The organism is Pseudomonas sp. Rh2 (assembly GCF_040762985.1).
Taxonomy (GTDB): domain Bacteria; phylum Pseudomonadota; class Gammaproteobacteria; order Pseudomonadales; family Pseudomonadaceae; genus Aquipseudomonas; species Aquipseudomonas taiwanensis.
Window position 1 is genome coordinate 4,604,283 of sequence record NZ_CP142890.1, and the last position, 114,617, is coordinate 4,718,899.

At 63.3% G+C, this 114,617-nt stretch carries 104 protein-coding genes and 2 pseudogenes (2 of these 106 cut by a window edge); 36 read left to right on the forward strand and 70 right to left on the reverse strand.

Annotation, left to right across the window (positions count from 1 at the left end; all coding sequences use genetic code 11):
* The 9 genes from bamA to rpsB all read right to left on the reverse strand — a co-directional run.
* Positions 1-1,301, reverse strand: partial view of an outer membrane protein assembly factor BamA gene (gene bamA, locus VXM67_RS21040; protein ID WP_023381966.1) — the 5' portion only. 1,048 nt of this gene lie to the left of the window's left edge; the window shows 1,301 of its 2,349 coding nt (coding positions 1-1,301); it begins with the start codon at positions 1,299-1,301; the stop codon falls past the left edge of the window.
* A 74-nt stretch (positions 1,302-1,375) separates the two neighbouring features.
* Positions 1,376-2,728, reverse strand: coding sequence for an RIP metalloprotease RseP (rseP, locus tag VXM67_RS21045; protein WP_367237353.1), 1,353 nt, complete (start codon positions 2,726-2,728; stop codon positions 1,376-1,378).
* 46 nt (positions 2,729-2,774) lie between these two features.
* A complete protein-coding gene (gene ispC, locus VXM67_RS21050) occupies positions 2,775-3,965 on the reverse strand; it encodes a 1-deoxy-D-xylulose-5-phosphate reductoisomerase (protein WP_023381968.1) in 1,191 nt (396 codons plus the stop codon).
* Positions 3,962-4,777, reverse strand: a complete 816-nt coding sequence (locus VXM67_RS21055; RefSeq protein ID WP_023381969.1) for a phosphatidate cytidylyltransferase — start codon at positions 4,775-4,777, stop codon at positions 3,962-3,964. The genes ispC and VXM67_RS21055 overlap by 4 nt, the downstream gene beginning before the upstream one ends.
* The gene (uppS, locus tag VXM67_RS21060; protein ID WP_023381970.1) at positions 4,777-5,532 is read right to left on the reverse strand and encodes a polyprenyl diphosphate synthase; all 756 of its coding nucleotides are present in this window, start codon (positions 5,530-5,532) and stop codon (positions 4,777-4,779) included. The genes VXM67_RS21055 and uppS overlap by 1 nt, the downstream gene beginning before the upstream one ends.
* A 15-nt stretch (positions 5,533-5,547) precedes the next feature.
* On the reverse strand, positions 5,548-6,105 hold the full coding sequence (frr, locus tag VXM67_RS21065; RefSeq protein WP_023381971.1) for a ribosome recycling factor: 558 nt from the start codon (positions 6,103-6,105) through the stop codon (positions 5,548-5,550).
* The gene (gene pyrH / locus VXM67_RS21070; protein WP_023381972.1) at positions 6,102-6,845 is read right to left on the reverse strand and encodes a UMP kinase; all 744 of its coding nucleotides are present in this window, start codon (positions 6,843-6,845) and stop codon (positions 6,102-6,104) included. The genes frr and pyrH overlap by 4 nt, the downstream gene beginning before the upstream one ends.
* Before the next feature lie 180 nt (positions 6,846-7,025).
* The gene (gene tsf, locus VXM67_RS21075) at positions 7,026-7,889 is read right to left on the reverse strand and encodes a translation elongation factor Ts (protein ID WP_023381973.1); all 864 of its coding nucleotides are present in this window, start codon (positions 7,887-7,889) and stop codon (positions 7,026-7,028) included.
* 187 nt (positions 7,890-8,076) lie between these two features.
* Positions 8,077-8,814, reverse strand: a complete 738-nt coding sequence (gene rpsB, locus VXM67_RS21080) for a 30S ribosomal protein S2 (RefSeq protein WP_023381974.1) — start codon at positions 8,812-8,814, stop codon at positions 8,077-8,079.
* A gap of 347 nt (positions 8,815-9,161) precedes the next feature.
* Here rpsB and map point away from each other — a divergent pair, with 347 nt between their 5' ends.
* From map to dapC, 3 genes are read left to right on the forward strand one after another with little or no spacing between them, the layout of a single operon-like run.
* On the forward strand, positions 9,162-9,944 hold the full coding sequence (map, locus tag VXM67_RS21085) for a type I methionyl aminopeptidase (protein ID WP_023381975.1): 783 nt from the start codon (positions 9,162-9,164) through the stop codon (positions 9,942-9,944).
* 39 nt (positions 9,945-9,983) lie between these two features.
* Positions 9,984-12,686 carry a [protein-PII] uridylyltransferase gene (locus VXM67_RS21090; RefSeq protein ID WP_023381976.1) on the forward strand — a complete coding sequence of 901 codons (2,703 nt, stop codon included), beginning with the start codon at positions 9,984-9,986 and terminating at the stop codon, positions 12,684-12,686.
* Positions 12,687-12,708: 22 nt separating this feature from the next.
* Positions 12,709-13,905 (forward strand): succinyldiaminopimelate transaminase, encoded by a 1,197-nt coding sequence (gene dapC / locus VXM67_RS21095; RefSeq protein WP_104883373.1) that lies wholly within the window; start codon positions 12,709-12,711, stop codon positions 13,903-13,905.
* Positions 13,906-13,946: 41 nt separating this feature from the next.
* Here the strand turns inward: dapC and VXM67_RS21100 are convergent, their stop codons facing one another.
* The gene (locus VXM67_RS21100; protein WP_023381978.1) at positions 13,947-15,593 is read right to left on the reverse strand and encodes a Na+/H+ antiporter; all 1,647 of its coding nucleotides are present in this window, start codon (positions 15,591-15,593) and stop codon (positions 13,947-13,949) included.
* Positions 15,594-15,947: 354 nt separating this feature from the next.
* On the opposite strand from VXM67_RS21100, the gene VXM67_RS21105 reads away from it, so the two are divergent.
* From VXM67_RS21105 to VXM67_RS21120, 4 genes are all read left to right on the forward strand, one after another.
* Complete coding sequence (locus VXM67_RS21105; protein ID WP_023381979.1) at positions 15,948-16,295, forward strand: ArsC family reductase; 348 nt, start codon at positions 15,948-15,950, stop codon at positions 16,293-16,295.
* 31 nt (positions 16,296-16,326) lie between these two features.
* Positions 16,327-17,361, forward strand: coding sequence for a 2,3,4,5-tetrahydropyridine-2,6-dicarboxylate N-succinyltransferase (gene dapD, locus VXM67_RS21110; RefSeq protein ID WP_023381980.1), 1,035 nt, complete (start codon positions 16,327-16,329; stop codon positions 17,359-17,361).
* Positions 17,362-17,439: 78 nt separating this feature from the next.
* Entirely contained in the window at positions 17,440-18,645 is a 1,206-nt protein-coding gene (locus tag VXM67_RS21115; RefSeq protein ID WP_023381981.1) for a cysteine desulfurase, read from the forward strand.
* A complete protein-coding gene (locus VXM67_RS21120; RefSeq protein ID WP_367237354.1) occupies positions 18,642-19,055 on the forward strand; it encodes a SufE family protein in 414 nt (137 codons plus the stop codon). Before VXM67_RS21115 ends, VXM67_RS21120 begins: the two co-directional genes overlap by 4 nt.
* A gap of 40 nt (positions 19,056-19,095) precedes the next feature.
* Here the strand turns inward: VXM67_RS21120 and tcdA are convergent, their stop codons facing one another.
* Entirely contained in the window at positions 19,096-19,905 is an 810-nt protein-coding gene (gene tcdA / locus VXM67_RS21125) for a tRNA cyclic N6-threonylcarbamoyladenosine(37) synthase TcdA (protein ID WP_049818684.1), read from the reverse strand.
* A gap of 121 nt (positions 19,906-20,026) precedes the next feature.
* Here tcdA and VXM67_RS21130 point away from each other — a divergent pair, with 121 nt between their 5' ends.
* The 4 genes from VXM67_RS21130 to VXM67_RS21145 all read left to right on the forward strand — a co-directional run bounded on the left by VXM67_RS21130 (position 20,027) and on the right by VXM67_RS21145 (position 25,079).
* On the forward strand, positions 20,027-22,618 hold the full coding sequence (locus VXM67_RS21130) for a glycosyltransferase (RefSeq protein WP_023381984.1): 2,592 nt from the start codon (positions 20,027-20,029) through the stop codon (positions 22,616-22,618).
* A gap of 105 nt (positions 22,619-22,723) precedes the next feature.
* Positions 22,724-23,875, forward strand: a complete 1,152-nt coding sequence (gene dapE, locus VXM67_RS21135; protein WP_023381985.1) for a succinyl-diaminopimelate desuccinylase — start codon at positions 22,724-22,726, stop codon at positions 23,873-23,875.
* A complete protein-coding gene (locus tag VXM67_RS21140) occupies positions 23,875-24,687 on the forward strand; it encodes a putative RNA methyltransferase (protein ID WP_023381986.1) in 813 nt (270 codons plus the stop codon). The genes dapE and VXM67_RS21140 overlap by 1 nt, the downstream gene beginning before the upstream one ends.
* Before the next feature lie 17 nt (positions 24,688-24,704).
* Entirely contained in the window at positions 24,705-25,079 is a 375-nt protein-coding gene (locus VXM67_RS21145; RefSeq protein ID WP_027906533.1) for a hypothetical protein, read from the forward strand.
* 104 nt (positions 25,080-25,183) lie between these two features.
* On the opposite strand, the gene VXM67_RS21150 is transcribed toward VXM67_RS21145, so the two are convergent.
* On the reverse strand, positions 25,184-25,393 hold the full coding sequence (locus tag VXM67_RS21150; protein ID WP_003252255.1) for a cold-shock protein: 210 nt from the start codon (positions 25,391-25,393) through the stop codon (positions 25,184-25,186).
* A 231-nt stretch (positions 25,394-25,624) separates the two neighbouring features.
* On the opposite strand from VXM67_RS21150, the gene plsB reads away from it, so the two are divergent.
* The 3 genes from plsB to VXM67_RS21165 all read left to right on the forward strand — a co-directional run bounded on the left by plsB (position 25,625) and on the right by VXM67_RS21165 (position 29,309).
* Entirely contained in the window at positions 25,625-28,111 is a 2,487-nt protein-coding gene (gene plsB / locus VXM67_RS21155) for a glycerol-3-phosphate 1-O-acyltransferase PlsB (RefSeq protein WP_023381988.1), read from the forward strand.
* A 77-nt stretch (positions 28,112-28,188) separates the two neighbouring features.
* Entirely contained in the window at positions 28,189-28,587 is a 399-nt protein-coding gene (locus VXM67_RS21160) for a YbaY family lipoprotein (RefSeq protein WP_367237356.1), read from the forward strand.
* A 32-nt stretch (positions 28,588-28,619) separates the two neighbouring features.
* Positions 28,620-29,309 carry a DUF4197 domain-containing protein gene (locus VXM67_RS21165; protein WP_023381990.1) on the forward strand — a complete coding sequence of 230 codons (690 nt, stop codon included), beginning with the start codon at positions 28,620-28,622 and terminating at the stop codon, positions 29,307-29,309.
* 87 nt (positions 29,310-29,396) lie between these two features.
* Here the strand turns inward: VXM67_RS21165 and VXM67_RS21170 are convergent, their stop codons facing one another.
* Complete coding sequence (locus tag VXM67_RS21170) at positions 29,397-32,462, reverse strand: efflux RND transporter permease subunit (protein WP_023381991.1); 3,066 nt, start codon at positions 32,460-32,462, stop codon at positions 29,397-29,399.
* Positions 32,463-32,468: 6 nt separating this feature from the next.
* Positions 32,469-33,569, reverse strand: a complete 1,101-nt coding sequence (locus VXM67_RS21175; RefSeq protein WP_023381992.1) for an efflux RND transporter periplasmic adaptor subunit — start codon at positions 33,567-33,569, stop codon at positions 32,469-32,471.
* 169 nt (positions 33,570-33,738) lie between these two features.
* Here VXM67_RS21175 and VXM67_RS21180 point away from each other — a divergent pair, with 169 nt between their 5' ends.
* Both VXM67_RS21180 and VXM67_RS21185 read left to right on the forward strand, forming a co-directional pair.
* Entirely contained in the window at positions 33,739-34,380 is a 642-nt protein-coding gene (locus tag VXM67_RS21180; protein ID WP_023381993.1) for a TetR/AcrR family transcriptional regulator, read from the forward strand.
* 177 nt (positions 34,381-34,557) lie between these two features.
* A complete protein-coding gene (locus tag VXM67_RS21185) occupies positions 34,558-35,478 on the forward strand; it encodes an RHS repeat-associated core domain-containing protein (protein WP_367237357.1) in 921 nt (306 codons plus the stop codon).
* 29 nt (positions 35,479-35,507) lie between these two features.
* Here VXM67_RS21185 and VXM67_RS21190 read toward each other — a convergent pair whose 3' ends face one another.
* On the reverse strand, positions 35,508-36,284 hold the full coding sequence (locus VXM67_RS21190) for a class I SAM-dependent methyltransferase (protein ID WP_367237358.1): 777 nt from the start codon (positions 36,282-36,284) through the stop codon (positions 35,508-35,510).
* 104 nt (positions 36,285-36,388) lie between these two features.
* Between VXM67_RS21190 and VXM67_RS21195 the strand changes: the two genes are divergently transcribed.
* Positions 36,389-37,009 (forward strand): energy transducer TonB, encoded by a 621-nt coding sequence (locus VXM67_RS21195; protein ID WP_104881348.1) that lies wholly within the window; start codon positions 36,389-36,391, stop codon positions 37,007-37,009.
* A gap of 2 nt (positions 37,010-37,011) precedes the next feature.
* On the opposite strand, the gene VXM67_RS21200 is transcribed toward VXM67_RS21195, so the two are convergent.
* The 7 genes from VXM67_RS21200 to ppc form a co-directional block, all read right to left on the reverse strand.
* Positions 37,012-37,701, reverse strand: coding sequence for an extensin family protein (locus VXM67_RS21200; RefSeq protein WP_367237359.1), 690 nt, complete (start codon positions 37,699-37,701; stop codon positions 37,012-37,014).
* Between the two features lie 6 nt (positions 37,702-37,707).
* Positions 37,708-38,538, reverse strand: a complete 831-nt coding sequence (locus VXM67_RS21205) for an oxaloacetate decarboxylase (protein ID WP_023381997.1) — start codon at positions 38,536-38,538, stop codon at positions 37,708-37,710.
* Positions 38,539-38,566: 28 nt separating this feature from the next.
* Complete coding sequence (locus tag VXM67_RS21210; protein WP_367237360.1) at positions 38,567-39,436, reverse strand: DUF72 domain-containing protein; 870 nt, start codon at positions 39,434-39,436, stop codon at positions 38,567-38,569.
* A gap of 3 nt (positions 39,437-39,439) precedes the next feature.
* Complete coding sequence (locus VXM67_RS21215) at positions 39,440-39,724, reverse strand: hypothetical protein (RefSeq protein WP_023381999.1); 285 nt, start codon at positions 39,722-39,724, stop codon at positions 39,440-39,442.
* A 130-nt stretch (positions 39,725-39,854) separates the two neighbouring features.
* A complete protein-coding gene (gene tsaB, locus VXM67_RS21220) occupies positions 39,855-40,529 on the reverse strand; it encodes a tRNA (adenosine(37)-N6)-threonylcarbamoyltransferase complex dimerization subunit type 1 TsaB (RefSeq protein ID WP_027906538.1) in 675 nt (224 codons plus the stop codon).
* 88 nt (positions 40,530-40,617) lie between these two features.
* Positions 40,618-41,268, reverse strand: coding sequence for an adenylate kinase (gene adk, locus VXM67_RS21225; protein ID WP_023382001.1), 651 nt, complete (start codon positions 41,266-41,268; stop codon positions 40,618-40,620).
* Between the two features lie 258 nt (positions 41,269-41,526).
* A complete protein-coding gene (gene ppc / locus VXM67_RS21230; protein ID WP_023382002.1) occupies positions 41,527-44,154 on the reverse strand; it encodes a phosphoenolpyruvate carboxylase in 2,628 nt (875 codons plus the stop codon).
* 171 nt (positions 44,155-44,325) lie between these two features.
* Here ppc and VXM67_RS21235 point away from each other — a divergent pair, with 171 nt between their 5' ends.
* The 3 genes from VXM67_RS21235 (at position 44,326) to VXM67_RS21245 (ending at position 46,175) form a co-directional block, all read left to right on the forward strand.
* Complete coding sequence (locus VXM67_RS21235; RefSeq protein WP_023382003.1) at positions 44,326-44,670, forward strand: hypothetical protein; 345 nt, start codon at positions 44,326-44,328, stop codon at positions 44,668-44,670.
* A 255-nt stretch (positions 44,671-44,925) separates the two neighbouring features.
* Entirely contained in the window at positions 44,926-45,336 is a 411-nt protein-coding gene (locus VXM67_RS21240; RefSeq protein ID WP_023382004.1) for a DUF4398 domain-containing protein, read from the forward strand.
* A gap of 50 nt (positions 45,337-45,386) precedes the next feature.
* Positions 45,387-46,175 (forward strand): OmpA family protein, encoded by a 789-nt coding sequence (locus tag VXM67_RS21245; protein WP_023382005.1) that lies wholly within the window; start codon positions 45,387-45,389, stop codon positions 46,173-46,175.
* Positions 46,176-46,318: 143 nt separating this feature from the next.
* Here VXM67_RS21245 and VXM67_RS21250 read toward each other — a convergent pair whose 3' ends face one another.
* The 15 genes and pseudogenes from VXM67_RS21250 to VXM67_RS21320 form a co-directional block, all read right to left on the reverse strand.
* On the reverse strand, positions 46,319-46,645 hold the full coding sequence (locus VXM67_RS21250) for a hypothetical protein (protein ID WP_023382006.1): 327 nt from the start codon (positions 46,643-46,645) through the stop codon (positions 46,319-46,321).
* Positions 46,642-47,562 carry an alpha/beta hydrolase gene (locus VXM67_RS21255; protein ID WP_027906539.1) on the reverse strand — a complete coding sequence of 307 codons (921 nt, stop codon included), beginning with the start codon at positions 47,560-47,562 and terminating at the stop codon, positions 46,642-46,644. The genes VXM67_RS21250 and VXM67_RS21255 overlap by 4 nt, the downstream gene beginning before the upstream one ends.
* Positions 47,534-48,811: a flavohemoglobin expression-modulating QEGLA motif protein gene (locus VXM67_RS21260; RefSeq protein ID WP_023382008.1), complete on the reverse strand. Its 1,278-nt coding sequence runs from the start codon at positions 48,809-48,811 to the stop codon at positions 47,534-47,536. The genes VXM67_RS21255 and VXM67_RS21260 overlap by 29 nt, the downstream gene beginning before the upstream one ends.
* Before the next feature lie 128 nt (positions 48,812-48,939).
* On the reverse strand, positions 48,940-49,488 hold the full coding sequence (locus VXM67_RS21265; RefSeq protein WP_023382009.1) for a hypothetical protein: 549 nt from the start codon (positions 49,486-49,488) through the stop codon (positions 48,940-48,942).
* Between the two features lie 29 nt (positions 49,489-49,517).
* Complete coding sequence (locus VXM67_RS21270; protein ID WP_023382010.1) at positions 49,518-50,222, reverse strand: TetR/AcrR family transcriptional regulator; 705 nt, start codon at positions 50,220-50,222, stop codon at positions 49,518-49,520.
* A gap of 144 nt (positions 50,223-50,366) precedes the next feature.
* Positions 50,367-51,869, reverse strand: a complete 1,503-nt coding sequence (gene lysS / locus VXM67_RS21275) for a lysine--tRNA ligase (RefSeq protein WP_023382011.1) — start codon at positions 51,867-51,869, stop codon at positions 50,367-50,369.
* A 93-nt stretch (positions 51,870-51,962) separates the two neighbouring features.
* Positions 51,963-53,058, reverse strand: a protein-coding gene (gene prfB, locus VXM67_RS21280; RefSeq protein ID WP_104881346.1) for a peptide chain release factor 2 whose coding sequence is annotated in 2 segments (ribosomal slippage) — positions 51,963-52,985 and positions 52,987-53,058 — 1,095 coding nt in all. Because the reading frame shifts where the segments join, the coding sequence is not laid out codon by codon here.
* A gap of 189 nt (positions 53,059-53,247) precedes the next feature.
* Positions 53,248-54,252: a PleD family two-component system response regulator gene (locus tag VXM67_RS21285; protein WP_023382013.1), complete on the reverse strand. Its 1,005-nt coding sequence runs from the start codon at positions 54,250-54,252 to the stop codon at positions 53,248-53,250.
* A 51-nt stretch (positions 54,253-54,303) separates the two neighbouring features.
* Positions 54,304-55,317, reverse strand: a complete 1,014-nt coding sequence (locus tag VXM67_RS21290) for a chemotaxis response regulator protein-glutamate methylesterase (protein WP_023382014.1) — start codon at positions 55,315-55,317, stop codon at positions 54,304-54,306.
* On the reverse strand, positions 55,314-57,593 hold the full coding sequence (locus VXM67_RS21295; protein WP_027906543.1) for a hybrid sensor histidine kinase/response regulator: 2,280 nt from the start codon (positions 57,591-57,593) through the stop codon (positions 55,314-55,316). Before VXM67_RS21295 ends, VXM67_RS21290 begins: the two co-directional genes overlap by 4 nt.
* A complete protein-coding gene (locus tag VXM67_RS21300) occupies positions 57,590-58,255 on the reverse strand; it encodes a chemotaxis protein CheW (protein WP_367237361.1) in 666 nt (221 codons plus the stop codon). Before VXM67_RS21300 ends, VXM67_RS21295 begins: the two co-directional genes overlap by 4 nt.
* Positions 58,252-59,516, reverse strand: a pseudogene (locus VXM67_RS21305) (CheR family methyltransferase). Before VXM67_RS21305 ends, VXM67_RS21300 begins: the two are co-directional and overlap by 4 nt.
* The gene (locus VXM67_RS21310; protein WP_023382018.1) at positions 59,513-60,019 is read right to left on the reverse strand and encodes a chemotaxis protein CheW; all 507 of its coding nucleotides are present in this window, start codon (positions 60,017-60,019) and stop codon (positions 59,513-59,515) included. Before VXM67_RS21310 ends, VXM67_RS21305 begins: the two are co-directional and overlap by 4 nt.
* Positions 60,020-60,024: 5 nt before the next feature.
* Positions 60,025-61,647, reverse strand: a complete 1,623-nt coding sequence (locus VXM67_RS21315; RefSeq protein ID WP_023382019.1) for a methyl-accepting chemotaxis protein — start codon at positions 61,645-61,647, stop codon at positions 60,025-60,027.
* Positions 61,648-61,774: 127 nt separating this feature from the next.
* Entirely contained in the window at positions 61,775-62,470 is a 696-nt protein-coding gene (locus tag VXM67_RS21320; protein ID WP_027906545.1) for a tellurite resistance TerB family protein, read from the reverse strand.
* A gap of 217 nt (positions 62,471-62,687) precedes the next feature.
* On the opposite strand from VXM67_RS21320, the gene ydcS reads away from it, so the two are divergent.
* The 5 genes from ydcS (at position 62,688) to VXM67_RS21345 (ending at position 68,193) form a co-directional block, all read left to right on the forward strand.
* Positions 62,688-63,839 carry a putative ABC transporter substrate-binding protein YdcS gene (gene ydcS, locus VXM67_RS21325; RefSeq protein ID WP_027906546.1) on the forward strand — a complete coding sequence of 384 codons (1,152 nt, stop codon included), beginning with the start codon at positions 62,688-62,690 and terminating at the stop codon, positions 63,837-63,839.
* A 131-nt stretch (positions 63,840-63,970) separates the two neighbouring features.
* Positions 63,971-65,026, forward strand: a complete 1,056-nt coding sequence (locus VXM67_RS21330; RefSeq protein WP_023382022.1) for an ABC transporter ATP-binding protein — start codon at positions 63,971-63,973, stop codon at positions 65,024-65,026.
* The gene (locus VXM67_RS21335) at positions 65,023-65,955 is read left to right on the forward strand and encodes an ABC transporter permease (protein WP_023382023.1); all 933 of its coding nucleotides are present in this window, start codon (positions 65,023-65,025) and stop codon (positions 65,953-65,955) included. The genes VXM67_RS21330 and VXM67_RS21335 overlap by 4 nt, the downstream gene beginning before the upstream one ends.
* Positions 65,945-66,751, forward strand: a complete 807-nt coding sequence (locus VXM67_RS21340; protein WP_023382024.1) for an ABC transporter permease — start codon at positions 65,945-65,947, stop codon at positions 66,749-66,751. The genes VXM67_RS21335 and VXM67_RS21340 overlap by 11 nt, the downstream gene beginning before the upstream one ends.
* Positions 66,752-66,768: 17 nt before the next feature.
* Entirely contained in the window at positions 66,769-68,193 is a 1,425-nt protein-coding gene (locus VXM67_RS21345; RefSeq protein WP_023382025.1) for a gamma-aminobutyraldehyde dehydrogenase, read from the forward strand.
* Between the two features lie 257 nt (positions 68,194-68,450).
* On the opposite strand, the gene VXM67_RS21350 is transcribed toward VXM67_RS21345, so the two are convergent.
* From VXM67_RS21350 to VXM67_RS21360, 3 genes and pseudogenes are all read right to left on the reverse strand, one after another.
* Positions 68,451-69,557, reverse strand: coding sequence for an NADH:flavin oxidoreductase/NADH oxidase (locus VXM67_RS21350; RefSeq protein WP_027906547.1), 1,107 nt, complete (start codon positions 69,555-69,557; stop codon positions 68,451-68,453).
* 366 nt (positions 69,558-69,923) lie between these two features.
* Positions 69,924-71,634, reverse strand: a pseudogene (gene recJ / locus VXM67_RS21355) (single-stranded-DNA-specific exonuclease RecJ).
* Between the two features lie 30 nt (positions 71,635-71,664).
* Entirely contained in the window at positions 71,665-72,207 is a 543-nt protein-coding gene (locus VXM67_RS21360; RefSeq protein WP_023382028.1) for a YaeQ family protein, read from the reverse strand.
* Positions 72,208-72,339: 132 nt separating this feature from the next.
* Here VXM67_RS21360 and VXM67_RS21365 point away from each other — a divergent pair, with 132 nt between their 5' ends.
* Together VXM67_RS21365 and VXM67_RS21370 are read left to right on the forward strand one after the other, a co-directional pair.
* A complete protein-coding gene (locus tag VXM67_RS21365; protein WP_023382029.1) occupies positions 72,340-73,539 on the forward strand; it encodes a CaiB/BaiF CoA-transferase family protein in 1,200 nt (399 codons plus the stop codon).
* Positions 73,540-73,556: 17 nt separating this feature from the next.
* Positions 73,557-74,432, forward strand: coding sequence for a TIGR02285 family protein (locus VXM67_RS21370; protein WP_367237362.1), 876 nt, complete (start codon positions 73,557-73,559; stop codon positions 74,430-74,432).
* 129 nt (positions 74,433-74,561) lie between these two features.
* Here VXM67_RS21370 and VXM67_RS21375 read toward each other — a convergent pair whose 3' ends face one another.
* The 6 genes from VXM67_RS21375 to xerD all read right to left on the reverse strand — a co-directional run bounded on the left by VXM67_RS21375 (position 74,562) and on the right by xerD (position 80,171).
* Positions 74,562-74,843 (reverse strand): DUF3509 domain-containing protein, encoded by a 282-nt coding sequence (locus tag VXM67_RS21375; RefSeq protein WP_027906549.1) that lies wholly within the window; start codon positions 74,841-74,843, stop codon positions 74,562-74,564.
* A 79-nt stretch (positions 74,844-74,922) separates the two neighbouring features.
* Positions 74,923-75,327, reverse strand: a complete 405-nt coding sequence (locus tag VXM67_RS21380) for a hypothetical protein (RefSeq protein ID WP_027906550.1) — start codon at positions 75,325-75,327, stop codon at positions 74,923-74,925.
* A gap of 176 nt (positions 75,328-75,503) precedes the next feature.
* A complete protein-coding gene (gene thrC / locus VXM67_RS21385; RefSeq protein ID WP_023382033.1) occupies positions 75,504-76,913 on the reverse strand; it encodes a threonine synthase in 1,410 nt (469 codons plus the stop codon).
* Between the two features lie 59 nt (positions 76,914-76,972).
* Positions 76,973-78,277 carry a homoserine dehydrogenase gene (locus tag VXM67_RS21390; RefSeq protein WP_023382034.1) on the reverse strand — a complete coding sequence of 435 codons (1,305 nt, stop codon included), beginning with the start codon at positions 78,275-78,277 and terminating at the stop codon, positions 76,973-76,975.
* 82 nt (positions 78,278-78,359) lie between these two features.
* Positions 78,360-79,121 carry a thioredoxin fold domain-containing protein gene (locus VXM67_RS21395; protein ID WP_023382035.1) on the reverse strand — a complete coding sequence of 254 codons (762 nt, stop codon included), beginning with the start codon at positions 79,119-79,121 and terminating at the stop codon, positions 78,360-78,362.
* A 153-nt stretch (positions 79,122-79,274) separates the two neighbouring features.
* Entirely contained in the window at positions 79,275-80,171 is an 897-nt protein-coding gene (gene xerD / locus VXM67_RS21400; RefSeq protein ID WP_023382036.1) for a site-specific tyrosine recombinase XerD, read from the reverse strand.
* Between the two features lie 68 nt (positions 80,172-80,239).
* On the opposite strand from xerD, the gene VXM67_RS21405 reads away from it, so the two are divergent.
* On the forward strand, positions 80,240-82,045 hold the full coding sequence (locus VXM67_RS21405; protein ID WP_104883362.1) for a sodium:proton antiporter: 1,806 nt from the start codon (positions 80,240-80,242) through the stop codon (positions 82,043-82,045).
* A 2-nt stretch (positions 82,046-82,047) separates the two neighbouring features.
* Here the strand turns inward: VXM67_RS21405 and VXM67_RS21410 are convergent, their stop codons facing one another.
* From VXM67_RS21410 to ffh, 6 genes are all read right to left on the reverse strand, one after another.
* The gene (locus VXM67_RS21410; protein WP_023382038.1) at positions 82,048-82,455 is read right to left on the reverse strand and encodes an acyl-CoA thioesterase; all 408 of its coding nucleotides are present in this window, start codon (positions 82,453-82,455) and stop codon (positions 82,048-82,050) included.
* Between the two features lie 97 nt (positions 82,456-82,552).
* On the reverse strand, positions 82,553-82,903 hold the full coding sequence (gene rplS / locus VXM67_RS21415) for a 50S ribosomal protein L19 (RefSeq protein ID WP_023382039.1): 351 nt from the start codon (positions 82,901-82,903) through the stop codon (positions 82,553-82,555).
* 42 nt (positions 82,904-82,945) lie between these two features.
* On the reverse strand, positions 82,946-83,698 hold the full coding sequence (trmD, locus tag VXM67_RS21420) for a tRNA (guanosine(37)-N1)-methyltransferase TrmD (RefSeq protein WP_008094486.1): 753 nt from the start codon (positions 83,696-83,698) through the stop codon (positions 82,946-82,948).
* Positions 83,699-83,701: 3 nt separating this feature from the next.
* Positions 83,702-84,238: a ribosome maturation factor RimM gene (gene rimM, locus VXM67_RS21425; protein WP_023382040.1), complete on the reverse strand. Its 537-nt coding sequence runs from the start codon at positions 84,236-84,238 to the stop codon at positions 83,702-83,704.
* 5 nt (positions 84,239-84,243) lie between these two features.
* Positions 84,244-84,495: a 30S ribosomal protein S16 gene (gene rpsP, locus VXM67_RS21430; RefSeq protein WP_023382041.1), complete on the reverse strand. Its 252-nt coding sequence runs from the start codon at positions 84,493-84,495 to the stop codon at positions 84,244-84,246.
* Positions 84,496-84,728: 233 nt separating this feature from the next.
* A complete protein-coding gene (gene ffh / locus VXM67_RS21435) occupies positions 84,729-86,105 on the reverse strand; it encodes a signal recognition particle protein (RefSeq protein WP_023382042.1) in 1,377 nt (458 codons plus the stop codon).
* Between the two features lie 287 nt (positions 86,106-86,392).
* Between ffh and VXM67_RS21440 the strand changes: the two genes are divergently transcribed.
* The 3 genes from VXM67_RS21440 to VXM67_RS21450 all read left to right on the forward strand — a co-directional run bounded on the left by VXM67_RS21440 (position 86,393) and on the right by VXM67_RS21450 (position 89,993).
* Positions 86,393-87,202 (forward strand): inner membrane protein YpjD, encoded by an 810-nt coding sequence (locus VXM67_RS21440; protein ID WP_023382043.1) that lies wholly within the window; start codon positions 86,393-86,395, stop codon positions 87,200-87,202.
* A gap of 9 nt (positions 87,203-87,211) precedes the next feature.
* Complete coding sequence (locus tag VXM67_RS21445) at positions 87,212-88,414, forward strand: transporter associated domain-containing protein (protein WP_023382044.1); 1,203 nt, start codon at positions 87,212-87,214, stop codon at positions 88,412-88,414.
* Positions 88,415-88,691: 277 nt separating this feature from the next.
* Positions 88,692-89,993, forward strand: a complete 1,302-nt coding sequence (locus tag VXM67_RS21450) for an MFS transporter (protein WP_023382045.1) — start codon at positions 88,692-88,694, stop codon at positions 89,991-89,993.
* Between the two features lie 110 nt (positions 89,994-90,103).
* Here VXM67_RS21450 and purT read toward each other — a convergent pair whose 3' ends face one another.
* The 5 genes from purT to VXM67_RS21475 form a co-directional block, all read right to left on the reverse strand.
* The gene (gene purT / locus VXM67_RS21455) at positions 90,104-91,285 is read right to left on the reverse strand and encodes a formate-dependent phosphoribosylglycinamide formyltransferase (RefSeq protein ID WP_023382046.1); all 1,182 of its coding nucleotides are present in this window, start codon (positions 91,283-91,285) and stop codon (positions 90,104-90,106) included.
* Between the two features lie 77 nt (positions 91,286-91,362).
* Positions 91,363-91,830, reverse strand: coding sequence for a VUT family protein (locus tag VXM67_RS21460; protein ID WP_023382047.1), 468 nt, complete (start codon positions 91,828-91,830; stop codon positions 91,363-91,365).
* A gap of 101 nt (positions 91,831-91,931) precedes the next feature.
* Entirely contained in the window at positions 91,932-92,138 is a 207-nt protein-coding gene (locus VXM67_RS21465; protein WP_023382048.1) for a DUF1289 domain-containing protein, read from the reverse strand.
* A complete protein-coding gene (locus VXM67_RS21470) occupies positions 92,131-92,655 on the reverse strand; it encodes a gamma carbonic anhydrase family protein (RefSeq protein WP_023382049.1) in 525 nt (174 codons plus the stop codon). The genes VXM67_RS21465 and VXM67_RS21470 overlap by 8 nt, the downstream gene beginning before the upstream one ends.
* Positions 92,656-92,698: 43 nt before the next feature.
* Positions 92,699-93,298: a CoA pyrophosphatase gene (locus tag VXM67_RS21475; protein WP_023382050.1), complete on the reverse strand. Its 600-nt coding sequence runs from the start codon at positions 93,296-93,298 to the stop codon at positions 92,699-92,701.
* Positions 93,299-93,423: 125 nt separating this feature from the next.
* On the opposite strand from VXM67_RS21475, the gene VXM67_RS21480 reads away from it, so the two are divergent.
* From VXM67_RS21480 to VXM67_RS21495, 4 genes are all read left to right on the forward strand, one after another.
* Positions 93,424-93,975 (forward strand): NUDIX hydrolase, encoded by a 552-nt coding sequence (locus VXM67_RS21480; protein WP_027906552.1) that lies wholly within the window; start codon positions 93,424-93,426, stop codon positions 93,973-93,975.
* Between the two features lie 20 nt (positions 93,976-93,995).
* Complete coding sequence (locus VXM67_RS21485) at positions 93,996-94,550, forward strand: L,D-transpeptidase family protein (protein ID WP_023382052.1); 555 nt, start codon at positions 93,996-93,998, stop codon at positions 94,548-94,550.
* 159 nt (positions 94,551-94,709) lie between these two features.
* Positions 94,710-96,392: a ShlB/FhaC/HecB family hemolysin secretion/activation protein gene (locus tag VXM67_RS21490; protein ID WP_023382053.1), complete on the forward strand. Its 1,683-nt coding sequence runs from the start codon at positions 94,710-94,712 to the stop codon at positions 96,390-96,392.
* Positions 96,393-96,418: 26 nt separating this feature from the next.
* On the forward strand, positions 96,419-100,945 hold the full coding sequence (locus tag VXM67_RS21495; protein WP_367237363.1) for a hemagglutinin repeat-containing protein: 4,527 nt from the start codon (positions 96,419-96,421) through the stop codon (positions 100,943-100,945).
* A 37-nt stretch (positions 100,946-100,982) separates the two neighbouring features.
* Here VXM67_RS21495 and gspN read toward each other — a convergent pair whose 3' ends face one another.
* The 12 genes from gspN to VXM67_RS21555 all read right to left on the reverse strand — a co-directional run bounded on the left by gspN (position 100,983) and on the right by VXM67_RS21555 (position 111,697).
* Positions 100,983-101,642 carry a type II secretion system protein N gene (gspN, locus tag VXM67_RS21500; protein ID WP_027906555.1) on the reverse strand — a complete coding sequence of 220 codons (660 nt, stop codon included), beginning with the start codon at positions 101,640-101,642 and terminating at the stop codon, positions 100,983-100,985.
* Positions 101,639-102,025, reverse strand: coding sequence for a type II secretion system protein GspM (gene gspM / locus VXM67_RS21505; RefSeq protein WP_367237364.1), 387 nt, complete (start codon positions 102,023-102,025; stop codon positions 101,639-101,641). The genes gspN and gspM overlap by 4 nt, the downstream gene beginning before the upstream one ends.
* Positions 102,022-103,116, reverse strand: coding sequence for a GspL/Epsl periplasmic domain-containing protein (locus VXM67_RS21510; protein WP_027906557.1), 1,095 nt, complete (start codon positions 103,114-103,116; stop codon positions 102,022-102,024). The genes gspM and VXM67_RS21510 overlap by 4 nt, the downstream gene beginning before the upstream one ends.
* A complete protein-coding gene (locus tag VXM67_RS21515) occupies positions 103,113-103,703 on the reverse strand; it encodes a prepilin-type N-terminal cleavage/methylation domain-containing protein (RefSeq protein ID WP_027906558.1) in 591 nt (196 codons plus the stop codon). Before VXM67_RS21515 ends, VXM67_RS21510 begins: the two co-directional genes overlap by 4 nt.
* Before the next feature lie 75 nt (positions 103,704-103,778).
* Positions 103,779-104,147 carry a type II secretion system protein GspI gene (locus VXM67_RS21520; RefSeq protein WP_023382059.1) on the reverse strand — a complete coding sequence of 123 codons (369 nt, stop codon included), beginning with the start codon at positions 104,145-104,147 and terminating at the stop codon, positions 103,779-103,781.
* Entirely contained in the window at positions 104,144-104,581 is a 438-nt protein-coding gene (gene gspH, locus VXM67_RS21525; protein WP_023382060.1) for a type II secretion system minor pseudopilin GspH, read from the reverse strand. The genes VXM67_RS21520 and gspH overlap by 4 nt, the downstream gene beginning before the upstream one ends.
* Before the next feature lie 3 nt (positions 104,582-104,584).
* Entirely contained in the window at positions 104,585-105,019 is a 435-nt protein-coding gene (gene gspG, locus VXM67_RS21530; protein WP_023382061.1) for a type II secretion system major pseudopilin GspG, read from the reverse strand.
* A gap of 17 nt (positions 105,020-105,036) precedes the next feature.
* The gene (gene gspF / locus VXM67_RS21535) at positions 105,037-106,239 is read right to left on the reverse strand and encodes a type II secretion system inner membrane protein GspF (RefSeq protein ID WP_023382062.1); all 1,203 of its coding nucleotides are present in this window, start codon (positions 106,237-106,239) and stop codon (positions 105,037-105,039) included.
* Positions 106,240-106,242: 3 nt separating this feature from the next.
* Positions 106,243-107,691, reverse strand: coding sequence for a GspE/PulE family protein (locus VXM67_RS21540; RefSeq protein ID WP_027906559.1), 1,449 nt, complete (start codon positions 107,689-107,691; stop codon positions 106,243-106,245).
* The gene (gene gspD / locus VXM67_RS21545) at positions 107,691-109,643 is read right to left on the reverse strand and encodes a type II secretion system secretin GspD (RefSeq protein WP_027906560.1); all 1,953 of its coding nucleotides are present in this window, start codon (positions 109,641-109,643) and stop codon (positions 107,691-107,693) included. The genes VXM67_RS21540 and gspD overlap by 1 nt, the downstream gene beginning before the upstream one ends.
* A 3-nt stretch (positions 109,644-109,646) precedes the next feature.
* Entirely contained in the window at positions 109,647-110,072 is a 426-nt protein-coding gene (locus VXM67_RS21550; protein ID WP_367237365.1) for a pilus assembly protein PilZ, read from the reverse strand.
* Positions 110,069-111,697 (reverse strand): lipoprotein UxpA, encoded by a 1,629-nt coding sequence (locus tag VXM67_RS21555; RefSeq protein WP_186598460.1) that lies wholly within the window; start codon positions 111,695-111,697, stop codon positions 110,069-110,071. Before VXM67_RS21555 ends, VXM67_RS21550 begins: the two co-directional genes overlap by 4 nt.
* A gap of 224 nt (positions 111,698-111,921) precedes the next feature.
* On the opposite strand from VXM67_RS21555, the gene VXM67_RS21560 reads away from it, so the two are divergent.
* Entirely contained in the window at positions 111,922-113,982 is a 2,061-nt protein-coding gene (locus VXM67_RS21560; RefSeq protein WP_186617643.1) for a PhoX family phosphatase, read from the forward strand.
* Between the two features lie 42 nt (positions 113,983-114,024).
* Here VXM67_RS21560 and gspK read toward each other — a convergent pair whose 3' ends face one another.
* Positions 114,025-114,617: the 3' portion of a type II secretion system minor pseudopilin GspK gene (gene gspK / locus VXM67_RS21565; RefSeq protein WP_023382068.1), read on the reverse strand. 373 nt of this gene lie beyond the right edge of the window; only the last 593 of its 966 coding nucleotides appear in the window; its start codon lies off the right edge, out of view — the gene reads right to left on this strand; its stop codon occupies positions 114,025-114,027.

Here is a 114,617-nt window from a genome sequence, read left to right on the forward strand (position 1 = left end):
CTCTGGGCAAAACCGACGCTGGCGGTGATCGAGCCGGAGGCCTGTTCCTCGACGCTGTAGTTGACGTCGACCTGGTCATCGGTGCCCGGCACCGGTGGGGTCTCGACGTTGACTTCCTTGAAGAAGCCCAGACGTTCCAGGCGGGTCTTGGACTGGTCGATCAGGTAGGTCGACGCCCAGCCACCTTCCATTTGGCGCATCTCGCGACGCAGCACTTCGTCTTCGGTCTTGGTGTTGCCGCGGTAGTTGATGCGGTTGACGTAGGCACGCTTGCCCGGGTCGACCACGAACATGATGTCCACGGTGTGGTCTTCGTCGTGCGGCTGAGGCACGCCGTTGACGTTGGCGAAAGTGTAGCCCTCGTTACCCAGGCGGCGGGTGATCAGGTCGGAGGTGGTGGTCATGACCTTGCGCGAGAACACCTGGCCCGGCTGCACCAGCAGCAGCGACTTGACCTGGTCTTCCGGCACCTTCAGGTCACCCGACAGCTTCACGTCACGGACGGTGTACTTCTCGCCCTCGTTGACGTTGACCGTGATGTAGACGTGCTTCTTGTCCGGGGTGATGGACACCTGGGTGGAGGCGATGTCCATGTTGATGTAGCCGCGGTCCAGGTAGTAGGAACGCAGGCGTTCCAAGTCACCGGAGAGCTTCTCGCGGGCATACTTGTCATCGTTCTTGAAGAACGACAGCCAGTTGGTGGTCTTGAGCTCGAACAGCTGCGCCAGCTCTTCATCGTCGAACACGGTGTTGCCGACGATGTTGATGTGCTGGATGGCCGCCACGGTGCCTTCGTTGATCTTGATCTTCAACGCCACACGGTTGCGCGGCTGCGGCACCACCTCGGCGTCGACCTCGGCCGAGTAGCGGCCCTGGGCCACGTACTGGCGCTGCAGTTCGTTACGCACGCCTTCGAGGGTGGCTCGCTGGAAGATCTCGCCTTCGGCCAGGCCCGACTGCTTCAGGCCCTTCATCAGGTCTTCGGTGCTGATCGCCTTGTTGCCTTCGATCTCGATGCTCGACACCGAGGGGCGCTCGACCACGTTGATGATCAGGACATTGCCGTCGCGGTTCAGCTGGATGTCCTGGAAGAAACCGGTCTTGAACAGCGAGCGGGTGGATTCCACCAGGCGTCGGTCATCGGCCTGATCGCCCACGTTCAGGGGCAAGGCGCCAAAGACGCTGCCGGCGGACACCCGCTGCAGGCCGTTGACACGAATATCGGAGATGGTGAAGGACTCGGCGTGAACTTCAGCGATCATCAGTGCGGAGAGGACCGCAGTTAGCAGCAGACGTTTCATGAAGTCCTTTTATTCCAACTGGCAATAAACCACCCGCCGTATGAAAACGGCAGGTTCGCAATTGAGCGAATCTTTTATAGTCGACCCAGATCGTTGATCAGGGCGAGCAACATCACCCCAATGACCAAACTGATACCGATCTGGACCCCCCAACCTTGCACCCGATCCGACAGCGGACGACCGCGCGCCCACTCGACCAGGTAAAACAGCAAATGCCCCCCATCCAGTACCGGGATGGGCAGCAGGTTAAGAACCCCCAGGCTTATGCTCAGGTAGGCCAGGAAATTCAGGAAATCCCCCACGCCGGACTGGGCCGAAGCGCCCGCCACTTTAGCAATGGTTATCGGTCCGCTCAAGTTTTTTACCGAGAGCTCCCCGAACAGCATTTTCTTTAGCGATTCGAGGGTTAGCACACTCATGTTCCAGGTGCGCGACAAGCCCTCGCCCACTGCCTCGAGCGGGCCATAGCTGACTTCGCGCAGCATGCTGGCGGGCCATTCGGCGCCCTTGACTCCTGCCCCCAGGTAGCCGCCGGAGGCTTTGCCTTCGCCGCGCCGGGCCAGCGTCACCGGGACGTCCAGCGGCGCGCCATCACGCTCCACACGCAGCAACACCTTGGCTTCGGGGCGTGCGCGCACGGTGTCGACCACGTGCTGCCAGTCGCTCACCGTCACGCCATCGACGGCCAACAATTTGTCACCACTTTTGAGCCCGGCCGCTGCGGCCGGCCCCTTTGGATCGATTTCAGCCAGAACCGGCGAAATGGCCGGACGCCATGGACGCAAGCCCAGGGACTGGATCGGGTCCGGCTCGTCGGCGCCCTTGAGCCAACCCGCGAGCGTGATCTGGTACTGACGCTCGACCGTGGCTCCTTCGTCGCGCACGCCGACTTGCAGGGTGCCGCTCTCGCCCAGGCGCCGAACCAGCTGCAGGTTGACTGCCGACCAGCCACTGGTCGGTTTTCCGTCGATGGATACGATTTCCTGACCAGCGACCAAGCCCGCCGAAGCCGCCAGGCTACCGGACTCGACCGCACCGATGACCGGACGGATCTGCTGGGTGCCGAGCATGGCCAGCAGCCAGAAGAAGAAAATGGCCAGCAGGAAGTTGGCGATCGGCCCCGCCGCCACGATGGCGATACGCTGACGGACGGATTTGCGATTGAACGACTGCTCGATCAGCGCTGGCGGCACTTCACCCTCGCGTTCGTCGAGCATCTTGACGTAGCCGCCCAGCGGGATCGCCGCCACCACGAACTCGGTGCCATGGAGGTCATGCCAGCGAATCAACGGTGTGCCGAACCCCACGGAGAAGCGCAGCACCTTGACGCCACAGCGTCGGGCCACCCAGAAGTGGCCGAACTCGTGGAAAGTGACCAATACACCCAAGGCCACCAGGGTGCCGATAATCATGTAGAGCGCAGTCATATCCATCTCCGAATGACGTTCAGCGGAACCTGGAGCAAGGCCTGCATCAGCGGCCGTGGCGCCTCAACCACTCACGGGACAGTTCCCGGGCGCGCTGGTCGGCAGCGAACACCGCATCCAGCGACGGCAGCGAGACCACTGGCTCCTGGTCAAGCACCTGTTCGATCATACTCGCGATTTCTGGAAAGCGGATGCGCCGCTGGAGAAATGCCTCGACCGCCACTTCGTTGGCCGCATTGAGCACGGCAGGCGCACTGTTGCCCGCCTCGGCAGCCTGCCGCGCCAGGCGCAAGCAAGGGAAGCGTTGTTCGTCGGGCGCCTGGAAATCCAGACGAGCGATGGCGAACAAGTCCAGCGGGGCTACCCCGGAGTCGATCCGCTCGGGCCAGGCCAGGGCGTTTGCTATGGGCGTGCGCATGTCTGGATTGCCCAGCTGGGCCAGCACCGAACCGTCGACATAATCCACCAACGAGTGGATCACGCTCTGCGGGTGAACCACCACTTCGACCTTGGCCGGCGCTGCATCGAACAACCAGCATGCTTCGATCAGCTCCAGGCCCTTGTTCATCATGCTGGCCGAGTCCACGGAAATCTTGCGCCCCATGGACCAGTTAGGGTGGGCACAGGCCTGCTCCGGCGTGACATTGGCCAGGGCCGCCTGGGGCGTCTCGCGGAATGGGCCGCCCGACGCCGTCAGGAGGATGCGCCGCACCCCGACCTGAACCAGCCCACGACCGTAGTCGCCGGGCAGGCACTGGAAAATGGCATTGTGTTCACTGTCGATGGGCAACAGCACAGCGCCACTGCGCCGCACCGCATCCATGAACAGTGCGCCGGACATTACCAAGGCTTCCTTGTTGGCCAGCAACACCTTCTTGCCTGCCTCGACGGCAGCCAAGGTCGGACGCAACCCAGCGGCGCCGACGATAGCGGCCATCACCGCATCGACTTCCTGCGCCGCCGCGACCTGACACAGCCCCGCCTCGCCCTCGAGCACTTCGGTGGCACAGCGCGCGGCAGCCAGGCCCTCGCGCAGACGCGCAGCACTTTCTGCATCCGGCACCACTGCATAGACCGGATCATGGCGAACGCACAGTGCCAGCAACTCGTCGATACGCGAATAACCGCTGAGCGCGAACACCCGATAGCGCTCGGGATGGCGAGCGATCACATCCAGCGTGCTAAGGCCAATGGACCCGGTAGCGCCGAGTACGGTAATGCGTTGCAGCGTACTCACATCACACCCCATTCAGCCGCCCACAGCAGCACCGCGAAGATCGGGATCGCCGCCGTCAGGCTGTCGATGCGATCGAGCACGCCGCCGTGACCTGGCAGCAGGTTGCTGCTGTCCTTGATGCCCGAGCGGCGCTTGAACATGCTCTCGGTCAGGTCACCCACTACCGAGGACATGACCACTACCGCAGCGCCCAGCAGCCCCAGGACGATCTGGCCGAAGCTCCAGTCCCGGCTGATACCCACCACCAGGGTGATGAGAAGGCACAGGGCCAGACCGCCATAGACGCCTTCCCAGCTCTTGCCTGGGCTGACCTGCGCAGCCAGCTTGCGCTTGCCGAAAGCACGCCCGGAGAAATAAGCCCCGATATCGGCCGCCCAGACCAGCACCATGACCGACAGGATCAACCAGTTGCCCAACGGCCAATGCTTGAGCAAGACCAGCCCTTGCCAGGCCGGCAGCAGCACCAGCAAGCCGATCAGCAATCGGCAGGCGGCGCTGGCCCAAAGCTCGCTGCTGCGTGGGTAGGTGAGCACCAGCCAGGTGGCCAGCCCCCACCAGATCACCGCCGCACCCAGCACCCAGGGCGCAAGGTCGGGCATCAGGTAGAGCAGCATCAGCGCCCCGGCAACCACGGCGGCGTAGGCAATACGCAGCGGCTGGGCCATCAGCCCGGCCAGGCGCGCCCACTCCCAGGCACCAAGGGTGACCACGAAGCCGATGAACAGGGCGAAATCCCCGCCGTTGAGCAGGAAAAAGCCGCCCAGCGCGACCGGCAGCAGGATCAGCGCAGTAATGATGCGTTGTTTAAGCATTAAGCACGAGCTCCAGCCTCGACCTGCTCGCTGGTCTTACCGAAGCGGCGCTGGCGCGAAGCGAAATCGGCCAACGCGTTGCGCATGGCCTCGTGTTTGAAGTCCGGCCAATAGAGGTCGGAGAAATACAGCTCGGCATAAGCCAGCTGCCAAAGTAGGAAGTTGCTGATGCGGTGCTCGCCGCCGGTGCGAATGCACAGGTCGGGCAAAGGCAGCTCCCCCGTCGCCAGGCAAGTCTGCAACAAGTCAGGCGTGATGTCCTCCGGACGCAGGTGGCCGGCCTGGACTTCACGGGCCAGGCGCTGGGCGGCCTGGGCGATATCCCATTGACCGCCATAATTGGCGGCGATCTGCAGGATGAAGCGGTTGTTGCCCGCAGTCAGCGCCTCGGCTTCACGCATGGCCGCCTGCAGCTCAGGATGGAAACGCGAGCGATCACCGATGATGCGCAAGCTGATGTTGTTCTCGTTCAGCCGCTTGGCCTCACGACGCAGGGCCGAGAAGAACAACTCCATCAGCGCCCCTACCTCATCGGCCGGACGCTGCCAGTTCTCGCTGGAGAACGCGAACAGGGTCAGCACCTCGACCCCGGACTGCGCGCACACTTCGATGACCGCACGAACGGCGTCGACGCCCGCCTTGTGCCCGGCAACGCCGGGCAACAGACGCTTCTTCGCCCAGCGATTGTTGCCATCCATGATGATCGCGACGTGACGCGGCACCGAAGACAGTGCCGCCAGCTTGGTCTTTTCCATTAAAAAACCTCGGCCTTAGACGGCCATAAGGTCCTTTTCCTTGGCTTTGAACGCAGCGTCGATTTCGGCGACGAACTTGTCGGTCAGCTTCTGGATCTCGTCCGCGGCGCGGCGTTCTTCGTCTTCGCTGATTTCCTTGTCCTTGGTCAGCTTCTTCAGGTCGGCGAGTGCGTCACGACGAACGTTACGTACCGCCACCTTGGCATCTTCGGCGACGCCGCTGGCCTGCTTGGTGTAACCCTTGCGGGTTTCCTCGGTCAGGGCAGGCATCGGAACACGGATGGTGGTGCCGGCACTGGAGGGGTTCAGGCCCAGGTCGGAGGTCAGGATCGCCTTCTCGATGGCGGCGCTGAGGTTCTTGTCGTGGGCGACGATCTTCAGGGTACGGGCGTCTTCGACGGTGATCGCGGCCACCTGGTTCAGCGGCATCTCGCTGCCCCACGCAGGGACCTTGACGCTGTCCAGAATGCTTGGGTGGGCGCGACCGGTGCGGATCGCCGCCAGGTTGCGACCCAGGGCCTCGATGGACTTGGTCATGCGCTCCTGAGCGTCTTTCTTGATGTCGTTGATCATGCTTCGCCTTCCTCGATCAAAGTACCTTCAGCGCCACCCACCACGATATTCAGCAGGGCGCCAGGCTTGTTCATGTTGAATACCCGCAATGGCATCTTGTGGTCGCGGCACAGGCAGATTGCGGTCAGATCCATAACGCCGAGCTTGCGATCCAGAACCTCGTCGTAGGTCAGGTGATCGAACTTCTCGGCATGCGGATCCTTGAATGGATCGGCAGTGTACACACCATCGACCTTGGTCGCCTTCAGCACAACGTCGGCATCGATTTCGATGGCGCGCAGACAGGCTGCGGAGTCGGTGGTGAAGAACGGATTGCCGGTACCGGCGGAGAAAATTACCACATCCCCGGAGTTGAGGTGGCGAATAGCTTTGCGACGATCGTAATGATCGGTGACACCGACCATGGAAATGGCCGACATGACCAGGGCCGGGATGTTCGAACGCTCCAAGGCGTCGCGCATGGCCAGGGCGTTCATCACGGTGGCCAGCATACCCATGTGGTCACCGGTGACGCGATCCATGCCGGCTGCACTGAGCGCGGCGCCGCGGAACAGGTTACCACCGCCGATCACCAGGCCAACCTGGACGCCGATACCGACCAATTGGCCGACTTCCAGGGCCATGCGATCCAGCACCTTCGGGTCGATCCCGAAGTCTTCCGAGCCCATCAGGGCCTCGCCGCTAAGTTTGAGCAAAATGCGTTTATAGCGAGGTTGGCGACCACTCACCTGCTGAGCCATTGCGAGTCTCTCCTGCGGCGTACTGTAGAAAATTCCGTGCGGGCTGTTTGCAGCCTGCTAACTGTAGCGTGGCACCGTTTTGGTGCCAGCAGAGACCGGTTCGATAAACCCGTCTCCGTTTTGACAAAGAGGCTGCGCGCGTGAGCGGGCAGCCTCTTTGGGGCGACAGACGAGTCTGTCTTACTGCTTGGCGGCAGCGACCTGAGCGGCAACTTCTTCAGCGAAGTTGTCGACTGGCTTCTCGATGCCTTCGCCGACTTTGAAGTAGGTGAAGGAAACGATTTCAGCACCGGCTTTCTTGGCCAGCTCGCCAACTTTGACTTCTGGGTTCATGACGAAAGCTTGCTCGACCAGCGAAGCTTCGGCCAGGAACTTCGAGATACGACCCTTGATCATGTTCTCGACGATGTTTTCTGGCTTGCCAGCGATCTTGTCAGCGTTCAGCTGCAGGAAGACGCCCTTCTCACGCTCGATGGCTTCAGGGGAAACTTCCGAAGGCAGCAGGAACTCTGGGTTCGAAGCTGCGACGTGCATGGCGATGTTCTTGGCCAGCTCAACGTCACCGCCTTTCAGAACAACGGCTGCGCCGATCTTGTTACCGTGCAGGTAAGCACCGACAACGTCACCTTCAACGCGCACCAGGCGACGGATGTTGACGTTTTCGCCGCACTTGGCAACCAGGGCTTCACGAGCGGATTCGCGCGAGGCGATCAGCGGAGCGGCGTCGGTCAGCTTCTGAGCGAAAGCTTCTTCGATGCTTTCAGCAACGAAGGCCTTGAAGTCATCTTGCAGGGCCAGGAAGTCGGTCTGCGAGTTCACTTCCAGCAGGACAGCGGCCTTGCCGTCGGTCTTGACGGCGATGGCGCCTTCGGCGGCAACGTTGCCAGCCTTCTTGGCGGCCTTGATGGCGCCCGAGGCACGCATGTCGTCAATGGCTTTCTCGATGTCGCCGCCGGCCTTTTCCAGGGCCTTTTTGCAATCCATCATGCCTTCGCCGGTACGCTCGCGCAGTTCTTTGACCAGCGCTGCAGTAATTGCTGCCATTTCAAAATCCTCTTGGAAAGTTTTTCAACCATTCCACCCGCTTGTGACGGGCGTTCAATTCTGCAAATCCACTGCTTTTATCGTCAGCGCCCCATGATGCGGGGCCGTTGCTGACAGCAGGATTTCAAGGTGGCAAAAAGGGGGCCAAGCCCCCTTTTTGCGTGCCAAGTCAGACGCTAAGCGTCAATTACTCAGCAGCAGGTGCAGCCGCTTCTTCAGCGTAGACTTCGGTGCCGCCAGCAACGTTGTTGCGGCCGCGGATGACGGCGTCAGCCATCGAAGTCATGTACAGCTCGATGGCGCGAATGGCGTCGTCGTTACCTGGGATGACGAAATCAACACCTTCCGGGCTGCTGTTGGTATCGACAACGCCGATGACCGGGATGCCCAGCTTGTTGGCTTCGGTGATAGCAATGCGCTCGTGCTCAACGTCGATCACGAACAGGGCATCAGGCAGGCCGCCCATGTCCTTGATACCGCCCAGGCTGCGATCCAGCTTTTCCAGATCACGGGTGCGCATCAGGGCTTCTTTCTTGGTCAGCTTGGCGAAGGTGCCATCTTCGGCCTGGGTTTCCAGGTCGCGCAGACGCTTGATCGAAGCACGGATGGTTTTGTAGTTGGTCAGCATGCCGCCCAACCAACGGTGGTCAACGTATGGCGAACCGCAACGAGCAGCTTGCTCGGCGACGATCTTGCCGGCGGAACGCTTGGTGCCGACGAACAGGATCTTGTTCTTGCCCTGGGCCAGGCGCTCTACGAACGACAGAGCGTCGTTGAACATCGGCAGGGTTTTTTCCAGGTTGATGATGTGAATCTTGTTACGCGCGCCGAAAATGAACTTGCCCATTTTCGGGTTCCAGTAACGGGTCTGGTGGCCGAAGTGCACACCGGCCTTCAGCATATCGCGCATATTGACTTGGGACATGATAGTTCCTTGATAAGTCGGGTTGGGCCTCCACGTATCCCAATGACCAACCCGCGATTCCGAAGAGTCGGGGCACCCAGGCCATCGTGTCGACACGTGTGTGGGGTTTAGTACTCTCGGGGGCGTCCCCGAAAGCGGCGCATTTTATACCACAGACCGCAGGCGAACGGAACCCGAATAAGGTCTCGTCCGTCAGCGTTTTTTGCAGCACCCTGGCTTTCAGGCCAGAATGCCCTCTATAGACAGCAGGATGACCGCCTTTATCCCGACCGATTGCCGCCCTGCTCTGGTAGAATCCGGCCTTTCCCGTTTGTTCGCGCCATCGATGGCGCCGTAGAGAGCCTGCAATGACCGTCACCATCAAGACCGCAGAAGACATCGAGAAGATGCGCATCGCCGGCCGCCTGGCCGCCGAAGTGCTCGAAATGATCGAAGAGCACGTCAAGCCCGGTGTCACCACCGAGGAGCTGGACCGCCTGTGCCACGACTACATCGTCAACGTCCAGCAGGCCATCCCGGCCCCGCTCAACTACAAGGGCTACCCCAAGTCGATCTGCACCTCGATCAACCACGTCGTCTGCCATGGCATTCCCAACGACAAGCCGCTCAAGGACGGTGACACCATCAACATCGACGTGACCGTCATCAAGGATGGCTACCACGGCGATACCAGCCGCATGTTCCACGTCGGCACCGTCGCCCCCTGGGCCGAGCGCCTGTCCAAGGTGACGCAAGAGTGCATGTACAAGGCCATCGAGCTGGTCAAGCCGGGCTGCCGCCTGGGTGACATCGGCGAGGTCATCCAGAAGCACGCCGAGAAGAACGGCTTTTCGGTGGTGCGCGAGTTCTGCGGCCACGGCATCGGCAAGGTGTTCCACGAAGAGCCGCAGATCCTGCACTACGGCAAGGCCGGCACCGGCATGGAGCTCAAGGAAGGCATGACCTTCACCATCGAGCCGATGATCAACCAGGGCAAGGCCGACACCAAGGTATTGGGCGACGGCTGGACCGCCATCACCAAGGACCGCAAGCTCTCGGCCCAGTGGGAACACACCCTGGTGGTCACCGCCACCGGCTACGAGATCTTCACCCTGCGCAAGGACGATACCATCCCGCGCACCTCGGCTTGAGCCCACACTAGGCAAACACTCAGACAGGAACGCGACGCGATGCCCCAGGTGGATCCCGAGCTGTTCGACCGCGGCCAGTTCCAGGCGGAACTGGCCCTCAAGGCGAGCCCTATCGCCGCCTTCAAGAAAGCCATCCGCCAGGCGGGCGAGGTGCTTGACCGGCGTTTTCGCAGCGGCCGCGAAATCCGCCGACTGATCGAGGATCGCGCCTGGCTCGTCGACAACATCCTGCAACAAGCCTGGAACCAGTTCGATTGGGGCGACCAAAGCGGGATCGCCCTGGTTGCAGTGGGTGGGTATGGACGCGGTGAACTGCACCCCTATTCGGACATCGACCTGCTGATTCTGCTGGGTGCCGCCGAACACGAACAGTACCGCGACGCCATCGAGCGCTTCCTCACCCTGTTGTGGGACATCGGCCTGGAAGTTGGCCAGAGCGTTCGTACCGTCGACGAATGCGCAGAACAAGCCCGCGCCGACCTGACGGTAATCACCAACCTGATGGAAAGCCGCACCATTGCCGGCCCGGAGAGCCTGCGTCAGCGCATGCTGGACGTCACCAGCACCGCACACATGTGGCCGAGCAAGGAGTTCTTCCTGGCCAAGCGCGCCGAACTCAAGGCCCGCCACCACAAGTACAACGACACCGAGTACAACCTCGAACCCAATGTCAAAGGTTCTCCCGGCGGCCTGCGCGACATCCAGACCGTGCTGTGGGTGGCTCGACGCCAGTACGGCACGCTGAACCTGCATGCCCTGGCCGGCGAAGGCTTCCTGCTGGAAAGCGAGAACGAGCTGCTGGCGTCCTCCCAGGACTTCCTGTGGAGGGTGCGCTACGCCCTGCACATGCTGGCCGGTCGCGCCGAGGACCGCCTGCTGTTCGACCACCAGCGCAGCATCGCCGCGCTACTGGGCTACAGCGACGAGAACCCCAAGCGGGCCATCGAGCAGTTCATGCAGCAGTACTACCGCGTGGTCATGAGCATCAGCCAGTTGTGCGACCTGATCATCCAGCATTTCGAGGAAGTGATCCTCGCCGATGACGACAGCGGCGCCACGCAACCTCTGAATGCGCGCTTCCGCCTGCACGACGGCTATATCGAAGCGGTCAATGCGAACGTGTTCAAACGCACGCCCTTCGCCATGCTGGAAATCTTCGTGCTGATGGCCCAGCACCCGGAAATCAAGGGTGTACGCGCCGACACCGTGCGCCTGCTGCGCGAGCACCGTCACCTGATCGACGAAACGTTCCGCCACGACATCCGCAACACCAGCCTGTTCATCGAACTGTTCAAGTGCGAAATCGGCATCCACCGCAACCTGCGGCGCATGAACCGCTACGGCATTCTTGGCCGCTATCTGCCGGAGTTCGGCCTGATCGTGGGGCAGATGCAGCATGACCTGTTCCATATCTATACGGTCGATGCCCACACGCTCAACCTCATCAAGCACCTGCGCAAGCTGCAGTACACGCCAGTGTCCGAAAAATTCCCGCTGGCCAGCAAGCTCATGGGACGACTGCCCAAGCCCGAACTCATCTACCTGGCCGGCCTTTACCATGACATCGGTAAAGGCCGCCAGGGCGACCACTCCGAACTGGGCGCGGTGGACGCCAAGGCCTTCTGCGAGCGCCACCAACTCCCAGCCTGGGATAGCCGCCTGATCGCCTGGCTGGTGCTGAACCACCTGGTGATGTCCACCACCGCCCAGCGCAAGGACCTGTCCGACCCGCAGGTGATCAATGACTTCGCCCTGCATGTCGGCGATGAAACCCGCCTGGACTACCTCTACGTGCTGACCGTGGCCGACATCAACGCCACCAACCCCAGCCTGTGGAACTCTTGGCGCGCCAGCCTGCTGCGCCAGCTCTACACCGAGACCAAGCGTGCCCTGCGCAGGGGCCTGGAAAACCCGCTGGATCGCGAAGAACAGATTCGCCAGACCCAGACCGCAGCGCTGGACATCCTGGTGCGCGAAGGCACCGACCCGGACGATGTCGAGCAGCTCTGGTCGCAGCTGGGCGATGACTATTTCTTGCGCCATACCGCCGCCGACGTGGCCTGGCACAGTGATGCGATCCTGCAGCAGCCGGCGGACGGCGGGCCACTGGTGTTGATCAAGGAAACCACCCAGCGCGAGTTCGAGGGCGGGACGCAGATCTTCATCTATGCCCCTGACCAACACGACTTCTTCGCCGTGACCGTGGCGGCCATGTCCCAGCTCAACCTGAACATCCACGATGCCCGGATCATCACCTCGAGCAGCCAGTTCACCCTCGACACCTACATCGTGCTCGACAACGACGGCGGGTCGATCGGCGACAACCCGCAGCGGGTCAAGCAGATCCGCGATGGCCTGACCGAAGCGCTGCGCAACCCCGAGGACTACCCGACCATCATCCAGCGCCGGGTGCCGCGCCAGCTCAAGCACTTCACCTTCGCGCCGCAGGTAACCATCCACAACGATGCGCAGCGCCCGGTGACCATCCTGGAAATCACCGCTCCCGACCGCCCCGGCCTGCTGGCGCGGATCGGACGGATCTTCCTGGAGTTCGACCTGTCGCTGCAGAACGCCAAGATCGCCACCCTCGGCGAACGGGTCGAGGACGTGTTCTTCATCACCGACGCCGACAACCAGCCGCTGTCCGACCCACAACTGTGCAGCCGCCTGCAGGAAGCGATCGTCCAGCAGTTGCAGGCTGGCCAGGCCAGCGATGCCAGCCCCACCCGCGTGACCTTTTAACGATTGACGAGACCTTGCGCCGATGAATCATGCCTTGACCCAGCTGCAGCCCTACCCGTTCGAGAAACTCCGTGCCCTGCTGGGCAGCGTGAAACCGGCCGCGGACAAACGCGCCATCGCCCTGTCCATTGGCGAGCCGAAGCACGAGTCGCCGGCCTTCGTCGCCAAGGCCATGGCCGACAACCTCGACAAACTGGCGGTGTACCCGAGCACCATCGGCCTGCCGGCATTGCGCCAGGCCATCGGCCAGTGGTGCGAGCGCCGCTTTGGCGTGCCAACCGGCTGGCTGGACGCCGACCGCCACATCCTGCCGGTGAACGGCACCCGTGAGGCACTGTTCGCCTTCACCCAGGCCGTGGTCAACCGCGCCGACGATGGCCTGGTGGTCAGCCCCAACCCGTTCTACCAGATCTACGAAGGCGCGGCCCTGCTGGCCGGGGCCACGCCGCACTACTTGCCCTGCCTGGAAGCCAACGGATTCAACCCCGACTTCGACGCAGTGCCGGTCGAGGTCTGGAAGCGCTGCCAAATCCTCTTCCTGTGCTCCCCGGGCAACCCGACAGGTGCCCTGGTACCAATGGACACCCTGAAGAAACTGATCGCCCTGGCCGACGAGCATGACTTCGTGATTGCCGCCGACGAGTGCTACAGCGAGCTGTACTTCGACGAGGACGCCCCGCCACCTGGCCTGCTGACCGCTTGCGCCGAGCTTGGCCGTAGCGACTTCAAGCGCTGCGTGGTGTTCCACAGCCTGTCCAAGCGCTCCAACCTGCCAGGACTGCGCTCGGGCTTCGTGGCCGGTGACGCCTCGATCATCAAGCCGTTTTTGCTGTACCGCACCTACCACGGCTGCGCGATGCCGGTTCAGACCCAGCTGGCCAGCATCGCAGCCTGGCAGGACGAAGCCCATGTGCGCGAAAACCGCGACCAGTACCGCGCCAAGTACGACGCCGTGCTGGACATCCTGCAACCGGTGCTGGACGTGCAGCGCCCGGATGGCAGTTTCTACCTGTGGGCCAAGGTCCCGGGCAGCGACGCCGACTTCACCCGCGACCTGTTCGAGGCCCAGCATGTGACCGTGGTACCAGGCTCATACCTTTCGCGTGAAGTTAACGGCGTGAATCCAGGGGCTGGTCGAGTGCGCATGGCCCTGGTTGCGCCGCTGGCCGAGTGTATCGAAGCGGCGGAGCGGATTCGCCAGTTCCTGCAAAGCCGCTGAAGACGAAGGGCCGCCACGCGGCCCTCCGACAGACAGATCCGCTACTTGACCTGCCCCAGGTTGGCTTCACTCAGATCCAGCTCGCCCAGCACTTGGCGCACGACCTCATCGCCCACCAAGTGCTGGCGGTGCAGGTTGTACAGCTCAAGACGCTGGGCCCGCAGCGCACGCAAGCGCAGTCGCCGCTCCAGCAAGTCCATCTGCTCGGCCAGTGCCCGCGCTTCGGCGGTGTCGTTGTAGCTGTCCAGCTCGTCCCGGTATTCGGCCATCAACCGCGCCTTCAGCTCCGTGGCCAAGGTCGCCTGCGCCGCATCCTGGGGTGCGCTTGCATCGATCACTTCTTCTGCCTCCAAGGCATGAATGGCCGCCTCCGCGGTGCGCCGCCAGGCTTCCTGCACTTCCTGGTGCAAACGCTCATCCGGACTTCTGGTAACGCCCCGCAGCAGGAACGGCAAGGCGACGCACGCGCTGATCAACGACAACAGGATCACCCCCGCGGCGATGAAAATCAGCAGATCACGCTCGGGAAACGCCTTGCCCGCCCCTATCAACAGCGGGATAGACATCACACCGGCCAGCGTCACGGCACCGCGCACGCCGCCCAGAGTCAACAGCCAGCAAGAGCGCGCGGTGGGCATCAGCACCAGGTCCGGTTTACCGCGCCAGCGCCGCACCACACCGATCGCTCGCCAGATGCTCTGTACCCACACGAAACGCAGCAGTATCAACGCAGCGAAGATCGCCAGCACATCGAGACAGCGCCAGGCCAGGGTCGGCCAGACAGTGGTCTCATGGCTGACCACCGCCTTGATGATGTCCGGCAACTGCAGGCCCAGCAGCAGGAAGATCAGGCCATTGAAGGCGAACTCCAGCAACGACCAGACACTGCGGTTCAACAGCCGTGTGCTGGTCTGGCGGGGCAGCAGGTCGAGCCAGCTCTGCATCATGCCGGCAGCCACGGCGGAAAGAATGCCAGAAACGCCCAGGCGCTCGGCCAATACGTAGGCCGCGAACGGCAGCAGCAGCATGAACACGACATGGGTGGCCGGGTCGTCCCAGCCCCGGGCGATCATCCACGCACGCAGGCGGCCGATCAGCCAACTAAGCGCGACCCCCACCGCCAAGCCACCGATGGCAACGAGGACGAAACTCATGCCCGCGTCGGCAAGCGAGAATGCCCCTGTGATCGCCGCTGCCAGGGCGAACTTGAAGGTCACCAGGCCCGAGGCATCGTTCAACAGCGCCTCGCCCTGCAGCATGTGCATGAGCGGGGTTGGCAGGCGGTCCTGGGTGATGGCCGACACAGCCACGGCGTCGGTGGGCGAAAGCACGGCTGCCAACGCGAACGCTACCGGCAGCGGGATAGTAGGCAACAGCCAGTGGATGAAATATCCGGCGCCGACCACGGTGAACAGCACCAGGCCCACCGCCAGAGCCACCACTGGTCCGCGAATACGCCACAGCTCACGCTTGGGAATGCGCCAGCCATCGGCGAACAGCAACGGTGGCAGGAACAGGAACAGAAACAGTTCTGGGTCCAGGGCCACATGCAGGCCCAGGGTCGGCCATGCCAGCAAGGCGCCAGCGGCGATCTGCACCAATGGCAGCGGTAGCGGAATGACTCGCCCGACCAGTTTCGACACGCTTACCAGCGTCAGCAGGATGAGGACGGTGTAGGCGGACTGCATCCGTGAAAGCTTCCTTTGTGAACCAAAAACGACATCAGGGCGAAACATCGCCATTGAAACAATATGTTAGCGGGGATAGGTAAATCGAGACCGCTGCACGATAGTCGCAGGTGGCAAATGTATATGTAACATGATGATACTGGGGTCATGGCTGGCAGGTGTGCGCCTTAAGATCTTGGCGCCCAAGAGATAGAGCGCCCGAAATTTCAAGGCAGGCACCTGGCAATCTCCGAGGTGCTGCAGGACACAAGGCATGCACACCCGTGGCGCTCAAAGAATCGTTCCCGCATAATCCCGCGACTGACATTCGGAAAACGGAGAGATTGGGGGCACCTTTGAACCCCAATGTACGCGATGACTTACACGCTCTACGGCATCAAAGCCTGTGACACCATGAAAAAAGCCCGCACATGGCTCGAAGAACACGCCATCGGCTACGAATTCCACGACTACAAGACTCAAGGCATCGACCGCGACAGCCTGAACCGCTGGTGCGATGAACACGGCTGGGAAGTCATCCTCAACCGTGCCGGCACCACCTTCCGCAAGCTCGACGACGCCAGCAAGGCCGATCTCGACCAGGCCAAGGCCGTGGAGCTGATGCTGGCCCAGCCGTCGATGATCAAGCGCCCGGTGCTCGACCTCGGCGCACGCACGCTGGTTGGCTTCAAGCCTGACCTGTACGGCGCTGCGCTGGCCTGAGCCCACCCCCTATTTCGCACGAGGTAATCACATGTCCAATAACCTGTTCAGCCTGGCCTTCGGTGTCGGCTCCCAGAACCGCCAGGGCGCCTGGCTCGAAGTCTTCTACGCACAACCCCTGCTCAACCCGAGTGCCGAGCTGGTCGCCGCCGTTGCGCCGATCCTCGGTTACCAAGGTGGCAACCAGGCCATCGCCTTCAGCAACGCCCAGGCCGCGCAACTGGCCGAAGCCCTCAAAGGCGTCGATGCCGCCCAGGCCGCCCTGCTGACCCGCCTGGCCGAAAGCCACAAGCCACTGGTCGCCACCCTGCTGGCCGAAGACGCCGCACTGACCTCGACCCCAGAGGCCTACCTGAAGCTGCACCTGCTGTCGCACCGTCTGGTCAAGCCGCACGGCGTAAGCCTGGCCGGCATCTTCCCGCTGCTGCCGAACGTCGCCTGGACCAACCAGGGCGCCGTTGACCTGGCCGAGCTGGCTGAGCTGCAACTGGAAGCACGCCTGAAGGGCGAGCTGCTGGAAGTGTTCTCGGTGGACAAGTTCCCGAAGATGACCGACTACGTGGTTCCGGCTGGCGTGCGTATCGCCGATACCGCCCGTGTACGTCTGGGCGCCTACATCGGCGAAGGCACCACCATCATGCACGAAGGCTTCGTCAACTTTAACGCCGGCACCGAAGGCCCGGGCATGATCGAAGGCCGCGTCTCGGCTGGTGTGTTCGTCGGCAAGGGCTCGGACCTGGGTGGCGGCTGCTCGACCATGGGTACCCTGTCCGGTGGCGGCAACATCGTCATCAAGGTCGGCGAAGGCTGCCTGATCGGCGCCAACGCCGGCATCGGTATCCCGCTGGGCGATCGCAACACCGTGGAAGCCGGTCTGTACATCACTGCCGGCACCAAGGTGAACCTGCTCGACGAAAACAACGAGCTGGTCAAAGTGGTCAAGGCCCGCGACCTGGCCGGTCAGACCGACCTGCTGTTCCGCCGCAACTCGCTGAACGGCGCCGTCGAGTGCAAGACCCACAAGTCGGCCATCGAGCTGAATGAGGCGCTGCACGCCCATAACTGAGAACCCTGCACGGTTTGAAGTGATAAGATCGGGTCTGGCGTAATGCCAGACCCGATTTTCATTCCAGGCCTTGCGAACATGTTCCAGCCCTCCCCCTGGCGTGCCGATTTCCCCGCCATCGCCGCCCTGCAACGGCAGCACCAGACCTACCTGGACAGCGCCGCCACCACCCAGAAACCCCAGGCGCTGCTCGATGCCCTGAGCCATTACTACGGTCATGGTGCAGCCAATGTGCATCGCGCCCAGCACCTTCCCGGCGCCCTGGCGACCCAAGCGTTCGAAACCAGCCGGGACAAGGTCGCCGCCTGGCTCAACGCCGCCGATGCCCAGCAGATCGTGTTCACTCACGGAGCCACTTCGGCACTGAACCTGTTGGCCTATGGGCTTGAGCACCGTTTCGAGGCCGGTGACGAAATCGCTGTCAGCGCCCTGGAACACCACGCCAACCTGTTGCCGTGGCAACAACTGGCGCGACGGCGCAATCTGCGCCTGGTGGTGTTGCCGCTGGACGCACACGGACGCATCGACCTTGACCCGGCCCTGCAACTGATCGGGCCGCGCACCCGGGTCCTGGCGGTCAGCCAGTTGTCCAACGTACTGGGTACCTGGCAGCCGCTACCTGCCTTGCTCGCCCACGCCCGTGCCCAAGGCGCGATCACGGTGGTCGACGGCGCCCAGGGGGTGGTCCATGGCCGCCATGACGTGCAGCAACTGGGCTGCGACTTCTACGTGTTCTCCAGTCACAAGCTATACGGGCCGGACGGCGTTGGCGTGCTCTACGGCCGGCGCCAGGCCCTTGACCTGCTGCATCACTGGCAATTCGGTGGCGAGATGGTGCAAATGGCCGATTATCAGAGCGCCAGTTTCCGGCCAGCGCCGCTGGGGTTCGAGGCAGGAACACCGCCCATTGCCGGCGTGATTGGCTTGGGCGCAACCCTTGATTACCTCGCCAGCCTCGACGTCCATGCCGTCGAGAACCACGAAGCGAGCCTGCACCAGCACCTGCTGCGAGGCCTGGCGGACCGCGACGGTATTCGTGTACTCGGCACACCCCAGGCGGCCTTGGCCAGTTTCGTCATCGAAGGCGTGCACAACGCCGATATCGCCCATCTGCTGACCGAGCAAGGCATCGCCGTGCGCGCCGGCCATCATTGCGCAATGCCGCTGCTCAAGGGTTTGGGGCTGGAGGGGGCGATTCGGGTGTCGTTGGGGATCTACAACGACAGCGACGACCTGCAACGGTTCTTCGCTGCGCTGGACCAAGGCCTGGAGTTGCTGCGATGAACTTGTCAGAGCAGGCGCGCCAGGCGCGGGAGAGCTTCGAACAAGCGCGCGGCTGGGAGCAGCGGGCACGACTGCTGATGCAGTGGGGCGAACGGCTGGAACCGCTGGAGGACACGCAGAAGACCGAGGGCAATCGGGTGCATGGCTGTGAGAGCCTGGTGTGGCTGGTGGCCACTCAGGTCGACGGCCAATGGCAGTTCAAGGCGGCCAGCGATGCGCGCTTATTGCGCGGGTTGCTGGCGCTGCTGCTGGTTCGGGTGCAAGGCTTGGCCACCAGCGAACTGAGCAGGCTGGATCTGCAAGGCTGGTTCACCCAACTGGGCCTTGAGCGCCAATTGTCGCCGTCGCGCAGCAACGGGCTGCATGCGGTGTTGCAGCGGATGGCGCAGTTGACGCTGGATCAGCGCTGAAGCGATCGCGCAAGCTGGCCTTTACGGGGTCGGCTTGCGGCTACTGGGCCTTGACCCGCTCCGAAGGCCGCCGCGCGCCTGCCACCAGCTTCTCTATTGCCTTGCTCGCCGCCACCATGCCGAACGTCGCGGTCACCATCATCACCGCGCCGAAGCCCCCGGCGCAATCCAGGCGCACGCCTTCACCGACGAAGCTCTTCTGCAGGCACACGCTGCCGTCGCCCTTCGGATAGCGCAGTTGCTCGCTGGAAAACACGCACGGTACGCCATAGTTGCGGCTCACGTTGCGCGAGAAGTTGTAGTCGCGGCGAAGGGTCGAGCGTACCCGTGACGCCAGTGGGTCATTGAAGGTCTTGTTGAGGTCGCCGACCTGGATCTGGGTCGGATCGATCTGCCCACCGGCGCCCCCGGTGGTGACGATGGCAATCTTCCGCCGCCGGCACCAGGCGATCAGCGCGGCCTTGGCCATCACACTGTCGATGCAGTCGATGACGCAGTCCATCTGCTCGGTGATGTATTCGGCCATGGTATCGCGGGTGACGAAGTCGGCCACCGCATGCACCGTGCAGGCAGGGTTGATCGCCCGCAGGCGCTCGGCCATGACGTCGACCTTGGGCCGCCCCACCTGCCCCTCCAGCGCATGCGCCTGACGGTTGGTGTTGCTGACGCACACATCGTCGAGGTCGAACAGGGTGATTTCGCCCACGCCACTGCGGGCCAGGGCCTCGGCCGCCCACGAGCCAACCCCGCCGATGCCGACGACCGCCACATGGGCCTGGCTCAGTCGTTGCAGGCCTTCGTCGCCGTACAGCCGGGCTACGCCGGCAAAGCGTGGATCTTCTGTGCTCATGTTGGTACCCCGAAAAAACCGGCGCGCATTATAGGCCAAGAGCGCTTGTGGCCTCCATCGTTAGGAAAGTACCTACCAACCCTGCTTTAATGTCCTATCCCTTCGACAGAATTGAACGAACATGTCTTCACGCAAATTCGGCCTCAATCTGGTGGTGGTGCTGGCCATTGCCGCGCTGTTCACCGGGTTCTGGGCGCTTATCAACCGGCCGGTCACCGCACCAGCCTGGCCGGAACAGATCTCTGGTTTGTCGTACTCGCCCTTCCGTCTTGGCGAGAGTCCGCAAAAGGGCCAATACCCCAGCGACGATGAGATACGCCAGGACCTGGAGCAGATGAGCAAGCTGACCGACAGCATCCGCATCTACACCGTCGAGGGCACCCAGGCCGACATTCCCCGCCTGGCCGAAGAACTTGGCCTGCGCGTGACCTTGGGAATCTGGATCAGCCCGGACCTTGAGCGTAACGAACGCGAAATCGCCACGGCCATCGAACTGGCCAACAAATCCCGCAGCGTGGTGCGGGTGGTCGTCGGCAACGAGGCGCTGTTCCGCGAAGAGGTCACGCCCGAGGCGCTCATCCAGTACCTGGACCGCGTGCGCGCCGCGGTGAAGGTGCCGGTCACCACCAGTGAACAATGGCACATCTGGAAGGAACACCCCGAGCTCGCCAAGCATGTCGACCTGATTGCCGCACACATCCTGCCCTACTGGGAATTCGTGCCGATGAAGGACTCGGTCGAGTTCGTGCTCGACCGCGCCCGTGAGCTCAAGCAGCAGTTCCCGCGCAAGCCATTGCTGCTGTCGGAGGTGGGCTGGCCGAGCAACGGTCGCATGCGCGGCGGTGCCGACGCCACTCAGGCTGACCAGGCCATCTACCTGCGCACACTGGTCAATACCCTGAACCGGCGAGGCTACAACTACTTCGTCATCGAAGCCTACGACCAACCCTGGAAGGCCAGCGACGAAGGATCCGTGGGTGCTTACTGGGGCGTATTCAATGCCGAGCGACAGCAGAAGTTCAACTTCGACGGGCCGGTGGTGGCGATCCCGCAATGGCGGGCTCTGGCGGTGGCCTCGGTGGTGCTGGCGATGATCGCGCTCACCGTACTGCTGATCGATGGCTCGGCCCTGCGCCAGCGCGGGCGCACCTTCCTGACCTTCATCACCTTCCTGTGCGGGTCGGTGCTGGTGTGGATCGCCTACGACTACAGCCAGCAGTACAGCACCTGGTTCAGCCTGACCGTGGGCGTGTTGCTGGCGCTCGGCGCACTGGGGGTATTCATCGTCCTGTTGACCGAAGCCCACGAGCTGGCCGAAGCCGTGTGGATTCACAAACGGCGTCGCGAGTTTCTGCCAGTACAGGCCGATACCGCCTATCGGCCGAAGGTGTCGGTGCATGTGCCGTGCTACAACGAGCCACCGGACATGGTCAAGCAGACCCTCGATGCCCTCGCGGCGCTCGATTACCCGGATTACGAAGTGCTGGTGATCGACAACAACACCAAGGACCCTGCCGTGTGGGAGCCCCTCAAGGCCCACTGCGAGAAACTGGGCGAGCGCTTCAAGTTCTTCCACGTCGCCCCGCTGGCCGGCTTCAAGGGTGGCGCGCTCAACTACCTGATTCCGCACACGGCCAAGGACGCCGAAGTGATCGCGGTCATCGATTCGGACTACTGCGTGGACCGCAACTGGCTCAAGCACATGGTGCCGCACTTCGCCGACCCGAAGATCGCCGTGGTGCAGTCGCCCCAGGACTACCGCGACCAGCACGAGAGTGCCTTCAAGAAACTGTGCTACAGCGAGTACAAGGGCTTTTTCCACATTGGCATGGTCACCCGCAACGACCGTGACGCGATTATCCAGCACGGCACCATGACCATGACCCGGCGCAGTGTGCTGGAGGAGCTGGGTTGGGCCGAATGGTGCATCTGCGAGGATGCCGAACTGGGCCTGCGCGTGTTCGAGAAGGGCCTGTCCGCGGCGTACGCCCACAACAGTTACGGCAAAGGGCTGATGCCCGACACCTTCATCGACTTCAAGAAGCAGCGTTTCCGCTGGGCCTACGGCGCCATCCAGATCATCAAGCACCACGCCGGCGCTTTGTTGCGCGGCAAGGGCAGCGAATTGACCCGTGGCCAGCGCTACCACTTCCTGGCCGGGTGGCTGCCGTGGATCGCAGACGGCATGAACATCTTCTTCACGGTCGGCGCGCTGCTGTGGTCGGCGGCGATGATCATCGTGCCGCACCGGGTCGACCCGCCGCTGATGATTTTCGCCATTCCGCCGCTGGCGCTGTTCTTCTTCAAGGTCGGCAAGATCATCTTCCTCTATCGCCGGGCGGTCGGGGTCAACCTCAAGGACGCATTCGCCGCGGCCCTGGCAGGGCTGGCACTGTCGCATACCATCGCCAAGGCAGTGCTGTACGGTTTTTTCACCAGCAGCATGCCGTTCTTCCGCACACCGAAGAATGCTGACAGCCATGGACTGATGGTGGCGATTTCCGAGGCGCGGGAAGAGCTGTTCATCATGTTGCTGCTGTGGGGCGCGGCGGCCGGGATCTACCTGGTGCAAGGGCTGCCGAGTTCGGACATGCGCTTCTGGGTGGCGATGTTGCTGGTGCAGTCGCTGCCGTATCTGGCGGCGCTGGTGATGGCATTCCTTTCGTCGCTGCCCAAGCCTGCGGACAAGCTGGCAGAGCCACAGGAGGCCTGAGCTTGCGGGGCCGCACTGCGGCCCCAATGCCCCGTGCCGACACACCTTGTTTGATATAAGATAACGCCCCTCGTTTTCTCGCCTTGCCTTGCCCCGGAGTCCCCCATGACGGCCCCAGCCGAGCTCTCGCCTACCCTTCAACTGGCCTGCGACCTGATCCGTCGCCCCTCGGTCACCCCCGTCGACGCTGACTGCCAGGCGCAGATGATGAATCGTCTGGGCGCCGTCGGCTTCCAGCTCGAGCCGATGCGCATCGAGGACGTCGACAACTTCTGGGCCACCCACGGTACCCAGGACGGTCCGGTGCTGTGCTTCGCCGGCCACACCGATGTGGTCCCCACCGGCCCGGTACAGCAATGGCAGCATGAGCCCTTCGAGGCCCTGATCGATGCCGATGGCATGCTCTGCGGACGCGGCGCCGCCGACATGAAAGGCAGCCTGGCCTCCATGGTGGTGGCCAGCGAGCGCTTCGTGCGCGACTACCCCGACCACCGTGGCAAGGTCGCCTTCCTGATCACCAGCGACGAAGAAGGCCCGGCCCATCACGGCACCAAGGCCGTGGTGGAGCGCCTGAAGGCGCGCAACGAGCGCCTGGACTGGTGCATCGTCGGCGAACCGTCGAGCACCACCCTGCTCGGCGACGTGGTCAAGAATGGCCGTCGTGGCTCGCTCGGCGCCAAGCTGACCGTGCGCGGTAAGCAGGGCCATGTGGCCTACCCACACCTGGCACGCAACCCGATCCACCTGGCGGCACCTGCCCTGGCGGAACTGGCCGCCGAGCATTGGGACGAGGGCAACGCATTCTTCCCACCTACCAGCTTCCAGATTTCCAACCTCAACTCCGGCACTGGCGCCACCAACGTCGTGCCGGGCGAGCTGACCGCCCTGTTCAACTTCCGCTTCTCCACCGAATCGACCGTCGAAGGCCTGCAAGCGCGGGTCTCGGCCATCCTCGACAAGCACGAGCTGGACTGGACGATCGACTGGGCGTTGTCTGGCCTGCCCTTCCTCACCGAGCCAGGCGACCTGCTCGATGCCGTGTCGGCCAGCATCAAAGACGTTACCGGCCGCGAAACCCAGCCGTCCACCAGCGGCGGCACCTCGGACGGTCGCTTCATCGCCACCATGGGTACCCAGGTGGTCGAACTGGGCCCGGTGAATGCCACCATCCACCAGGTGGACGAGCGGATCCTGGCCAGCGACCTCGACCTGCTGACCGAGATCTACTACCAGACCCTCGTCCGGTTGCTCGCCTGATGCTTGCCTGCCCTCTCTGCCAGGCGGCCCTGACGCGGCTCGACAATGGCGTCGTGTGCCCTGCGGGGCACCGTTTCGATCGCGCGCGCCAGGGTTACCTCAACCTGCTGCCGGTGCAGCACAAGAACAGCCGCGACCCCGGCGACAACCAGGCCATGGTCGAGGCGCGCCGCGACTTCCTCGAAGCCGGGCACTACGCCCCGGTGGCCCGGCGCCTGGCCGAGCTGGCCGCCGAGCGCCAACCCGGTGCCTGGCTGGACATCGGCTGCGGCGAAGGCTATTACACCGCGCAGATCGCCCAGGCACTGCCATCGGCCGACGGCTATGCCCTGGACATCTCCCGCGAGGCCGTCAAGCGCGCCTGCCGCCGTGAGCCGTCGGTCACCTGGATGGTCGCCAGCATGGCCCGTGTGCCGCTGGCGGACGCCAGCTGCCAGTTCATCGCCAGCGTGTTCAGCCCGCTGGAGTGGGCCGAGGCCAAGCGCCTGCTAGGCCCAGGCGGCGGCCTGATGCGGGTCGGTCCAACCAGCGGTCACCTGATGGAGCTGCGGGAAGTGCTCTACGATGAAGTACGCCCTTACGCCGACGACAAGCATCTGGCCCTGGTACCGGAAGGCATGGTTCACGCCCATAACGAGGTCCTTGAATTCCGCCTGAGCCTGGTCGAACCCAAGGCCCGCGCCGACCTGCTGGCCATGACCCCGCATGGCTGGCGTGCCAGCGCCGAAAGACGAGCGCGGGTGATCGAACAGCCCGAGCCGTTCGAGGTGACGGTTTCCATGCGATATGACTATTTCGTGCGCCAAGACTGAGCACATCCGGAGCCCCCATGCGCCAACCTGATATCGAGATCTACCTCAAGGACGCCGACGTCGACCACCAGCGAATTGCCCAATGGCTCGCCGAGGCGATCGGCTCTTGCAGTGAGTGGCAACAGAAAGGCCAGACCTTCAAATGCAAGGCCGGTAACATTCCAGTCACTTGGTTACCCAAGGCTGTAGGGAAATGGAACAGCCTTTACCTGGAAAGCGACCAGACGCCATGGGAGGATGACGTCGCCTGCGCCCGCGCCGCATTCGCCGCGCTGGGCGTGGAAGTGCGCTGTGCGCCAGGTGGCTGGGTCGAGGAAGACGGTGAAGAAGATGCCGACCGCTGGGTCCGCATCAGCGCCGACGGTGAAGAAGAAATCACCTGGCGTACCTGAGCGTTTACCTGGTAGGAGCCGACTGGCCGACGACGCGGACGCCGAAGCACCCGATCCCAGCTTCGTGGGTGATCGCCGGCTAGCCGACTCCTACAACCCGGGGCTCAGAGCCCGACTACGTCCTCGGCCTGCAGGCCTTTCTGGCCCTGCACGCAGGCGTATTCCACCCGCTGACCTTCGACCAGGGTACGATGCCCCTCACCGCGGATCGCCCGATAGTGGACGAAGACATCCGCACCACCTTCGCGCTGAATGAAGCCATAGCCCTTGGCATCGTTGAACCACTTTACATTCCCAGTCTCACGAGACGACATCTGAACTACTCCGGATTTTTATTGTGAAGATCGCCTTGTAGGCACAGGGTCACGGACCTGTGCCGACGCCGCTTGCCGAAATATCCTGCAAGTGGCAGGCCGAGTATATGACACAGAACAAAAAAATTTCATGACTGCCCTGCCAATTACCGTATTTTGCTGAACTTGCGCATATACGGCAGACTAACTGGCTGGAAATTCATTGAAATTCACACCCAAGGCTCACACCCCATGACCCGTTCTCCCCTGCGCCGCCTGATCTTCGGTGCCCTGCGCCGCGTGCTTTACCTGTGGGTGCGCTCCGAGACCATCAACCAGTCGTCCTTGACCCTCAAGCTCGACCGCAGTCGCCCGGTGTTCTACGCCCTGCCTTCGCCATCGCTCACCGACCTGGCCGTGGTCGACCGCGAATGCACCAAAGCAGGGCTGCCACGCCCGGTACTGCCCGTGGCCGTGGGCACCCTGCACGAACCTGCCGCCTTCTTCTACCTCACGCCCGACCCGGACTGGCTGGGGCGCCACGACAAGCGTGGCGCCCCACCGACACTGGAGCGCCTGGTGGCGGCCGTGAGCCAACATGCCGAGGAGGATGCCCAGATCATCCCGGTCAGCGTCTTCTGGGGGCAGACGCCTGCCAGCGAATCCAGCCCCTGGAAATTGCTGTTCGCCGACAGTTGGGCTGTCACCGGCCGCCTGCGCCGACTGCTGACCATCCTCATTCTGGGCCGCAAGACCCGTGTGCAGTTCTCCGCCCCCATTCACCTGCGCGAACTGGTACAGCACAACAAAGGGCACGAGCGAACCGTGCGCATGGCCCAACGCTTGATGCGCGTGCACTTTCGCAACCTCAAGACCGCGGTCATCGGCCCCGATCTGTCGCACCGACGCAACCTGGTCAAAGGCCTGGTTCACGACCCCCTGGTGCGCCAGGCGATCACTGACGAAGCCGAACGACAGAATATCCCGTATGCCAAGGCCGAAGCCCAGGCGCTGCGCTATGGCAATGAGATCGCCTCGGACTACACCTACACCGCCATCCGCTTCCTGGAAGTGGTGCTCAGCTGGTTCTGGAACAAGATCTACGACGGCATCAAGGTCAACCATATCGAGCAGGTGCAGGGCATCGCCCCCGGCCACGAGGTGATCTACGTCCCTTGCCACCGCAGCCATATCGACTACCTGCTGCTGTCCTACCTGTTGTTCCGCAACGGCCTGACGCCGCCTCACATCGCCGCCGGGATCAACCTCAACATGCCGGTCATCGGCGGCTTGCTGCGCCGTGGCGGGGCGTTCTTCATGCGCCGCACCTTCAAGGGCAACCCGCTGTACACGGCGGTTTTCAACGAGTACCTGCACACCCTGTTCACCAAGGGCTTCCCGGTGGAGTACTTCGTCGAGGGTGGCAGGTCGCGCACCGGTCGGATGCTGCAGCCACGCACGGGGATGCTGGCCATCACCCTGCGCAGCTTCCTGCGCTCGTCGCGTACGCCAATCGTTTTCGTGCCGGTGTACATCGGTTACGAGCGCGTGCTCGAAGGCCGCACCTACCTGGGCGAGCTGAGGGGGGCGAGCAAGAAGAAAGAGTCGATCTTCGACATCTTCAAGGTCCTGGGGGCGCTGAAGCAGCGCTTTGGTCAGGTCTACGTCAACTTCGGCGAGCCGATCCGCCTGGCAGGCTTCCTCGACCAGCAGCAACCCGGCTGGCGCGACCAGCAGCTGGCCCCACAATTTCGCCCAACCTGGCTCAACGAAGCCACCACACGCCTGGGTGAGACCGTGGCCCGGCACCTGAACGAGGCGGCGGCGGTCAACCCGGTCAACCTGGTGGCGCTGGCGCTGCTGTCCACCAGCCGCCTCGCCTTGGACGAACGGGCGCTGAGCCGTGTCCTCGACCTGTACCTGGCCCTGCTGCGTCAGGTGCCCTACTCGCCTCATACCACGTTGCCCGAGGGCGATGGCTTGGCACTGATCGAACACGTCAGGCGCATGGACCTGCTGTCCGAGCAGAAGGATGCCCTGGGCCGAATCCTCTACCTGGATGAAGCCAACGCGGTACTGATGACCTATTACCGCAACAACGTCCTGCACATCTTCGCCCTGCCAGCACTGCTGGCGAGCTTCTTCCTCAGCAGCTCGCGCATGAGCCGCGAGCTGCTTGGTCAGTACGTGCATGCGCTGTATCCGTACCTGCAGGCCGAACTGTTCCTGCGCTGGACGCCAGAGCAACTGGACGAGGTGATCGACCAATGGCTTGCAGCGCTGGTCGCACAGGGCCTGCTGCGCCAGGAGAACGACCTGTACATGCGCCCGGCACCGAGCTCGCGTCAATTCGTCCTGCTGACCCTGCTCGCCCGAACCATCACCCAGACCCTGCAGCGCTTCTACATGGCCACCTCGCTGCTGCTCAACAGCGGGCAGAACACCCTGAGTGCTGAAGAACTGGAAGACCTCAGCGTGATGATGGCCCAGCGACTGTCGATCCTGCATGGCCTGAACGCCCCGGAGTTCTTCGACAAGACCCTGTTCCGCCATTTCATCCAGACGCTGGTCGAGCAGAATGTGCTGCGCCCCGATGGCAACGGCAAGCTGGGCTACCACGACAAACTGGGCGAGCTAGCCGAGGGCGTGGCCAAGCGAGTGCTGTCGGCGGAGTTGCGCTTGTCGATACGGCAGGTGGCCCTGCACCGTGACGATCCCTTGGAAACTTCGCAGCCCTGAAGGCTTCGCGGGGAGTGAAAATCCGCTACAGTCCCTGGGGTTGGCCACAAGCCAGCTCCAAGGACACCGGAGATTCCATGAAAAAACTCTTTATGCTGTGTTGCGCATCCCTGCTCGCAGCCTGCTCCAGCCACACCCCGTCCAACCAGGCCAGCCTGGAGGGCGAAGTCTTCTACTTGCAGCGCATGGCCCTGCCACCGACAGCCACCTTGAGCGTGAGCCTGCAGGACGTTTCTTTGATGGACGCTCCAGCGGTCACCCTGGCCAGCCAGGCCGGGCCGGTCAAAGGCAACGTGCCGCTGCCGTTCCGTCTCAGCTATGACCCGGCCCACGTCAAGCCCAGCCACCGTTACGCGGTCAGCGCCCGCATCGAACTGAACGGCAAACTGTTGTTCATCAACACCGAACACCACGGCGTTAAACTCGATGGCAGTGACCAGCAGCCGGTACGCATCAAGGTCGATCCGGTTCGCTGAGCCTGTACATTTTCGTTGATAAGGAAATACTCATGATTCGCGCCTCCCTGCGCTTCACTACCCTGTGCGCCGGCCTGCTGCTGTCGGCCAGCGCCCTGGCCCTGTCGCTCGGCGACCTGAGCCAGAAAGACGCCACTGGCGGTCTGAAAGATGCCCTGACCCAGGGCGCCCAACTCGCCGTCAAGCAACTGAGCACCCCAGGCGGGTTCAGCAACAACCCGGATGTGCGCATCGAACTGCCGGGCAACCTGGGCAAGGCTGCCAAGGCGATGAAAATGTTCGGCAAGGGTGAACAGGTCGAAGCCCTGGAAAACAGCATGAACAAAGCCGCTGAAGCTGCCGTGCCGCAAGCCCAGGCGATTCTGGTCGATGCGGTGAAGAACATGAGCGTGACGGACGCCAAGGGCATCCTCAGCGGGGGTGACGATTCGGCGACCCAGTACCTGAACAAGAGCAGCCGCGAACAGATTCGCGCCAAGTTCCTGCCGATCGTCAAGCAGGCGACCGACAAGGTTGGCCTGGCCCAGCAGTACAACAACTTCGCCGGCCAAGCCGTGGCGTTGGGCGTGGTCGATGCCAAGAGCGCAAGCATCGAGAACTACGTGACCGAGAAGGCACTGGATGGCCTGTTCGAAATGATTGGCAAGCAAGAGCAGAGCATTCGCCAGAACCCGGCCGAGGCCGCTACCAGCCTGGCCAAGAAGGTGTTCGGCGCCCTCTGAGGCCTGATCGCGCAAGTCGGCCCCTACAACCGCGTGCGTAGGTGCCAGCTTGCCGGCGAAAGGAGGGCAACGCCCTCCTCACGCTCCTCAGCCCTTCTTCACCCTGAACCAAGCCGCATACAACGCCGGCAGGAACAGCAGCGTCAAAACGGTCGCAACGATCAACCCCCCCATGATCGCCACCGCCATCGGTCCGTAGAACACGCTGCGCGACAGCGGAATCATTGCCAGTACCGCCGCCAACGCAGTCAGCACGATGGGCCGGAACCGTCGTACCGTGGCCTCGATGATCGCTTGCCAACGCTCCATACCCGCCGCGATGTCCTGTTCGATCTGGTCCACCAGGATTACCGAGTTGCGCATGATCATCCCTGCCAGGGCAATGGTGCCGAGCATGGCGACGAAGCCAAACGGCTGGCGGAACACCAACAGGAACAAGGTCACGCCAATCAGCCCCAACGGCGCGGTGAGGAATACCATCACCGTGCGCGAGAAGCTGCGTAACTGGATCATCAGCAAGCTCAACACCACCACGATGAACAACGGCATGCCGGCGTTCACCGACTTCTGACCGCGCTCGGAGTCCTCCACCGTACCGCCAACCTCCAGCAAATAGCCGTCCGGCAGCTTGGCCCTGATGTCTTTCAAGGTCGGCTCGATCTGCCGCACCAGCGTTGCCGGTTGTTCGTTGTCGTAGATGTCCGCACGCACGGTGACGGTCGGCAGGCGGTTGCGGTGCCAGATGATGCCTTCCTCGAAACCATACTCCAGGGTCGCGACCTGCGAGAGCGCAACGCTCTGGCCGTTGTCGGTGGGTAACGCCAGGCTGCCGAGGTTGCCCAACTGGCTGCGTTCCTGCGGGGTACCGCGCAGCAGGATCTCGATCAGCTCGTTGTCTTCACGGTACTGGCTCACCGAAGTGCCGGTGAGCGAGCTTTGCAGGAAGCTCGACAGATGCGAGGTGCTCACGCCGAGGGCTCGCGCACGATCCTGATCGATTTCCAGGAACACCGCCTTGCTCGGCTCCTCCCAGTCCAGGTGCACGTTCACCACATGAGGGTTCTCACGCACTTTTTCGGCCACCTCGCGGGCCAGGGCGCGGGCCTTCTCGATGTGCTCGCCGGTGACCCTGAACTGCACCGGATAGCCCACGGGCGGACCATTTTCCAGGCGCGTGACACGGGCGCGCAGGTCGGGGAACTGCTGGTCCATGGTGGCGATCAGCCAACTGCGCAGGCGCTCGCGGTCCTCCATCGACTTGGCCAGCACCACGAACTGGGCAAAGCTGGCGGCGGGCAACTGCTGGTCCAGTGGCAGGTAGAAGCGTGGCGAGCCGGTGCCCACGTATGCCACGTAGTTGTCGATGCCGTCCTGCTGCCTGAGCAGCGCTTCCAGTTGCTTGACCCGCTCGGCGGTATTGCTCAACGACGCGCCTTCGGCCAGCTTCAGGTCGACCATGAGCTCGGGACGACCCGAGGCTGGGAAGAACTGCTGGGGAACGAAGCGGAACAGCAGGATGCTGCCGACGAAAGCGGCGATGGTCAGCAGGATCACCGTCTTGCGACGCCGCACGCACCACTCCACCACGCGCCGTACCCGTTGGTAGAAAGGTGTGGCGTAGGGGTCTGGCGCGTGGCCGTCCTTGCCGTGCCGTGCGGCATGCAGTTTGGCCAGGTCTGGCAGCAGCCGTTCACCCAGGTAGGGCACGAACACCACGGCCGCCACCCATGAGGTCAGCAGGGCAATGGTCACCACCTGGAAGATCGAACGGGTATATTCGCCGGTGCTGGAGGCCGCCGTGGCAATCGGCAGGAAACCTGCAGCGGTGATCAGGGTCCCGGTGAGCATCGGGAATGCCGTGCTGCTCCAGGCGTAACTGGCCGCCTTGAGCCGGTCATAGCCCTGCTCCATCTTGATCGCCATCATCTCCACGGCAATGATGGCGTCATCGACCAGCAGGCCCAGGGCCAGCACCAGTGCGCCGAGCGAGATCTTGTGCAGGCCGATGCCGAAGTAGTGCATCGCGGCGAAGGTCATTGCCAACACCAGTGGAATGGCCAGGGCCACCACCAGGCCGGTGCGCAGGCCCAGGGAGAAGAAACTTACCAGCAGCACGATGGCCAGGGCTTCCACCAGCACCTGCACGAACTCGCCGACCCCAGCCTTTACCGCCGCCGGTTGGTCCGAAACCTTGCGCAGCTCCATGCCGGCCGGCAGGCCTCGAGCCAGGCGCTCGAATTCGCCCTCAAGCGCCTTGCCCAACACCAGGATATCGCCCCCGTCCTTCATCGATACCGCCAGGCCAATGGCATCCTCGCCCATGAAGCGCATGCGCGGCGCGGGCGGGTCGTTGAAGCCACGGTGCACATCGGCGACATCACCGATACGGAAGGTGCGATCCCCCACTCGAATAGGGAACTGACGAATCTGGTCGACACTGTCGAAACGCCCGCTCACCCGCAGTTGCAAGCGCTCGCTAGGGGTTTCGAAGAAGCCAGCCGTGCTGACCGCGTTCTGCTCGCGCAGAGCTTGCTGCACGGCCTCCAGCGGCACACCGAGGGTCGCCAGCTTGAGGTTGGACAGTTCGATCCAGATTTTCTCGTCCTGCAGGCCGATCAACTCGACCTTGCCCACATCCTTCACCCGCTGCAGCTGGATCTGGATACGGTCGGCGTAATCCTTGAGCACGGCGTAATCAAAGCCTTTGCCGGTGAGCGCGTAGATATTGCCGAAGGTCGTGCCGAATTCATCGTTGAAGAACGGCCCTTGAATTTCGGGCGGCAAGGTGTGGCGGATGTCCGCGACTTTCTTGCGGATCTGGTACCACAGCTCGGGGATGTCCTTGGAGTGCAACGCGTCACGGGCCATGAAGGTCACCTGGGACTCGCCAGGGCGGGAGAACGAGACGATCCGCTCGTACTCACCGGTTTCCATGAGCTTTTTCTCGATGCGCTCGGTGACCTGCCGCGATACTTCCTCGGCCGTGGCGCCGGGCCAGAGGGTGCGGATGACCATGGCCTTGAAGGTGAACGGTGGGTCCTCGCTCTGCCCCAGCTTGGTGTAGGACATGGCACCAATGGCGGCCAACAATATCATCAGGAACAGCACGATCTGGCGGTTACGCAGCGCCCATGCGGAAAGGTTGAAACCCATCGGGACTTACTCCTTGGCCGTCAGGTTCACCACACGGTTGGTGCGATCCACAGGCCGCACCTCCTGCCCTTCGCGCAGCACATGGCCGCCGGCGGCGACCACCCAGTCGCCAGGGTTGAGGCCTTCGAGCACTGGCACAGTGTCACTGCCGTAAGCCCCAAGACGCACGGCAGCCCGTTCCAGTCGGCTGTCCTGGGTAACCCGCCAGACATAGGCCTGGCCGTTCTCTGCCGTCACTGCCGAGAGGGGCACCGACAACGGGATCAGACCGTCGTGGGCGATGAACACCCGGGCACTCTGACCCAGCTCGGCCGGTGTTTGCGAGGAGGCGAACGCAATACGTGCCGCGAAGGTACGCGAGCGCGGATCGGCGGCGGGTGACAACTCACGAATGCGTCCTTCGAACCGTTGATTGGGGTGCGACCACAGCTCGATGCTCACGCTTTGCCCCACGCTGAAGCGGGCAAACTGTTGCTCCGGCAGGCCGATGGCCACTTCACGCTCACCGTCGGCGGCGAGGGTGAACACCGTCTGGCCGGCTGCTACCACCTGGCCAACCTCAACTTGGCGTTTGGCGATCACTCCTGCCTGTGGCGCGCGCAGTACCGCGTACTCGGCCTGGTTACCCGCCACCTCGAACTGGGCCTTGGCCTGCTTGAGCCGCGCCAGACCAGCCCGATAGAGGTTTTCGGCATTGTCGTACTGGGAATGGCTGACCATCTGCCGGTCCAGCAGCTTCTGGTAACGATCACGTTCGGCTCGGACCAGCGACAGGTTGGCCTCGGCTGCCGCCAACTGGGCACGGTTGGCTTCCAGTTGCAGGCGCACGTCCTGTGGGTCGAGTTCGGCCAGCGGCTGGTCGGCCTTGACCCGCTGCCCTTCCTCGACCAAACGTTTGCTGACCTTGCCGCCGATACGAAACGCCAGCTCGGGCTCCAGGCGTGCACGCACTTCGCCGGGGAAGCTGTCGGCAGCGGCTTGCGCGGGTTGCGGTTGCACCACCAGAGCCGGACGAGGCGCGGCTGGTGAAGCGGCTTCCTGGCCACACGCCGCCAACAACAACGCGGCGACGGCGGGCAAGGCGAGGGACAAGGCATGACGCAACATGATGAATCCTTTCGCGAAGTGCACATCGAATATTTATACTGACGAGTATATTAAATCAGGCCACCCGCGCCGGGAAGCGGGTGCTGGAAAGAAAATCAACATTAACGATTGGTCTGACCTTGCAGCCGGATGCCGTCCGAACCGGTAAGATGGTCGACTTTTCCACCAGATGCGGACTCCAATGCCCAACGACGCAACCATTGGCCCGGGCCGGCCGAAGGACCTGGCCAAGCGCGAGGCCATCCTCGAAGCGGCCAAGTCGCTGTTCCTCAGCCTTGGCTATGCCAACACCAGCATGGATGCGGTCGCTGCGGCGGCAGGTGTTTCAAAACTCACGGTCTACAGCCATTTCCAGGACAAGCAGACGCTGTTCTGCTCTGCGGTAATGGCCACCTGCCAGATCCAACTGCCCGACCTGTTGTTCGAGTACCCTGAAGGTGTGCCCGTGGAAGAGGTGCTACTGAACATTGCCCGTGGCTTCCAGGCACTGATCAGCAGTGACGAAGCGGTCAAGCTCAGCCGCCTGATCATGGCCCAGGGCAGCCTGGACCCGAGTTTCGGCGAGTATTTCTACGAAGCCGGGCCCAAGCGTGTGCTGGCGGGGATGGAAGCGCTGCTGCGCGGGGCGCATGAACGCGGGCTGCTGCGCATCGACAACCCGCTGCGGGCGGCGGAGCACTTCTTTTGCCTGGTGAAAGGCGCACCGGATTATCGGCTGCTGCTGGGGTGTGCGGGGCCGCTGGAAGGTGAAGAGGCCGAGGCTCACGTGCGGGAGGTGGTGGGGGTGTTCTTGCGGGCGTTCAAGCCCTGAGTCATACGCGGGCCCTTGTGGCCCCTTTCTCGCCACACGGCCACTCCCCAAAGGGCCACAAAACTAAAGTTGCAGTCTATGGCATTGCTATTAACTAATGAACTAGCATTTTTGCCAGTACACGCCCCTCCATCTTCCGGCCACACTTGCTTCACATTTGAGCGGAGAATAGTTCCCGTGACTCAAAGAAAACAGAAGCTATTTTATAAAGGCGGCACACTCTCCACCGTACAGGTCGACGGCACTCCTTACGTCATTATCAGTGCCAATAGTAATAACATATGCGAGATAGCATGCGCAAAATCTCAAGCGCACCTACTGGCCACCGACTTACAACAATCAACACTAATCAGTCGATTAGAAAACATCAATCCCACCGCCTATAGCCCGTATGGCCATGACAACAATCCCCCAGTCAGTCCACTGGTATCTCGATTTACTGGGCAACCCTGGCTAACAGGGAGCATTAGTTATCCTCTCGGTAACGGCCATCGCCACTACAGTACGATGCTGATGCGTTTTATGAGCCCTGACGCGATATCCCCGTTTGGAAATGGGGGTATGAATGCATACGCCTATTGCGCTGATGATCCGATAAACAAAGTAGACCCAACAGGCCAAACTCCTGGGCACATCGTTAAAAAACTAATGGGGGGCTACGCTTACAAAAAGCTTTCACCACGACTGGACTCTGCCAACGCCGATTTCTCTGAAAGAGAATACCGTTCGCTGGGTACATCTCTGACTAAGCGTGAGCGCAAAAACTCAAACAAAGGTGGCACCCTTGCCGCCATGGAGAAAAGACGACTTAACGCGCAACGTCACAAGTACGACTCGTTGGCGCCATGGACAGTTGAGGGGAAGACAAGTTACTACGACCCCTCGGTAACTCAGTCACTGACCCAAGATCTACTGACCAAGGGGCTTCCCACAACTCAAAGCACGCCCAATGCATCGAAACCAAAAGCTCTGGGGTGGCTCACCATGGAACAATTCGAAAGCAGAGCCCTCGCTAGCGCTCCCCGCCCCCCAAATAGGGTAATTGAGAATGATTTAGACCGCATGCTTGCAAAACTGCGAGCACTACGCGGGTTATAACGGCTAATCAACGCTCCCGGTGCACAGACTCAAGGTTTCAACGCCTTCTTCGGATAAATATCATACCGGCTCGACTTGCCCTCAAGGCTATGGCTCGGCTTCGGCCCCTCGATGATTGGCGCCTTGCGCGGTCGCTTCACCACCACCCGGTGGCTCGCCAGCGCAAGGGCCGCTTCCAACAATGCCGGCGCATCCAGATCGTCACCCACCAACGGCCGGAACACGCGCATTTCCTTCTTCACCAGCGCGCTCTTGTCCCGGTGCGGGAACATCGGGTCGAGGTAGATTACTTGTGGCGGCTCGCCCTCCCAGGCGCGCATGTGCTCGATGGCATTACCGGTCAGCAAGCGCATGCGCCCGACAATCGGCCCCACTTCTTCATCCGCGCGAGCCCGTGCCAGGCCATCCTCCAGCAATGCGGCAATCAGCGGCTGGCGCTCGATCAGCGTCATCTGGCAACCCAGGCTGGCCAGCACGAACGCATCCTTGCCCAGACCCGCCGTGCAGTCGAGCACCTGCGGGCGCACACCCTGGGCAATGCCCACGGCCTTGGCGATCATTTGCCCGTTGCCACCGCCGAACAGGCGCCGGTGCGCGGCCTGGCCTTCCACGAAATCCACCCGCACCGGCCCTGGCGCCTGCGCGCCCAACTGCTGGATCTGCAAGCCATCGGCGCCCACCTGCACGGCAAAGCCTGCGCCATCGTCAGACAGCGGCAGCCCCAGGCGCTCGGCCCACGCCACGGCCTGCTCCGCATATTCAACCGACATCGCTTCGACCCTGATCCCCGCACCTTGCTCTTGCATCGTCCACACCTAAAAAATCAAACCAAGCCCTTAATGAATCGGCACCTTCGGCCGATACAGGCAATATCCCGCTATTCTGCCAGAGCACAACGCGCGCGACTGCCATGTCAGATACTCTTCCCATCGGCTTGACCTACCTGTCGCCTGTCGGCAACTACGGTCGACAGAATACCCAGGCACTCGGAGGCGTCAGCCACCTGTGGCAGGACTTCTTCGCCCGCGCGATGGCCGAACAGCAGGCCGAAGAGCCCGACAGCGTCAGCCAGGCGTTGGTGCAGTACGACAAAGACAGCGGTGAGCCGATTGGCGGGGCCAAGGCCCTGGCGCTGATCGAAACCCAGCGCGCCTGCCCGGTGCAGGACACCATCGTCGCGCCGCCCGAGCCGCTGTTCCTCCCCAAGGCAGAGCTTGAGGCCCATTTGCTGGAGCCGGCTCCGGAGCCTTTCAGCGTCGCCGAAATGATCCAGCAGCAGCGCCAGCTCGACGTCAGCAACAACTGGCTGCGCCCTATCGTCATGAGCCAGGGCCACCCTCTCCCAGCGCCAGGCCCTGCGCCCTCGCCGCGCCCGCTGCACCTGCCGATCGCCGAGTTCGAGATGGACCTGCTCGACCCTGCGCCGACCCCGTACGACGATGCAACCATGGCCCAGCAGCAGAACGACCTGGAATTCGATATCCACTGGGCGCGCCCGGTGGTGCTGAACAACGTTCGCGCCCAGGCCTGAAATCAACGGCAGATCTGCCAGCGCCCCATATCGAGATGAAAGTGGTTGTGGTGGGCAGCGTTGTAGTCTGGCCCGAGCACCGTGTTGAAACTGTCACACGCCGCTTGTCGCACCAGACCCAGGAACGCCCTCTTCTGCCCGCCCGCCTGCCAGTCTCGCGCCAGCAGGATGCGCTGGCCGTCCTGTAGGCGAAAACCGCTGATATCCAGGGCATTGGCCGTCGCATGCTGGCTCAGGCGGCCCTGTTCGCGGTTGTAGACATTGCGGCAAGCGAAGCTGCCAAGGTGCTCCACTCGAACCACCGACTGGCCGAACACCCGCTGCGCAGCCGGTTGCAGCCCATGGCGCTCGAACAGCGCGTAAGCCACCGCCAACGGGCAGCTGGCAAGGAAACTACTGCTCAGGTGGGCTTGTCCTTGCTCGATGCGCCACACGTTCTGTAGCGGGCATTTGGCCGACGCCGGGCTGTCGGCTTGCGCCCGGTAGCGCAAGCCAGAGATCTCCAGCGCTTGGCGGCATAAGCGGGTGTCGTTGCGCAGGCGTGACAACTTATAGGCTGTCAGCAGGTTCGGCGGTTGACGCACATCCAGCGCAGCCCAGGGGTTCCAGGCATCAGGCAGGCGCCAGCCGTACTGCCAGGCGAGGCCCGCCGCCAACAGCAGCAAGCCGCACAGCAGCCCCAATGCGCGCATGGCGCCTCAGCGGCGGAACAGGTCGTTGAGCTGGGCGAACGACAAGGCCTGCTCGCCGTAGCTGAAAGTGCCTTGCTCGCGAATCTCCAGCGCTGCGCGCTGCAATGCGCCCAGCGCCGCGCGGGCCAGTGACGAGCCAACGCTGATGCGACGCACGCCCAAGTCCTGCAGCTGATTGACGCTCAGCGGCACACCCGCCAGCCCCATCAGCACATTGACTGGCTTCGGCGCCACCGCCTGTACCACGGCACGCACTTCATCGACAGTGCGCAGTCCCGGCGCATAGAGCACATCGGCTCCCGCCTCGGCAAAGGCCTGCAGACGCCGGACGGTGTCATCCAGATCCAGGCGCCCGTGCAGCAGGTTTTCCGCCCGGGCGCACAGGGTGAAGGGGAATGGCAGGCTGCGGGCAGCCTGCACCGCGGCGCGCACCCGCGCCACAGCCAGCTCGAAGTCGTAGATCGGCGCATCGGCATGGCCAGTGGCATCCTCGATCGAACCACCGACCAAACCTGTTTCGGCGGCACGCAGGATAGTCTGGGCACACTGCTCGGGCAGATCGCCGAAGCCGTTTTCCAAGTCGGCGGCCACCGGCAAAGGCGTCGCATCGACGATCACACCGGCGTTGTCCAGCGTCTCATCCAGGCTCAAGGCGCCTTCGGCATCCGGTCGCCCCAGGCTGAAGGCCAGGCCCGCACTGGTAGTGGCCAATGCCTCGAAGCCAAGGCTGGCCAGCAGCTTGGCGGATCCAGCATCCCACGGGTTAGGGATGACGAAGGCGCCGTCACGCTCGTGCAGTGCCTTGAAGGCCTCGGCTCGTAGGGTCTGTACATCCATGGTCATAACCTCCGGGGTCGGCGAGTGATCAGAGTAGCCCCAGTTGTTCGACCTCGGGGGCGCGCGGCAATTCCGGCAAGGCGGGCAGGCCGGGCAGGCGCGCCATCAGCCGTTGGTGAAACCGTTGCGCCAGCGCCGCGGCCAAGCGATTGTCGGAGGTGTGCAGGAACACATAAGGCATGCGCCCTTGCTCGATCCACACCGCGACCTTGTCCACCCAAGGGGTAAGGAACGTTTCGTTGGCCTCAAGCTGGGGATGGCCGATGAAACGCACCTGCGGGTGCTGGCTGAAGGCAGCAGGGCGTGGCGGCACCTTGGGCTTTTTCGACTGCGCGTGCAGTACGGCAAGGTCACGGGAGTTGCAGCTGAACAGCGCACGGGGATCGAGGCAGATGCGCTCGACACTACGTTCGTGCAACAGCCGGTTGAGCAGCCGTTCCTCCTCGCCCTTGGCGAAGAACGCCAGGTTGCGCACCTCGACAGCTACCGGTACGCCAATCTCGTCGAGGAAATAGCACAGCTCGCCCAACCGCGCGGGGCTGAACTGGGCTGGTAACTGCAGCCAGTACGGCGATACGCGCTGGCCCAGCGGAGCCATCAGGCGGGTGAAATCCAAGGCAGGCTCGAGCTGGTCACGCAGGTCACCCTCGTGGCTGATATCCCTGGGAAACTTGGCGGTGAAACGAAAGTGCTCAGGCATGACCTGCGCCCAGCGGGCAAGGGTGCTGGGCGCAGGGCGAGCATAGAACGTGGTGTTGCCTTCGACGGCGTTGAACACTTGGCTGTAGTAGCCAAGCATTTCAGCGCTGCTGGCATCGGCGGGATACAGGTAGTCGCGCCAGGCGTTTTCGCTCCAGGACGGACAACCGAGAAAATAAGGCAGGGGTGAGGGCGTCATCCCTCAAATGTACAGGTCGAGCCCAAGTACTTCCATGTCCCAATCGGTAAAACCGGCGGTGCTGAGGTAACTGGCCAGCGCAGTGGCGGTTCGGCGGTCTCGGGCACGGGGGAAGATCAGGTCTTGTTGACGGGCGGGCAAGCCGCCATTGCGTCGAGGTGCGGCCGCCTGCTCGTCAACGGCCTCCTCGATCACTTCGGCATCGTCGACAGATTCATCGCGTACCGGAGCCTTGCGCGGTGCACGCTTGATCGGATAGGACTGCGATGAGAAACCGTCGATACGCATGGAGTGAGCACTCAGGACCAATGATGGCAATTTAGCAGCATCAGGGATCCATCGCTAATGCTCGAGTGATAACTGGACCACAGTTCGCACAAAAGGTTTATCGACAACCGCGATAACCGACGAACGACCGTCAACGTGCCTTTGGCGTAGCCACATTATCGCGCAAGTAGACCGGTTGCGCCTGCTCGGCGGCGATGGCCTCGCCACGCGCCCAGGCGTAACCGGCAAGGCTGAGAATATCCAATGCATGGGGCAATGCGCCTGCGTCGCTGGCGCTGACCGGTACGGCCAGGCGCTCGGCGTAGCCCCACCCGGTACCTGCGCCGAACCATTCGCCACGGCTCCCCTCAGGCAAGCTCACGCGCTCTGGCGGCAGTACCGCTTCCTGGCCAACCAGGCGCATTTCGCCGGCCTCGGCCTGGTAGCAACCCCAGTACACTTCGTCCATGCGCGCATCGATGGCGGCTGCCACTTGCTGCACACGGCGCTCGCGCAGAGCGCCCTGGGCCAATGCGGCCAGGTTGGAGACCGGCAATACCGGGCGCTCCAGGGCAAATGCAAGGCCCTGCACGACGCCAATGGCGATGCGCACACCGGTGAAGGCACCTGGACCGCGACCGAAGGCGATGGCATCCAGAGCATTGAGCGCAACGCCTGACTCAGCCAGCAACTGCTTGATCATCGGCAGCAGTTTCTGCGCGTGCATGCGGGGGATGACTTCATAGTGGCTGGTGACCTTGCCGTCATGCAGCAATGCAACGGAACAGGCTTCGGTGGCGGTATCCAGGGCCAGCAAGGTGGTCATCGAACAGGTTTCCAGGCAACGGGGAAAAAGAGCGGCAGTATAAACGACAACGGCCCGCAAGCGGGCCGTCGTGACGCACGGTGATGGATCAGCTCAGGGCTGCCAGCACCTTGGCGGTGATCGACTCGACCGAACCAACGCCTTCGATGTGGCTGTACTTCGGCTTGCCGTTGTGGGCGGCCGACAGCTTCTGGTAGAAGTCCACCAGCGGCTTGGTCTGGCTGTGGTAGACCGACAGGCGGTGACGCACGGTTTCTTCCTTGTCGTCGTCGCGCTGGATCAGGTCTTCGCCAGTGACGTCGTCCTTGCCTTCCACTTTCGGCGGGTTGTACTGAATGTGGTAGGTGCGGCCCGAAGCCAGGTGCACGCGGCGACCGGCCATGCGGCCAACGATTTCTTCGTCGTCCACGGCGATTTCAACCACGGCGTCGATATCGACACCGGCGGCAACCATGGCTTCAGCCTGCGGGATGGTGCGCGGGAAACCGTCGAACAGGCAGCCCTTGGCGCAATCAGGCTGGGCGATGCGCTCCTTGACCAGGCTGATGATCAGCTCGTCGGAGACCAGCTGGCCGGCATCCATGACTTTCTTGAGCTCCAGGCCCAGCGGGGTACCGGCCTTGACGGCGGCACGCAGCATGTCACCGGTGGAGATCTGTGGAATACCGAACTTCTCGGTGATGAACTTTGCCTGAGTACCTTTACCGGCCCCGGGAGCTCCCAGCAGAATTACGCGCATCTTGTGCTCCTCATATTTTTCTATGCAATTCAATGGATTCGGCGACCAGGGCCAAGTCCGGAAAATCGGGTATTGACCAGAAATCGGTCAAAAGGCTGCTCAAGATACACAGCGCCCGGCAGCCAGACAAGCGTCCCAAAGTTTCAGGATTGCGCCATGTACGACCTGCCCAAGAGGCGGTTGCGCTCGGCGCAACCACCCTCCTCACCCGGCCATGCCCCCTTGGCGTAACCCGGGCATGACGGCCGCTTGCAGACCTCAACCGGTGTTGCGCAAGCCCGCGGCGATACCCGCCACAGTCACTAGCAAGGCCTGCTCCAACGGGCTGTCCAGAGCGGCTTCACGGCTGCGCGATCGGGCCAGCAACTCCGCCTGAAGGCGGTGCAGCGGGTCCAGGTAGGTATTGCGCAGGCTGATGAATTCCAGGGTCTCGGGGCTGTGTGCCAGTAGCACCGGTTGCCCGGTCAAACCCAGTACGACCCGGCATGACTGCGACAATAGGTCGCGCAGGTGCGCACCTAAAGGAAGCAGGTGCGGTTGCACTAGACGTTCGTCGTAGGCCTCGGCAATTTGCGCGTCGGCCTTGGCCAACACCATCTCCAGCATGTCGATACGGGTGCGGAAGAACGGCCATTGCTCGCGCATCTGCGCCAGCAGCGGGCCCTGGCCACGGCTCAAGGCATTGGTCAGCGCGGTCTCCCACCCCAGCCAGGCAGGCAGCATCAGGCGGGTCTGGGTCCAACCGAAGATCCACGGAATGGCGCGCAAGCTCTCTATACCGCCGGCGCGGCGCTTGGCCGGGCGACTGCCCAGCGGCAGGCGCCCCAGCTCCTGCTCTGGCGTCGACTGACGGAAATATTCGACGAAATCGGGGTTCTCTCGCACCACCCCGCGATAAGCCTTGAGGCCATCGGCCGCCAACTGGTCCATCACCTCGCGCCATGCCGGCTCAGGGGGCGGAGGCGGCAACAAGGTGGCCTCCAGCACGGCGGCCAGGTAAAGGTTGAGGTTCTGCTCGGCGATGCCTGGCAAACCGAACTTGAAACGGATCATCTCGCCTTGTTCAGTGGTGCGGAACCGCCCCGCCACCGAGCCTGGCGGCTGCGACAGAATCGCCGCGTGGGCCGGGCCACCGCCACGGCCTACGGTGCCACCGCGGCCATGGAACAACAACAGTTCCACCTGATGCTCTTGGCAGATACGCACCAGGTTCTCCTGAGCGCGATACTGAGCCCAGGCCGCTGCGGTAGTGCCCGCGTCCTTGGCCGAGTCGGAATAGCCGATCATCACTTCCTGCGGGCCGCGCAGGCTGGCGCGATAGCCCGGCAGGCCCAGCAGCCGCTCCATCACCGGGCCGGCGTTATCCAGGTCGGCGAGGGTCTCGAACAGCGGCACCACACGCATCGGTCGGGTCAGGCCAGCTTCCTTGAGCAGCAATTGCACGGCCAGCACATCCGAGGCGGCTCCCGCCATGGAGATGACATAGGAACCCAAGGAAGCTGCGGGCGCCGCCGCGACTTCCCGACACGTGGCCAATACCTCGGCGGTGTCGGCCTGGGGCTTGAAATGCGCCGGCAGCAGCGGCCGGCGGTTTTTCAGTTCGGTCTGGAGGAACTCGATCCGCCGGTCTTCATCCCACTCGGCGTAACTGCCCAGACCCAGGTAGTCGGTGATTTCCGACAGCGCATCGCGATGCCGGGCAGCATCCTGGCGCACGTCCAGGCGGCCGAGGAACAGGCCGAAGGTCACTGCCCGACGCAGGCTGTCGAGCAGCGGACCGTCGGCGATCACACCCATGCCGCACGCATGCAGGGACTGGTAGCACAGTTCCAGCGGTGCGATCAGGTCGCGGTTGTCCACCAGCACTTCGGCAGGCATCGGCTGCGGGCTGGCCAGCGAGGCCTGGGCCCAGGCTCGGGTCGCCCGCAGGCGGTCGCGCAACTGCTTGAGCAAGGCCCGGTATGGCTCGGCGCTGTCGCCGACCTGTTCACGCAGTGCAGCGCTGGCCTGCTGCATGGAAAGTTCGGCGGCCAAGGTATCGATGTCGCGCAGGAACAGGTCGGCGGCCATCCAGCGAGCCAGTAGCAAGACTTCCCGGGTAACGCTGGCCGTGACGTTGGGGTTGCCATCCCGGTCGCCGCCCATCCAGGACGCGAAACGGATCGGCGCCGCCTCCAGTGGCAAGTGCAAGCCCGTGGCCTCGAACAGCGCTTTATCGACTTTGCGCAAGTGGTTGGGAATGGCCTGCCACAGGGAGTGTTCGATCACCGCGAAGCCCCATTTGGCTTCATCCACCGGCGTAGGCCGGCTGCGGCGTATTTCTTCGGTGTGCCAGGCCTCAGCGATCAACCTGCGCAAGCGCTCGCGTACCTGTTGACGCTCAGCCGGGATAAGGTCCCGATGGTCCTGGGCGGCCAATTGCCCGGCGATGGCATCGTACTTCTGAATCAGCGTACGCCTGGCAACCTCGGTCGGGTGAGCGGTGAGCACCAGTTGGATATCCAGCTTGGCCAGTTGCCGGGCCAGCGCATCGTTGCTGTGCCCTGCCTGCTTGAGGCGCGCCAGCAGTTCTGGCAATACGCGCGACTCGAACGGCTCTGGCTGGTCAGCGTCACGGCGTCGAATCAGTTGATATTGCTCGGCCATGTTGGCCAGGTTGAGGAACTGGTTGAACGCTCGGGCGACAGGCAGCAGGTCTTCGTCGGCCAAGTCCGCCAGGGTCGAGCTCAACTTCTCCCCAGCGCTGCGGCGATCGGCCTTGGCGCTGTGGCGGATGTCCTCGATCTTCTGCAAGAACGCTTCGCCGTGCTGCTGACGAATGGTCTCGCCAAGCAGCTCACCCAACAGATGGACATCTTCACGCAAGCGCACATCGATATCAGTCATTGGCCCTCTCTTTGGCGCGGCTCGCCCGCGCGCTCGCCCAGGTAACAGCACAGGCACCAAGAGTGCCCACAGCCGAGCTGCCATGGCAAGCCGCGATCGGGCAAAGCAAACTAAAGTTAGAGCAAAGCGTCCGATGCAATGCCGTCCTTCAAGGCATAGAAAGAGGTGATCATGAAAATCCGTGAACTCGTCCAGCACTGGGAACAGAATGCAGCAGGCGCCCTGAGCCCAACGCCCCACATACTGCACTTGGACCTTGAGTCCGAAGCGCGTCTGGCTGCGCTGATCGACATGTACCCCAAACGCTCGGCCGAGGAACTGCTCGGCGAGCTGGTCGCCGCCGCACTCGAGGAGCTGGAGGCCAGCCTCCCTTATGTGAAGGGCCAGCGGGTCATTTCCACCGACGAACAAGGCGACCCGCTGTACGAAGACGTAGGCCCGACCCCACGCTTCCTCGCACTGTCCCGCCATCATCTTCACGCACTCAGCGACTTGGCCAAAGACGGCAAGAACTGACCTTCCGGGCCCTGGCCTCTCCCTGCCCTCCTCTCTCGCCGGCAAGCCGGCTCCTGCAGTTGCATTGCCTCGCCTGCAGGAGCGGGCCAGGTGATTTTTTCTGAACTATTCGAAAAACGCCCAAGTCACAGCCATTAGCCACCACGCTAAAACCCTGCACACTTGCGGTTGTGCACTGTGAGGCGCCAGCACGCGGTCGTGTCAGGGAACAAGCGATGGACTGCTACGGACAACGTCGTAAACAGGAGTGATCCAATGGAACTGACTATGAAGCGCCGCACCTGCTCCCCCTCATCCACCCCTGTGCGTGGAATCAAGCTGGCCGCGCTAGCCCTTGGCGGTAGCCTGATCCTGGCCGGATGCGCCGGTAAACCGCCCACCGAGCAGTACGCCGTCACCCAGTCCGCGGTGAATTCGGCGGTCAGCGCCGGGGGCACCGAGTTCGCCGCAGTTGAAATGAAAGCCGCCCAGGACAAATTCAAGCAGGCGGAAATCGCCATGCACGACAAAAAGTACGACGAGGCCAAGCGCCTGGCCGAGCAGGCCGAGTGGGACGCTCGCGTGGCCGAACGCAAGGCCCAGGCCGCCAAGGCCCAGAAAGCCGTACAGGATGCCCGCCAGGGCGCTCAGGACGTGCGTGAGGAAGGCCTGCGCAGTGCTCAATGAGCCTGCCTACGCCAATCCCAGCCTTCGCAACTGATCAAAGGAAGAACACTATGCGCAATGCCATCATGATTCCCACCCTGCTGGCCCTGAGCGTCGGCCTCGCCGCGTGCGCCCACGACCCGAACCCGAACCTGGAGTCGGCCCGCACCAACTTCTCCTCTTTACAAAGCGACCCTCAGTCGAGCAAAGTGGCGGCCCTGGAAACCAAGGACGCCCAGGACTGGCTGAACAAGGCCGACAAGGCGTTCATGGAGCGTGAAGACAGCAAGAAGGTCGACCAGTTGGCCTACCTGACCAACCAGCGTGTGGAGGTGGCCAAACAGACCATCGCCTTGCGCTCGGCTGAAAACGAGCTGAAGAATGCCGCCGCGCAACGTGCCCAGGCCAAGCTCGATGCCCGTGACGCGCAGATCGCCAAGCTCCAGGAAAGCCTCAACGCCAAGCAAACCGACCGTGGCACGTTGGTGACCTTCGGCGACGTGCTGTTCGACTTCAACAAGGCTGAGCTCAAGAGCAGTGCCTACCCGAACGTCACCAAACTGGCCCAGTTCCTTCAGGAGAATCCGGAGCGCAAGGTGATCGTCGAGGGTTACACCGACAGCGTCGGTTCGGCCAGCTACAACCAGAGCCTGTCGGAACGGCGCGCAAATGCCGTGCGCATGGCACTGGTGCGCGCTGGCGTCGATCCGGCGCGCATCGTTGCCCAAGGGTATGGCAAGGAGTACCCGGTTGCGGACAACGCCAGCAACTCCGGGCGTGCACAGAACCGTCGGGTAGAGGTCACCATCTCCAACGACAACCAGCCGGTGGCGCCGCGGGCGGTGAGCCAGGTGCAGTAAGCTTCAATGACGTGATCGCGGGGGCCGCTTTGCGGCCCTTTCGCGACGCAAGGCTCCCACATCGCCTGCACAATCATTCGCTTGCGGCGGCTGCCCTGTTTCGCGACAGCTTGCGCAGCAGCTTGACCCTTGAACCGCTCCTTTCACTGCGCTTGCTGCGGCGTCTCCTCGCCCATGCAGCGTACCGCCCGCTTGCGGTTGTCCACCAACACGCCGGTCAGGCCTTTCTGCTGCGTATCGAACAGCACCAGCACCCCATCGACGCACTGGGCCACTTGAGGTGCCGGGTCCAGAGAAACCTTGTAGTCCTCCCCTGGAACGGTCTTGAGCATGGTGTAGTCCTGCAACAACAACGCGTCCTCGGGCTTGGCGAAATGCAGGTAACCGTAGTACCAGAGGGCCCCCACCGTCACGATGATGCTGCCGACGCCGGTCAGGATCAGCGGGATGGCGTTGCGTTCTTCACTCATTGCTTGTTCTTCTCGTCAGGGTAATTGGGTATTTCGGCCAGCCGCCGCAGACCGTTGAAACGGCTGGGGTCGTCGAGGAAACGCAGCATCACCTGGCGCCAGACCGGGTCGGCGAAGGTCTGCACATGGCCACCACGGGTCAACTGCAAGACCCGCGGTGGCGGCGCGTGCTGGTACAGGCGAATACCATTGTCCATCGGCACCAGGTTGTCATCGATACTGTGGAAGAACAGCTTCGGCGGTCTGCTCAGTTGCTCGACCGAGCGAATCGCACTGTCGCCGTCCGGCACTAGCCAGGACAGTGGCACCTGCAGCGGCCAGGTCATCCACGAAGTGCTCAAGGCGTAGCGGCCGACGGCGCGATAACTGGCCGGCACGCCGTCGAACACCAGCGCGCTGAAGCGCTGCTGCTGCTCGGGGTGGGCCGCCAGGTAATGGATCGCCATCGCTCCGCCGAGGCTCTGGCCCAGCAATACCAATGGCTTGTTCTTCACCTCGGGAGCCTGGTCCAGCCACGCCATCGCGGCAGCGATGTCCAGGTAGACCTCCGGCAACGACGGCTTGCCTTCGGATAAGCCGTAACCGCGATAGTCAATCATCAGTACCTGGTAGCCCTGCTCCGGCAGCCAGTAGCTGCCACCCAGGTGTCCCGGCAGGTTGCCACCATTGCCGTGCAGGTGCAGCACCGTGCCCTTGAGCTGGACACCGGCCTTGGCCGGCAGCCACCAACCGTGCAGACGGACACCATCCGAGGTCATCAGACTGACATCGCGGTAGTCGAGCTTGGCTCGCGCCGGTGTGAACGCCTGCCCTGGTTCAGGGTAGAACAGCAGGCTGCTGCAGCCACCCAGCCCCAGCAGCACGCTCAGGGCCAGCAGGCGCCAGCATTCAGAGAATGTTCGCGTAGTCGGCTTCAATACGGTCCAGGCTCAGGTGGTTGAGGAAGTTGGAGAAGCACATCCAGGCCGACAGCGCACTCAGGTCCCGGAACTGCTCCGGCAGGTATTTGGGGGGCTCCACCAGGCCTTCTTCGACCAGTTGGCGCAGGGTGCGCATGTCTTCCAGGGTGGTCTTGCCGCAGAACAGCAGTGGAATCTGCTCCAGCTTGCCCTTCTTCACGGCCAACTGAATGTAGTTGTAAACCATGATGAAGCCCTTGAGGTAGGACAAGTCCTTGGTGAATGGCAAGCCATTGGGCACCGAACCGCGGAATACCCGGCTGGCATTGCTGTAGCACTGCGCCATTTCGAAACCTTGCTCGCGGAAGAACGCGAAGACCTGCAAGAAGTCCGCCCCCTCCTCGACCATATGGATGGCCCGGGTGCGGTTGGTCAGCTTGCGCAACCGGCTGGGGTAGGACGCGAAGGCGATCACCTCCATGAGGATGGCCAACCCCTCCTGGGTCACCGTCGACGAGGGCGGGCCCTTGGCCAGGAAGGTGCAGATCGGCTGGTTGAGACCGTTCAGCGTGGTGCCCACATGCACCAGTCCCTCGTGAACTTCCAGCGCGCGCACATCGCGGCTGTTGAACATGGCGTCGGCGCGGACCTTGATGTAGTCGGCTCCCGCCGCGGCATCGGCGACGATACCGTCGGACTCGAATACGCGAATGGTTTCCTCTGCCTCGCCGAACACCTTGTTCAGGCGGTGCTGGAGGATGTCCACGGCCTCCTTGGCGGTAAGGTTCTTCGGTTCGTCCTTGAGGTCGCCACGGCCGTCGATGTTGTTCAGGTAGTCCGAGAGCATCAGGCCCAGATCGGCCAAGGTCGGGTCACCCGCGTGGAAGGCGTCGGAAGCGGCGCCGTAGAGCTCCTGCGAGATCAGACCGAAATCCTCGGTGCCACGCGCTTCGAGCATGCGCACCACCATGCGGTACTCCTTGCACATGCGCCGCATGATCTGCCCAACCGGGTTGAATTGGCCCAACTGGCGGGTGATATCGCGCTCGATGCTCTGGAACTCGGCCTTGACCGCGCTGGAATCGAACGACAGAGGGCGGGACTGGTAATAGGCACGGTCGACGGCCGGCGGTTCCTTGCCCTTGGCCTTGAGAAAGCCTTGGCGGATGCTGTCGTCCCACTTCACCGCGTCCAGGACCCGGATCGGGGTCTGTGCCGCGACGATGCGGTCGGACAGGGCGCGGATGGTTTGCTGGTATTCGTCCACCGGGGACTCCTTATTGGAACTGAGTGCCAAGCCTTTGCATTGCCTGTACCGGCCTCTTCGCGGCTAAATCCACCACAGGTACTGCAATCCCTGTAGGAGCGGCTTTAGCCGCGAAGCAGCCAACACGGTTATTTGCCGGCCCGCTGGAACCGCGCCACCTCGACGAAAAGGTCGGAGTTGGCCGGGTCGTCCAGGTAGGCCAATACCCGCGCCGACGGGCTGTCGATCAATATGCCCTCACCATTGTCCTCAGGCACCTCGGTGCTGCGCCCACTCAGCTCCTTCTTCTCGACCGCCTGCTGCACCTGCTCGACGTCCAGGTTGTAAAGCACCAGCTCCTTGCCATCGACGATGTCGAAACCGCCGATCAGGAAATTGCCGCCCAGGCGCTTGGGAACCCCGGCCGACAGGTACCAGCGGTTGCCGTGGCGCGACACAGTGAACACATATTCTTCGGGTTTCTTGCCCTTCGCAGTGGCAACCGCCTTGTAGGCATCGGCACCACTGCGGCTGATCACCAGCTTCAGCGGCTCGCCCCACGCGTCCTTGCTGCTCCATTTGCCGAGCAAGGCCTTGGGCGCCGCCTGGTTGCTCGGCAGCGGCTCATGGAAGGTCACCAGACAACCGCCCAGCAGCAGGAATGACAACGTCAACAACACCACACGCCAGGCTTTCATCAAGTTCTCCTTGAAAGTTCGGTCTCAGCTCAGCCCGATGCCAACACCAGGTGCAAGTATCGGGTAAGCATAGCGAGCATCTGCCCATCGGCCTGCGTGTCAGCGTCCTTGAGCAGGCCCTGATATTCCATCTGCTCGATTATCGCCGTCAACATGTGGGCGTCCTGTTCCGGTTGCCGCGAGCCGACCACTTGCAGCAGCTGGCGGGTGCCATGCAGCAGGATCTGCTCGTGGGCACAGACCAGCTCGGCCAGACGCGGGCACAGCAATGCCTCCTGACGGAAGGCCTGCTCGGCCATGAGGAAGTCTCGGCGGTTGAGCAACTGGCGCGACACATAGTCGGCGGTCATGCGCGCCACCTCGTCGGCCAGCCGTGCCCGCGACTCCAGGCTGCCATCACCCTGCGCCACCAACTGGCGCAGCAGCACTTCAGTATTGGCCCACAACTTGGCCATATAGGCGGCACTTCGCTCGACGTACTGGGCGAAGGTATCGGTGAGCAGGTCCTCGATATCCTTGAAGTAATAGGTGGTAGCCGATAGCGGCACACCCGCCTCGGCGGCTACCGCCCGGTGGCGCACACCACGGACACCATCACGCACGACGATCCGCATGGCGGCGTCGAGGATCAGCTGGCGGCGTTGCTCGCTGCCTTGGCGGGCAGTCTTGCGGCCTTGGTATTGCACGCTTTCGGCGACGGCGGTGGCGATGCCGGCGGCGCCCTGGTGAGGCATTGCGGGTGTCACGGGGGGTACCTCATGAACAGTGTTTCGTCAGTGCCGGACGCTTCGCGGCTGCGGATGCGAAGCGGCCGGCACCACCAATACGGATGTACAGGCAAGAAAAAGCCGCCTCGAAAGGCGGCTCGTTCAATTGACTCAGGCCTGCGGACGCATGTGCGGGAACAGGATCACGTCACGGATAGACGGCGAGTTGGTCAGCAACATCACCAGGCGGTCGATACCGATACCTTCGCCCGCGGTCGGCGGCATGCCGTATTCGAGGGCGCGGACGAAGTCGGCATCGTAGTGCATGGCTTCGTCGTCACCGGCATCCTTCTCGGCCACCTGGGCCAGGAAGCGTTCGGCCTGGTCTTCGGCATCATTGAGCTCGGAGTAGGCATTGGCGATTTCGCGGCCACCGATGAACAGCTCGAAGCGGTCGGTAACCGCCGGGTTCTGGTCGTTGCGACGGGCCAGCGGCGAGACCTCGAACGGGTACTCGGTGATGAAGTGGGGCTGCTCCAGCTTGTGCTCGACCAGCTCTTCGAAAATCATCACCTGCAGTTTGCCCAGGCCTTCGTGGCCCAGCACCTTGGCACCGGCCTTCTTGGCGATTTCACGGGCGCGGTCGACGTCCTGCAGGTCGGCAGCGGTGAGTTCCGGGTTGTACTTGAGGATCGAGTCGAACACCGACAGGCGGGCGAACGGCTCGCCAAAGTGGAATACCTTGTCGCCGTACGGCACATCGGTGGAACCCAGGACCAGCTGCGCCAGCTCGCGGAACAGTTCCTCGGTGAGGTCCATGTTGTCGCGGTAGTCGGCATAGGCCTGGTAGAACTCGAGCATGGTGAACTCGGGGTTGTGACGAGTCGACACACCTTCGTTACGGAAGTTGCGGTTGATCTCGAAGACTTTCTCGAAGCCACCGACCACCAGGCGCTTGAGGTACAGCTCGGGCGCGATACGCAGGAACATGGCCATGTCCAGCGCGTTGTGGTGGGTTTCGAACGGCTTGGCCGCAGCGCCGCCCGGAATGGTCTGCAGCATCGGCGTTTCGACTTCGAGGAAGTCGCGCTCGATGAGGAACTTGCGGATATGCGAGATCACCTGCGAACGAACGCGGAAGGTGTGGCGGGTTTCTTCGTTGACCATCAGGTCGACGTAGCGCTGGCGGTAGCGCTGCTCGGTGTCGGTCAAGCCGTGGTGCTTGTCCGGCAGCGGGCGCAGCGACTTGGTCAGCAGGCGCACATCGGTCATTTCCACGTACAGGTCGCCCTTGCCAGAACGGGCCAGGGTGCCTTCGGCGCTGATGATGTCGCCCAGGTCCCAGGTCTTGACCGCAGCCAGGGTTTCTTCCGGCAGGGTCTTGCGGTTGACGTAGACCTGGATGCGGCCAGTCATGTCCTGGATGACCATGAACGAGCCACGGTTGAGCATGATGCGGCCTGCCACCTTGACCGGAATCGCTGCAGCTTCCAGCTCTTCCTTGGTCTTGTCCGCGTACTGTTTCTGCAGGTCGTTGCAGTAGCTGTCGCGGCGGAAGTCGTTGGGGAAGGCATTGCCTTTGGCGCGCTCGGCGGCAAGTTTTTCCTTGCGCAGCGCGATCAGGGCGTTTTCTTCCTGTTGCAGGTCTTGCGGTTGGGTGTTGAGGTCGCTCATGTCGTCATTCTTTCCATCAGGTGTTCGTTGCCCCTGTCGGGCAGGGCACGCGATACGGGCCGATGGCCTCGTATCGCGGCGGTAGTATGCGGTTTACAGGCCCTGCTTGAGGCTTGCTTCCAGGTACTGGTCGAGGTCGCCGTCCAGGACCTTCTGGCAGTCGCTACGCTCGACGCCGGTACGCAGGTCCTTGATGCGCGAGTCATCCAGCACGTAGGAGCGGATCTGGTGGCCCCAGCCGATGTCCGACTTGCTGTCTTCCAGCGCCTGCGAAGCGGCATTGCGCTTCTGCATTTCCAGCTCGTACAGCTTGGCCCGCAGCATTTTCATGGCGGTGTCCTTGTTGGCGTGCTGGGAGCGTTCGTTCTGGCAGGCCACCACGGTGTTGGTCGGCACGTGAGTGATACGCACCGCCGAGTCGGTGGTGTTGACGTGCTGACCACCGGCACCGGAGGAGCGGTAGGTGTCGATACGCAGGTCGGCCGGGTTGATTTCGATCTCGACCTTGTCGTCGATCTCGGGCGAGACGAATACCGCCGAGAACGAGGTGTGGCGACGGGCACCGGAGTCGAACGGGCTCTTGCGCACCAGGCGGTGCACGCCGATCTCGGTACGCAGCCAGCCAAAGGCGTACTCGCCCTTGATGTGCACCGTAGCGCCCTTGATGCCGGCGACCTCACCTTCGGAAAGCTCGATGATGGTGGCATCGAAACCACGCTTGTCGGCCCAGCGCAGGTACATGCGCAGCAGGATGTTGGCCCAGTCCTGCGCCTCGGTGCCGCCAGAGCCGGCCTGGATGTCCAGGTAGGCGTTGTTCATGTCCATCTCGCCGCTGAACATGCGACGGAACTCAAGCTGGGCCAGGATTTCTTCCAGGCCTTGCAGCTCGGTCACGACGTCGCTGACGGCGCCTTCGTCATTTTCTTCGACGGCCATGTCCAGCAGGTCCTTGCAGTCGGTCAAGCCGTTGGACATCTTGTCCAGGGTCTCGACGACCTGCGCCAGCATGGCACGCTCACGGCCCAGCGCCTGGGCGTACTCAGGCTTGTTCCAGACGTTGGGGTCTTCCAGCTCGCGGTTGACTTCGATCAGGCGGTCATGCTTGTGATCGTAGTCAAAGATACCCCCGAATGGACTGGGAACGCTCGGTGAGGTCCTTGATGGTGTTCAGAATCGGTTGGATTTCCATGGGCGGGCAGCTCTCGTGCGAATTCGGTGAAAAGCCCGCGAGTATAACCCAGTCTGGAGCCTGGCGGCAGACCCGCCGGGCGGTAGAAAATGGTGTCGGCCCAGGGGACGTAAAGCGCTTGCACGGTCTTCTCGCCAGCAAGCCCGGTGCGACCACGGCAGGCACCCGCTTGCCGGCGATGCGGCCCTGTCAGGCGATACCAACCTGATTGCGACCGCTGTTCTTGGCCAGGTACAACCCCTTGTCCGCCGCCGAGATCAATTGCCGGCAATGACTGCCGATACTCGGCGTCTGCGTTGCCAGGCCAATGCTCACGGTCAGCACCGAGTCGGCGTGGGGGGCACTGTGCGGGATATTCAGCCCGAGGATGGTCTGGCGTAGCTTCTCCGCCACCAGCCGGGCGCCTCCCGGCGACGTGTTGGGCAACACCAGGGCAAACTCTTCGCCACCATAGCGCGCCGGCAGGTCGGAGGGACGCGAGCAGCAGTCCCGGATGGCATCGGCGACCTGACGCAGGGTCTCATCGCCTGCCAAATGGCCAAAGCTGTCGTTGTAGGCCTTGAAGTAGTCGACGTCGATCATCAGCAGCGACAGTTGCTGCTGTTCACGCATGGCCCGACGCCACTCCAGTTCCAGGTACTCATCGAAGTGACGGCGGTTGGACAAGCCGGTAAGGCCGTCGGAGTTCATCAGCCGCTGCAGCATCAGGTTGGTGTCGAGCAGTTGCTGCTGGCTCACGCGCAAGGCGCGGTAGGCTTCGTCTCGTTGCAACAGGGTCAGGTATGAACGCGAGTGGTAGCGAATACGTGCTACCAGCTCGATGGTATCCGGCAGCTTGACCAGGTAATCGTTGGCTCCAGCAGCGAACGCCGCGCTCTTGACCAGCGGGTCTTCCTTGGTCGACAGCACGATGATCGGGATGTCCTGGGTCGCTGCATTGCTACGGTATTCGCGCACCAGGGTCAGCCCGTCCAGGCCAGGCATGATCAGGTCCTGAAGAATCACCGTAGGCTTGATGAGCACTGCCTGGGCCACGGCCTGGTGCGGATCGGCACAGAAGTGGAAGTCGATGTTCTCTTCGTGGGCCAGGCCACGACGCACCGCCTCGCCGATCATGGCCTGGTCGTCGACCAACAGGACCATTGCCGAGTTTTCGTTGGTGGTCGTGAAACCGTCGATCGGTAGATCATTCATCCGTAATCATCCAGTCACTGCCGGCCAGGCGGCGTGATGCAATACATATCGTCATTTTGCAAAGATTTCCATCAGTCGCCCGGCGATTCGCTCCAGCGGGCGTATTTCCACCGCAGCATCAATGGCCGCAGCAGCCTTGGGCATGCCATACACCGCGCTGCTGGACTGATCCTGCGCGATGGTCAAAAAGCCTTGCTGGCGCATCAGTTTCAGGCCATGGGCACCGTCGCGGCCCATGCCGGTGAGCAGCACGCCTACCGCGTCACCGCTCCAGAAACGTGCAACGCTCTCGAAGAACACATCGATCGAAGGCCGATAGATTTCGTTGACCGGTTCGGCAGTGTAGGCCAACTGGCCATTTTGCAGCAGACGTATGTGGTGGTTGGTTCCCGCCAGCAGCACCTGCCCAGGTTGCGGCGGCTCGCCTTCACGGGCCAGGCGCACAGGGAGTCCACTGGCGGTGCTGAGCCACTCGGCCATGCCGGCCGCAAACACCTGGTCGACGTGCTGGACCAGCACGATGGCGGCGGGAAACTCTGGCGGCAGGCCCTTGAGCAGCACTTCGAGCGCTGCTGGCCCTCCGGCCGAAGAGCCGATGGCCACCAGTCCGCGGCGCTGTGATGCCGATCGCAGCGGGGCCGATACCGACTTCGCCGCACTGGTGCGTTGCTGGCCGATCAACCAGCCGATATTGAGGATCTTGCGCAGCAGCGGTGCCGCCGCCTCGCGGGCATCTCCCGCCCCCAGGGCCGGGGTATCGACCACATCCAGCGCACCATGGCCCATGGCCTCGAACACCCGGTGCACGTTCTGCTTGCGGTCGACGGTGACGATCACGATGGCGCATGGGGTCTCGGCCATGATCCGCCGTGTGGCCTCGACACCGTCCATCACCGGCATGATCAGGTCCATCAGGATCAGGTCCGGCAGTTCCTCGCTGCAACGGCGCACGGCTTCGGCGCCGTCGCCGGCCACCCAGATCACCTGGTGTGCAGGCTCGAAGGCCAGGGCCCGGCGCAGGGCTTCAACGGCAAGTGGCATGTCGTTAACGATGGCGATCTTCATCCTTGAGCACCCCCAATCAGCTCCACCACGGCATCCAGCAACGCATCGTCATGGAAGCTGGCTTTAGCCAAATAGTAGTCGGCGCCAGCATCCAGGCCACGCCTGCGATCTTCTTCACGATCCTTGTACGACACCACCATCACGGGCAAGGTTTGCAGGCGTTGGTCACGGCGCACCAGGGTGACGAGTTCGATACCGTCCATGCGCGGCATGTCGATATCGGTGATCAGCAGGTCGAAGTCCTCGCCACGCAGCGCGTTCCAGCCGTCCATGCCATCGACCGCCACGGCTACCTCGTAGCCGCGCGTGCTCAGCAACTTGCGTTGCAGCTCGCGCACCGTCAGCGAATCGTCGACCACCAGGATGCGTTTGCGATCCGCACCACGCGCGCCGTGGGCGCTGCGTTCGATGCGCTCCAGGCGGCCGGTGCTGAGCAGCTTCTCGACCGAGCGCAGCAGGTCTTCGACGTCGACGATTAGCACCACTGAGCCATCATCGAGCAGCGCACCGGCGGATATGTCCTGGATCTTGCCCAGCCGCGGGTCGAGCGGCATCACCACCAGCACGCGCTCGCCAATCAAACGCTCCACGGCCACGCCATAAAGCTGTTCGCGCTCGCGGATCACCACCACCCGCAGGCTGCTTTCATCGCCCTGCCCCGCTGGACGGTTGAGCAACTGGGTGGCGGCGACCAGGCCTACATGGCGGCCTTCGTGCCAGAAGTGCTGGCGGCCCTCGACCTGCACGATCTCCTCGGCAGCCACCTCCAGGGTGCGCTCGATGTGAGCCAGCGGGAAGGCATATGCCTCACCGCCTACCTCGACCACCAGGCTGCGCACCACCGACAGCGTCAGCGGCACTTCCAGTTGAAAACGACAGCCTTGCCCGGCCACCTGGGTCAGTTCGATGGCACCGCGCAGGTCGCGCACCATGTGCTGCACCGCATCCAGGCCGACACCACGCCCGGACACCTCGGTCACCTTGTCGCGCAGGCTGAAGCCCGGCAGGAAGAGGAAGGTCAGCAACTCCGCCTCGCTCATTCGCGACAGCGTTTCGGCAGGCGACAATCCGCGCTCGGCGATGCTGCGGCGCAGTCGCTCCAGGTCGATACCGGCACCGTCGTCACTGAGCTCAAGCATCAACTGACCCGCCTGGTGGGAAGCGCGCAAGCGGATCACGCCCTCGGCCGGCTTGCCCGCCAGCACCCGCCGCTCGGGCAGCTCGATGCCATGGTCGACCGCATTGCGCAGCAGGTGAGTCAGTGGCGCCTCGAGCTTTTCCAGCACGTCGCGATCGACCTGGGTCTTCTCGCCCTCGATCTGCAGGCGCACCTGTTTGCCCAGCGAGCGACCAAGGTCGCGCACCATGCGGCTCTGGCCGGTCAGGACATCGGCGAACGGCCGCATACGGCAGGCCAGGGCGGTGTCGTACAACAATTGGGCGCGCTGGCTGGCCTGCCAGCCGAACTCGTCGAGGTCGGCGGCCTGCTGCTGCAGGATCTCCTGGGTTTCCGCCAGCAGGCGCTGGGTCTGAGCCAGGGCTTCGAGCACTTCCAGACGCTGACCGCTGCCTTCGAGCTGGGTTTTCAGGCCATCGAGCGCGCGCATGCCTTGGCCATGCATGCGTTTGAGACGCTGCAAGGTGGCCAGGTACGGCTTGAGTCGCTGGGTCTCGACCAGTGACTTGCTGGAAAGATCGAGCAGGCTGTTGAGGCGGTCGGCGGTCACGCGTAATACCCGCTCACTGCCCTCGCTGCCTCGCTTGCCCGCCTTGCGCGGCGTCGGTTCGAGGTCAGCCTCTGGCTCTGCCGGGACAGGCCCGATCACTGGCGGTTGCACGAGCCTCTCAGGTTCTGGAACCTCGACTGCGAAGGGCGCGGCGGCTGTGGCGGGATCCAGCAGGCTCGCCATCTGCGCCAGGAAAGCTGGGACAGCCGCCTCACCGGCCGGGTCTCCCGGCGTGGCGATGTGCATCAGCAAGTCGGTGCCGCGCAACAGGGCGTCGATATGCTCGGCGCGCAGCAACAACCGCCCTTCCTGGGCTGCCACGAGGCAGTCCTCCATGACGTGGGCGACGCTGACGCCGGCATCGATGCCAACGATTCGCGCGGCGCCTTTCAGCGAATGGGCCGCACGCATGCAGGCTTCCAACTGGTCAGCCTGGTTCGGATTGCGCTCCAGGGCCATCAACCCAACGCTGAGCACCTGGGTCTGGGCCTCGGCTTCGAGGCTGAACAGTTCGAGCAGCGAGGCGTCACGCAATTGTTCTGGGGTCATGACAGGCTCCGCTGCACGGCAGACAATAATTGGTGATCGTCCAGCACGCGCACGCTGCGTCCACGCCACTGCAACACGCCTGCGGCGAACGGTGCGCCTTCGTGTTCGCCATCCAGCAAGGCTGGGTCGAGCCGGTGAATACCGTCGATTTCATCCACCGCCATCACCACCGGCCCACCTAAGGCAGCCAGGATCAACAACCGTGGCATGGCCCGAACGCCGCGGGCGTCGCCTTGCACGGCCTCCACCTCGAGCAAGTCGGCCAGCGACAGGCAGGGCACCAAGGCACCGCGCACATTGGCCACGCCCTGCAGCACTCGCGAACGTTGATGAGGCAGCGAATGCACGGGCTGAACCGGGGCGATTTCAGCAAGACTGGCGGTGGCCAGCGCCATCCACTCCTCGCCCAGCCGGAACAGCAGCATCGAGCGGCCCACACACGCTTCCACCGGCACGGCCGCTTGCACCACGTCGTCCTGCAACAGCGCGTAGCGGTCCAGCAAGCGCGTGGCGGCCGCTGCGTAGATTTCACAATTGCGGCAGTGTATGTGCCGATCCAGCAGCGGACACTGCTTGTCACCGTGCACGCCGATGCGGTTCCAGCAGTCATCTATGCGATCGTCATCGTGAGCGATCAATTCCATCGCGCTATCGACCTTCATCGTTCAGACTCCCGCCCTACACGCGCCGCACGCTCCTGCAGACGTCGCGCGCCCGCCTCATCCCCTTGGGCTGCCAATAAGGCCGCCAGTTGCACCAGGGCCTCTGGATGCTGGGGGTCGAGGTAGAGTGCCTTGCGATAGTGGGTCAGCGCCTGCGAGGCGTCACCGTCGGTGTCGCTCAGCAACCCCAACCAGTAATACACCTGCGCCTTGGGGGCGAATTGCCGCAGGTAGCGCTGGCAGCTGGCCCGGGCCTGTGCGCTGTCACCGGCATTGGCCTGGCGCGCGATGCTGGCCAACAGCTCGCTCTCGCTCTCCGCGGCTCAGGCGAAGGCTGCGCCGGTGGCAAGGTACGTAACGGGCGAGGCTTGGCCGTCGACATCGGTGCCGGCGGCGGCAGCGGCGAACGTGGCGTGAATGGCAGGGGCATCGCACGCCGGGGCCGAACCTCAGGCGTTGGCGCATGGCTGTCCTGGCGAACATAGGCGAACGACTGGGCAATACCCAATGGGCGCATGCCCAAGCGTGCCAGCAGACTGCCCTCGGCGGGGCCGATGAACAAAACCCCCTGGGCATGGATCAGGCGTTTGAGCATCTCGAACACCCGCTGCTGGGTCGCCACATCGAAGTAGATGAGCAAGTTGCGGCAGAACACGAAGTCGTAAAGGCCATCACGGCTCGACAGCGCCGGGTCGAGCACATTGCCTACCTGCAGGCTCACTTGTGAGCACACCCTTTGATCCAGCTGGTGGCCATCCTCGATCTCACGGAAATGCCGCTCACGAAACGCCAGTTCACTGCCCCGGAACGAGTTGCGTCCGTAGATGGCTTGCTGGGCCTTGGTCACCGAATTGGGGCTGATGTCGATGCCGTCGATGTGAAACGAAGCGGGACTCAAGCCTGCATCGAGCAATGCCATGGCCGCCGAATACGGCTCCTCGCCGGTCGAACAGGGCAGGCTGAGCAGGCGTAGGGGGCGCTCGCCGGCGAGCTCTGCCAGGCGCCTCTGGGCCAACCCGACCAGGGCGGTGAACGACTCCGGGTAGCGGAAAAACCAGGTTTCCGGAACGATCACAGCCTCGATGAGCGCTTGCTGTTCGTCGGTCGATTGCTGCAGACGCAACCAGTAATCGTCCAGATCGGCCGCGTCCAGGGCCATGCACCGCTGACGCAGGGCGCGCTCGATCATGGCCTCGCCCACCGACTCCACATCAAGGCCGATGCGTTCCTGCAAAAATCGGAAATATCGATGCAGGTTCATGTCGGCACCTGCAGGGGCTGGGTCGGGAACAACAGCATCCGCACGCTATCGGTCAACAGGTCGTCCACCTCGATGCGTTGCAACATGCCCTCGGCATCCTGAAGCACAGGCCCCAGGTAACGCGCATCAGGGTTATCCAGGCCATAAGGTTGGAAGGCTTCGGGGTGGCAGCGCAGGGTGTCGGTGGCTTGCTCGAGCACCAGGCCGAGCTGCTGGTCTTGGCGGTAGCGTACCAACACCAGTCGGGTGCTGGTGCGCTGCACGGCGGGCCTACCGAAACTCAGGACCGAAAGGTCGATCACCGGCACCATCACGCCTCGATGGGCAAGGACGCCTGCGACCCACGTCGGCGCCTGGGCGATCGGCTTCAGCGGGCGACGCGGCAACACTTCGATGACTTCCCGGACATCCAGGGCGAAGCGCTGCTCGCCTATACGAAACTGCAGGTACAGCACGCCCTTGGCATCGGCCGCCACTACCGTGTGGGGATGAAGGTCACTCATCGCCGTCAGACTTTGAAGCGCGACACACCGCCGCGCAGCCCCGCAGCCACCTGGCTCAGTTCGTCGATGGCGAAACTGGCCTGGCGCAAGGATTCCACCGTCTGGGTGCTGGCATCACTGAGCTGGGCCAGCGCCTGGTTGATCTGCTCGGCACCGGTGGCCTGGGCCTGCATGCCTTCGTTGACCATCAACACGCGCGGCGCCAATGCTTGTACCTGGTGGATGATCTGGCTGAGCTGCTCGCCCACCTGCTGCACCTCGAACATGCCGCGGCGCACTTCCTCGGAGAACTTGTCCATACCCATGACGCCAGCCGACACCGCTGACTGGATTTCCCGCACCATCTGCTCGATGTCGTAGGTAGCCACGGCGGTCTGGTCGGCCAACCGGCGCACCTCGGTGGCAACCACAGAGAAGCCTCGGCCGTACTCACCGGCTTTTTCCGCCTCAATGGCGGCATTGAGCGACAGCAGGTTGGTCTGGTCGGCCACCTTGACGATGGTCACCACGACCTGGGTGATGTTGCTGGCTTTCTCGTTGAGGATCGCCAGCTTGGCATTGACCAGGTCGGCAGCGCCCATCACCTGGTGCATGGTCTCTTCCATTCGCGCCAGGCCCTGCTGACCGGAACCGGCGAGGCTGGAAGCCTGATCGGCAGCGCTGGTAACCTCGGTCATGGTGCGGACCAGATCGCGAGAGGTGGCGGCGATCTCACGCGATGTAGCGCCAATTTCGGTGGTGGTGGCGGCGGTTTCGGTGGCGGTGGCCTGCTGCTGCTTGGAGGTGGCGGCGATCTCGGTCACCGAGGTGGTGACCTGCACCGATGAGCGCTGCGCCTGGGCGACCAGGTTGGCGAGGGCCTCGGCCATCTCGTTGAAGCCACTTTCGATGGCGCCGAACTCATCCTTGCGGTCCAGGCTCAAGCGCATGCTCAGGTCACCCGAGCGCAGTTTGTCGAGGGCATGGACGATACGCTGCATCGGTGCGGTAATGGCCCGCATCAGCAGCAAACCACAGATGCCTGCCGCGACGATCGCCAGCAGCAGTGAGACCAACATGCTGCCCTTGGCGGTGCTTACCGCGCTGACGATTTCCTGGGTGGCTGTACCGGCGGACTCACGATTGTGTTCGATGACGGTGTTCAGATGCTTGCGGCCTTCCAGCCAGGCGGGGGTAAGCACCTCGACGATCAGTCGCTCGGCTTCGGCGTAATTGCGCTGACGGTACGCCTCAAGCACCTGGTTTACAGTCTTGAGGTAGTTTTCTTCCATCTGGATGAAGGTGTCGAACCGGGCCTGATCGTCGGCGCCCTGGATGGTGCCTTGGTAGTTGGCCATCTGTTGCTTGAGCCGATCCTCGAAGCTCTTGAACAACTCCATGTCGGCCGCAGTGATTTCACGCCGCTTGGACAGGCCTACCAATTGTTGGCTGGTGACGTAACTGTCGACCCACGCACTGCGAATCATCGAACTGTAGTAAAGCCCGGGGATGCTGTCGGTCCCCACCGCCTCCTCGGCACTTTCGATCGCCACCAGCCGCGAGTAGGCGGCCACGATCATCAGCAGCATGATGGCGATGATCACGGCGAAACTTGCCAGGATCCGTTGGCGCAAGGTCCAGTTCTTCACATTCAGCCCTCAGGAATTCACAACGAGCGGGAAAAATCGCCGAAGTATAGCCCAGGCTTCCTCTGCAATTGCGGCTGAAATTCGTTGTTTCAGGCATCCTTGCCCGACAATATGGCGTTTTGCCTGATCATGGCGTCGACGCCAACCTGACCTGGGTCTCCAGCTCCTGCCGCAGGGCTGGGTCCAGGCGCAACTGGCGGGCCAGTTCATCCAGGTAGGCACGCTCCATGAAGTTTTCCTGATCGACCATCATCACGCTGGCCAGGTACATCTCAGCGGCCATTTCCGGCGTCTGCGCGGCACGGGCGACTTCCGCCGGGTCCAGTGGCTTGTTCAGCTCGGCGTGCAACCAGTGCTGCAGCTCCTGGTCGCTGTCCAGGCGGGTGAACTCACCCTCGATCAAGGCACGCTCGCGATCATCGATGTGGCCGTCGGACTTGGCCGCTGCCACCAACGCCTGCAGCACCGCCTGGCTGTGCTGCTCGGCCTGGGACGCAGGCAGGCGGTCGAGGGTCTGAGGCTCTGCGCCCGCCCCCAGGCCCTGGCGTGCCTGCCAGTTGCCGTAGGCCTTGTAGGCCAGCACACCGAGCGCCGCCAGGCCACCGTAGGTCAGAACCTTGCCGCCATACTTGCGCGCCTTCTTGTTGCCCAGCAGCAGCCCCATCGCCCCGGCAGCCAAGGCGCTGCCGCCGGCGCCGGAAAGCAGGCCGCCCAGGCCACCGGCACCTGCCGCAGGCTTGCCCGCGCCGCCTGCGGTGGTTTGCTTGTTCAGCAGTTCCTGGCCAGATTTGAGCAATTGGTCGAGCAGGCCTCGGGTGTTCATGTGCACGTCTCCACGGCGCGTAAAGTCACGGCCAGAGTAAGGCTTACCGCCATGAACACCACCTGTGGATTTGCTTCCAGATGTTGCGTTGCCGGCACAAAACCCAACTAGACTCGACTTCGCCGACAACCTGCACAACCGCACTACGCTTATAACAATGGCTTCACAGCTTTCTTGATGACTGCCCCGACCAAGATCTCCAAGAAGAGGGAACACCATGTCAGTGCACAAGACCGCATTGCTCGGCGCCGTGAGCGGCGCGCTAGTGGCCAGCGCCAGCTTGCAGGCCGCCGATTTGCCCAAGGCCCTGGGCGCCGGCGAAGGACGACTGGATATCGTCGCCTGGCCGGGCTACATCGAGCGTGGGGAAAGCGACAAGGCCTATGACTGGGTCACAGGCTTCGAAAAGGAAACCGGCTGCAAGGTCAGCGTCAAGACCGCCGCGACTTCCGACGAAATGGTCAGCCTGATGACCAAGGGCGGCTACGACCTGGTCACCGCTTCGGGCGACGCTTCGCTCCGCCTGATCGCTGGCAAGCGGGTGCAGCCCATCAATACCGCGCTGATTCCCAACTGGAAGCACATTGACCCGCGCCTGCAGAACGGTGACTGGTACGTGGTCGACAAGCAGGTTTACGGCACCCCGTACCAGTGGGGGCCGAACGTGCTGCTGTACAACACCAACGTATTCAAGCAACCGCCCACCAGTTGGAGCGTGGTGTTCGCCCCGCAAGACCTGCCCGATGGCAAGCCCAACAAAGGCCGGGTGCAAGCCTATGACGGGCCGATCTACATCGCCGATGCCGCGCTTTACCTGAAGTCGGCCAAGCCTGAGCTGGGCATCAAGGACCCCTACGAGCTCACCGAAACGCAGTACAAGGCCGTGCTCGAGCTGCTGCGTCAGCAACAGCCGCTGGTCCATCGCTACTGGCATGACGCAACCGTGCAGATGAGCGATGTGAAGAACGAAGGCGTGGTCGCCTCCAGTTCCTGGGGCTACATGGTCAACGGCCTGAAAGCCGAAAACCAGCCGGTGGCCTCGACCATACCGAAGGAGGGTGCAACGGGCTGGGCCGATACCACCATGCTGCACAGCGAGGCCAAGCACCCCAACTGCGCCTACAAGTGGATGGACTGGTCGTTGCAGCCGAAGGTGCAAGGCGATGTGGCGGCCTGGTTCGGCTCGTTGCCGGCCGTTCCGGCGGCCTGTACCGCCAGCGAGCTGCTGGGTGCCGAAGGGTGCAAGACCAACGGCTTCGACAACTTCGACAAGATTGCCTTCTGGAAAACCCCACAGGCCCAAGGAGGCAAGTTCGTACCGTACAGCCGCTGGACCCAGGATTACATTGCGATCATGGGCGGACGCTGAAGCCGGTTGAAACCCGACCTGGCTTCCTCACGGGCAAGCCGCTCCTACAGAGTACCGCGCAGTAGCTGTGGGGGCGGGTTAGCCCGCGAAGGGGCCAGAGCAGGAGTAAGAACGTTTCCTGGAGCCCACACATGCCCCTAGCCGTCCAGTTCACCCAGGTTTCCCGCACCTTCGGCGAGGTCAAGGCTGTCGACCAGGTCAGCATCGACATCGAAGACGGCGAGTTCTTCTCCATGCTCGGGCCCTCAGGCTCGGGCAAGACCACCTGCCTGCGCCTGATAGCGGGCTTCGAACATCCCAGCAGCGGCTCGATCCGTATTCACGGCGTCGAAGCCACGGGCGTGCCGCCCTACCAGCGCGACGTCAACACCGTGTTCCAGGACTACGCACTGTTTCCGCACATGAACGTGCGCGACAACATCGCCTATGGCCTCAAGGTAAAAGGCGTGGCCAAGGCCGAGCGCCATGCCCGCGCCGACGAGGCTTTGGCGATGGTCGCCCTTTCTGGCTATGGCGAGCGCAAACCGGCGCAGCTTTCTGGTGGCCAGCGTCAGCGTGTGGCCCTGGCCCGCGCACTGGTCAATCGCCCGCGGGTCCTGCTGCTGGACGAACCCCTCGGCGCCCTGGACCTGAAGTTGCGCGAACAGATGCAAGGCGAGCTCAAGAAGCTGCAGCGCCAGCTGGGCATCACCTTCGTTTTCGTTACCCACGACCAGACCGAGGCGCTGTCGATGTCCGACCGTGTGGCGGTGTTCAACCGGGGTCGCATCGAACAAGTCGACACCCCACGCAACCTGTACATGAAACCGGCTACCACCTTCGTCGCCGAGTTCGTCGGCACGTCCAACGTCCTGCGGGGCGAACTGGCGAAGCAGCTCAATGGCAGCGCCACGCCGTTCTCCATTCGTCCGGAGCACATCCGCCTCGGTGACGCGGCCACTACGGGAACCGAGGTCCAGGTCAGTGGCTTGCTGCGCGACATCCAGTACCAGGGCAGCGCCACCCGCTACGAAGTCCAGCTCGACAGTGGCCAGTTGTTGGCGGTGAGTCATGCCAACGATCGCTGGCAGGACCAGGCTCAGCCCTGGCAACCGGGACAGCGAGTGCAGGCGCGCTGGCCACGCGAGGCCATGACGGCCCTGCGCGAAACCCTCCTCGATACACCTGAACGAGCCCTGCCGAAATGAACCCGGCCGCGGCGTCCCCAGGCCTGCTGCGCAGGTTTTCCAACCTGCTGTACCGACGGCCAAACCTGTACCTGGCGCTGCTGCTGATCCCGCCACTCACCTGGTTCGGCGCGATTTACCTGGGTTCGCTGCTGAACCTGCTCTGGCAAGGTTTCTATACCTTCGACGACTTCACCATGGCGGTAACCCCGGACCTGACCCTGGGCAACTTCGCCGCCCTGTTCAATCCGTCGAACTTCGACATCATCCTGCGCACCTTGAGCATGGCCGTGGCGGTATCGCTGGCCAGCGCCGTGCTGGCCTTCCCTATCGCCTACTACATGGCGCGCTACACCACCGGCAGGACCAAGGCGTTTTTCTACATCGCGGTGATGATGCCGATGTGGGCCAGCTACATCGTCAAGACCTACGCCTGGACCCTGCTGCTGGCCAAGGGCGGCGTCGCCCAGTGGTTCGTCCAGCAGTTGCACCTCGAAGGCCTCTTGCAACTGGTGTTGGCGGTGCCGGGGGTGGGTGGCAGCACCTTGTCCACCTCGCACCTGGGGCGCTTTTTGGTGTTCGTTTACATCTGGCTGCCGTTCATGATCCTGCCCATTCAGGCGGCCCTGGAACGCTTGCCGCCATCGCTCCTGCAGGCCTCGGCCGACCTTGGGGCTACGCCGGGGCAAACCTTCGTGCAGGTTGTTCTGCCGCTTTCCATACCCGGTATCGCCGCAGGCTCGATCTTTACCTTCAGCCTCACCCTCGGCGATTTCATCGTCCCGCAGCTGATCGGCCCGCCCGGGTACTTCATCGGCAGCATGGTCTACGCCCAGCAAGGGGCGATCGGCAACATGCCCATGGCGGCCGCCTTTACTCTGGTGCCCATCGTGCTGATCGCAGTCTACCTAGCCATCGTCAAACGCCTGGGAGCCTTCGATGCACTCTGAAAGTGCTTCGCTGGGGCTGCGCCTGGCTGCGTGGGGCGGGCTGCTTTTCCTGCATTTTCCGATCGTGATCATCATCCTCTACGCCTTCAACACAGAGGACGCAGCCTTTAGCTTCCCACCCCAGGGATTCACCCTGAACTGGTTCACCGTAGCCTTCGCGCGCCCGGACGTGCTCGAGGCCATCATGCTGTCGGTGAAAGTCGCCAGCCTCGCCACGCTGATAGCCCTGGTACTGGGCACCCTGGCCTCGGCGGCGCTATATCGACGCAGCTTCTTTGGCAAGGAGAGCATCTCGCTGATGCTGATCCTACCCATCGCCTTGCCCGGCATTATCACCGGCATTGCCTTGCTGTCAGCCTTCAAGACCTTGGGCATCGAGCCTGGTGTGCTCACCATCGTGGTCGGCCACGCGACCTTTTGCGTGGTGATCGTCTACAACAACGTCATCGCCCGCCTGCGGCGCACCTCCCAGAGCCTGATCGAGGCCTCGATGGACCTGGGTGCCGACGGCTGGCAGACCTTCCGCTACATCATCCTGCCCAACCTGGGCTCGGCCCTGCTGGCCGGTGGCATGCTGGCGTTCGCCTTGTCGTTCGACGAGATCATCGTCACCACCTTCACCGCAGGCCATGAACGCACGCTGCCGATCTGGCTGCTCAATCAGTTGAGCCGTCCCCGCGATGTGCCGGTCACCAATGTCGTCGCTCTACTGGTGATGCTGGTGACCATGTTGCCGATCCTCGGCGCCTATTACCTGACCCGCGGCGGCGAAAGCGTTGCGGGCGGCGGCAAATGACCCTGGAGGTGTCTTCCATGCAAACCCAAATGCTCATCAATGGCCGCCTGGTGACCGGCGAGGGGCCAACCTGGACCGTGCTCAACCCGGCCCTGGGCAGTGCCCTGGCGCAAATCAACGAAGCCACCGAGGCACAGGTCGACCAGGCCGTGTGCGCAGCGGACCAGGCGTTCGACAGCTGGTCCCAATCCAGCCCCAAGGACCGCTCCCTTGCCCTGCTGGCGCTGGCCGACACCCTTGAAAATCACGGCGAGGAACTGGCCCGGCTAGAGTCGCAGAACTGCGGCAAGCCTTTCACGGCGGCGCTGAACGACGAGATCCCGGCCATCGCCGATGTGTTCCGCTACTTCGCCGGTGCTGCGCGCTGCCTGGGCGGCTCTGCGGCTGGCGAATACTTGCCCGGGCACACCTCGATGATTCGCCGTGACCCACTGGGCGTGGTTGCCTCGATCGCCCCCTGGAACTACCCGCTGATGATGCTGGCCTGGAAGATCGCGCCAGCGTTGGCGGCGGGCAATACCGTGGTGATCAAGCCCTCGGAGCTGACCCCGCTGACCGCGCTGCGCCTGGGTGAACTGGCGCAGAGCCTGCTGCCGCCGGGGGTACTCAACATCCTCTTCGGCCGCGGCCAGACGGTCGGCAACCCGCTGGTCACCCACCCCAAGGTGCGCATGGTGTCACTGACCGGCTCCATCCCCACCGGTGCGCACATCATCGGCGCCACCGCCGACAGCGTGAAGCGCATGCACATGGAACTGGGCGGCAAGGCGCCGGTGCTGGTGTTCGACGATGCCGACCTGGATGCAGCCATCGATGGCATCCGCACCTTCGGCTTCTACAACGCCGGCCAGGACTGCACCGCCGCCTGTCGCCTGTATGTGCAGGATGGCATCTACGAGCAATTCGTCGAACGACTGGGCAAGGCGGTGGCCAGCCTCAAACCCGGCCTGCAGGACGCTGAAGATACCGAGCTTGGCCCGTTGATCAGCGCCCAGCACCGCGACAAGGTCGCAGGCCTGGTGCAACGCGCCGTCGCCCAGCCGCATATCCGCCTGGTCACCGGGGGCAAGGCCTTGCCGGGTGATGGTTTCTTCTTCGAGCCGACCGTGCTGGCCGATGCCCTTCAGGATGACGAGATCGTGCGCCATGAAGTATTCGGTCCGGTGGTTTCGGTTACCCGTTTCACTGACGAAACCCAAGCGCTGGCATGGGCCAACGACTCGGAGTACGGCCTGGCCTCATCGGTATGGACCCGCGACACGGGCCGGGCACACCGTTTGGCCGCCCGTTTGCAGTATGGCTGCACTTGGGTCAACACCCATTTCATGCTGGTCAGCGAAATGCCCCATGGCGGCCAGAAGCATTCAGGGTATGGCAAGGACCTGTCGATGTACGGGCTGGAGGACTACACCTGTGTGCGGCATGTGATGATCAAACATTGAGGTTGCCGGCTGGGGTATTCCTTTAGAGGTCTAGCGCCAATAATAAGATCGAGCGCACCGCGGGCTGCGCTCGCTCCTACGATCGTTCCGGGCCAATTAATCTGTGGGATTTGTGCGCGAACGTCTTGGCGCATGACGCGATATCGCATCGTACCCACAAGGCGTTCGCGTGCGCCTGTAGGAGCGAGCGCAGCTCGCGATGCGCCGCCCGCGCGGCGCTCGATTTCAGCCCCACCCCACCGCTGTCGCCATACGCCCTAATCCCGCAAATCCGATTCGTGAATTGGGTTGGCTCGGCTGGTTGCCCTTTGATACTGCGCCGGCCAGGTGGCCTTGTTGCCGCCCAGGTCATCATCGGCATGCAGCGGCCAGTAAGGATCGCGAAGGAGTTCCCGGGCCAGGAAGATCACGTCGGCCTGGCCAGTGCGCAGAATGTGCTCGGCCTGGGCCGGTTCGGTGATCATGCCGACGGTGCCCGTGGCAATCTCCGCCTCCTTGCGCACGCGCTCAGCGAAGCGCGTCTGATAGCCGGGGCCGGTAGGAATCTCGGCGTTGACCGAGGTGCCACCGGAGGAAACATCGATCAGGTCGACACCCAGCACCCGCAAGCGGCGCGCCAGTTCGACGGTTTCATCCGGGTTCCAGCCATCCTCGACCCAGTCGGTTGCCGAGACGCGCACGAACAGCGGCAGTTCTGCCGGCCAGACCTTGCGAACGGCCTCCACCACCTGGAGGGTCAGGCGGATGCGGTTCTCGAAGCAGCTTCCGTACTCGTCACGGCGCTGGTTACTCAATGGTGAGAGGAACTGATGCAGGAGATACCCATGGGCCGCGTGGACTTCGACGACCTTGAAGCCCGCTTTCAGCGCTCGCTCGGTCGAGGCGACGAAGGCATCGATCACGCTCTGAATCTCGTCCTTGCTCAACTCGCGCGGTGGCGTGTGCTGCGGGTCGAAGGCGATCTTCGAGGGGCCCACCGGCTGCCAGCCACCGTCTTCGATCTTCACACTGCCCTGCTTGCCCAACCAGGGCCGATACGTACTGGCCTTGCGCCCAGCGTGGGCCAGCTGGATGCCCGGCACGGCGCCCTGGGCGGTAATGAAACGGGTAATGCGCTGCAAAGGCGCAATCTGATCGTCGTTCCACAGGCCGAGGTCTTCGGCAGTGATCCGACCATCGGCGGTCACCGCGACGGCCTCGCTGATGACCAAGCCGGCGCCACCCACGGCTCGGCTCCCCAGGTGAACGAGATGCCAATCGTTGGCCAGGCCATCGATCGCAGAATACTGGCACATCGGCGAGACCGCGATGCGGTTGGGCAGCGTCAACTGACGCAGGGTGTAAGGCTCGAGCAGCAGGCTCATGAGGGCACCTCCCAAGGACTCCAATGGTGATCCAGTCCGGACACTCAAGTGCACATCCCTGGCCCGGTGCCGGTCATTAATCAGACTAGACCAGATTGGAGGGCAACAGATTTTCGGTGGCTATGAAACCGAGCGCCGCCCGCGCGGCGCATCGCGAGCAAGGCTCGCTCCTACCGCTGCTTCGGGCCAGTCATGCCTGCACGATTTGCGCGCGATCGCCTTGGTGCACGGCCCAATGACCGCACGCGTCTGCAGGAGCGAGCCTTGCTCGCGATGCGCCGCGCGAGCGGCGCTCGATTCACACCCCCAAACCCTCCAGACAGGCGCGTGGATGCCGTCATGCAGATCTGCCGTCTGAAGGAGCGCTCAGCGCGGCTCCATGTGGGCGATCATCAACTGCACGCTTTCATTACCGCGAAACTCGTTCACATCCAGCTTGTAGGCCAATTCCACCCAACGCACGGTGGGGTTTGGCCAGACCTCGCGGTCGATCCCGAAGGCAATGCCATCCAACTTCACGGCACCACATTCGCTCTTGAGCACCACCTTCAGGTGCCGCTCGCCGACCACCCGTTGCTCGACCAGTTGGAACACGCCATGGAACAGCGGTTCGGGGAAGTGCTGCCCCCAAGGGCCGGCGTTGCGCAGGGCCTTGGCCAGGTCGAGGTGGAACTCTTCGACCGCAAGGGTGCCATCGGACAACAGGCGGCCGGTCAGGTCCTCCTCGCGCAACTGGCGACGGACTTCCTCGTCGAACGCCTCGGCGAATGCCGGGAAGTTGGCCTCCGGCAAGGAAAGCCCGGCGGCCATGGCATGTCCACCAAACTTGCTGATCAGCTGCGGATGCCGGGCTGCCACGGCATCCAACGCATCGCGAATATGAAAGCCCGGCACAGAGCGCGCCGAGCCCTTGAGCATGCCCTCCCCCGCATCGGCAAACGCGATGGTAGGACGGTGGTAGCGCTCTTTCAGGCGCGAAGCAAGAATCCCGATCACCCCCTGGTGCCAGTCGGCGTCGAACAGGCACAGGCCATAGGGCATGGACTCGACCGGCAGGTCCTTGAGCTGGGCCAGGGCTTCGCGTTGCATGCCCTGCTCGATGGACTTGCGGTCCTGGTTCAGGTCATCCAGCTGCTGGGCCATGTCCATCGCCAGGGCGGCGTCCTCGCACAGCAGGCATTCGATACCCAGGCTCATGTCATCCAGTCGCCCGGCCGCGTTCAGCCGTGGGCCGAGAATGAAGCCGAGGTCGGTCGAGGTGATACGCCGATGATCACGCCGCGCCACTTCCAGGATGGCCTTGAGGCCAGGACGCAGCGCGGCCTGCACGGATGCGCTCGAGGCCCTGGTGCACCAGGATGCGGTTGTTGGCATCCAGGGGCACCACGTCCGCCACACTGCCAAGGGACACCAGGTCGAGCAACTCGCCGATATTCGGTTGGGCTTGGGTCTGGTAGCGCCCCAGGCTGCGTAGGCGCGCACGTAAGGCCATCAGTACGTAGAAGATGACCCCGACGCCGGCCAGCGCCTTGCTTGGGAACTCGCAGCCCGGCTGGTTGGGGTTGACGATGGCGTCGGCATCCGGCAATTGCTCGCCCGGCAGGTGGTGGTCGGTCACCAGCACCTTGAGCCCCGCGGCCTTTGCAGCAGCCACACCGTCCACGCTGGAGATCCCGTTGTCGACTGTGACCAGCAATTGCGGCTGGCGTTGCAATGCGACCTGGACAATCTCCGGGGTCAGGCCGTAGCCGTACTCGAAACGATTGGGCACCAGGTAGTCGACATGGGCCGCACCCAGCAAGCGCAGGCCGAGCACGCCCACCGTACTGGCCGTCGCACCGTCGGCATCGAAGTCGCCGACGATGAGGATTCGCTGGCGCTGGTCGATCGCCTCCACCAACAGGTCGACCGCCGCCTCGATCCCCTTGAGTTGCTGGTACGGCAATAGGCGCCCCAGGCTTTTGTCCAGCTCAGCCTCGGATTGCACGCCACGGGCGGCGTACAAGCGCGTCAACAACGGGGGTAGGTTACCCAGAAATGGCAGGGTCGGCGGCAGTGGGCGAGGTTCGATACGCATAATGGCTTCGGCAGTCAGGGTCTATGAAGGTCAGCCACGCTCACCGAGCAGCCATTGCAACTGCACTTCGTGCTGGCCACGGTCGTCGGTGACGAAGACCGTCCCTTCGCTGATCATCACGTCCCACTTGATGGTGCGGGGCATGTCGGTGGCCAGGGTTTCCAGCACCTCTTGCGGCACAGCGGCAATGCTGAGGTTCTTCAGGCCCTTGACCGCACCCACCACCTTGCCTTCCCAAACCCGCAGGCTGCCGTAGGCCAGCAGGCTGGTGCGCTCGGTGCGGCGCGAGCACCAGGTCAGGCGCTCGGCGTCCGGCTGGCCGACTTCGATCCAGTGCAGGATGCGATCATCCAGGCTTTTTTCCCACAGCGCCGCTTCATCCACATCGGACAGTCCACGACCGAACGACAGGTTTTCGTTGTACCAGAGGGCATAAGCCAGCAAACGCACGGCCATTCGCTCTTCGGTTTCCGAAGGGTGACGGGCAATGGTCTGCCTGACGTTTTCGTACACGCCACGGTCAAGATCGGTCAGATTCAGTTCGAATTTGTAGGTGGTGGACGGCTGGGCCATGGTCGACGGGCTTCTTGCGCAAAGAAAAGTGGCACAGTCTAACCGATACGCGACGTCGTTGCCGCGCAGCAGTTTCTGCCGCCAGCGACCTATGATAAAACCACCGCTCTGCCCAGTCGCCACGGATGCCACATGCCTACGCCCAGCAAACCCCTCGCAGGTCTGAAAGTCATCGAACTCGGCACCCTCATCGCCGGCCCGTTCGCCTCGCGCATCTGCGCCGAATTCGGCGCCGAGGTGATCAAGGTCGAGTCCCCCGACGGCGGCGACCCACTGCGCAAGTGGCGTAAACTCTACGAAGGCACCTCGCTGTGGTGGTTCGTCCAGGCCCGCAACAAGCAGTCGCTGACCCTTAACCTCAAACACCCGGAAGGCCGCGAAGTCCTCAAGCGGCTATTGGCCGAAGCCGACATTCTCATCGAGAACTTCCGTCCAGGGGTGCTGGAAAAACTTGGCCTGGGCTGGGATGTGCTGCAGGCTCTGAATCCGAAACTGGTGATGGTGCGCCTGTCCGGCTTCGGCCAGACCGGCCCGATGAAAGATCAGCCCGGTTTCGGTGCGGTTGGCGAGTCGATGGGCGGGCTGCGTTACATCACCGGTTTCGAAGACCGCCCGCCGGTGCGCACCGGGATTTCCATCGGTGACTCGATCGCCGCCCTGTGGGGCGTGATCGGGGCATTGATGGCTCTGCGCCATCGTGAAGTCAATGGCGGCCAGGGCCAGGTCGTCGACGTGGCGTTGTACGAGGCGATTTTCGCCATGATGGAAAGCATGGTCCCGGAGTTCGATGTGTTCGGTTTTATCCGCGAACGCACCGGCAACATCATGCCAGGCATCACCCCCTCCTCCATCCACACCACCGCCGACGGCAAGCATGTGCAGATCGGCGCCAACGGTGATGCGATCTTCAAACGCTTCATGCACGCCGTCGGCCGCGACGACCTGGCCAACGACCCAAGCCTGGCCACCAATGATGGCCGCGACCTGCGGCGCGACGAGCTATATGGGGTGATCGACCGCTGGGCCAACAGCCTGACGCTGGAGCAAGTCATGCAGGTACTCACCAGCGCCGAGGTACCGGCAAGCCGGATCTACTCGGCCGAGGACATGTTCAACGATCCACAGTACCTGGCGCGCGAAATGTTCCTCCAGGCTCGCCTGCCTGACGGCAAGCCGTTCAAGATGCCTGGCATCGTGCCAAAGCTGTCGGAAACACCCGGTTCTGCCGAGTGGGTTGGCCCAGCACTGGGAGAACATACCGACGCCGTGCTTGAGCGCTTGGGATATGACGCTGCCGCCATCGCCAACCTGCGCCAGAGTGGCGCAGTCTGATACTGCCGCGCCCGCCCATGCCAGCACCTGGCCTGCTACGTCGGCTGACCGGCCTGCTTGGCCTGCTGGCTACCCTGGCCACTGGGCCGGCGCTGGCCAAGGAACGCGTGCTGTGGCTGGTGCGAGACCTGCCGCCGTTCACCATTTTCGAAGGGACAGAGAAAGGCCAGGGTGTCATCGACCAACTGCTGCCGCTGTTGATCTCGCAGATGCCGGAGTATGAACATGACATCGTGCGGGTTAACCGCGCCCGCGGGATTCAGATGCTCCAGGACCCGCGCAGCCTCACGTGCGACCCGACACTACTGTGGACGCCAGAGCGGGAAAAGTTCGTGCATTTCTCCATTCCATCCCTGGGCGTGCTGAGCGGTGGGCTGCTGGTCCGCAAGCAAGACCGCGACGTGGTCGAACCATTTTTGGATGACCAGCAGGTGGATCTCAAGCGCTTGCTCACCGACACACGGCTTAAACTAGGCATTGTCGCCGAGCGCAGCTACAGCGCCCAGATCGACGCGATACTGCGTCAGTTGCCCGACGAAGCCTTCAGCCGCCATTACGGCAACGACGCTACCGCCAGTCTTCTGCAGATGCAGCAGAAAGGGAGACTGAAGCTGATGCTGGGGTATCGGCACGAGGTCAACTACCTGACAGGGCAACAAGGGGGCTCGGCGGATGACTACCTCTTCTACCCTATCTTGGGTGTGAACCGCTTCCAGTTCCTTCACGTAGGCTGCTCGGACACACCGATGGGGCGCCAATTGGTCGAGCATATCGACCAGTTGCTACCGGCGCTTCGTCAGGACACGCTGCCGCTCTATTACTCGCACTGGCTCGATCCCGAGCAACGTGAGAGTTATCTGGAACAGAGCCGCCACTTTTTCCACACCCCATGAAAAAGAAACCCCGGAGCGCTGGGGAAGACGCCCGGGGTCAATCGAAAGCCCTCATGGGCTTCCCGTGACAGCCCCGCCATCACCGGAGCGAAGTTCTGGCTGGCTGCCCTACTGTGTCTGATACCCCCTTCATGCAAAGGTTCCCTGGCTTGCAGGCCGTTGCTGCAGTGCCGCTATCACACAGGGCTGCAAGCGACCCTCTGCGATCTGCAGGTCGCGGTGCAGGCCATCCACCAAGTCGATCAACAAGCGTTGTTCCTGCAACTGGCGCACACTGACGGTGCGCCTGAGCGTCAGGCTACCAAGACTGTCGTACACGCTCAGCAAGCGATTACCGCTGGCCTGCGCTTCACCGAGTTGGGTTTTATAAGGGGAAAGTGCGTCATTGAGCAGCTTGCAGATTCTTTCCATCCGGATCACTCGCTGGGTGGTGGGACATGAAGGAACTGACCTGCGAATACGGTGCAAAGTTCGCCATGAAGCATTCGCTTCAATGAGCATGCGTAGGTGAGATGACAGTTTGAATACGCTGCAAGGCCTGTTGCCAGCGCGGCATTGGCAGCGGCCAAGGCAGCTCGGCCAACACCCAAAGACCGCGCCGCCGGGCTTCGTTGGCGAGGTTCAGGCAGCCCTCGTTCGCCTGGCCGACGAACAGCAAAGCGCGCAAGCAGCGCTTGTTTGCGATCTGCTCCAGCAGGGCCATGCCGCTTTCAGGCGCAATGGCATGGTCGAGGACCAGCACATCGGCGACCTGCTCGCATGCCAGGCACGCATACAGGTCATCGAGCGTTGGAATGACGCGCACATTGAAAACGCCCACGGCATTACAGGCCTGATGCAGGAGGATCTGGTGAGAGGGGCGTGGCTGGTGGAGCAAGACGTGGGGCTGATGCATGAACCGCTCCTGATGGGAGGACCGGTCACTCTAGGCGGGGCACCAAACGCCTTATATAGGAGATATCTGAAAGGGGTTTCGGAAAATTCGTCAGCGATAAGTGCGCGCCGCAACCTATCGCCAGCAAGCAGGCGCCTGCAGTACGTCGCAGGCGCCTGTTTGTCAGGTTGCCGGGATTACAGCGGCTTGCCGCGGTTGCCGTGCTGGCTGACGAAGGCCTGGACCGCCTTGAGGTCGTTGGCCAGTACCGTGCAACGTTCCTCACGGCTGAACAGGTCGCTCAGGTGAGCCGGCAGTTCCAGCGCCTTGCCAACGCCCGCCTTTTCCACCGCTTCCGGGAACTTGACCGGGTGCGCGGTACCCAGCACCACCATCGGGGTGTCGAGACTGCGACGGCACTCACGGGCGGCCTTGACGCCAATGGCGGTGTGCGGATCGAGCACCTCACCCGTAGTGGCGAACACCTCGGCGATGGTCTGGCAGGTCTGCTCGTCGTTCACTGCCAGCGAATCGAACAGCTTGCGCGCTTCGGTCCAGCGGTCTTGCTCGACGCTGAAACCACCCCCTTGCTTGAAGTTCGCCATCAACTCGGCGATCGCTGCTCCGTTGCGACCGTGCAGGTCGAAAAGCAGGCGCTCGAAGTTGGAAGAAACCATGATGTCCATCGACGGCGACAGGGTCGCGTGCAGGGTTTCCTTGACGTACTGGTTGCCGCTCATGAAGCGGTGCAGGATGTCGTTACGGTTGGTGGCCACCACCAGCTGGCTGATCGGCAAGCCCATGTTGCGGGCCAGGTAGCCTGCGAAGATATCGCCGAAGTTGCCGGTCGGTACCGAGAATGCCACCGAGCGAGCCGGGCCACCCAGCTGCAGTGCTGCGTGGAAGTAGTAGACGATCTGGGCCATGATGCGCGCCCAGTTGATCGAGTTGACCGCGACCAGACGAGTGCCTTTGAGGAACGACTGGTCGGCGAAGCTGGCCTTGACCATCTCCTGGCAGTCGTCGAAGTTGCCTTCGATGGCGATGTTGTGGATGTTGTCGCCGAAGATGGTGGTCATCTGACGACGCTGGACTTCCGAAACACGCTGGTGCGGGTGCAGGATGAAGATGTCGACGTTGTCGCAGCGACGGCAGCCTTCGATAGCGGCGGAGCCGGTGTCACCACTGGTGGCGCCGATGATCACCACACGCTCGCCGCGCTTGGCCAGTACGTGGTCCAGCAGACGACCGAGCAATTGCAGGGCGAAATCCTTGAACGCCAGGGTCGGGCCGTGGAACAGCTCCATCACCCACTCGTTGGTGTTGAGCTGACGCAGCGGCGCTACCGCGGCGTGGGCGAACTCGCCGTAGGTTTCCTCGAGGATCTTCTTGAAATCGGCATCGGCGATGCTGCCGTCGACGAACGGACGCATCACGCGGAATGCCAATTCGTGGTACGGCAGGCCAGCCCAGGAGGCGATTTCTTCCTGGGTGAAGCGCGGCAGGTTTTCCGGTACGTACAGGCCGCCATCGCTGGCAAGGCCCGCCAGCAGGACGTCTTCGAAGTTCAGGGCCGGTGCCTGGCCGCGGGTGCTGATATAGCGCATGGGTACAAACCTTCGGTGCTGGGGCCCGGGCCGCGCTGGCGGCCCGACGGCAGTATTTGTTAGTTGAGCTGTTCGACGCGGATGCGCACGACCTTGCCGACCACGTCCTGCAAGGCCTCCAGGGCGACGATGGCGTCGTTGATGCGCTGCTCGACCACACCGTGGGTCAGCAGAATCATCGGTACCAGGCCGTCCTGCTCCTCGGCTTCCTTCTGCATGATCGACTCGATGTTGATGCCGCGTTCGGAAAGAATGCTGGCAACCTGGGCCAGTACGCCCGGGTGGTCCTTGGCCTGGATACGCAGGTAGTAGGCGCTTTCACAGGCTTCGATCGGCAGGATCGGGTGAGCCGACAGCGAGTCTGGCTGGAAGGCCAGGTGCGGCACGCGGTTCTCCGGGTCGGAAGTCATCGCGCGGACCACGTCGACCAGGTCGGCCACCACCGACGATGCGGTCGGTTCCATGCCGGCGCCAGCGCCGTAGTACAGGGTCGACCCTGCAGCGTCGCCGTTGACCATCACGGCGTTCATCACACCGTTGACGTTGGCGATCAGCCGGTCTGCCGGAATCAGCGTCGGGTGCACGCGCAGTTCGATGCCCGCTGGCGTGCTGCGAGCAACGCCCAGGTGCTTGATGCGATAACCAAGGGCCTCTGCGTAGTTCACATCGGCGGTGGTCAGCTGGGTGATGCCCTCGGTATAGGCCTTGTCGAACTGCAGCGGGATACCGAAGGCAATGGACGCCAGAATGGTCAGTTTGTGCGCAGCATCGATGCCTTCGACGTCGAAGGTCGGGTCGGCTTCGGCATAGCCCAGCGCCTGGGCTTCGGCCAGCACGTCGGGGAAGGCACGGCCCTTCTCGCGCATCTCGGTGAGGATGAAGTTGCCGGTGCCGTTGATGATGCCGGCCAGCCAGTTGATACGGTTGGCCGAGAGGCCTTCGCGAATGGCCTTGATCACCGGGATGCCGCCGGCCACCGCCGCTTCGAAGGCAACGATGACGCCTTTCTCGCGGGCCTTGGCGAAGATTTCGTTGCCATGCACGGCAATCAGCGCCTTGTTGGCGGTGACCACGTGCTTGCCATTCTCGATGGCCTTGAGCACCAGGTCGCGGGCAACGGTGTAGCCACCGATCAGCTCGATGACGATGTCGATCTCCGGGTTGCTCGCAACGTCGAACACATCAGCGGTAATGGGGGTACCGGTAATCTGGCAGTTCGGGTTCTGCGAGCGCATGGCGATCTGTGCCACTTCAATACCGCGCCCGGCACGGCGGGCAATCTCCTCGGCGTTGCGCTGAAGTACATTGAAGGTTCCGCCACCGACGGTCCCCAACCCACAGATGCCTACTTTGACCGGTTTCACTGTGAACTCCCCATTGAACGGCCGGCACCTGCGCCGACCGTGAAACATGCCGTCACCCCATGACGACGGCGTACTGAATGAATTACTTGGCGGCCTGCTGCTGGCCGGCCAGGGCCAGCTTGGCCACTTGCGGCGCGGGCTGGTAGCCCGGAATCACCTGGCCGTTTTCCAGGACGATCGCCGGTGTGCCATTGACACCGATCGACTGCCCCAGCTGGAACTGCTTGCTGACCGGGTTGGTGCACTTGGCGGCCTTGATTTCCTTGCCATCGATCATCTTGTCCAGGGCCGCGCGGCGATCACTGGAGCACCACACCGCCTGCAACTGTTCATCGCCCGGGGAGCCGAGGCCCTGACGCGGGAAGGCGACATAGCGCACTTCGATACCGCGACGGTTCAGCTCAGGCACTTCGGCGTGAAGCTTGTGGCAATACGGGCAGGTGGTGTCGGTGAACACGGTGATGTGCGACTTGGTTTCGCCCTTGGCAGGATAAACCACCATCTCGGCGGCTGGAATGCCGTTGATGAGCTTGGCGATACCAAGGCGTTCGGCCTTTTCGGTCAGGTTGACCGGCTTGCCATCCTGGATCTGGAACAGGTAGCCCTGCATGACGAACTGGCCGTCGGCACTGGCATACAGCACGCGACCACCCTGCAGTTTGACCTCGTACAGGCCACTGACCGGGCTGCTGGCCACGCTTTCCACTGGAACTTCCAGCTCGAGGTTCTGCAACGACTTGCGAATAGCCTGCTCCGCGCCGCTATTGGCATCGGTGGCCGCGGCGACGGCAAAGGTACTGGCCAGCGCCAGGGCGGCGGCGGCGAACATCTGGGTCAAGCGCATGGGAACTCCTGAAGGCGAACCGGGGCCGGGGGACGTTGTACGCGCAAAAACGCGGCAACCAAGCGGCCCTTGGTGCTAAACCGCTCAAGCCTACCACATCAGACGGGTGCTGAATGGGTCTACGGGTACCGGTCGGCGGAACATGAAAATGATTCATCCACGGGGGTGATGCTGGGCGTGCAGTTGCTGCAGGCGCGCCTTGGCAACATGGGTGTAGATCTGCGTGGTCGACAGGTCACTGTGGCCCAGCAGCATCTGCACGACACGTAAGTCGGCGCCATGGTTCAGCAGATGCGTGGCGAAGGCGTGGCGCAAAGTGTGGGGCGAAAGAGGTTTGTCGATGCCGGCAACCCGGGCATGGTGCTTGATGCGGTGCCAGAACGTCTGCCGGGTCATCTGCTCGCCGCGCAAGCTGGGAAACAGCACGTCGCTGGGGCGGCCATTGAGCAGTTCGCTGCGGCCTTGACGCAGGTAACGCTCCAGCCAGACCACCGCCTCCTCGCCCATGGGCACCAGACGCTCCTTGCTGCCTTTGCCCATTACCCGCAGAACACCCTGGCGCAGATTGACCTGATCGAGCGTCAGGCTGACCAGTTCGGTTACCCGCAAGCCACAGGCATACAGCACTTCGAGCATGGCCCGGTCGCGCTCACCGATGGCTTCGCCAAGGTCCGGCGCAAGGAGCAGTGCCTCGACGTCGGCCTCGGACAACGATTTGGGCAACGGACGACCTAACTGGGGCATCTCTACCAGCAGGGTCGGGTCGACCCCCACCCGCCTTTCTCGCAGCAGATAACGAAAGAAGCCACGCAGCCCAGACAAAAATCGCGCGGTGGAACGCGGCTTGTAGCCTTGGTCGAACCGCCATGCCAAATGATCGAGGATCAGGTCGCGGCCGGCGTCGGGCAGACTTACGCCACGCTCCTGCAGCCAGCCGTTGAACAAGGCCAGGTCACTGCGATAGGAAACGCGGGTGTTGTCGGACAGGCCTTTTTCAAGCCACAGAGCGTCGAGGAATTGGTCGATCAGTGGGTGGTCTAGAGCGGGCATGAAAACTCGGTGGCGAAGAACGAAATGACGCTTAGTCTTTCATAACAACGCAGGCATAGGGAGCCCGCATGAGCGAACAGCAAATCCTTCTGAGCTTCGGTGGCATCGGAGCGGCCGCCCTCGCCTGCCAATGGCTGGCCTGGCGCCTGAAATTGCCGGCCATTCTCTTTCTTCTGTTGTGCGGCATTCTCGCAGGCCCGGTGTTGGGCTGGCTCGACCCGCAGGCATTGTTCGGATCGTTGCTGATGCCGCTGGTCTCGCTGGCGGTGGCCCTGATTCTGTTCGAGGGCAGCCTGACCTTGCACCTGTCACAGTGGCGAGAGATCGGCAGCGTGGTGCACCGGTTGGTGACGCTCGGCGCACTGACCACATGGGCAGTGATCGCTGTCGCGACCCATTGGCTGCTGGGTTTCGACTGGCCTCTGGCGATTCTGTTCGGGGCCCTGACCCTGGTCACCGGCCCCACGGTCATCGTGCCCATGCTCAGGGTCGTACGGCCTAACACCACCATCGCCAACATCCTGCGCTGGGAAGGTATCGTCATCGACCCGATTGGTGCACTGCTGGCAGTGGTGGTGTACAGCTTCATCATTGCCAGCGCAGAGGGTAACGGTCTGAGCCAGAGCCTGGTGACCTTCGCCGGGGTGATCTTCTGCGGTTGTGCACTCGGCGCCGCCGGAGGCTGGCTGTTGGGCCAGATCATGCGCGCCCAGTGGCTGCCGGAATACCTGCACAACCTGGCATCGCTGGCGGCCGTGCTGGGCATCTTCATTGCCGCCAACCAGATCGTTCACGAGTCGGGGCTGCTGGCAGTGACGGTGATGGGCATGTGGCTGGCCAACATGCCGGGCGTGGATGTCCGGCAGATCCTGCACTTCAAGGAAAACCTCAGCGTACTGCTGATTTCCGGACTGTTCATTCTGCTGGCTGCGCGCCTGGACCTGCATGCGCTACTGGCCCTCGGCCCTGCCGTATGGGCCCTGCTGCTGGTCATACAATTGCTGGCACGCCCGTTGAACGTGCTCGTCTCCACCCTGGGCTCACCACTGAACTGGCGCGAACGCGCACTCCTGGCCTGGATTGCCCCGCGAGGCATCGTCGCCGCAGCGGTTTCGGCGATTTTTGCCATCCGCCTGCACGAAGCCGGGCACCAGGATGCCTTGCTGCTGGTACCGCTGACATTCGCCGTGATCATCGGCACGGTGGTGCTGCAAAGCGCCACAGCCAGGCCCCTGGCGCGCCTGCTCAAGGTTGCCGAGCCGGCACCGAGCGGCTTCCTCATCGTCGGCGCCAACGAGCCGGCGCGCGCCATCGGCAAAGCCCTGCAACAGTTGGGTTGCCGGGTACTGCTGACCGATTCGAGTTGGGAGAACATCCGTGCTGCACGCATGGACGGGCTGCCCACCTATTTCGGCAACCCGGCCTCGCAACATGCCGACGCGCACCTGGACCTGGTCGGTCTCGGCCATCTCCTTGGCCTGTCGCCGGCTGGCGAGATCAACACCCTGGCCTGTGCGCGCTTTCGCCATGATTTCGGCCATAGCCGCCTGTTCGTGCTCGCCAGCGGACTGGAAAAACAGCGAAGCGACAAACATCGGGCCGCCGAGGAGCATCGCGGGCATTTACTGGGTGCGAGCCCAATGACCTACCTGCAACTGGCCAACCGCCTGCATCAGGGCGCAGAGCTCTACAGCACCCACCTTACCCAAGGATTCGACTGGGAAGACTATCAGGCGCTGCATGGGGAGCGTGCGCACCTGCTGTTCGCCCGTGACGACCATGGTTGGGTCCATGTGGCCAGCCCGGACAACTCGCTCGCGCCGCAACCAGGGTGGACCTTGGTGGCGTTGATCGAGCCTGCTCCGGCCCAATGAACTCAGGCCTCTGGCAACACTGGCACCGGACGTTTGTCCTCATCGATGGCGACGAAGCTGAACACGCCATGGATCGCGCGCTCACGGCCATCGAGGTACATGTTCTCGACGAATACATCGACCTGCACCTGCAGGCTGGTATTGCCGACCTTGATCACCGTCCCGACCAGCTCGACGATCGAGCCAGCTGGAATCGGGTGCTTGAAATCGATCCGATCAGTGGAAACGGTCACCAACGGCAAGCGACAGAAACGCGTGGCGGCAATGAACGACACTTCGTCCATCCAGGCCAGCGCAGTGCCGCCGAACAGGGTGTTGTGGTGGTTGGTGGTATTGGGGAAAACGGCTTTGGTCACGCGGGTCACCGACAGTTCGGTGCGGCGCAGGATTTCCTGGTCTCGGGTCGTCATGGCTGATACATCGCAAGGGTTTCAAAACGCAAAAAAGCAGCCCGAAGGCTGCTTTTTTGTTCTCGCTGGGTGGCCTTGGCCACCCGGAAAACTGCACTCAGGACAGTTTTTCTTTGATGCGAGCGGCTTTGCCGGACAGGTCGCGCAGGTAGTACAGCTTGGCTTTACGCACGTCACCACGACGTTTCACGGCCAGGCTGTCGATCTGTGGGCTGTAGGTCTGGAAGGTACGCTCTACGCCAACGCCGCTGGAGATCTTGCGCACGGTGAAGGCGCTGTTCAGACCGCGGTTACGCTTGGCGATAACGACGCCTTCGAACGCCTGCAGACGGGAACGCTCACCTTCCTTCACTTTAACCTGGACGACAATGGTGTCGCCTGGTGCGAAGGTTGGGATTTCCTTGTTCATCTGCTCGGCTTCGAGCTGCTGAATGATCTTGTTGGTCATGCTGTGCTCCTAAGATGGATAACTCGATCCACCATCGATACGTTAACTATCGTCCCGCTCGCGGAGATATTCCTCGAGCAGCTTCTTCTCTTCTCCAGAAAGCGAGCGACTTTCCAGAAGATCGGCGCGTCGTTCGAAGGTCCTACCAAGGGACTGCTTCATCCGCCAACGCCGGATATGTGCATGGTTGCCACTTAGCAACACGTCGGGAACACGCTGATCCGCATACACCTCAGGTCGGGTGTAGTGCGGGCAATCGAGCAGACCGTCGGTGAAGGAGTCTTCCTCCGCCGAGTCCACATGCCCTAAAGCTCCGGGCAGCAGTCGTGTAACCGCATCGATCAGTACCATGGCCGGCAGCTCGCCACCGGAAAGCACATAGTCACCAATCGACCACTCCTCATCGACATGAGCCTCGATAAAACGCTCGTCGATGCCTTCATAACGACCGGCGATCAGGATCAACGATTCCTGTTCGGCCAGGCCTTTGACCGCTTGCTGAGTCAGCTTGCGGCCTTGCGGCGAAAGGTAGATCACCTTTGCCGATGCTCCGGTCGCTTGCCTGGCGCTAACCAAGGCGTCTTCCAGAGGCTTGATTTTCATCACCATGCCCGGACCACCGCCAAACGGCCGATCATCCACCGTGTGGTGACGATCTGTGGTGTAGTCCCGCGGGTTCCAGCAAGTCACCTGAAGCAACCCCTGTTTCACCGCGCGGCTGGTAATGCCGTACTCCGTGATGGCCGAAAACATCTCGGGGAACAACGTGATGACGTCTACGCGAAGGTTACCCATCGATTAGAAGTCCGCGTCCCACTCGACCCGCATCACGCCTGCTTCGAGGTCGACGTTGAGCACGCATTGCGCCGTATAGGGCAACAAACGCTCGCGATCATCCAGGCTGCCTGCGCAGGGCTTGACCACCATTACATCGTTCGCACCGGTCTCCAACAGGTGATCGACCTTGCCGAACAGCTGTTCGTCCTGGTTGATGACCTTCAGACCCACCAACTGGTACCAGTAGTACTCGTCAGCAGCCAGGTTGGGCAAAAGGCTCCGCGGAATGCAGATTTCGTAACCGCTCAGAAGACGGGCTTCATCGCGATCATCGAGGCCTTTCAGTTTCACGACCAGGCCCTTTTGGGAGCCACGACCGTTGACCAGTTCGACCTGCTTTACAGTGCCTTCGTGCCGAAGCGTCCAGCGCCGATAATCCAACAGGTTTTCAATCGGATCGGTAAAGGAATACACCTTCACCTCGCCGCGAACGCCGTGAACCGAAAAAATCTTGCCAACGACGATGAGGTCGTCAGCCTTTTCTGGCGTCGCGTTCATATTACTTAGGCAGCGGCCTTGGCAGCGTCCTTCAGCAGCTGAGCAACACGCTCAGACGGCTGCGCGCCCTGGCTCAGCCAGTAGTTGACGCGTTCCTGGTTGACCGACAGCTTGACTTCAGCGCCCGAAGCGATCGGGTTGAAGAAGCCAACGCGCTCAACGAAACGGCCGTCACGGGCGTTACGCGAGTTGGTCACGGTCAGGTGGTAGAAAGGGCGCTTCTTGGAGCCGCCACGGGCAAGACGGATGGTTACCATGTGAACATCGTTCCTATAGTCGGTGCTGCAAATCTGAATGCCAAATGGGCACACGGGTGCCCAAAAGGCCGCATATTCTCGGGGAATACACGGACATTTGCAAATGCCTTTTTCGGCAAGGCCTCACCTCACCGTCCAGATCTGCCGGTTGAGCCGCGAATTTCACGGCCATTATCCCGCCGCAGCGGGGTTCTGGACGCCTGCCTTGTCAAAGGCGAGCGCCCGAATAGGTTTTACAGTTTCGGCATGCCGCCGCCTGGCAGCATTCCACCAAGGCCGCGCATCATCTTGGCCATGCCGCCCTTGGCGGAGAATTTCTTCATCATCTTCTGCATTTGCTTGTGCTGCTTGATCAACCGGCCGACATCCTGCACCTGAGTGCCGGAACCCAGCGCGATACGGCGCTTGCGCGAGCCGCTGATCAGCTCCGGATCACGGCGCTCGGCCGGCGTCATGGAGTTGATGATCGCTTCCATCTGCTTGAACTGCTTCTCGGCCGCGCCCTGGGCGTTGCCCATCTGCGCCATGTTGACACCACCGATGCTCGGCAGCTTGTCCATGAGGCCGCCCAGGCCGCCCATGTTCTTCATCTGCTGCAGCTGGTCGCGGAAGTCTTCGAGGTCGAAGCCTTTGCCCTTCTTGAGCTTCTTGGCCAGCTTGTCGGCCTTGGCCTTGTCGATGTTCTGCTCGGCCTGCTCGATCAGGCTGAGCACATCGCCCATGCCGAGGATGCGCGAAGCGACGCGGTCTGGGTGGAATGGCTCGAGGGCCTCGGTCTTCTCGCCCATGCCGATGAACTTGATCGGCTTGCCGGTGATGGCACGGACCGACAGTGCGGCACCGCCACGGGCATCACCGTCGACCTTGGTCAGCACCACGCCGGTCAGCGGCAGGGCTTCGCCAAAGGCCTTGGCGGTATTGGCCGCGTCCTGACCGGTCATGGCATCGACCACGAACAGGGTCTCGATCGGCTTGACCGCAGCGTGCAGCGCCTTGATCTCGTCCATCATGTCGGCGTCGATGTGCAGACGGCCGGCGGTGTCGACGATGACTACGTCGATGAACTTGAGCTTGGCCTCGCGGATCGCCGCTTCGGCGATGGCGACCGGCTTCTGGCTGATGTCGGACGGGAAGAAGGTCACGCCGATGTCGTTGGCCAGGGTCTCCAGCTGCTTGATCGCCGCCGGGCGGTAAACGTCGGCCGAGACCACCATCACGCTCTTTTTCTTGCGTTCCTTGAGGAAGCGCGCCAGCTTGCCGGCGGTGGTGGTCTTACCCGCACCCTGCAGACCGGCCATCAGCACCACGGCAGGTGGCGCGGCATTGAGCGCGAGGTCTTCGTTGGCCGCGCCCATCAGGCTTTCCAGCTCGGCCTGGACGATCTTGACGAACGCCTGGCCTGGGGTCAGGCTGCGCGACACCTCGGTGCCGACCGCACGCTCCTTGACGCTGTTGACGAAATCCTTGACCACCGGCAGGGCAACGTCGGCCTCGAGAAGGGCCATGCGCACTTCGCGCAACGTGTCCTTGATGTTGTCTTCGGTCAGCTTGGCCTTGCCGGTAACATGGCGCAGCGTCTGTGACAGGCGGTCGGTCAGGTTTTCGAACATGGTGATCCTTTCAGGCCCAGTAAAAGCCGAGGTTTGTCAGGCGTCCTGGGGGGAAACGCACACACCCCGGACACAGCAAGGCGGCGATTATAGCGAAGTGCGGCGGCGGCGCACACCTTGGCGCTGACCCTCTGGATATTCGGTGCTGCAGCCGATCCTTTCGCGGGCAAACCTGCACCCACAGGACAGATGTGCCAGCGAAACGGCCGACCGGGTCGGCCCAGTCTTCCTTGCGCAACGCGTTCTATGCCAAACTCCGTCTCTTTAAGGCTCGCCAACCAGGACTTATGTTCTCCTCACCCAGCCTCATCCCCAACCTGATCGCCGCCGGCCTTTATATAGCAGCGACCATTTATCAGAGCTTGCACCTGGCGCAGGGCCGCAAAGCCGACAAGCGGCTGCTCGGTTTGCTCGGTGCTCTCGCCGTGGCTGCCCAGGGCGGCGCCCTCTACTTCCAACTGATCACACCGTTGGGCTTGAGCCTCGACTTCTTCAGCGCCGCCAGCCTGATCGCCGTGGCCGTGATTGCCCTGACCCTGCTGGCGTGCCTGCGCATTCCGGTAGAGAACCTGCTGGTGTTGCTGTTCCCGCTAGGCGCAGTCACCGCATTGCTGGCCCAGTTCGCCCCTCCGGGCACCGTGCCGTTGATCGACGAGGAACCGGGCATCCTGGCGCATATCCTGCTGTCGATCCTGGCCTACGGCCTGTTCACCATCGCGGTGTTCCAGTCCTTGCTGCTCCTGCTGCAGGACCGCCAGCTCAAGCACAAGCATCCGTCCGGGCTGATCCGCAACTTCCCGCCACTGCAAACCATGGAAAGCCTGCTGTTCGGCTTCCTCTGGGCAGGCTGGGGGCTGCTGTCGCTGTCGCTGATCTCGGGCTGGCTGTTCCTCGAGAACCTGTTTGCCCAACACCTGGTGCACAAGACCTTGCTGGCCTGCGTCGCCTGGGTGGTGTTCAGCGTGCTGCTGTGGGGCCGTACCCGCCTGGGCTGGCGTGGCCACAAGGCGATCCGCTGGACCCTGGCCGGTTTCTGCCTGCTGATGCTGGCCTACTTCGGCAGCAAGCTGGTTCGCGAATTCATCCTGCACATCTGACGACTGCCCATGGACTCCCTGCCGTACGCCCCGCTACTCGGCACCTTGGCACTGGCGCTACTGTGGTCGGCGCTGTTCACCGCCGTGGAGACCGCCCGCGTGCTGCTCAACGGCACGCTGCGCCAGGGCGATGATGGCCATTCCGCCCTGCCGGGCCAAGCCCTGGTGCTGTGCGCCAGCCTGGGCAAGTTGCTGGTGCTGGGCTTGGCGTGCCTGATGGGCCAACGCTACAACGGCGAGCACGGTTTCTGGTTGGCCGGCCTGGCAGCGTCCGCGGCACTGCTGGTGTTCGCCGAATTCCTGCCCCGGCGGCTCGCCAGACGCAACCCACAAGCCTTTGCCACCCTCGGTACCAGCCTGCTCAAGCTCCCGCTCACCTTGCTGCAGCCGCTCGCCTTGCTGCTCGATGGTTGCGCCAAACTCATCCTGCGCCCATTCCGTGTGCAACCCACCGCCGTGGCCCTCCACCCTCAGGAAAGCCAGGACTTCGATGAGGACGAACTGCCGGAAACATCCCACGGCTTGCTCGATGGCCTGCAATCGCTGGACAAGATCACTGTCAACGACATTCTGGTGCCGCGCAACGAGGTGGACGGCATCAACCTCGACGACCCGATCGAACGCATCATCGAACAACTGATCGTCAGCCGTCACACCCGCCTGCCGGTCTACCACAGCGATATCAACCAGGTTGAGGCCATCCTCAACACCAAGCTGATCAGCCACCTGCTACCCAAGGCCGAACTGACCCTGGAGAAACTGCACAGCGCCTGCTACGAGCCCTACTTCGTTCCAGAAAGCACGCCGCTGCAGCTGCAATTGCTGAACTTCCACAAGCAGCAACGACGCCTGGGTGTGGTGGTGGACGAGTATGGTGAAGTGCTGGGCATCGTCACCCTCGAAGACATTCTCGAAGAGATCGTCGGCGAATTCGAGGACGAACACAGCCTGGACAACCCCCACGTACACCCCCAGGCCGATGGTCGGTTCGTCATCGAAGGCGCGGCCTCGTTGCGAGAAATCAACCGCAGCCTGGGCTGGCACCTACCCTGCGACGGCGGCCCGAAGACCCTCAACGGGCTGGTGACCGAAGCCCTGGAAAGCATTCCGGAAAGCGCCGTTTGCCTGAAGATCGGCCGCTATCGCCTGGAGATCCTCGAAACAGAGGACAATTGCGCCAGCAAGGTACTGGTGTGGACCGTGACCCGATAGCTATACTCGGGTCACGCTTACCCAGCCCCGCCGTCACGCCTGCTACCCGCACCCGGCGCCATACGGCCAGTCCGCTTCACTGACACGCCCCGCGGTCCTGCTTCAACACCCCGAACAGTGCCCGCTCCCGCCCCTATCCCCCTTGGGCTGCCGTCAGTCGAGCGATCACAACAATACGCTTCCGGCGTCCGCGAGACCGTGCCTGCCTGTCGTTTCGAGTGCGCGCGATCGTGGGCCAAGCCCATGGAGCAAGACCAGACTGTTAGGGACCTACTTAATGACAACCAGCAGCACTTACGCCGAAGCGCCAGCCGCCCCGGTCAATTCCCCGGCTCGGGTCGCCACCGCCAGTTTCATTGGCACCGCCATCGAGTTCTACGATTTCTATGTCTACGCCACCGCCGCCGCGCTGGTGATCGGCCCGGTGTTCTTCCCGTCCGGCTCCGGCACCGCACAGATGCTGGCGGCGTTTCTGACCTTCGGTATCGCGTTCCTCGCCCGCCCGCTGGGTTCGGCACTGTTCGGCCACTTCGGTGACCGCATCGGACGCAAGTCGACCCTGGTGGCCTCGCTGCTGCTGATGGGCGTGTCCACGACACTGATTGGCGTACTGCCGGGCTATGACAGCATCGGCGTCTGGGCCCCGATCCTGCTGTGCCTGCTGCGCTTTGGCCAGGGCCTTGGCCTGGGCGGGGAATGGGGTGGCGCAGCACTGCTGGCCACCGAGAACGCACCAGAGGGCAAACGCGCCTGGTTCGGCATGTTCCCGCAACTGGGCCCTTCGATCGGTTTTCTCGCGGCCAATGGCTTGTTCCTGACACTGGCGCTGGTGCTCAGCGACGAGCAATTCCGTGACTGGGGTTGGCGCATTCCCTTCCTGCTTAGCGCTGCACTGGTGCTGGTCGGCCTGTATGTACGCCTGAAGCTGGAGGAAAGCCCAGTGTTCGCCAAGGCCGTCGCCCGTCATGAGCGGGTCAAGATGCCAGTGGTGGATCTGTTCGCCAGGTACTGGTTGCCAACCCTGCTGGGCGCCGCGGCCATGGTGGTGTGCTATGCGCTGTTCTACATCTCCACGGTGTTCTCGCTCAGCTACGGCGTTTCGACCCTGGGCTACAGCCGCGAGAGCTTCCTTGGCATGCTGTGCTTCGCCGTGGTCTTCATGGCCCTGGCCACGCCGCTGTCGGCCTGGCTCAGCGACCGTTACGGGCGCAAACCGGTACTGATCGTCGGCGGCCTGCTGGCGGTGGCGTCGGGCTTTGCCATGGAACCGCTGCTGACCTCGGGCTCGACCACCGGCGTGGCGTTGTTCCTGGCCATCGAGCTGTTCCTGATGGGCGTGACGTTCGCCCCGATGGGCGCATTGCTGCCAGAGCTGTTCCCGACTCACGTGCGTTACACCGGCGCGTCGGCGGCGTACAACCTGGGCGGTATCGTTGGCGCCTCGGCGGCACCGTTCTTCGCCCAGAAACTGGTGAGCATGGGCGGGTTGAGCTGGGTGGGTGGGTACGTGTCGGTGGCGGCGGTGATCAGCTTGATTGCCGTGCTGTGCCTGAAAGAGACACGCGATACTGCGCTTTGAACATCACGGCCTTCACAGCCTGATCGCCGGTAAGCCAGCGCCTACACGTCAAGGCTGTACCTGTAGGAGCCGGCTAGCTGGCGATGGGCCGCAGAGCGGCCCCTTCAGGATCAGAACTCGACCTGAACCGCCTGCGCAGCGCGGGTCGCCTTGGCACGGGCCGCTTCGATCGACTCGTCACGCGCCAGGCATACGCCCATGCGGCGCTGGCCGTTGATTTCCGGCTTGCCGAACAGGCGGATCGCGGTGTCTGGCTCGCTCAGCGCGGCGTCTAGGTTGGCGAAGCTGGTCTGCTGCGACTTCCCTTCAGGCAGGATCACCGCCGAGGCCGACGGGCCAAACTGACGCACCACCGGAATCGGCAGGCCCAGGATGGCGCGGGCATGCAGGGCGAACTGCGAAAGGTCCTGGGAAATCAGGGTCACCAGGCCAGTGTCGTGCGGGCGTGGCGACACTTCGCTGAACCACACCTGGTCGCCTTTGACGAACAGCTCAACGCCGAACAGGCCGCGGCCGCCCAGTGCATCGGTGACGGCCTTGGCCACACGCTGCGACTCGGCCAGCGCCTTCGGGCTCATCACCTGAGGCTGCCAGGATTCCTGGTAGTCACCCTTCTCCTGACGATGCCCCACCGGTTCGAGGTAAGTGGTGCCACCGACGTGGCGCACGGTCAGCAGGGTGATTTCGTAATCAAAGTCGATGAAGCCTTCAATAATGACCCGGCCCTTGCCGGCACGTCCGCCTTCCTGGGCGTAATCCCAGGCCTTCTGCAGGTCGGCATCGCTACGCAGCAGGCTTTGGCCCTTGCCCGACGAGCTCATGACCGGCTTGACCACGCAAGGGTAGCCCAAGTCGGCGACGGCCTTGGCGTAGTCTTCGAAGGTATCGGCGAAATGGTAGGGCGAGGTCGGCAGGTCGAGCTCTTCGGCGGCCAGGCGGCGGATGCCTTCACGGTTCATGGTCAGCTGCGTGGCGCGGGCGGTGGGCACCACATTGAAACCTTCGTTTTCCAGCTCGACCAGGGTCGCGGTGGCGATGGCTTCGATCTCCGGAACGATGTAGTGCGGCTTCTCGGCCTCGATCACCGCACGCAGGGCAACGCCGTCGAGCATGTTGACCACGTGGCTGCGGTGCGCCACCTGCATGGCCGGTGCATTGGCATAACGGTCCACGGCGATCACTTCGACGCCCAGGCGCTGCAGCTCGATCACCACTTCCTTGCCCAACTCGCCGCAGCCGCAGAGCAGTACTCGGGTCGCGGTGGGCGACAATGGGGTTCCGATACGGGTCATTTCAGGTCCTCGAAGGCGTCCGGGGCCGCGCCAGGCTGTGCGCTGCCCGCTGAAAAAAGGACCGCTATTCTACACCATCAACCAGCCACGGCGGCCCGTCGGGCACGAAATGCCATGGCCAGCCACACCGCGGTGACTCCGGCAAACTTGGAAGCCATCGCGGTACCGATGACCACTGGGGTCATTGCCCCGATCATGCCGAAGAAGATGAAGGTATCGACCGGGATGCTCAGCGCCGAGCTCAACCACAGTCGATCACGCAGCGGCCTGCGAGTGATGCTGAACACCAGCCAGTCGATCAGTTCGGAGACGAAGAACGCGGTGGCGCTGGCCAACGCGATGGCCGGTTCCGACGTGACGTACGACAGCACCAGCGCCACCAGCATGGCAACCAGGGCGCCGTGGCCGAAACGGGTCTGCACCATGTCGCGCAGGATGAATACCAGCCCACCCCAGGCGGACCAGATAACGTCCAGGTGCGGTGCACTGGAGAAGGCGTAGTTGATCAGCACTACGCTGCTGATGTAGGCGATGAGATAGAACATGGTGGGGGAGATCTTAGGGCAAGCCTGACAGATTAGCGCCGCCTTCTTCGCGGGTAAACCCGCTGCCACAGGCACGCCGCCCCTTCAAAGGCAACACCCCATCACTGCCCCATGATCAGGCCAGAAGCCACCGCCCGCTCATGGCAAAGCTTCAACACCGCCCGGCGCTCGTCATTGCTCATGCGCCCCCAACGGCCAATTTCCGCCACGGTGCGCTGGCAGCCGGTGCAGATATCCTGTTCATCCAACGCACAGATGCTCACGCACGGCGAGGCAACCGGGCGCTCGGTCGCTACCACTTCACTCATCGTCGATCACCAGCTCCCGCGCATAACGCTCGGCATTGTGTACATAGTGGGCAGCGCTGGCTTCGAGCATGCGCTTCTGCTGCTCGGTGAGCTCACGTACCACCTTGCCCGGCGAGCCCATCACCAACGAACCGTCGGGAATTTCCTTGCCTTCGGGTATCAGCGCATTGGCGCCGATGATGCAATGCTTGCCGATGCGTGCCCCATTGAGAATCACCGCATTGATACCGACCAGGCTGTAATCGCCGACCGTGCAGCCGTGCAGCATCGCGTTGTGCCCGACAGTCACACCCTTGCCCAGGCTCAACGGAATGCCCTTGTCAGTGTGCATCACGGTGCCGTCCTGGACATTGCTGTCCTCGCCAATGTCGATCAACTCGTTATCGCCCCGAAGCACCGCGCCAAACCATACGCTGGCACGGGCCTGCAGACGCACTTTGCCGATCAGCGTGGCATTGGGCGCAGCCCAGCTGGTGGGATGACTCTCGACCCGCAGGTCGCCGAGGCGGTATTTCATGTTGGCTCCTCATGGCTCAAGGCAGATGGCGGGTGTATCCCGCTCAGTTTTCGATGTAGCGCTCGGGGGGCTCATGCAAGCTGATACCGGCATCGAACAACAGGTTGACCAGCTCGACGATCATGATCGCGGACAATCCCCAGATCTTGTACTCGCCGTAGCGGTAGCTGGGCACGTACCAGCTTCGGCCCTGGTAATCGATGCGATGGGTATGGTCGCGAGGGTCCTGGCGGAAGAAAGCCAGCGGCACGGTGAATACTGCCGCGATCTCGGCATCATTGGCGCGGTATTCGACGTAATCCGGGATCAAACCGACGAATGGCGTTACTTTCAGGCCATGCAACGAGATCAGCGGACTGAGCGGTCCAATCACCTCGACCAGCCCAGGCGGCAGGCCGATTTCTTCTTCGGCCTCACGCAACGCGGTGAACACCAGGTCAGGGTCATCCGGGTCGCGACGCCCGCCAGGGAAGGCGACTTCGCCACCGTGGGTCGACAACCCCTTGGCACGCAAGGTCAGGACCAGCTCGGGTTCTTCGCTACGGGTAATGGGCAAAAGCACCGCCGCTTCTGGGAACCGTCGGTCGGTTTCCAATGATGCAGGTTCATGGTTGCTCATTCGGCGAAGAAGCTCGTCCAGCATTGCGCACTCTCGTTTCCAAGGCCTTCGAGCATGATGCACCAAAGCCGCGAAGCACCCAAGCCCCGTGAGCTTGCGAGCACCCCGCCTGGCGCGCCAAGATAGGTCGATCACAAGGGAAGAACAGCATGAAATTCTGCAGCGCGTGCGGCCAACCGGTCATTCAACGGGTACCCGATGGCGACAGCCGCCAGCGGTATGTCTGCGAACATTGCCAGACCATTCATTACCAGAACCCCAACATCGTCGCCGGTGTACTGCCTACCTGGGGTAGCCAGGTGCTACTATGCCGGCGCGCCATTGAACCGCGCCGTGGCTTCTGGACCTTGCCCGGCGGCTTCATGGAGAACGGCGAGACCCTCGACCAGGCCGCCCGTCGCGAAACCGTCGAGGAAGCCTGTGCCCAGGTCGGTTCGATGAGTCTCTACCAATTGTTCGACCTGCCGCACATCAACCAGGTGCATGTGTTCTTCCGCGCCGAACTGCTCGACCTCGACTTCGATGTGGGCATAGAGAGCCTTGAAGTGCGACTGTTCGAAGAAGACGAGATCCCGTGGGACGAGCTGGCTTTCCGCACCGTCACTCGCACACTAGAATGCTATTATCGCGACCGCATCGGGCAGGCCTTCCCCGTTGGCCATGAATACCTGCCACCGATGAACGTCACGTCTACCACTTAAGTTTTCAGGGATACCGCTTCATGCGCTGGTTGTTCGCCCTTTTCTGCCTTTGCATTACGTCGGTGACCCAGGCGGCCTACACCGAGGTCATCATCCGCAAGCCGCAACCGCCCGCGCAGGCGCCTTCGCCCTCCCAGACCGCCATGCAACCGCTGATCGACAAGGTGCTGGTGATCAAGTCCGAGCGCCGCCTGCAGCTGATCAGCCGTGGCGAACCGCTCAAGACCTACCGCATTTCGCTGGGCAAGCAGCCCAAGGGCCCCAAGGAACGCGAAGGGGACAAGAAGACCCCCGAGGGGCTGTACTGGCTCGACTGGCGCAAGCAAAGCGACCGCTTCAACCTGGCCATGCACATCTCCTACCCCAACATCAGCGACGCCGCCCGCGCCACCCGCGAGGGCATCAGTGCCGGCAGCATGATCATGATCCATGGCACGCCGATCAACGACGAGTACCCGGAGTGGTACTTCCACACCCTGGACTGGACCGATGGCTGCATCGCCATGCGCAACAACGACATGCGCGAAGTCTGGGACCTGGTCAAGGACGGAACACTGATCGAGATTCGCCCCTAAGGTCCTACATTTCAATTTGAGCTGTAGGAAGCTTCGCACGGTATTTCCACTCCGTGCCTACGCCCGCCTAGGCACGGGATCGCATCCAGGCCCTGCGCTGCATTTTTAGAATCCCCGCATACCGGTACCTGAACGGTACTGACCTTGCGGGGTTGTTCGATGCAGTACCCATCACGCCACTTTCTCATCCTCATCTTTGCCTGGCTGATCGCCGGCGCACTGACCATGGCCCAGGCCCTGGCCGACGACCCCGCCAGCCAGCAACTGCGCGATCAGCAGCGCGCGTTGCGACAGCTGGAACACCAGCAACGTCTGCAACGCTGGCAACGCCCCTGGACGCCTGACAGCACCGAAGTCACCTCCCCCGACCAGCCGAGTGACGGCCACTGCTGGAAAACCTCCGGCGTACGGCTGGCCGGCAGCCAGCTACTGGCGCCGCAACTGCTGGAAACCACGGTACGACCACTGGTCCCCGCATGCATGGGCATCGCCAGCATCAACCGGTTGCTCAAAGCCATCACCCAGCTCTATGTCCAGGCCGGCTACCCCACCAGTCGCGCTTACCTGCAACAAGCCCCCCACGATGGCGAACCGCTCGCCATCGTCGTCATCGAAGGCTTCGTCGAGTCCATCGAATTCGCCGGGGCCGAACTGCCACTGTCGCTGCGCGGCGCATTTCCAGACGTCCTGGGGCGCCCCCTGTACCTTCCCGATCTGGAACAAGGGCTGGACCAACTCAACCGCTTGCGTGCCTACGAACTGGGTATCGACCTATTGCCTGGTCAGATTCCCGGTGGGACCCGCGTACACGTCGTGCCGCACAAAGTGGCTTCACGCTGGCATCTGGACAGCCACTTCGACAACCGCGGCAGCGCGCTCACCGGCCGCCACCGCCTGAGCCTAAGCCTTGGCCTGGACAGCCCGCTGGGCCTGAATGACGACCTGCGCCTGTCACGGGTCTCGACCGTCGTCGATGCGCCGGGCCAGAGCCAGGGCATCAACCTGCACTACAGCATTCCCTACGGTCCATGGACCTTCGCCCTCAACGCCAGCGAACTGCGCTATGGCGCGCCCATTCCCCATAGTCCGCACACCACCAGTGGTCGCAGCAGCTATCAAGGGCTGAACCTCGAGCGCACGCTCTGGCGCGACCAGCGCGGCATGCTCAGTGTCAGCGGCCGACTGAACCGCAAGCAGCTGATCAACCGGAGCAACAACGCGGTACTGGCCTTCCAGAGCCCCACCCTCACGACGCTCGAAGCGGGCGTCAACCTGCTCTGGCTCGACCATGGCTTGTGGAACGCCTACCTGGGCATGAGCCAAGGCGTGGACTGGTTCGGCGCGGACCGATCGGCTCTGCGCGCCGATGCGCCTCGCCCGGATTTTCGCAAGTACAGCGCCAGCCTGTTCCATTTGCGCCAAGGCCCCGCGCACCGGCCATGGCGCTGGCACAGCGAGCTGGCCCTGCAATGGAGCGACGACGTGCTACCCGCCGTCGAACAACGCCTGCTCAGCGATGACTCGGCCGTGCGCGGATTCCGCCAGGCCACCCACGCCGGCGCCAATGCGGCCCTGTGGCGCAACACCCTGAGCCAGGTGCTGCCAATGGACTGGACCGGGCCGGTGCAGGTGCGCCCCTACCTCGGCCTGGACCTTGGCTGGGTGCAGCTTGCCGGGGATTCCCCCAGGCACCGCCTGGCGGGAGCAGCGGTGGGCATGGAACTGAGCCTGCCCAGCAGCCGCCTGCGCCTGGACTACCAACATGCCCTGTATGCCAGCGATTTGCCCCGTTCCGGTCTGGAGCGCGGCTTCTGGGTGCTGGAGTGGTCCCTGAACATCTGATTCACCCACAAAAAGAGAACGAGAACATGCAAACACTCTCGCCGTTGAAATCCCCCCGTCCCGATACCTTGCGCTGGGCCATTTTCCTCGCCGTGCTGAGCCCCGGCACCGCTATGGCCCAAGGTGGCCTGCAAGCGGCACCAGGCCCAGGCGGCACACCCGTGATCAACAGCGGCCACGGCGTTCCGGTCATCGACATCGTCGCCCCCAACGCCAATGGCCTGTCGCACAACCAGTTTCTCGACTACAACGTGGGTAGACCCGGTTTAGTGCTCAACAACGCCTTGCAAGCCGGCCAGTCGCAGCTGGCCGGTGCCCTGGCCGCCAATCCGCAGTTCCAGGGGCAGGCAGCCTCCACCATTCTCAACGAGGTCGTCAGCCGCAACGCATCGTTGATCGAAGGGCCGCAGGAAATCTTCGGCCGCCCGGCCGATTACATTCTGGCCAACCCCAACGGCATCACCCTCAACGGCGGCAGTTTCATCAACACCACCCGTGCAGGCTTCGTGGTCGGCACGCCCGAGATGCAAGCCGAGCAACTCCAGTACCTCGACACGCTCAGTGCCAGCGGCAGCTTGCAGGTGCTCGAAGGTGGGCAGAGCAACAGCGAAGGCGCGCTCGACCTGATCGCACCCCGCCTGAACAGCACGGGGCTGCTGCAGGCCAAGCAGGATCTGAACATCACCGTAGGCCGCCATCGGATCGACCACGGCAGTGGCCAGATCGTCGAGCACCTGCCTGCGCTGCCCTCGACCATCGACGCCAGCCTGTTCGGCGCCATGCGTGCCGGACGCATTCGTGTGGTGAGTACCGCCGAGGGCGCTGGAGTGCGCATGGGGGCGATGGAGGTCGAAGGCCGCGAGGGTATCGACATCCGCTCCGCTGGCGGGTTGCAGGTGAAGGGCGATGCCGAAAATCATGCCAAGCTGCGCAGCGAACAAGGCGCGCTGACGCTCAGCGCTGCCGACGACCTGAGCCTGAGCGCCGTCGACGGCCACGCCAGGCGCGTCGAGCTCAAGGCCGACAAGAAGCTGACCCTGGATGCCGAAACCCGGGAAACCATCGAGCGAAATCGCGACAAGTGGAACAAGAAGTTCCTGTTCGTCACCCGGGAAACCTACAACCGTGAGCGCACCACCACCAACAAGGCGCAGCACGGCACAACCCTGCACGGTCGCGACGGCATGGCCTTGCAGTCCGGGGACGACATGCAAATGGTGGCGGCCAACCTCAGCACCCCCAGCGACCTTGAGCTGAACAGTGGCGGCAATCTGAACATCGAAGCCGGTATCGACAGCCTGCGTATCCAGGAAAAGGTGCGCCATCGCAAGGACCTGTGGCGCGGAGACCGTGACTCGGACCTGCTCGCCGAGAAGGCCAATGCCAGCGCCCTCGATGCCGGACGCATGACGGTCAAGGTTGCCGATACCCTCAGGGTCAACGGCAGCACCCTGCACAGCGGCGGCGACCAGACCATCAAGGCAAGGACCGTCGAGGTGCGGACCACAGCCTTGAAAGAACAGGGCACTCAGCGCAATTACCGGGGCGATCTGGTATCCGGCACCTTCTTCGGCGACCGCAAAGGCAAGGAAAGCCAAGGCCAGACCGTGGTCGGCAGCAGCATCACCAGCGACGGCGCCATGCAGGTGGTCGCCGACCAAGTCAGCCTCAAGGGCAGCCGTGTCATGGCCGAGGGCGATGCCGTGCTCTACAGCGAAAAAGGTCACCTGGCCATCGAAGCCGATCAGGGCAGCAGCACGTCCACCCAGCGCGATAGCAGCAGCAAGTTGTTCGGTCTGCTCGGCAACAAGCACGAGAGCAAAACGCAAAGAGCCCAGGTGTTGATCAGTGACGTGTCGTCCACCACCAACCTGCGCCTGGCCAGCGCCGACGCATTGCGTGTGCGGGGCGCCAGGGTGGAGGCCGGCAAGCACCTGCAAGTCGAAGCAAAGGGCGACCTGCTGGTCGACAGTGCACAGTCCCGGGACCTCATCCAAACCTCGTCCCAGCAGCGCAGCTTCAGCGCCGATGCCAGGCAAACCCATGCGGCCCAGGACGGCAAGCCTGAATCGCGCCAGTACGCGGCCAGCGTGGGCTATGAAGTCGCCACGACGACCGGTGAACGCGTCGAGACCCGCCAGGTTGCCAGCGAACTCAAGGGCGCCTCGGTAACCCTCGACAGCGGCGCTCATCTGCAGGTCAATGGTTCGAAGGTTCAGGCCAGCGCGGGTGACCTAGGCCTGCACGGCAAACAGTTGACCCTGGGCGTCACACGCAACGACACGCAAGAAACCACCCGTACTCAGCAGAGCGGTGGCGGCCTGACCGTGACCGGCGGCATCGACCGGCTCGGCAGTGCGTTCGATGGCCACCACGACACCCACACGGTCACCGCGCTCGACAGCAAAGTGCAACGCAGCGAACTCCAGGCCAGCGGCGACGTGAAGATCGACACGGGCGAACTGGCCAACGAAGCGGCACGCGTCGAGGCCGGTAAAACCCTGCAGGTCGTCGCCACGCACATCGACAACCGCGCCCCGGAAAACATCGAACAGCGTGAGGAAGTCACCGACAACTGGCGTGGCAGCCTGGGGGCCAGCGTGGAGTACCGTGATCTCACCCGCCCGATCGAGCGCCTGATACTGGGCGAGGAGGCTCAGCGCTTCCAGCAAGCTTCGCCCGAAGATGCCATGGCAGCGCCCAGCGTGGGTGCCGACCTGACGCTGGAGCACATCAAGCGCCTGGAAAACCAGCGCCGTGGCTATGCCCAGGTCAGCGAGTTGTCCGGCAGCGCGGTGACCAGCAAGGCTGACATCATCGAAGACCAAGGCACCGCGTGGCGAGCCAACGCCGGCGCCTTGCAGATCGACGCCGACCGGCATCACCTGCGGGCAGCCGAAAACACTCAGCAGACCACTGTGCAGCGGCTGGCCTATGGCGGCGACCTGCGCGTGGACAGCACCACCGGCAGCGACCTGAACATGCGTGCCTCTGGCAAAGGCGGTTCACTGGACAAGCTGGAAGTCGCCAACACAGCGGTGCCCGGCAGCCTCTATGGCCAACAAGGCATCCAGGTACAGTTGGGTAGCGACGGCCGCTACGAAGGCACACGCTTCGATGGCGGTGACGGCCATGTCCTCGTTCGCAGTGGCGGCGACCTGGCCCTGACCCAGGCGACCAACCACAGCAAACAGTCGTCGCGCCAGCTTGATGGCAACGCCTGGGCCAAGGGCGGCAACCGCCCGGACAGCACCGGAGGCGAGACCCGCGGCTACCTCGACCACGTCCAGAAAAACAGCGAGCAAACCAAGGCACAGGTCGCACAGGTCGATGCCAAAGGCGAAGTACGCCTGAGCAGCGCGGGCGACCTGTTGCTCGAAGGCACCCGCATCGGCGACCGCACCGCCAAGGTAGGCGATACCTATCTGGACAGCGGCGGCCGTTTGCAGGTCAAGGCCGCCAGCGATACCCAACAGGCCAGTGGCGCCAACCTGGGCGGCGGCATGGAACTGGCGGCCAAGACGGGCGCTACCCAGAGCGGCGCCCTCGGTGGCCACTTCAGCAACGGCAGGGTGGACGAGAACGCCAGCCAGGCGGTCGATGCGCAGATCGCCAGCGGCGGAAAACTGAGCGTGACCAGCCGCGCCCGCGACAACCTCGCTGCGCACTTGCAAGGGCTGCAGGTTTCCGCCGAACAGATTGCGCTGAACGCAAGCAACGGCGGCCTGCGGATCGAAGCGTCGAAGGATATCGAGCGCCGCAACAACCTGGACATCACTGCAGGTGCCGGTTTCAGCATGGCCACGGGCGCGACCGATACCCGCGGCCTGCATGGCCGCGTCAAGGTCGACCTGGACAAGCGCGACAACCAGACCTGGAACGCCAATACCCTGCGCGCCGGGCACATCAGCCTGGCAAGCCTCGGCGACACACAGCTGGAAGGCACCAGCCTGGAAGCCGAGCGCATCACCGGCGATGTCGGCGGTGACCTGAAGCTGGCCAGTCTCAAGGACCGCGTCGATACCCTGACAATCAATGCCGATGCGCGATTGAGCCAGGAAAAGAACCCGCAGGGCTACGTCAATGCCGCCAGTTCGCTGGCCGGGCCATTGGGAGGGAACGTCGCGAAGAAAGCCGGCCCGGCCTTGAGCAAGGCGGAACCCGGCTTCTCGCCAACCTTCAGTCTCGACCTCACCCACGCGCAGCGTGACAGCGTCGCTCACCCGACAGCGCTCAAAGGCAGCGAAGGTATCGACCTGAACGTCGCAGGCGAAGCGCAGTTGATGGGCGCGCGGTTGCAGTCGGCCAAAGGCGATGTCGCACTGCGTGCCCAAGCCGTAACCCGTGAAACCCTGAGCGGCAGCGATTATCGCCGTGACGTGTCGATCGACGCCTCCAACTCGCCAGTCGACCTGGGTACCGCCGTGGCCCAGCTGACCAAAGGCAAGGGGGCGGCCGATGGCGAGAATGCGCTCGACCTGGGCTTGCTGCGCACCAGCGGCTACAACCGCAACCAGGCGTGGGCATCGAGCGTACAGGGCAAGCGTGACTGACTGGACCGGGCGGGTGGGGCGTCGTCGCCCTGCCCGCCTACCACCTCAAGCGACGCTGACCTGAAGTCGCCTGTGCCTCCATCCATTGCGCGCCACGCAGCACGGGCGTCAAGGCGGCATCGGGCTGCATCTGGAATCGGACCTGCGCCGTTCGCTGCATCAGGTCGGCATCCAGGTTCACCTGGTGCTGCCCCTGCAGCGCCAGGTGTCCCAGCAGATGCCAGCCCGCCCGGCAATCCAGCTCGATCGAGCCTTGCCCCAACGCCAATGACCAGGGTGCGCTCACCGCCACATCCACTGCCTGCAGGCGCCCAGCCGAACCCTGGCAGTTCAGCCCCGAGCCTTGCGCCGTCAGCGTGCCTTGCCATTGCCCCGCCAGGCGATAGTCCGCCTGCGCAGTCGCTTGCGCACCTGTCGCCTGCACCTGCAAGCGCCAGCGCCATGGCCAACCTTCGGCACGTAACTGCCAGGCCTGGCCTTGGTAACCCAGCTCGCCGATTGCTACCAGACGCCATGGTTGCAAGGTCCATCGCAACGGACCGACCGCCCCCCAATGTTGCGCCTGTCCGTGCCACAGCGTTCCGCTGACGCCGCCAAGCGCGGCCCCCGAGGCGCGCGCCACCCAACTGGCGGGTAATTCCACCAGCACGGTCAGCCCGAACACCAGTGCCATCCACAACAATCCGCGTCGGCTCATGGCTGCACCAACAGGTCGAACCGCAAGCGCCCGGCGTCCTGCTCCAGCCCCCACTGCAGCGGCTGCACGCCCTCTGCCTGGAGTGTCTGCAACCAGCCCTGAAGATGCTGCGCATCTGCGACCTGGCCGCGCACCTGCCAGCGCTCGCCTTGCGGCTCGACCTGGCTGATGTCGATGCGCGCCACCAGGGCCGACTGATGCAAACGCTCAAGGCTCAACGCCGGCCCTCCAGGCAAACGGCCAGCCGTTTGCGCCAGTTCGCGCCATTGCCCCAGCTCACGCCAAAGGCTCAGCCCTTCACGGGTAACCAGCACCGCCACCAGCAGCCCGATCAGGCACCCTGCGAGCACGCCCCGCTTGCGCTGCAACCCGCACAGGTTCATACCGCATCCCCCAGGTCGAAGGTCACTTGCCACTGCAGCGCCGGCGTCCCGCCTTGAACCTCGACACGCGCACCGGCCGTCTCGGCCATTTCACGCCAGGGCGGCGCAACGCCGTCACCCTCCAGGCGCAGGTGCCAACGCTGGCCGTCGAAGCGCACCGCTTGCAGCCGCCACTGGGGGTGCTCACGCAGCCAACCCTGCAGACGTGCTTGCAGCTCGTCGAGCTGGCGTAAGCGCAGCTGCTGCTGTACCTGGCCTTCCCGCAGGCGCTTGAGCGCCTGGGCAGCCTGGCGAGGGCTGGCATGCTCGCCGGCAACCGCCGCCACCTCGGCACGCCAGACCTGGGCTTGGTGCCACTGCTGGGTCAGGCACACCCCGCCCCACGTACACGCCAACAGCAGGCAGGCGACCAGCAGACCGCGCTGTTGCCGCGACACGCCAGGCAACTTGCATGCCCCACCGCGCTGCTCGAACACACGAGGCAATTGCGCCAGCGACGCCAAGGGCGTCGGCCATGGGCCTTCCATGAATTGTCTGCGCAGGCTTGACCAAGGGTGTTCTGGCAGCTCGCCCAGTCCATCGGGCCAGGCCAGCCACAGCTCGTTCGCCTCGGCCGTCATGCCCTTGAACAGCGTCAGGCCCGACGATCTTCGCCACTGCCAGGCAGCACCTGGTTCAGGCATCGGCATCAACTGGAACTCGGCCCAACAGTGCTCGGCCTGCAGCCCCCACTCGGCACACTGCTCGCGCCAGCCCGCCAGGGCCTGGCGCGCCACCACCAACAACTGCAGTTGCCCGGGTGGGGCGCAGAGGCGCGCGCACACGACATCCTCCGGGTGCTCAAGCAAGCGATCTTCCAGAAGCATCGGCCACTCCTCGCGCTTGAGCCGCGGCGGTGCCGCCACTTGGAACTGGCTGCAATGCTGCGCGGGGATGATCAGCACAACCTGAACATCCTCCTGCACCGGCGGCTTACCTACCCCTTCTGTTGTCGCGCCCCTCGTGTCGATCAGCATCCAGTCCCAGACGATGCCCGGCCGCAGCAACAAGCGGGGCCGATTCGCTGTCCGTCGACGCCACTCAAGCATCATGACCGCCCCCAAGGGAGAACGAAGGTGCAGACATAGGGTGCTCCATCACGCTGCAGTTCCAAGCGCACGCCGCGACCTGGGTGCGCCGGTTGATCGGAAGGCCAGGCCAGCCAGCGGCCACCCTGGTGGTAAAGAATGTTCATCGCGCTGACCCGCTCCAGTTGCTCACGCAATACCCAATGGGGCGCGCCAGCGGCGTACAGGTCGGCAGAGCTTTCCAGTAACACGCGCTGTTGGCGGACATCGAAACGCAGACGCTGGCGCTGAAGCCGTGAACCCCCTTCGGCTTCTGGTATGGCGGCAGCAGCCACCCACAGCAGTTGCTGGCGGTCGGGCTGCCAATCGAGCCACCGGCTGGCCAGTGGCAGGCGTTGTTCATGGACACGGCGCAGCACCGGGCTGTCGAAACGCCGCTCCAGGGCCAGGCAAAAGTCCAGCACACTGGTTTCCTGGGTCGTCGACTGCAGCCGTTCGCGCACCTTCAGCCAGCCATTGACCAGCGCCGAAAGCATGACGCCCAGTAGCGCGGTCAGGGCCAGTGCGACCAACAGTTCGATCAGGGTCAGGCCCGCCTGGCGCCGCTTCATTGGGTCACTCCCATGGTCGCTTTCATAGCCTGATCTCCGCCAAGCCAGCGCCTACAGAACAGCTGATCGCGGGCATCAGGGGCGCTCCAGAAATACGCTGAACTGGCCCAGCGCAAGGCGCTGGTCGCGGTCGGCGTAAAGCTGCAACTCACCCCGGCGCAAGTCGCGCACACCGGTGCCACGCAACTGCAATTGCCAATGACAGGCTTGCCCGCCCTGGCTCAGCACGCCGCCAACCTGGTTAACGGTCGGCCAAAACTGCTCGACGGTGAAGCGCGCTTGCAGCTCCCGCGCGCAGAGCAGCCCGAGGCGGTGGTGTTGCACGCTATCCTGAACGGCCAGGCGCTGGCGCAAGACCTGGCTGGTGATGACCGCCAGCACGGCGGCAATCGCCAGGGCGACGGTGACTTCCAGCAAGGTGAAGCCCTGTTGCCTGTGCTTCATGGCGCCGCCGCTACCCGCAAACGGCCATCGCGGCTCCAGTCCCAGCGCTGGCTGCCCTCGGCCCAATGCCAGCGCACACTGCCCGGCTGCGCCCAGCCTTGGGCCGTGAACAGCACGCGAGGTTGCGCGCTGGCCGGCCAGTCAGGGCGCAAGCCCTTGGGCCAAGGGTCGAAGGTGACCGGTTCGACGACCCAACGTGCCCCCTCCCTGCGGACGAACTGTGGATGCTGGCCGGTCCAGCGCAACCCGCGCAGTTGTCCGGTGTGGCGTGCCAACGCAGCCTGTGCGCGGGTCTCGACGGCCAGGCGCTGCAACGCCTGGTCGACATTCGCCCCACCGCTCTCGAGTGAGGCGACGGCAAGCCCGGTCATCAACCCGGCGATGGCCAGTACCACCAGCAGCTCAAGCAAGCTGAAACCGCGCTGGTCCGTCATGGGCTACAGCTCCCAGTTGCCCAGGTCGGCATCCTGCCCTTCACCGCCGGCCATGCCGTCGGCCCCCAGCGAATACACATCGACCCGACCATGCTCGCCCGGCATGCGGTACTGGTAAGGCGTGCCCCAAGGGTCCTGCGGTAAGCGACGCACGTAACCATCGCTGCGCCAGGCCCGTGGCAGCGGCTCCTGCGCAGGCTTTTTCACCAGAGCGGCCAAGCCCTGCTCGTTGCTGGGAAAGCGCAGGTTGTCCAGGCGATACATGTCCAGGGCCTGTTCCAGGGTGGCCAGGTCGGCCATGACCTTCTGGCGCATGGCCTTGTCCTGGTTGCCCAGTACGCTGGGCGCGACCACGGCGATCAACAGGCCGATGATGAAGATCACCACCATGATTTCCATCAGGGTGAAACCGCTCTGGCGGGTGCGTCGTTGCTGCATGTCGGTACTCCTTGTGTTCACAGTTGCAGGCCCTGGTTCAGTTGCATGATCGGCAGCAGGACCGCCAGCACGATGAACAGCACCACCGCGCCCATCACCAGGATCATCAGGGGTTCGAAAAGCGCCATGGCCGTATCCACCTGGCGGGCGAAGCCCCGCTCCTGGTCGTCGGCCACGCGTTCGAGCATGTCGGACAGGGTGCCGCTGGCTTCGCCGCTGCCCACCATGTTCACCAGCAGCGGCGGGAATTGCTGACTGGCGTCCAGGGCGCGATGCAGGCTGGTGCCGCCCTGCACTTGCAGGCGCACCTGCTCCATGGCCAGGCGGATACGCCGGTTGCCGACGGTTTCGGTGGCCACCTGCAAGGCTTCGAGCAATGCCACGCCACTGCCGCTGAGAATCGCCAGGCTGCGCGCCAGCCGCGCGCTTTCCAGCACCTGCAGCAGGGTGCCGATGCGCGGCAGGCGCAGCAGCAGCTCATCGCGGCGCAGGCACCAGTACGGCTTGCGCAGCAGCCAGCCAGAGAGGCCCGTGAGCAGCAGTGCCAATGCCAGCAACCAGGGACCGGCCTGCACCAAGCCCTGGCTCAGCCCGATCAACAGCGAGGTGATCAGGGGCAGGCCTTGCCCGGCATGGGCGAACTGCTCGGTGAGTTTGGGCACCACGAACGTCATGAGCCCGACCACCACCGCCAGCGACACGCCCATCAGCACGACGGGGTAGATCAGCGCGGTGCGCGCCTTGTGCTGTTGCCTTTGGACTTGCTCCAGATGATCTGCCAGACGTGTGAGCACCTGGGCCAGGCGCCCGGAACGCTCGCCGGCCTCGACCAGCGCACAATAAAGCCCAGAGAATGGCGCCCCTTGACGGGCAAGGCTGCGAGCCAACCCCAGGCCCTCGGCCAGCGAGCCTCGCAAGGCCACCAGCACGCTGTGCAACTGCGGTTCGCGCAGTTGGCGCTCAAGCGTGGCCAGGGCATCGACCAACGGGATACCAGCGCCTGTGAGCGTGGCCAGTTGACGGGTCAGCTCACACAACTGCGCACGGCTCAGCCGCTGTCGACGAGACGTGCGCCCCCCGCCCTTGGCACCGGACAATCGACGGGCGAACAGCCCTTGCTCGCGCAGTAGCTGGCGGGCATGGCGCTCACTGTCGGCTTGCAGGCTAGCCTTGTGGGTTTTGCCGGTTAGATCGACGGCGTGGTAGCGGTAGGTCGGCATGGCTCAGCCCTGCACCACGCGCAGCACTTCGGCCAGGCTAGTCTGGCCGCTTGCCAGGCAATCGCTGGCCATGGCCAGCAGGCTCTGGCGTCGTGGGGCGAGGTAATCGTGCATGGCGACTTCACTGGCACCGTCATACAACAAGCCGATCAGGCCTGCATCCAGTTCGACGAACTCGTACAGGCCAATGCGTCCGACATAGCCGCTACCCTGGCAATCCGCACAGCCTACCGGGTGGTAGCTGTTGCCCAGCGTCGCCAGTTCCGGCCACATCTCGCGTTCGGCCACTTGCAGAGGATGCGCCACCGCACAATGGCATAGCCGGCGCACCAGGCGCTGGGCCAACACGCCACGCAGGCATGAAGCGATCAGGAACGGCTCGATGCCCATGTCGCGCAAGCGCGTCACGGCACCTACCGCACTGTTGGTGTGCAGGGTCGACAGCACCAAGTGGCCGGTGAGGCTGGCCTGAACGGCGATCTGCGCGGTTTCCTGGTCGCGGATTTCCCCCAGCATGATCACGTCCGGATCCTGACGCAGGATGGCCCGAAGGCCATTGGCGAAGGTCAGCCCGGCTCGTGGGTTGATAGCGGTCTGGCCGATGCCGGTAATGGCGTACTCCACCGGGTCCTCGACGGTAAGGATATTGCGGCTGCCATCGTTGAGGCCATTGAGGCTGGCATACAGGGTGGTGGTCTTGCCTGAACCGGTCGGCCCGGTGGACAGCACGATGCCATTGGGCCGCGCCAGACAGGCGCGCAGGCCTTGCAGCACGGCGGCCGGCATACCCAGGTTGTCCAGCGCCAGCAGGCTGGCCTGCTTGTCGAGTACACGCATCACCACCCGCTCGCCATGGATGCCAGGCAGGGTCGAGACACGCACATCCACTTCACGCCCGGCAGCGCGCAAGGTGATGCGCCCGTCCTGCGGCTGGCGCTTCTCGGCGATGTCCAGGCGCGCCATGACCTTGATCCGCGATACCAGCATCGCTGACAGCGCCCGAGGTGGGCGCAGCACCTCGCGCAAGTGGCCATCGACCCGCAGGCGCACCACCAGGCTCTGCTCGAAGGTTTCGATGTGGATGTCCGAAGCGCGCAGGCGCAAGGCCTGGCCGAACAGCCCGTTGATCAGGCGAATGACCGGGGCTTCGTCGTCACTTTCGAGCAAGTCCTCGATGCGCGGCATGTCGCTGATCAGGCTGTCCAGGTCGACCTGCTCGCCTATGCCTTCTATCAATGCTTCGTTGGCCCCTTCGCCCGCCTGGTACAGCTGGCCAAGGCGCGCATCGAAAGCATCTGGCGCCAGGTATTGGAGTGCACTGGGCTGGCCGTGGACGCGCAGCAGTTCCTGCAACTGGCAGCTGTCGGCCCCGTGGCGCAGCCAGAGTTGCCAGCCACTTTCGGCAGGCGCGATGGCGAGCCCCGCGTGACGCGCCAGGCGGTAGGGCAGCATCACCAGTCACCGCCTTCGAGGCGTGCCCGGCTGGCGGGGAACGCCTGCATCAACGGCGTAGCGCTCTGAGCGCCGGCAAGGCCGGGCAGGTTCAGCGGCGTGGTCTGCTGCAAGGTGCGGTATTTGTCTTCGCTCAAGCCAGCCAGGCTGGGGCCGTCGCGCAGGATGCGCGGGCGGATGAACACCATCAGGTTCTGCTTGGTGTTCTTGCTGGCATCGGAGCGGAACAACCGGCCAAGGCCCGGGATGTCCCCCAGAAATGGCACGCGTTGGTCACTGGTGCTCAGCTCATCGCTGATCAGGCCGCCCAGGATCACCAGGCCGTTGTCCTCGACCATCACCTTGGTCTTGATCTCACGCTTGTTGGTGATCACATCGCTGGCGGTGGTGGAGTCGGCGATGGACGAAACCTCCTGGACGATATCCAGGCGCACGCTGTTGTCGATGTTGATCTGCGGTTTGATCCGCAGCTTCACCCCGACTTCCTTGCGCTCGATGGTCTGGTAGGGGTTGGCGTTGTTCTGGGTGACGGAGCCGGTGACGAACGGCACTTCCTGACCGACCAGGATCGACGCTTCGGCGTTGTCCAGGGTCAGCAGGGTCGGTGTAGACAGCAGGTTGAAGCCGCTCTTGCCTTTGAGGGCGTTGATCAGCATGGCGAAATTGAAGCCACCGCCGATATGGCCGATGCCCGCCGTGGCCCCCGTGGTGGCCGACAGCAGATCGCCAAGTGCCTCGTTGTCGCCACTGGCCGCCGCGCCGGCAATGTTGGCAATGTTCACCCCGTTGCTGCCGAAGTTGACGATACCGGCGCCGAACTTTTCATCCGCGAACAGCCATTGCACACCCAGTTCCTGGGCGCGGCTGTCGGAAACCTCGGCGATGATCGCCTCGACGACCACCTGGGCGCGACGGATGTCCAACTGCTCGACGATCGTGCGATAGGCCGCCAACGCGCTGTCGGGCCCCACCATCACCACCGCGTTGGTACCTTCTTCGTACTCCAGGCGGATGCCCAGGTCGTTGGCCGGTGCCAAGCGCTTGTCCTTGCCCTCCTCTTCGCCTTCGCCGGGCACCGCGCCGTCCTGACTCAGCCCGCGCAACACCTTCACCACCTCGCCGGCGTTGGCATGGCGCAGGTAGATCACCTGGGTATTGCTGCTGTGCTGGTTGTCACTGGGGCGGTCGAGCTGCTTGAGCAGGGCACGCACACGGTCTGTGCTGCCGCGTACCAGAAGCGCATTGCTGCGAGGGTCGGCGACCACTTGGGTACTGTCGCCACCCTGCTCCCGGGCCAACAGACGAGTCAGCAACGGCGCGGTGTCGGTAGCGCTGGCATGCTGCAGGGGCATGACCTGCAACGGTTCGTCGCTGACCTGGTCGAGCTGACGTAGCAGGCTGTCGATGCGTTCTAGATTGCTGCGCCAGTCCGTGACCACCAGCAGGTTAGCCGCCGGATAAGGCGTAATGACCCCGACCCGAGGGTCGATCAGCGGCTTGAGGATGCCGAGCATCTGCTCGCTGGCGGCGTTGCGTACATTGAATACCCGCGTGGCCACGCCATCGCTGCCTTCACCTGGTTGGCCGGCGGACTCCACCGGCACCGGCTCCAGGCGCGCAGCCTGGTCGGGTACGATCTTCACACTGCCATTGGGCAGGTCGACGGCGGCGTACCCCTGTGCGCGCAACTGCGCCAGGAAGATATCGTAGATGGCATCGGCATCGTGACGGTCGACGGTGCGGACCGTGACCTTGCCCTTGACCCGTGGATCGACGATGAAGGTAGTGCCGGTGATACGCGACACGCTGTCGATGAACTCGCCCAATTCGGTATCGACGAAATTCACCTCATACCGCGGTGTGCCATCCTCCTCGAACACCTCGGGTTCCTCGGCCCACGCAAGCGTCAGCGCCAGGCTCATGGTCGCGGCAACGCAGTATCTAACGAGCATCTTTCATCCTTGCCGCTTGAAGCCGGCCACGGCGGAGCGTGGCGGCCAGGGCAGGCGTTCACGCCGCCCCTGGTTGTCGAAAATCAGGCCATCGGCGTCGATGTCCTGCAACACGATCCCCGGCGCCAGGCGCTGGCCTCGCCCGAGCGTGCGCACCTGCTGGCCGAAGCGCAGCACCACCACACTGGCGGACAGTGGCTGGGCCTTGAGGCCACCGAGGTACTGCAGCGGCAGACGCGTGATGGCGATGGCACCGTCGTTGCCTGACGCCGACCAGTGACCGACCATCAGCCCAGGCAGCGGTGTGTCGCTGGCGACAGGCGGGCTGGCCGGTTGCGGCGAGCGCCCCAGTTGCAGCAGGCATTGGGCGGCGAGCCAGGCGGCCAGCGTCAGGCAACTGCCGGTCACTAGCCTGGCGCCCAGGCTCACGAGGCCACCTGCCGTGGGTGCCAGCCGGGGTGTCCCTGCACATAACGCACTTCAGGCAACTGAAGCGGCGCCAGCTGCCAGCCTGTCGGCTGGTCCGCCAGCCAGGCCTCGACCCGCTGCCACAGTGGTTCGCCGGCCTGGGCGTCGAACTGCAAGCCGAAGGTGCGACACACCCCCTGGACCGGATCCAGGCCGGTGATGCGCTTGCCCTGCGGGCTGTAGCTGACGCGCCATGGCTGGCCCTGCCAGCGCGGCAGGTCCTGGCTGTTGTCCAGCAGCAATGGGTCGCCGAACAGTTGCTCGGCGGCGTTTTCCAGCACGTGTTCGACCTGGCGCGCTGGCGCTTCGACCACCGGGGCCGGATAGCTGCCGGTGAGGCTGATCAGATGCTCACGGGTGATGGCATCGCCCATTGCCACGGGGTAGTCGTAGCGCAGACCGGGCAACAGCACTGGCATGCTGCCGTCATCCGCCAAGGCCTGGTGCAGCAGTTGGTCCCAACTGCCAGCGCGGGTATCGCGGCGCCATAGCGCTTGCGGCGCGCGGGCCAACGGTTGGTCAAGCCAGGCCGCATGACCTGCGCGCTGCTGGCGCAACTGGCTTTGCAACTGGCCTGCGCGCCGTTGCGCCGCGGGTGAAAGCTGGTACGCGAACGCAGGGAAAAAATGCGCATCGAACTGCCATTGTCCAGCTACCTGCTGGCAACGCAGCCGAAATGCCCCACTGCCACGACAACCGGCGAAGAGCACCGGCACCTGGCGACCGCTGGCCTGGGTCACCGGCACGGGTGCGGGCCACAGGTCCTGACCTCGGGCGCACAACACGACGTCAACTTCCTTGACACGCTCGGCCAGCCACAAACCCGGCCCGGTACCGACATCGGCCAGGGCCACCACCAGGTCGGCCTCGCGTCGGGCCTGTTCGAAGGCCGGGCTCAGCGAGTGGTACCACTGCTTCAATGAGGCTTTCTGGTCCTGGGCGTAGGGGTCGGTGACGCCTACCACGGCGATGCGTACACCGCCGCGTTCGAACAGGTGCAGCGCCTCCAGCCCCAAGGCCTGGCGTTGCTCGCCAGCAAGCCCGGCGCCGAGGGTAACGGAGGAAGACTGACGATACAGGCCGGCGCAACGCTGCGGCCAGAGCACGCGCTCATCGCTGCTGACCCGCACCTCACTGCCCAGCAGTTGACTGCCTTGCAGGCCGCTCTCGCCCTGGGTCAGGTAGGCCAGGCCACTGCCATTCCAGCCCTGGCCGTTTTCCAGGGTCAGGCTATTCCCCGAACCGGCTTGCGCGCGCAACTGCTCAAGCAAGGCGCCCAGCACCGCGTAGCCTCCCAACTGAGCGGCTGACGCCTGGCTGGCATCGAGCAGTGGTGCAAGTTGCGGGTGAGCGACGCTGGCACTGGCGCCAGTCATCCAGGGTGCGCGGCCCAGATGGCTGACTGGCCCTAACCGCGTGGCCGGCACCACGGCCGGGCCCGGCTGGCGTGCATCGAGGGTATCGGCTATGTACAACAAATCGAGGCTGGCGTCCTCGCGACGCGAGCCGGGCAGTGCGGAACAGGCGCCGAGTAGCGGTGCCAGTGCACCGATCCCCATCCAGCTGATTACTTCACGCCTGTGCATGCTGCCTGCCGTCCCTATCCACGTTCCTGTTGGGCCCTGGATGTTGCGGCGTTCGCGTGACAGTTTAATGGCAGAAATCCGACAGCAATTCCAAATTGATCTTTGTGAACGCTCGGTAAGAACGGGTAGTTTTAAAAACCCCTTAACATTTCTGCCAATCAATCATCACACTTGCGCTCTAAAGTCGCGCTTTCCTCCAACTCAGCCAATTTAAGGACACCCTGATGAGTCGAGAAAGCGGCGATAACCTGGATCGCAACCTGAGCGGTAACCTGCCGATGGCCAGCGTCATGGATGCTTACCTGAGCCGTCGCAGCGTGATGCGCGGCAGCCTCGGCGCGGCCATTGCCATGATCGCCGGGGCCGGCCTGACGGGCTGCTTCGACAGTGGTGGCGGCTCGGACGACGATGCAGCCTCCAAGCCTCCGGTTACCGACCCGCAGCCGCCCGCACTGGCACTGGGCTTCCAGTCCATTCCAGGTTCGCGCACCGACGCCTGCGTCGTCGCCGCCGGTTACAGCGCCTACGTGCTAGCCCCCTGGGGCACGCCGCTCAACAGCAATGGCAATCCGTGGAAGTCCGACGGCAGCAACACCTCGACCGACCAGGCCAACGCCATGGGCATGCACCATGACGGCATGCACTTCTTCCCCATCAACGGCAGCTCCGAAGATGGCCTGCTGGCGATCAACTTCGAATACATCGACACCGCCGCCCTGCACCCCGCCGGCCCGACCACCGATGGCAGCGGCAACCGCCCAGTGGAAGAGGTGCGCAAGGAGATCAACGCCCACGGCGCTGGCGTGGTGCGCCTGCAGAAAGTCAGTGGCCGCTGGCAGGTGGTCGACAACGACCCGCTCAACCGCCGCTTCACCACCGCCTCGCAAATGGACATCGCTGGCCCCCTGCGCGGCACCGACCATGTGAAGACCAAATTCTCGCCGGACGGCACCCAGTGCCGAGGCACCAACAACAATTGCGGCAACGGCTACACCCCATGGGGCACCTACCTCACCTGTGAAGAGAACTGGCCCGGCATCTTCGTCAACAAGGGCATTCGCCCGGCCGACCAGGCGCGCATCGGCGTGGGTACGTCCAACGGACAGTACAAATGGGAAACCGCAGCGGGCGACGCCAGCGAGGTGGACGATGAGTTCGCCCGCTTCGACGTCACCGTCAAAGGCGCCAGCGCCACCGACGACTACCGCAACGAAGCCAGCACCTACGGCTATATCGTCGAGATCGACCCGTACGACAGCTCCACCCAGGCCACCAAGCGCACGGCCCTGGGACGCTTGCGCCATGAAGGGTGCTGCCCTGGCCTGCCGGTGGCCGGCAAGCCGCTGGTCTGGTACATGGGTGACGACTCCAACAACGAATACGTGTACAAGTTCGTGTCCGATGCCGTGTGGGATGCCGCCGACGCCACCCCGGCCAATCGCCTGGCCACCGGTGCCAAGTACATGGACCAGGGCAAGCTCTACGTGGCGCGCTTCAATGCCGACGGCACCGGCGTCTGGCTGCTGCTCGACGTCACCACCGCCACCACGGGCGGCAGCACCCTGGGGGCGCTGTATGGCGACCTGCCGGGCATCCTCCTCAACACCCGTGGCGCGGGCGATGCCGTGGGCGCCACGCCGATGGACCGCCCGGAGTGGACCACGGTCAACCCGCTCAATGGCGATGTCTACCTGACCCTGACCAACAACAGCGCGCGCACCGCCGACAAGGTCGACGCGGCCAACCCGCGCGGCCCGAACCGCCATGGCCATATCATCCGCTGGCACGACAGCGACGATCATTTGAGCTTCACCTGGGACATCTTCGTGTTCGGCGCCAACGCCGCAGGTACCGCTGACATCAACCGCTCGGGCCTGACCGAACTCAACCAGTTCGCAAGCCCCGACGGCATGAGTTTCGATAGCCGTGGCGTGCTGTGGTTCGAGACCGACAATGGTGAGTCGACCGTGACCGACTACACCAACGACCAATTGCTGGCGGTGATCCCCACCAACCTGGTCGATGCCAGCGGCAAGCAGGTCCCAGTCAATGCCCAGAACCAGGTGGACCTGCGCCGCTTCTTCGTCGGTCCGAATGGTTGCGAAGTGACGGGGATCACCTTCACTCCGGACAACAAGACAATGTTCGTGAACATTCAGCACCCCGAGAACTGGCCGTACACCGACAGGGCTACCGATGCCACGCCAGCAGGCAGCACGGTGCGGCCACGCGCCTCGACGGTGGTGATCCAGCGCGATGATGGCGGGGAAATCGGCACCGCCTGACGTACTCGGCGGCGGGGTCGGCACTGAGGCCGGCCCCATGGCTCACCAGGCCATCGGCGCGCGACTCCGCACTCGCACCTGCTGCGCCGGTACCCGCGCATGCCACTGCACCACTCCCAGCGCCTCCAGCTGAAACTCGCTGCGCATCACCCGCCCCTGCTCCTCGAACGACAACTGCAACAGGAAATGCCCGCTGTTGAGCAGCAAGCCTTCACTGAGTGTCTCGAAGGTCTGGTCATCCACCGCGCCAAGCGCCTGGCGCAACGCTGCGGCATCCGCATAGCCGGACGTTGGTCGGCCACTGACGATGCGACTTAGCAGCGAGCGCGGGTAATGTCCCTCGTACAGCGCATCGAGCAACGGCAGATGCTCCAACCCCAAGGCATTGGCGTTGAGGCGCCAGCCCGTGGTCTGTGGCAAGGCGCAGAGCATCGGCAATTGGCCCTGACGTGAAGCATCGGGCTCCAGCAACAGGTTCAACTCGCTGGTGTCGAGCATGGGTTGGTTCGCTGCCAGGCGTGGCGGTTGCTGGCGCAGGTACTGGGCACTCTCGGCGCCCTGCAGGCGGGCGTCACTGTCGCTGTCGAGCCAGTCGGCCAAGGCATCGACCAGGCGTTCGGCCGCCATGTCGTCCC

Bases quoted from the DNA above. Each gene is read 5' to 3' on its own strand.
- VXM67_RS21160 (WP_367237356.1), top strand. From the start codon at position 28,189: ATGAAAAAACTCTTTATGCTGTGTTGCGCATCCCTGCTCGCAGCCTGC.
- dapE (WP_023381985.1), top strand. From the start codon at position 22,724: ATGACGGCCCCAGCCGAGCTCTCGCCTACCCTTCAACTGGCCTGCGAC.
- VXM67_RS21330 (WP_023382022.1), top strand. From the start codon at position 63,971: ATGCCCCTAGCCGTCCAGTTCACCCAGGTTTCCCGCACCTTCGGCGAG.
- rseP (WP_367237353.1), bottom strand. From the start codon at position 2,728: ATGACTGCGCTCTACATGATTATCGGCACCCTGGTGGCCTTGGGTGTA.
- gspD (WP_027906560.1), bottom strand. From the start codon at position 109,643: ATGCTCGTTAGATACTGCGTTGCCGCGACCATGAGCCTGGCGCTGACG.
- VXM67_RS21180 (WP_023381993.1), top strand. From the start codon at position 33,739: ATGCGGACTCCAATGCCCAACGACGCAACCATTGGCCCGGGCCGGCCG.
- VXM67_RS21495 (WP_367237363.1), top strand. From the start codon at position 96,419: ATGCAAACACTCTCGCCGTTGAAATCCCCCCGTCCCGATACCTTGCGC.
- VXM67_RS21465 (WP_023382048.1), bottom strand. From the start codon at position 92,138: ATGAGTGAAGTGGTAGCGACCGAGCGCCCGGTTGCCTCGCCGTGCGTG.
- VXM67_RS21515 (WP_027906558.1), bottom strand. From the start codon at position 103,703: ATGAAGCGGCGCCAGGCGGGCCTGACCCTGATCGAACTGTTGGTCGCA.
- trmD (WP_008094486.1), bottom strand. From the start codon at position 83,698: ATGGGTAACCTTCGCGTAGACGTCATCACGTTGTTCCCCGAGATGTTT.
- VXM67_RS21350 (WP_027906547.1), bottom strand. From the start codon at position 69,557: ATGAGCCTGCTGCTCGAGCCTTACACCCTGCGTCAGTTGACGCTGCCC.
- VXM67_RS21285 (WP_023382013.1), bottom strand. From the start codon at position 54,252: ATGAATGATCTACCGATCGACGGTTTCACGACCACCAACGAAAACTCG.
- rplS (WP_023382039.1), bottom strand. From the start codon at position 82,903: ATGACCAACAAGATCATTCAGCAGCTCGAAGCCGAGCAGATGAACAAG.
- VXM67_RS21345 (WP_023382025.1), top strand. From the start codon at position 66,769: ATGCAAACCCAAATGCTCATCAATGGCCGCCTGGTGACCGGCGAGGGG.
- VXM67_RS21360 (WP_023382028.1), bottom strand. From the start codon at position 72,207: ATGGCCCAGCCGTCCACCACCTACAAATTCGAACTGAATCTGACCGAT.
- VXM67_RS21130 (WP_023381984.1), top strand. From the start codon at position 20,027: ATGTCTTCACGCAAATTCGGCCTCAATCTGGTGGTGGTGCTGGCCATT.
- VXM67_RS21340 (WP_023382024.1), top strand. From the start codon at position 65,945: ATGCACTCTGAAAGTGCTTCGCTGGGGCTGCGCCTGGCTGCGTGGGGC.
- VXM67_RS21120 (WP_367237354.1), top strand. From the start codon at position 18,642: ATGAACTTGTCAGAGCAGGCGCGCCAGGCGCGGGAGAGCTTCGAACAA.
- VXM67_RS21475 (WP_023382050.1), bottom strand. From the start codon at position 93,298: ATGCTGGACGAGCTTCTTCGCCGAATGAGCAACCATGAACCTGCATCA.
- VXM67_RS21055 (WP_023381969.1), bottom strand. From the start codon at position 4,777: ATGCTTAAACAACGCATCATTACTGCGCTGATCCTGCTGCCGGTCGCG.
- ydcS (WP_027906546.1), top strand. From the start codon at position 62,688: ATGTCAGTGCACAAGACCGCATTGCTCGGCGCCGTGAGCGGCGCGCTA.
- gspN (WP_027906555.1), bottom strand. From the start codon at position 101,642: ATGAGCCGACGCGGATTGTTGTGGATGGCACTGGTGTTCGGGCTGACC.
- thrC (WP_023382033.1), bottom strand. From the start codon at position 76,913: ATGCGCTATATCAGCACCCGCGGCCAGGCACCGGCCCTGAACTTCGAA.
- VXM67_RS21205 (WP_023381997.1), bottom strand. From the start codon at position 38,538: ATGGATGTACAGACCCTACGAGCCGAGGCCTTCAAGGCACTGCACGAG.
- VXM67_RS21310 (WP_023382018.1), bottom strand. From the start codon at position 60,019: ATGAGTGACCTTCATCCCCACACGGTAGTGGCGGCCGATGCCAAGGGC.
- VXM67_RS21560 (WP_186617643.1), top strand. From the start codon at position 111,922: ATGAGTCGAGAAAGCGGCGATAACCTGGATCGCAACCTGAGCGGTAAC.
- VXM67_RS21410 (WP_023382038.1), bottom strand. From the start codon at position 82,455: ATGACGACCCGAGACCAGGAAATCCTGCGCCGCACCGAACTGTCGGTG.
- VXM67_RS21195 (WP_104881348.1), top strand. From the start codon at position 36,389: ATGTCAGATACTCTTCCCATCGGCTTGACCTACCTGTCGCCTGTCGGC.
- xerD (WP_023382036.1), bottom strand. From the start codon at position 80,171: ATGCCCGCTCTAGACCACCCACTGATCGACCAATTCCTCGACGCTCTG.
- VXM67_RS21370 (WP_367237362.1), top strand. From the start codon at position 73,557: ATGCCAGCACCTGGCCTGCTACGTCGGCTGACCGGCCTGCTTGGCCTG.
- VXM67_RS21395 (WP_023382035.1), bottom strand. From the start codon at position 79,121: ATGCGCTTGACCCAGATGTTCGCCGCCGCCGCCCTGGCGCTGGCCAGT.
- VXM67_RS21140 (WP_023381986.1), top strand. From the start codon at position 23,875: ATGCTTGCCTGCCCTCTCTGCCAGGCGGCCCTGACGCGGCTCGACAAT.
- VXM67_RS21105 (WP_023381979.1), top strand. From the start codon at position 15,948: ATGACTTACACGCTCTACGGCATCAAAGCCTGTGACACCATGAAAAAA.
- VXM67_RS21445 (WP_023382044.1), top strand. From the start codon at position 87,212: ATGGACTCCCTGCCGTACGCCCCGCTACTCGGCACCTTGGCACTGGCG.
- VXM67_RS21210 (WP_367237360.1), bottom strand. From the start codon at position 39,436: ATGACGCCCTCACCCCTGCCTTATTTTCTCGGTTGTCCGTCCTGGAGC.
- VXM67_RS21335 (WP_023382023.1), top strand. From the start codon at position 65,023: ATGAACCCGGCCGCGGCGTCCCCAGGCCTGCTGCGCAGGTTTTCCAAC.
- VXM67_RS21215 (WP_023381999.1), bottom strand. From the start codon at position 39,724: ATGCGTATCGACGGTTTCTCATCGCAGTCCTATCCGATCAAGCGTGCA.
- lysS (WP_023382011.1), bottom strand. From the start codon at position 51,869: ATGAGCGACCTCAACACCCAACCGCAAGACCTGCAACAGGAAGAAAAC.
- VXM67_RS21295 (WP_027906543.1), bottom strand. From the start codon at position 57,593: ATGACCCCAGAACAATTGCGTGACGCCTCGCTGCTCGAACTGTTCAGC.
- VXM67_RS21245 (WP_023382005.1), top strand. From the start codon at position 45,387: ATGCGCAATGCCATCATGATTCCCACCCTGCTGGCCCTGAGCGTCGGC.
- adk (WP_023382001.1), bottom strand. From the start codon at position 41,268: ATGCGCGTAATTCTGCTGGGAGCTCCCGGGGCCGGTAAAGGTACTCAG.
- VXM67_RS21405 (WP_104883362.1), top strand. From the start codon at position 80,240: ATGAGCGAACAGCAAATCCTTCTGAGCTTCGGTGGCATCGGAGCGGCC.
- VXM67_RS21200 (WP_367237359.1), bottom strand. From the start codon at position 37,701: ATGCGCGCATTGGGGCTGCTGTGCGGCTTGCTGCTGTTGGCGGCGGGC.
- VXM67_RS21190 (WP_367237358.1), bottom strand. From the start codon at position 36,284: ATGCAAGAGCAAGGTGCGGGGATCAGGGTCGAAGCGATGTCGGTTGAA.
- VXM67_RS21480 (WP_027906552.1), top strand. From the start codon at position 93,424: ATGAAATTCTGCAGCGCGTGCGGCCAACCGGTCATTCAACGGGTACCC.
- ppc (WP_023382002.1), bottom strand. From the start codon at position 44,154: ATGACTGATATCGATGTGCGCTTGCGTGAAGATGTCCATCTGTTGGGT.
- VXM67_RS21440 (WP_023382043.1), top strand. From the start codon at position 86,393: ATGTTCTCCTCACCCAGCCTCATCCCCAACCTGATCGCCGCCGGCCTT.
- rimM (WP_023382040.1), bottom strand. From the start codon at position 84,238: ATGAACGCGACGCCAGAAAAGGCTGACGACCTCATCGTCGTTGGCAAG.
- VXM67_RS21170 (WP_023381991.1), bottom strand. From the start codon at position 32,462: ATGGGTTTCAACCTTTCCGCATGGGCGCTGCGTAACCGCCAGATCGTG.
- VXM67_RS21555 (WP_186598460.1), bottom strand. From the start codon at position 111,697: ATGCACAGGCGTGAAGTAATCAGCTGGATGGGGATCGGTGCACTGGCA.
- VXM67_RS21150 (WP_003252255.1), bottom strand. From the start codon at position 25,393: ATGTCGTCTCGTGAGACTGGGAATGTAAAGTGGTTCAACGATGCCAAG.
- rpsB (WP_023381974.1), bottom strand. From the start codon at position 8,814: ATGTCCCAAGTCAATATGCGCGATATGCTGAAGGCCGGTGTGCACTTC.
- VXM67_RS21300 (WP_367237361.1), bottom strand. From the start codon at position 58,255: ATGAAGGTCGATAGCGCGATGGAATTGATCGCTCACGATGACGATCGC.
- tsaB (WP_027906538.1), bottom strand. From the start codon at position 40,529: ATGACCACCTTGCTGGCCCTGGATACCGCCACCGAAGCCTGTTCCGTT.
- uppS (WP_023381970.1), bottom strand. From the start codon at position 5,532: ATGGAAAAGACCAAGCTGGCGGCACTGTCTTCGGTGCCGCGTCACGTC.
- dapC (WP_104883373.1), top strand. From the start codon at position 12,709: ATGAATCATGCCTTGACCCAGCTGCAGCCCTACCCGTTCGAGAAACTC.
- VXM67_RS21175 (WP_023381992.1), bottom strand. From the start codon at position 33,569: ATGTTGCGTCATGCCTTGTCCCTCGCCTTGCCCGCCGTCGCCGCGTTG.
- rpsP (WP_023382041.1), bottom strand. From the start codon at position 84,495: ATGGTAACCATCCGTCTTGCCCGTGGCGGCTCCAAGAAGCGCCCTTTC.
- VXM67_RS21320 (WP_027906545.1), bottom strand. From the start codon at position 62,470: ATGAACACCCGAGGCCTGCTCGACCAATTGCTCAAATCTGGCCAGGAA.
- VXM67_RS21485 (WP_023382052.1), top strand. From the start codon at position 93,996: ATGCGCTGGTTGTTCGCCCTTTTCTGCCTTTGCATTACGTCGGTGACC.
- VXM67_RS21265 (WP_023382009.1), bottom strand. From the start codon at position 49,488: ATGAAAGCCTGGCGTGTGGTGTTGTTGACGTTGTCATTCCTGCTGCTG.
- VXM67_RS21470 (WP_023382049.1), bottom strand. From the start codon at position 92,655: ATGAAATACCGCCTCGGCGACCTGCGGGTCGAGAGTCATCCCACCAGC.
- VXM67_RS21240 (WP_023382004.1), top strand. From the start codon at position 44,926: ATGGAACTGACTATGAAGCGCCGCACCTGCTCCCCCTCATCCACCCCT.
- VXM67_RS21490 (WP_023382053.1), top strand. From the start codon at position 94,710: ATGCAGTACCCATCACGCCACTTTCTCATCCTCATCTTTGCCTGGCTG.
- ffh (WP_023382042.1), bottom strand. From the start codon at position 86,105: ATGTTCGAAAACCTGACCGACCGCCTGTCACAGACGCTGCGCCATGTT.
- dapD (WP_023381980.1), top strand. From the start codon at position 16,327: ATGTCCAATAACCTGTTCAGCCTGGCCTTCGGTGTCGGCTCCCAGAAC.
- gspH (WP_023382060.1), bottom strand. From the start codon at position 104,581: ATGACGGACCAGCGCGGTTTCAGCTTGCTTGAGCTGCTGGTGGTACTG.
- pyrH (WP_023381972.1), bottom strand. From the start codon at position 6,845: ATGGCTCAGCAGGTGAGTGGTCGCCAACCTCGCTATAAACGCATTTTG.
- frr (WP_023381971.1), bottom strand. From the start codon at position 6,105: ATGATCAACGACATCAAGAAAGACGCTCAGGAGCGCATGACCAAGTCC.
- map (WP_023381975.1), top strand. From the start codon at position 9,162: ATGACCGTCACCATCAAGACCGCAGAAGACATCGAGAAGATGCGCATC.
- VXM67_RS21510 (WP_027906557.1), bottom strand. From the start codon at position 103,116: ATGATGCTTGAGTGGCGTCGACGGACAGCGAATCGGCCCCGCTTGTTG.
- VXM67_RS21100 (WP_023381978.1), bottom strand. From the start codon at position 15,593: ATGCAGTCCGCCTACACCGTCCTCATCCTGCTGACGCTGGTAAGCGTG.
- plsB (WP_023381988.1), top strand. From the start codon at position 25,625: ATGACCCGTTCTCCCCTGCGCCGCCTGATCTTCGGTGCCCTGCGCCGC.
- VXM67_RS21540 (WP_027906559.1), bottom strand. From the start codon at position 107,691: ATGCTGCCCTACCGCCTGGCGCGTCACGCGGGGCTCGCCATCGCGCCT.
- VXM67_RS21365 (WP_023382029.1), top strand. From the start codon at position 72,340: ATGCCTACGCCCAGCAAACCCCTCGCAGGTCTGAAAGTCATCGAACTC.
- purT (WP_023382046.1), bottom strand. From the start codon at position 91,285: ATGACCCGTATCGGAACCCCATTGTCGCCCACCGCGACCCGAGTACTG.
- VXM67_RS21375 (WP_027906549.1), bottom strand. From the start codon at position 74,843: ATGGAAAGAATCTGCAAGCTGCTCAATGACGCACTTTCCCCTTATAAA.
- VXM67_RS21460 (WP_023382047.1), bottom strand. From the start codon at position 91,830: ATGTTCTATCTCATCGCCTACATCAGCAGCGTAGTGCTGATCAACTAC.
- VXM67_RS21270 (WP_023382010.1), bottom strand. From the start codon at position 50,222: ATGCCTCACCAGGGCGCCGCCGGCATCGCCACCGCCGTCGCCGAAAGC.
- VXM67_RS21145 (WP_027906533.1), top strand. From the start codon at position 24,705: ATGCGCCAACCTGATATCGAGATCTACCTCAAGGACGCCGACGTCGAC.
- gspF (WP_023382062.1), bottom strand. From the start codon at position 106,239: ATGCCGACCTACCGCTACCACGCCGTCGATCTAACCGGCAAAACCCAC.
- VXM67_RS21290 (WP_023382014.1), bottom strand. From the start codon at position 55,317: ATGAAGATCGCCATCGTTAACGACATGCCACTTGCCGTTGAAGCCCTG.
- VXM67_RS21450 (WP_023382045.1), top strand. From the start codon at position 88,692: ATGACAACCAGCAGCACTTACGCCGAAGCGCCAGCCGCCCCGGTCAAT.
- gspG (WP_023382061.1), bottom strand. From the start codon at position 105,019: ATGCAGCAACGACGCACCCGCCAGAGCGGTTTCACCCTGATGGAAATC.
- VXM67_RS21235 (WP_023382003.1), top strand. From the start codon at position 44,326: ATGAAAATCCGTGAACTCGTCCAGCACTGGGAACAGAATGCAGCAGGC.
- VXM67_RS21520 (WP_023382059.1), bottom strand. From the start codon at position 104,147: ATGAAGCACAGGCAACAGGGCTTCACCTTGCTGGAAGTCACCGTCGCC.
- tsf (WP_023381973.1), bottom strand. From the start codon at position 7,889: ATGGCAGCAATTACTGCAGCGCTGGTCAAAGAACTGCGCGAGCGTACC.
- gspM (WP_367237364.1), bottom strand. From the start codon at position 102,025: ATGAACCTGTGCGGGTTGCAGCGCAAGCGGGGCGTGCTCGCAGGGTGC.
- tcdA (WP_049818684.1), bottom strand. From the start codon at position 19,905: ATGAGCACAGAAGATCCACGCTTTGCCGGCGTAGCCCGGCTGTACGGC.
- VXM67_RS21090 (WP_023381976.1), top strand. From the start codon at position 9,984: ATGCCCCAGGTGGATCCCGAGCTGTTCGACCGCGGCCAGTTCCAGGCG.
- VXM67_RS21380 (WP_027906550.1), bottom strand. From the start codon at position 75,327: ATGCATCAGCCCCACGTCTTGCTCCACCAGCCACGCCCCTCTCACCAG.
- VXM67_RS21115 (WP_023381981.1), top strand. From the start codon at position 17,440: ATGTTCCAGCCCTCCCCCTGGCGTGCCGATTTCCCCGCCATCGCCGCC.
- VXM67_RS21165 (WP_023381990.1), top strand. From the start codon at position 28,620: ATGATTCGCGCCTCCCTGCGCTTCACTACCCTGTGCGCCGGCCTGCTG.
- VXM67_RS21250 (WP_023382006.1), bottom strand. From the start codon at position 46,645: ATGAGTGAAGAACGCAACGCCATCCCGCTGATCCTGACCGGCGTCGGC.